At 72.2% G+C, this 92,027-nt stretch carries 65 protein-coding genes and 1 pseudogene; 30 read left to right on the top strand and 36 right to left on the bottom strand.

The features are described from left to right. Positions 1–211 precede the first annotated feature (211 nt). The 3 genes from VT50_RS29385 to VT50_RS29375 all read left to right on the top strand — a co-directional run bounded on the left by VT50_RS29385 (position 212) and on the right by VT50_RS29375 (position 4,220). Positions 212–2,104 carry a discoidin domain-containing protein gene (locus VT50_RS29385; RefSeq protein ID WP_079343923.1) on the top strand — a complete coding sequence of 631 codons (1,893 nt, stop codon included), beginning with the start codon at positions 212–214 and terminating at the stop codon, positions 2,102–2,104. Between the two features lie 77 nt (positions 2,105–2,181). Beyond that, the gene (locus tag VT50_RS29380) at positions 2,182–2,532 is read left to right on the top strand and encodes an L-rhamnose mutarotase (RefSeq protein ID WP_046088253.1); all 351 of its coding nucleotides are present in this window, start codon (positions 2,182–2,184) and stop codon (positions 2,530–2,532) included. A gap of 389 nt (positions 2,533–2,921) precedes the next feature. Beyond that, positions 2,922–4,220, top strand: coding sequence for a S1 family peptidase (locus tag VT50_RS29375; RefSeq protein WP_240529359.1), 1,299 nt, complete (start codon positions 2,922–2,924; stop codon positions 4,218–4,220). 93 nt (positions 4,221–4,313) lie between these two features. Here the strand turns inward: VT50_RS29375 and VT50_RS29370 are convergent, their stop codons facing one another. Both VT50_RS29370 and polX read right to left on the bottom strand, forming a co-directional pair. Further along, a complete protein-coding gene (locus VT50_RS29370) occupies positions 4,314–5,078 on the bottom strand; it encodes a uracil-DNA glycosylase (RefSeq protein ID WP_046088251.1) in 765 nt (254 codons plus the stop codon). After that, the gene (polX, locus tag VT50_RS29365; RefSeq protein ID WP_046088250.1) at positions 5,075–6,820 is read right to left on the bottom strand and encodes a DNA polymerase/3'-5' exonuclease PolX; all 1,746 of its coding nucleotides are present in this window, start codon (positions 6,818–6,820) and stop codon (positions 5,075–5,077) included. Before polX ends, VT50_RS29370 begins: the two co-directional genes overlap by 4 nt. A gap of 129 nt (positions 6,821–6,949) precedes the next feature. Here polX and VT50_RS29360 point away from each other — a divergent pair, with 129 nt between their 5' ends. The 3 genes from VT50_RS29360 to VT50_RS39780 all read left to right on the top strand — a co-directional run bounded on the left by VT50_RS29360 (position 6,950) and on the right by VT50_RS39780 (position 11,375). Then, positions 6,950–8,104 (top strand): baeRF2 domain-containing protein, encoded by a 1,155-nt coding sequence (locus VT50_RS29360; protein WP_046088249.1) that lies wholly within the window; start codon positions 6,950–6,952, stop codon positions 8,102–8,104. Between the two features lie 255 nt (positions 8,105–8,359). Continuing rightward, positions 8,360–11,092 carry a glycoside hydrolase family 2 protein gene (locus VT50_RS29355; RefSeq protein WP_046088259.1) on the top strand — a complete coding sequence of 911 codons (2,733 nt, stop codon included), beginning with the start codon at positions 8,360–8,362 and terminating at the stop codon, positions 11,090–11,092. 124 nt (positions 11,093–11,216) lie between these two features. Further along, positions 11,217–11,375, top strand: coding sequence for a hypothetical protein (locus VT50_RS39780; RefSeq protein ID WP_164502469.1), 159 nt, complete (start codon positions 11,217–11,219; stop codon positions 11,373–11,375). 104 nt (positions 11,376–11,479) lie between these two features. On the opposite strand, the gene VT50_RS29350 is transcribed toward VT50_RS39780, so the two are convergent. After that, positions 11,480–12,196, bottom strand: a complete 717-nt coding sequence (locus VT50_RS29350; RefSeq protein WP_046088248.1) for an HdeD family acid-resistance protein — start codon at positions 12,194–12,196, stop codon at positions 11,480–11,482. A 147-nt stretch (positions 12,197–12,343) separates the two neighbouring features. Here VT50_RS29350 and VT50_RS29345 point away from each other — a divergent pair, with 147 nt between their 5' ends. Continuing rightward, a complete protein-coding gene (locus VT50_RS29345) occupies positions 12,344–12,721 on the top strand; it encodes a DUF2267 domain-containing protein (protein WP_046088247.1) in 378 nt (125 codons plus the stop codon). A gap of 20 nt (positions 12,722–12,741) precedes the next feature. On the opposite strand, the gene VT50_RS29340 is transcribed toward VT50_RS29345, so the two are convergent. The 7 genes and pseudogenes from VT50_RS29340 to VT50_RS29310 all read right to left on the bottom strand — a co-directional run. Next, positions 12,742–13,173 (bottom strand): TIGR03668 family PPOX class F420-dependent oxidoreductase, encoded by a 432-nt coding sequence (locus VT50_RS29340; RefSeq protein WP_046088246.1) that lies wholly within the window; start codon positions 13,171–13,173, stop codon positions 12,742–12,744. A 15-nt stretch (positions 13,174–13,188) separates the two neighbouring features. Next, positions 13,189–14,016, bottom strand: a complete 828-nt coding sequence (locus VT50_RS29335; protein WP_046088245.1) for an LLM class F420-dependent oxidoreductase — start codon at positions 14,014–14,016, stop codon at positions 13,189–13,191. A 162-nt stretch (positions 14,017–14,178) separates the two neighbouring features. Beyond that, positions 14,179–15,018 carry an SDR family oxidoreductase gene (locus tag VT50_RS29330; protein WP_046088244.1) on the bottom strand — a complete coding sequence of 280 codons (840 nt, stop codon included), beginning with the start codon at positions 15,016–15,018 and terminating at the stop codon, positions 14,179–14,181. Positions 15,019–15,181: 163 nt separating this feature from the next. Beyond that, positions 15,182–16,102 carry an AEC family transporter gene (locus VT50_RS29325; RefSeq protein WP_046088243.1) on the bottom strand — a complete coding sequence of 307 codons (921 nt, stop codon included), beginning with the start codon at positions 16,100–16,102 and terminating at the stop codon, positions 15,182–15,184. 193 nt (positions 16,103–16,295) lie between these two features. Next, positions 16,296–18,587 carry a glycoside hydrolase family 3 N-terminal domain-containing protein gene (locus VT50_RS29320; RefSeq protein ID WP_075200446.1) on the bottom strand — a complete coding sequence of 764 codons (2,292 nt, stop codon included), beginning with the start codon at positions 18,585–18,587 and terminating at the stop codon, positions 16,296–16,298. A 238-nt stretch (positions 18,588–18,825) separates the two neighbouring features. Next, entirely contained in the window at positions 18,826–19,467 is a 642-nt protein-coding gene (locus tag VT50_RS29315) for a GntR family transcriptional regulator (protein WP_046088242.1), read from the bottom strand. Further along, a pseudogene (locus VT50_RS29310) lies at positions 19,418–19,873 on the bottom strand (aldehyde dehydrogenase family protein); the annotation flags it as partial. The gene VT50_RS29315 and the pseudogene VT50_RS29310, both read right to left, overlap by 50 nt. Positions 19,874–19,932: 59 nt before the next feature. Here VT50_RS29310 and VT50_RS29305 point away from each other — a divergent pair. Next, positions 19,933–20,394, top strand: coding sequence for a cytosine permease (locus VT50_RS29305; protein ID WP_338058350.1), 462 nt, complete (start codon positions 19,933–19,935; stop codon positions 20,392–20,394). A gap of 70 nt (positions 20,395–20,464) precedes the next feature. On the opposite strand, the gene VT50_RS29300 is transcribed toward VT50_RS29305, so the two are convergent. Beyond that, positions 20,465–20,959 carry an Lrp/AsnC family transcriptional regulator gene (locus VT50_RS29300; protein WP_046088239.1) on the bottom strand — a complete coding sequence of 165 codons (495 nt, stop codon included), beginning with the start codon at positions 20,957–20,959 and terminating at the stop codon, positions 20,465–20,467. A 99-nt stretch (positions 20,960–21,058) separates the two neighbouring features. Between VT50_RS29300 and VT50_RS29295 the strand changes: the two genes are divergently transcribed. Beyond that, positions 21,059–21,523 carry a DUF2000 domain-containing protein gene (locus VT50_RS29295; RefSeq protein ID WP_046088238.1) on the top strand — a complete coding sequence of 155 codons (465 nt, stop codon included), beginning with the start codon at positions 21,059–21,061 and terminating at the stop codon, positions 21,521–21,523. Here VT50_RS29295 and VT50_RS29290 read toward each other — a convergent pair. Next, on the bottom strand, positions 21,495–22,463 hold the full coding sequence (locus VT50_RS29290; protein WP_046088237.1) for a ketopantoate reductase family protein: 969 nt from the start codon (positions 22,461–22,463) through the stop codon (positions 21,495–21,497). The genes VT50_RS29295 and VT50_RS29290 overlap by 29 nt on opposite strands. A 56-nt stretch (positions 22,464–22,519) precedes the next feature. On the opposite strand from VT50_RS29290, the gene VT50_RS29285 reads away from it, so the two are divergent. The 4 genes from VT50_RS29285 to dnaK all read left to right on the top strand — a co-directional run bounded on the left by VT50_RS29285 (position 22,520) and on the right by dnaK (position 27,441). Beyond that, entirely contained in the window at positions 22,520–23,155 is a 636-nt protein-coding gene (locus VT50_RS29285; RefSeq protein ID WP_046088236.1) for a CGNR zinc finger domain-containing protein, read from the top strand. A gap of 91 nt (positions 23,156–23,246) precedes the next feature. Continuing rightward, the gene (locus VT50_RS29280) at positions 23,247–23,975 is read left to right on the top strand and encodes a YoaK family protein (RefSeq protein WP_046088235.1); all 729 of its coding nucleotides are present in this window, start codon (positions 23,247–23,249) and stop codon (positions 23,973–23,975) included. Between the two features lie 85 nt (positions 23,976–24,060). Beyond that, positions 24,061–25,464 (top strand): Si-specific NAD(P)(+) transhydrogenase, encoded by a 1,404-nt coding sequence (sthA, locus tag VT50_RS29275; protein WP_046088234.1) that lies wholly within the window; start codon positions 24,061–24,063, stop codon positions 25,462–25,464. An 84-nt stretch (positions 25,465–25,548) separates the two neighbouring features. Beyond that, the gene (gene dnaK / locus VT50_RS29270; protein ID WP_046088233.1) at positions 25,549–27,441 is read left to right on the top strand and encodes a molecular chaperone DnaK; all 1,893 of its coding nucleotides are present in this window, start codon (positions 25,549–25,551) and stop codon (positions 27,439–27,441) included. A gap of 31 nt (positions 27,442–27,472) precedes the next feature. Here the strand turns inward: dnaK and VT50_RS29265 are convergent, their stop codons facing one another. The 5 genes from VT50_RS29265 to VT50_RS29245 form a co-directional block, all read right to left on the bottom strand. After that, a complete protein-coding gene (locus VT50_RS29265; protein WP_046088232.1) occupies positions 27,473–28,936 on the bottom strand; it encodes an ABC transporter substrate-binding protein in 1,464 nt (487 codons plus the stop codon). Between the two features lie 5 nt (positions 28,937–28,941). Further along, on the bottom strand, positions 28,942–30,819 hold the full coding sequence (locus VT50_RS29260) for a hypothetical protein (protein ID WP_240529360.1): 1,878 nt from the start codon (positions 30,817–30,819) through the stop codon (positions 28,942–28,944). A gap of 265 nt (positions 30,820–31,084) precedes the next feature. Next, positions 31,085–32,257 (bottom strand): anhydro-N-acetylmuramic acid kinase, encoded by a 1,173-nt coding sequence (locus VT50_RS29255; protein WP_046088230.1) that lies wholly within the window; start codon positions 32,255–32,257, stop codon positions 31,085–31,087. Positions 32,258–32,463: 206 nt separating this feature from the next. Further along, positions 32,464–33,717 (bottom strand): cellulase-like family protein, encoded by a 1,254-nt coding sequence (locus VT50_RS29250; protein WP_046088229.1) that lies wholly within the window; start codon positions 33,715–33,717, stop codon positions 32,464–32,466. Between the two features lie 144 nt (positions 33,718–33,861). After that, positions 33,862–34,152 carry a DUF1876 domain-containing protein gene (locus tag VT50_RS29245; RefSeq protein WP_046088228.1) on the bottom strand — a complete coding sequence of 97 codons (291 nt, stop codon included), beginning with the start codon at positions 34,150–34,152 and terminating at the stop codon, positions 33,862–33,864. Positions 34,153–34,479: 327 nt separating this feature from the next. Here VT50_RS29245 and VT50_RS39385 point away from each other — a divergent pair, with 327 nt between their 5' ends. Continuing rightward, on the top strand, positions 34,480–34,773 hold the full coding sequence (locus tag VT50_RS39385) for a hypothetical protein (protein WP_046088227.1): 294 nt from the start codon (positions 34,480–34,482) through the stop codon (positions 34,771–34,773). A 151-nt stretch (positions 34,774–34,924) separates the two neighbouring features. Here the strand turns inward: VT50_RS39385 and VT50_RS29235 are convergent, their stop codons facing one another. The 5 genes from VT50_RS29235 to VT50_RS29215 all read right to left on the bottom strand — a co-directional run bounded on the left by VT50_RS29235 (position 34,925) and on the right by VT50_RS29215 (position 38,934). Then, on the bottom strand, positions 34,925–35,179 hold the full coding sequence (locus tag VT50_RS29235; protein ID WP_053048681.1) for a hypothetical protein: 255 nt from the start codon (positions 35,177–35,179) through the stop codon (positions 34,925–34,927). Further along, positions 35,176–35,811 (bottom strand): glutamine amidotransferase-related protein, encoded by a 636-nt coding sequence (locus VT50_RS40680; RefSeq protein ID WP_420822237.1) that lies wholly within the window; start codon positions 35,809–35,811, stop codon positions 35,176–35,178. Before VT50_RS40680 ends, VT50_RS29235 begins: the two co-directional genes overlap by 4 nt. Positions 35,812–36,188: 377 nt before the next feature. Beyond that, entirely contained in the window at positions 36,189–37,499 is a 1,311-nt protein-coding gene (gene rocD, locus VT50_RS29225; RefSeq protein WP_240529358.1) for an ornithine--oxo-acid transaminase, read from the bottom strand. Further along, positions 37,499–38,308, bottom strand: coding sequence for a dimethylargininase (gene ddaH, locus VT50_RS29220; RefSeq protein ID WP_046088226.1), 810 nt, complete (start codon positions 38,306–38,308; stop codon positions 37,499–37,501). Before ddaH ends, rocD begins: the two co-directional genes overlap by 1 nt. Positions 38,309–38,442: 134 nt before the next feature. Beyond that, a complete protein-coding gene (locus tag VT50_RS29215; RefSeq protein ID WP_046088225.1) occupies positions 38,443–38,934 on the bottom strand; it encodes an Lrp/AsnC family transcriptional regulator in 492 nt (163 codons plus the stop codon). Between the two features lie 524 nt (positions 38,935–39,458). Here VT50_RS29215 and VT50_RS29210 point away from each other — a divergent pair. Beyond that, positions 39,459–40,805, top strand: coding sequence for a beta-ketoacyl synthase N-terminal-like domain-containing protein (locus VT50_RS29210; protein WP_078840838.1), 1,347 nt, complete (start codon positions 39,459–39,461; stop codon positions 40,803–40,805). Positions 40,806–40,887: 82 nt separating this feature from the next. Then, entirely contained in the window at positions 40,888–47,901 is a 7,014-nt protein-coding gene (locus VT50_RS40675) for a type I polyketide synthase (RefSeq protein ID WP_240529357.1), read from the top strand. Positions 47,902–47,939: 38 nt separating this feature from the next. On the opposite strand, the gene VT50_RS29195 is transcribed toward VT50_RS40675, so the two are convergent. Further along, the gene (locus tag VT50_RS29195; protein ID WP_053048641.1) at positions 47,940–48,647 is read right to left on the bottom strand and encodes a DUF4232 domain-containing protein; all 708 of its coding nucleotides are present in this window, start codon (positions 48,645–48,647) and stop codon (positions 47,940–47,942) included. Between the two features lie 58 nt (positions 48,648–48,705). Continuing rightward, complete coding sequence (locus VT50_RS29190; RefSeq protein WP_046087356.1) at positions 48,706–50,106, bottom strand: Gfo/Idh/MocA family protein; 1,401 nt, start codon at positions 50,104–50,106, stop codon at positions 48,706–48,708. Between the two features lie 194 nt (positions 50,107–50,300). Here VT50_RS29190 and VT50_RS29185 point away from each other — a divergent pair, with 194 nt between their 5' ends. Then, the gene (locus VT50_RS29185; RefSeq protein WP_046087357.1) at positions 50,301–50,675 is read left to right on the top strand and encodes a hypothetical protein; all 375 of its coding nucleotides are present in this window, start codon (positions 50,301–50,303) and stop codon (positions 50,673–50,675) included. 192 nt (positions 50,676–50,867) lie between these two features. Continuing rightward, on the top strand, positions 50,868–53,558 hold the full coding sequence (locus tag VT50_RS29180) for a SpoIIE family protein phosphatase (protein WP_046087358.1): 2,691 nt from the start codon (positions 50,868–50,870) through the stop codon (positions 53,556–53,558). Positions 53,559–53,615: 57 nt separating this feature from the next. Here the strand turns inward: VT50_RS29180 and VT50_RS29175 are convergent, their stop codons facing one another. Next, positions 53,616–54,362: an AraC family transcriptional regulator gene (locus VT50_RS29175; RefSeq protein ID WP_046087359.1), complete on the bottom strand. Its 747-nt coding sequence runs from the start codon at positions 54,360–54,362 to the stop codon at positions 53,616–53,618. A gap of 205 nt (positions 54,363–54,567) precedes the next feature. Between VT50_RS29175 and VT50_RS29170 the strand changes: the two genes are divergently transcribed. After that, positions 54,568–55,782 (top strand): DUF4032 domain-containing protein, encoded by a 1,215-nt coding sequence (locus tag VT50_RS29170; RefSeq protein ID WP_046087360.1) that lies wholly within the window; start codon positions 54,568–54,570, stop codon positions 55,780–55,782. A 23-nt stretch (positions 55,783–55,805) separates the two neighbouring features. Here VT50_RS29170 and VT50_RS29165 read toward each other — a convergent pair whose 3' ends face one another. The 3 genes from VT50_RS29165 to VT50_RS29155 all read right to left on the bottom strand — a co-directional run bounded on the left by VT50_RS29165 (position 55,806) and on the right by VT50_RS29155 (position 58,470). Further along, positions 55,806–56,561, bottom strand: a complete 756-nt coding sequence (locus VT50_RS29165; RefSeq protein ID WP_046087361.1) for a thioesterase II family protein — start codon at positions 56,559–56,561, stop codon at positions 55,806–55,808. Between the two features lie 161 nt (positions 56,562–56,722). Next, positions 56,723–57,556, bottom strand: coding sequence for an ATP-grasp domain-containing protein (locus VT50_RS29160; protein WP_046087362.1), 834 nt, complete (start codon positions 57,554–57,556; stop codon positions 56,723–56,725). Beyond that, positions 57,553–58,470: an ATP-grasp domain-containing protein gene (locus VT50_RS29155; protein ID WP_046087363.1), complete on the bottom strand. Its 918-nt coding sequence runs from the start codon at positions 58,468–58,470 to the stop codon at positions 57,553–57,555. The genes VT50_RS29160 and VT50_RS29155 overlap by 4 nt, the downstream gene beginning before the upstream one ends. A gap of 190 nt (positions 58,471–58,660) precedes the next feature. On the opposite strand from VT50_RS29155, the gene VT50_RS29150 reads away from it, so the two are divergent. From VT50_RS29150 to VT50_RS29130, 5 genes are all read left to right on the top strand, one after another. Next, positions 58,661–59,797, top strand: a complete 1,137-nt coding sequence (locus VT50_RS29150) for a PfkB family carbohydrate kinase (protein WP_046087364.1) — start codon at positions 58,661–58,663, stop codon at positions 59,795–59,797. After that, the gene (locus tag VT50_RS29145) at positions 59,794–60,717 is read left to right on the top strand and encodes a pseudouridine-5'-phosphate glycosidase (protein ID WP_046087365.1); all 924 of its coding nucleotides are present in this window, start codon (positions 59,794–59,796) and stop codon (positions 60,715–60,717) included. Before VT50_RS29150 ends, VT50_RS29145 begins: the two co-directional genes overlap by 4 nt. A 74-nt stretch (positions 60,718–60,791) precedes the next feature. Then, entirely contained in the window at positions 60,792–61,118 is a 327-nt protein-coding gene (locus tag VT50_RS29140; RefSeq protein WP_046087381.1) for an MmcQ/YjbR family DNA-binding protein, read from the top strand. Between the two features lie 154 nt (positions 61,119–61,272). Beyond that, positions 61,273–61,851, top strand: a complete 579-nt coding sequence (locus VT50_RS29135) for a hypothetical protein (protein ID WP_046087366.1) — start codon at positions 61,273–61,275, stop codon at positions 61,849–61,851. Positions 61,852–61,958: 107 nt separating this feature from the next. After that, positions 61,959–62,330 (top strand): hypothetical protein, encoded by a 372-nt coding sequence (locus VT50_RS29130; RefSeq protein ID WP_046087367.1) that lies wholly within the window; start codon positions 61,959–61,961, stop codon positions 62,328–62,330. Positions 62,331–62,449: 119 nt separating this feature from the next. On the opposite strand, the gene VT50_RS29125 is transcribed toward VT50_RS29130, so the two are convergent. Beyond that, the gene (locus tag VT50_RS29125) at positions 62,450–64,834 is read right to left on the bottom strand and encodes a tetratricopeptide repeat protein (protein WP_046087368.1); all 2,385 of its coding nucleotides are present in this window, start codon (positions 64,832–64,834) and stop codon (positions 62,450–62,452) included. A gap of 203 nt (positions 64,835–65,037) precedes the next feature. Here VT50_RS29125 and VT50_RS29120 point away from each other — a divergent pair, with 203 nt between their 5' ends. After that, the gene (locus VT50_RS29120) at positions 65,038–66,498 is read left to right on the top strand and encodes an aldehyde dehydrogenase family protein (RefSeq protein WP_046087369.1); all 1,461 of its coding nucleotides are present in this window, start codon (positions 65,038–65,040) and stop codon (positions 66,496–66,498) included. Positions 66,499–66,551: 53 nt separating this feature from the next. Here VT50_RS29120 and VT50_RS29115 read toward each other — a convergent pair whose 3' ends face one another. Continuing rightward, positions 66,552–67,634 carry an NAD(P)/FAD-dependent oxidoreductase gene (locus VT50_RS29115; RefSeq protein ID WP_046087370.1) on the bottom strand — a complete coding sequence of 361 codons (1,083 nt, stop codon included), beginning with the start codon at positions 67,632–67,634 and terminating at the stop codon, positions 66,552–66,554. Between the two features lie 73 nt (positions 67,635–67,707). Further along, positions 67,708–68,580, bottom strand: a complete 873-nt coding sequence (sigJ, locus tag VT50_RS29110) for an RNA polymerase sigma factor SigJ (RefSeq protein WP_046087371.1) — start codon at positions 68,578–68,580, stop codon at positions 67,708–67,710. A gap of 189 nt (positions 68,581–68,769) precedes the next feature. On the opposite strand from sigJ, the gene VT50_RS29105 reads away from it, so the two are divergent. Together VT50_RS29105 and VT50_RS29100 are read left to right on the top strand one after the other, a co-directional pair. Beyond that, entirely contained in the window at positions 68,770–69,822 is a 1,053-nt protein-coding gene (locus tag VT50_RS29105; RefSeq protein WP_338058349.1) for a PP2C family protein-serine/threonine phosphatase, read from the top strand. Between the two features lie 148 nt (positions 69,823–69,970). Beyond that, positions 69,971–72,598 (top strand): ATP-dependent Clp protease ATP-binding subunit, encoded by a 2,628-nt coding sequence (locus VT50_RS29100; protein ID WP_240529355.1) that lies wholly within the window; start codon positions 69,971–69,973, stop codon positions 72,596–72,598. Between the two features lie 30 nt (positions 72,599–72,628). Here VT50_RS29100 and VT50_RS29095 read toward each other — a convergent pair whose 3' ends face one another. Continuing rightward, complete coding sequence (locus VT50_RS29095) at positions 72,629–73,798, bottom strand: CapA family protein (protein WP_046087373.1); 1,170 nt, start codon at positions 73,796–73,798, stop codon at positions 72,629–72,631. 243 nt (positions 73,799–74,041) lie between these two features. Here VT50_RS29095 and VT50_RS29090 point away from each other — a divergent pair, with 243 nt between their 5' ends. Then, positions 74,042–74,893, top strand: a complete 852-nt coding sequence (locus VT50_RS29090) for a class I SAM-dependent methyltransferase (RefSeq protein WP_046087374.1) — start codon at positions 74,042–74,044, stop codon at positions 74,891–74,893. Between the two features lie 7 nt (positions 74,894–74,900). On the opposite strand, the gene VT50_RS29085 is transcribed toward VT50_RS29090, so the two are convergent. The 4 genes from VT50_RS29085 to VT50_RS29070 all read right to left on the bottom strand — a co-directional run bounded on the left by VT50_RS29085 (position 74,901) and on the right by VT50_RS29070 (position 79,303). Next, positions 74,901–76,796: a Xaa-Pro dipeptidyl-peptidase gene (locus VT50_RS29085; protein ID WP_046087375.1), complete on the bottom strand. Its 1,896-nt coding sequence runs from the start codon at positions 76,794–76,796 to the stop codon at positions 74,901–74,903. A 96-nt stretch (positions 76,797–76,892) separates the two neighbouring features. Continuing rightward, positions 76,893–77,132, bottom strand: a complete 240-nt coding sequence (locus VT50_RS29080; protein WP_240529354.1) for a DUF5988 family protein — start codon at positions 77,130–77,132, stop codon at positions 76,893–76,895. 24 nt (positions 77,133–77,156) lie between these two features. Then, the gene (locus VT50_RS29075) at positions 77,157–77,927 is read right to left on the bottom strand and encodes an AfsR/SARP family transcriptional regulator (RefSeq protein ID WP_046087383.1); all 771 of its coding nucleotides are present in this window, start codon (positions 77,925–77,927) and stop codon (positions 77,157–77,159) included. 563 nt (positions 77,928–78,490) lie between these two features. After that, positions 78,491–79,303 carry an SAM-dependent methyltransferase gene (locus VT50_RS29070; protein ID WP_046087377.1) on the bottom strand — a complete coding sequence of 271 codons (813 nt, stop codon included), beginning with the start codon at positions 79,301–79,303 and terminating at the stop codon, positions 78,491–78,493. A 244-nt stretch (positions 79,304–79,547) separates the two neighbouring features. Here VT50_RS29070 and VT50_RS29065 point away from each other — a divergent pair, with 244 nt between their 5' ends. Both VT50_RS29065 and VT50_RS29060 read left to right on the top strand, forming a co-directional pair. Further along, on the top strand, positions 79,548–87,011 hold the full coding sequence (locus VT50_RS29065) for a type I polyketide synthase (protein WP_046087378.1): 7,464 nt from the start codon (positions 79,548–79,550) through the stop codon (positions 87,009–87,011). A 41-nt stretch (positions 87,012–87,052) separates the two neighbouring features. Then, the coding region (locus tag VT50_RS29060; RefSeq protein ID WP_167396637.1) for a type I polyketide synthase at positions 87,053–92,027 on the top strand (4,975 nt) is incomplete at its 3' end.

The raw sequence follows: 92,027 nt of genomic DNA, 5'->3' as shown, positions 1-92,027 counted from the left end.
GCCCCTGGTATCGGGAAGGGGCGGGGAGGGGAAAGGCCCGCCGCACCCGCCCAACGCACAACACCGCACACCGCACAGACGGCACCCCGGCACGCACGACGCACAGCACATCGGCACGACGGCACATCGGCCCACCCGCGCACCCGCGCACCCGCACGAACACCCAGCAACACCCACACGTGCACCCCACAACCTCATCGAGGAGAGCCGCATGCCATCCCGCACCCCCCGCATTCTGCTGAGCGCCCTCGCCACCCTGGCCACAGTGGCGGTGCTGACCACGGGCCCGGCCCTCGCCGCGCCCGCCTCGCAGTCCACCGCGACCGCCGCCCAGGCGACATGGGACACCGACCGGGCCGCGGCCGCGTACGCCGCGGACCAGGGCGCCGTCACCGCGTCCGGCAGTGAGAACGACGGCACCGCGCCGGGCCTGGCCTTCGACGGCAACGGGTCGACCCGCTGGTCCAGCCCGGCCACCGACAACGCCTGGATACGCGTCGACCTCGGCGCCACCATCCGGGTCGACCGGGTCGTCCTGGACTGGGAGGCCGCCTACGGCAAGAAGTACGTCCTGGAGGTGTCGAAGAACGGCACCGACTGGACCCCCTTCTACACCGAGGACGCCGGTACCGGCGGATCCATCACCGCCCACACCCACCCGCAGGACGTCGTCGGCCGCTACGTACGGATGCGTGGCATCGAGCGCGGCACGCCGTACGGCTACTCGCTGTACTCGTTCAAGGTGTACGGCGGAGAGCCCGCCCCGGCGTCCACCACCCGGAGCAATCTCGCCCTGAACCACCCCGCCTACTCCAACTACTACCAGCACGCGGGCAACTCACCCGCCTTCATCACCGACGGCGGCTGGCCCGCCAACCTCAAGGACGACCAGACCCGCTGGTCCAGCGACTGGAACGCCGATCGCTGGGTCTCGGTGGACCTCGGCGCGACCTCCACGATCGACACCGTCGACCTCTACTGGGAGGCCGCCTACGCCGTCGACTACCAGGTGCAGGTGTCCGACGACAACCGCACATGGCGCACGGTCTACCAGCCCTCCGCCGACGAGGTGGCCGCCCGCCGCGCGGATGTGAAGTCCCCCGCCGACGCGGTGGGCCGCCATGACACCGTGAAGCTGTCGCAGCCCGCCGAGGGCCGCTATGTGCGGATGCTCGGCAAGGAGCGCCGCTCCTTCTACAACCCCGCCCCGGCCACTGCCCAATTCGGTTACTCGCTCTATGAGTTCCAGGTCTGGGGCACCGGCGGAAGCGCCTCCGCCGCGTACCCGGCCCTCCCCGGTGAACAGTCCGGTGCGTACAGGACGACGTTCTTCGACGACTTCACCGGGGCGTCCCTCGACCGCTCGAAGTGGCGTGTGGTGCGGACCGGTCAGGAGATGGGGTCGGTCAACGGCGAGTCGCAGGCGTATGTCGACTCCCCCGACAACATCCGCACCGAGAACGGCAATCTCGTCCTCAGGGCGAAGTACTGCAAGGGCTGCACCCAGGCGGGCGGCGGCACCTATGACTTCACCTCCGGCCGCATCGACACCCACACCAAGCTGGACTTCACCTACGGGCGGGTCAGCGCCCGGATGAAGCTGCCGGTCGGCGACGGCTACTGGCCCGCGTTCTGGCTGCTGGGCAGCGATGTGGACGATCCCTCAGTGTCCTGGCCCTCCTCCGGTGAGACCGACATCATGGAGAACATCGGCTACGCCGACTGGACCAGCACCGCCCTGCACGGCCCCGGCTATTCGGCGGACGGCAACATCGGCGCCCGCCAGACCTACCCGGACGGCGGCCGCGCCGACCAGTGGCACACCTACGCGGTGGAGTGGACCCCCACCGGGATGCGCTTCCTCGTCGACGACCGGGTGGTCCAGGAGACCAGCCGCAACAAGCTCGAGTCCACCCGTGGCCAGTGGGTCTTCGGCCACAACCAGTACGTCATCCTGAACCTCGCCCTGGGCGGGGCGTACCCGGCCGGGTGGAACAACGTCACCACCCCCTACTGGGGTCTCCCGCAGTCCAGCGTCGACCGGATCGCGGCCGGGGGAGTGCAGGCGGACGTGGACTGGGTGCGCGTCGAACAGAAGGGGTGAGCGCTGCATCATGGATCGTTGACGGGCGGCCGCCGTGGCCGCCCGGCAACGAGGCAGCGGAAGAAGGAGGAGCGCCGATGCGGGTGGCGTTGCACTCGGTTCTCAGGGAGGGCCAGGAGTCCGGTTATGAGCAGGTGCACGCCACGGTCCCGGAGGACCTGCTGGCGGCGCTGCGCCGGGCCGGGATCACCAACTGGCGGATCTGGCGCAGCGGGCGCCATCTCTTCCACCTGGTGGACTGCGAGGACTTCGCGGCCGCGATGGCGGCGCTGGACGAGGACCCGGCCAACCAGCGCTGGCAGGAGTTCATCGGCGCGTATGTCGACCACTTCGAGGACACCGGCGGTTCCCCCGCCGAGGCGGAGCGGATGGCGCTCGGCGAGGTGTGGGAACTGCGAGCGCAGGCCGGGGCCGCCGAACCCGGATAGCCGGTGCCCGCCGGACCGTGAGGCCTGCGGCGGGCTGCTCCCGCCCCGCCCCTTCCCGCGGCATCGATACGCGGCTCCGCCGTGTGGCGGGGGCTCCGCGATCCTGCCCTGGGGTCCAGGGGCGCGGAGCCCCCTGGTATCGGGAAGGGGCGGGGAGGGGAACAGCCCGCCGCGGGCGGCACCGCGACCGGCCGAACCGGCGGAGCCTACCGATCCGGACCGTTCGGCGCAGCCATTCATCAGACCTTGAGTACGGGTGAGAACGGGGCGACCGCGTCCACGTACGACGTGGTGCCCCCGCACGGGCGGCGTGGCGGAACGCGGCAAGCGCTCCGCACACGCCTGCCGCGCACCCCCGACTGGAGGTCAGTGAGTTGAGCCACCGACGTGTGAACAAGCGGACCCTCGCCCTTTCCGGAGCCGCCATCACCGCGCTCGGGGCAGCCGCCATCCTGCTGCCCAACGCGAACGCGAACCCGGACCAGACGTCGGGCGCCAAGACCTTCTCGTCCCCGGCCGCGGTGAAGCTCGCGAGGGGTCTCGCCGCGGACCTCGGTGACAACGGCGCGGGCTGGTACTACGACAACGGCAACCGCCAGCTGGTGATGAATGTGGTGGACGAGGACTCCGCCGAGTCCGTCCGGGCCAAGGGCGCCGTGGCGAAGGTCGTCCAGAACAGCATGGCCGAGCTGAAGGCCGCCACCCAGACGCTGGGCAGCGACGCTTCGGTGCCCGGCACCGCCTGGTCGATCGACCCGGTCACCAACAAGGTCCAGGTGACCGCCGACCGTACGGTCACCGGTACGAAGTGGGACACGCTGACCAAGGCCACCGACCGGATGGCGGACACGGTCAGCGTCAAGCGCGGCAACGGCGAGTTCAAGAAGTTCGACGGCGAGGAGACGGCCCAGCCCGGCGGCAACAACGGCGGCGCGGATGGCGGCGGGGACGCCGCGGCCGGTGGGCTCGACGGCGGCGACGCCATCTTCGGCGATGGCGCCCGCTGTTCGCTGGGCTTCAACGTCAGCGTCGACGGCGCACCGGGCTTCCTGACCGCGGGCCACTGCGGCAACGAATCCCAGACCTGGACCGCGGACCAGGCCGGTGCCCAGCAGGTGGGCACGGTGCAGGACTCAAAGTTCCCCGAGAACGACTTCGCGCTGGTGATGTACGACGACGCCACCACCCAGCCGTCCAGCACGGTCGACCTCCAGAACGGCAACACCCAGGAGATCGGGCGCGCCGTCGAGGCGAGCGTGGGCCTGGAGGTGCAGCGCTCCGGCTCCACGACCGGGGTCACCGACGGCACGGTCACCGGCCTCAACGCCACCGTGAACTACGGCAACGGCGACATCGTCAACGGCCTCATCCAGACCGATGTGTGCGCCGAGCCCGGCGACAGCGGTGGCGCGATGTTCGCCGAGGACGCGGCGGTCGGGCTGACGTCCGGCGGCAGCGGCGACTGCACCCAGGGCGGTGAGACGTTCTTCCAGCCGGTGACCGCCGCGCTGGAGGCCACCGGCGCGGTCATCGGCGCGGACGGCGGTGGCGCGGACGGTGGCGGCACCGGTGGCGGCGACGCGGCCGGTGGAGCCGGTGACGCGGCCGGTGGCGCTGGTGACGCCGCAGGCGCGGGCAACGCCGGTGCCGGTGACACCGGCGGCGTCGCGGGCCAGGGTCTCAACTGACCCGGCCCACCCCATGAACGAGGTCCCGGGCGCCCTCCTGCCCCAGTGCCCGGGGCCTCCCCTCTACGCCAACCACGCCATGTACGCCCCGCCCTAGCTCGAGACCGGAACCCCCGCCGCCTCCGCCGCCGCGCCGAGCACCTCGCGCAGCATGGCCGGGGTGAGCCGCCCGGTGAAGGTGTTCTGCTGGCTCACGTGGTAGCAGCCGAAGAGCGTGAGCGGTGGCCCGTCGTCGGCCGCCCGCAGTGTGGCCCGCGCGCCGTGTCCGAACACCGGCCGGGGCCGGGGCACAACCCATCCGGCCGCCTCCAGGGCGGGCAGCACGGCCTGCCAGCCGAACGCGCCGAGCACCACCGCGGTCCGCAGCGTCGGCCGCAGCAGCCGCAGCTCCCGGGCCAGCCATGAGCGGCAGGTGTCCCGTTCCTCGGGGGTGGGACGGTTGGCGGGCGGGGCGCAGCGCACCGGCGAGGTGATCCTGACCCCGTACAGCTCCAGCCCGTCGCCGCGGTGGGTGGCGGTCGGCTGGCTGGCCAGCCCCAGGCCGTACAGCGCGGCGTAGAGGAAGTCGCCCGCCCGGTCGCCGGTGAACATCCGGCCCGTGCGGTTCCCGCCGTGGGCGGCCGGTGCGAGCCCCACGATCACCACCCCGGCGTCCGGCGGCCCGAACCCGGGCACCGGCCGCGCCCAGTACTCCCAGTCGGCGTAGGCCCGGCGCTTGGTGCGGGCGGCTTCCTCCCGCCACTGGACCAGCCGGGGGCAGGCACGGCAGTCGACGACCCGTGCGTCCAGCTCGGCGAGGGTTCCGGCGCCGGGGGCCTGCCGGGCGGGGTAGCGGCGGTCGCGTTCGGAGGTGGTCATGGTGGGGGCCGGTGCCCCGTATCCTTGCGCAGAAAACGCCGCAGCCGGGTGAGCGACCAGGTGTTGATGACGTCGTCCGGGGCCAGCCAGCCCCGCTGGGCCATGCCCACCCCGTACCGCATGTTGTCCAGATCCCGGGTCGAGTGGGCGTCGCTGTCCAGGGCGAACACCACCCCGTGCGACTTGGCCCGCAGGATGTTCTCGTCCGACAGATCGAGCCGGTTCGGATGTGCGTTGATCTCCAGCGCGGTGCCGGTGCGGGCGCAGGCGGCGAACACCTCGTCCAAGTCGGCGTCGATACCGGGCCGTTTGCCGATCAGCCGGGTGGTCGGGTGGCCGATGATGTGCACGTGGGGGTTTTCGCAGGCCCGCACCAGCCGCCGGGTCATGGCCTTGCGGTCCAGGCCGAACTGGGTGTGCACCGAGGCCACGCACAGATCGAAGTCCTCGAGGAAGCCGGGCGGCCAGTCCACGTCCCCGTCGACGTCGATGTTCAGCTCCACGCCGTGCAGCAGCCGGGTGTCCCCGCGGCCGCGCCCCCGGTCGAGCGCGCGCACCCGTTCCCGCTGGGCCAGCATCTTCTCCTCGGTCATCTGCTGCATATACAGCTTGGGCGCGTGATCGGTGATGGCGTAGTACGCGTAGCCGCGCCGCTCCGCCTTGGCGATCATGTCCTCCAGCGGTTCCAGCCCGTCGGTGAGGCTGGTGTGGGTGTGCAGATCACCCCGGAGGTCGGACTCCTCGACCAGCCGGGGGAGTTGGCCTTCGAGGGCCGCCTTGACCTCGCCACGGTCCTCGCGGAGCGCCGGCGGGACCCAGTCCATGCCGAGCCGGGCGTAGACGTCCTCCTCGCTCCGCGAGGCGATCGTCTTGCCGCTCTTGGTCTCGAAGAGTCCGTACTCGGAGAGCTTGAGGCCATGGCGCACCGCGATCGCGCGGACGCGGATGTTGTGCGCCTTGGAGCCGGTGAAGTAGAGCAGCCCCGCGCCCCAGGAGTCCAGCGGCAGGACCCGCAGGTCCACCTGGAGCCCCTTCGTGGTGCGGATCGAGGTCTTCTTCTGGCCGTGGGCGATCACCTCGGAGGTGAGCGGCAGCTGGATGAACGCCTCCATGAACGGGCCGGATTCCTCCGCCGCCACCAGGATGTCCACATCGCCCACGGTCTCCCTCATCCGGCGCAGCGACCCGGCGTACGCACACCGTCGGCAGCCGGGCACCTTGGACAGGGCGGAGACGATCTCATCGGCCACGTCCATGGCCTCGTCGAGCGGAACCCGGTCGCCCGCGGCGCGCATCAGCCCGATGCCGTGCAGGATGTTCTCCTCGGACTTCGGCCCGAAGCCCTTGAGGTCGCGGAGCTGGTGGTCCTCGATGGCCCGGGCCAGCTGATCGATCGAGGAGATCTCCAGCTCCTCGTAGAGGATCATGGCCTTCTTCGGTCCGAGCGCCGGGATGGCGGTCAGCTCCCGCACCCCGGCCGGGATCGCGGCCCGCGCCTCCTCGACGGCGGGCATGGTCCCGGTGCGCAGATACTCGACCACCTTGTCGGCGATCGACCGGCCCACATTGGGGATGTCCCGCAGCGCCTTCGCGTCGAACTGCGAGATGTCGGCCGCATGGCCGCCGATCGCCCGGGCGGCCTTCTCGTACGCACGCGCCCGGTACGCGTCCCCGCCCGTGATCAGGAGCAGATCGGCGTACTCGCGCAGGAGGGCTTCGACCTCCTCGTTGGAGCGAGCCATGACAGCGATTTTAGTCGGCTCTGGCGATCCCGGTGAGGTGGAGGGATCCTGGTGTCAGGAGCGAAACGGCGATCCGAGCGAGTCGGGTCGACCGGTTTCCGCCTGTGTTCCCCGGGTTTGGGGGAGGTCATGGACGTTGGATTCCTGAAGCCGTTGTTCGACCGCCCCGGTCCGTGGGCGGGCGTCTACATGGACACTTCCCGCAGCACGGAGGACGCGCCCAGACGGCGCAGGCTGCGGGAGCGGTTCGTGGCGGATCAGCTCACGGCACAGGGTGCCGACCGCGCCACCTGCGACGCCGTGATCGAGCGGCTGGCCGGTGAGCAAGGGGCCAGGGCGTCCGCGGGGCGGGCGCTGTTCGCCACCGACGGTGAGGTGGTGCTCGACCTGCCGCTGGCCACGTCCCCGATCGATGTGGTGACGTCCTGGTCGGTGCTGCCGCGAGTGGCGCCGCTGGCCGCGTTCCGCGGTGAGTGGCCGTCCTGTCTGGTGGCCATCGTCGACCAGGCGGGGGCCGATCTGGAGTTGCGCGACGACACCGGTACCCGTCCGGCGGGGCGTGCCGCGGGCCACCGAGCGCACGGCCGGGGCCACCGGTCGGTGCCCGCCGACCGCTACGAGTGGCACTACCGCAACCGGATCGGGAACACCTGGGAGCAGACCGCCGACCGCGTGGCCGAGGAGCTGATGCGGCAGTGGACGGAGGGCGACGCCGAGCTGCTGGTCCTGGCCGGTGATCCGCGCGAGCGCCGTGCCGTACGCGACCGGCTGCCGGAGCCGCTGCGGGCCAGGACGGAGGAGACCCGCCACGGCAGCAGGGCCGCGGGCTGCTCCGAGCTGCTGAACGCGGAGATCGACCACGCCCGGGCGGAGCACGCCCGCGCTCATCTGGAGACGGTCCTCGACCTCTTCCGCGCCGGGCGGGGCCGCCCCGGCGGACCGGCCACTGGCGGACCCGACGGCGCCGGGCCGCCGAGCAGCGGTGCGGCGGAGGGCGTACCGGCGGTGGTGGAGGCCATGCGCCGCCACCAGGCGGCCACGCTGCTGCTGGGGCACGCGGGGGGCGATACGCGCCATGAGGTGTGGATCGGTCCGGACGCCGATCAGGTGGCCGTACAGCGCTCCCAGGCGCGCGCCATGGGTGTCAGAGCCCCCGAGGCCGCCCGCGCGGACGACGCGCTGATGCGGTCCGCGACGGTGGCCGACACCGAGGTGCTGGTGGTCCCCGAGGGCATCCAGGGACCGGCCGGTGGCCTGGGCGCGGTACTCCGCTGGCACACCTGAGGCTCCCGCCACGGCAACCAGCCCCAGACCGCCAGCACCATCCGCGCCGAGCTGACCGCGCGCGTCCGCGCATCGTGGTGGGGCGGCACCCCATCGGGCCATCCGCCGGAAGGGCACGTCTCGGTGTGGGGTGGTTGACATGGCTTGCTCAGGTCTCTAGCGTCCGTTGGTTGTTAGGAAACCTACTTAACCAATGGCTCCGCCTGCCCCAGGGAGACATCCGTGGTCCTCCGTCCGGCACCATTCCGGCGGCGGGTGCCAGCCCGCGTCCGGCGCGTTCTGACCGCCCTGCTCGCCGTCGGCGGTCTGCTCCTCACCGTCTCCCTCACCACGGGCGCCGCACCCCCGCACGGCGGCCCGGTGGCGGACGGCCCGACGCCGGTGACCCGGGTGGGCGCGGCCCCCGGCACCGCGACGCCACTCGCGGGCTTCGCCACGCAGTCCTCGGCCAAGGTGTCCGACACCCCCGCGGCCATCTCCACCCCCGGCTACCCCGCGTCCGGCTGGCACCCGGTGGGGCCCAGGTCGACGGTGCTCGCCGGGCTGCTCGCGGCCGGCGCGTATCCGGATCCGTTCTACTCGACCCATCTCCAGAAGATCCCCGCGGCCGACTTCACCGTCCCCTGGTGGTACCGCGGCGACTTCACCGTGGCCGACACCTCCCGCCGCACCCAGCTGGACGTCAGCGGTGTGGTGTCCGCGGCCGATGTGTATGTCAACGGCGTCCAGGTGGCCACCAAGGAGAAGATCGCCGGTGCGTACACCCAGCATGAGCTGGACATCACCGACCTGGTCAGGGCGGGGACCAATACGGTGGCGTTCCGCGTCCAGCCCAACGACCCGCGCAAGGACCTCACGATGGGCTGGATCGACTGGCTGCAGCCCCCGCCCGACGAGAACATGGGCATCGTCCGCGATGTGCTGGTCCACCGTGGCGGCCCGGTGGCCCTGCGCGACGCGCATGTGACGACCCGGCTGGACACCGCGTCGCTCGCCTCCGCCGAGCTCACCGTCACGGCGCGGGTCCGCAACGACTCCGCCTCACCGGTCACCGCCACGGTGTCCGGCGCGGCGGGCCCGGCGGCCATCAGCCGCGCGGTGCCGCTCGCCCCGCACGAGACCAAGGCCGTGACCTTCACCCCCGCCGACTTCCCCCAACTGCGCCTGGACCGGCCCAAGGTGTGGTGGCCCGCCGGGATGGGCGACCAGCCGCTGTACGACCTCGACCTCACCGCCACCGTCTCGGGCACCCCCTCCGACACCGCCCACCACAGCTTCGGCGTCCGCGACGTCAAGGCGCCGCTGAACGCCGACGGCGCCCGCCAGTACCGCATCAACGGACGCCCGCTGCTGATCAAGGCGGGCGGCTGGTCCCCCGATGTGTTTCTGCGCTGGGACGCCCGCTCGGTGGAGGACCGGCTGAAGTACGCCCTCGACCTGGGGCTGAACACCGTCCGCCTCGAAGGCCATATCGAACCGGACGAGTTCTTCGACCTCGCCGACCGCCACGGTGTTCTGACCCTCCCCGGCTGGGAGTGCTGCGACAAGTGGGAGGGCCAGGTCAACGGCGATGAGACGGGGGAGAAGTGGACCCCCGCCGACTACCCGGTCGCCAAGGACTCGATGGCCGCCGAGGCAGCGCGGCTGCGCGACCACCCCAGCGTCATCTCCTTCCTCATCGGCAGCGACTTCGCGCCCGACGCCACCATCGAGAAGAACTACCTGGACGCCCTCGACGCGGCGGACTGGCCGAACCCGGTGGTCCCCGCCGCCTCCGCCAAGTCCTCCCCGCGACTGGGGAAGTCCGGCATGAAGATGACCGGCCCCTACGACTGGGTGCCGCCGGACTACTGGTACGCCAAGCGGGAGGGCGGCGCCACCGGCTTCAACTCCGAGACCAGTGCCGGGCCCGACATCCCCACCCTGGACACGCTCCGCCGCATGATGTCCCCGAGCGAACTGGAAACCCTCTGGCGGGATCCGTCGGCCAAGCAGTACCACCGTTCCCCGTCCGCCACCTTCGGTGACCTCAAGCTGTTCGACAACGCGCTGATCGGCCGCTACGGAAAGCCGACCGGGCTGACGGACTACGTACGCAAGGCGGGGCTCGCGCGGTACGAGGCGGTGCGAGCCCAGTTCGAGGCGTACGCGCGCAACTTCTCCGACACCTCCCGGCCCGCCACCGGTGTCGTCCACTGGATGCTCAACAGCGGCTGGACCTCGCTCCATTGGCAGCTCTTCGACCGCTATCTGGACCAGGGCGGGGCCTACTACGGCGCCAAGAAGGCCAATGAGCCGCTGCACATCCAGTACTCCTACGACTCCCGCTCGGTGGTCGTGGTCAACGGTGAGCACACCGCCGCCACCGGTCTCACCGCCCGGGTCAGCCTCTACACCCCCGACGGCACCCGGAAGTTCGACCAGAGCGCCACCGGCCTCCGGGTGCCGGGCGACGGCGGCAAGACCACCGCGCTCACCGTCCCGGCCGACGTGAGCGGGGTGTCGGGCGCGTATCTGGTCAAGCTCCAGCTCACCGATGACGCGGGCAAGGAGGTCAGCCGCAATGTGTACTGGCTCTCCACCGAGAAGGACGTGCTCGACTGGGACAACACCGACTGGTACTACACCCCCACCACCTCATACGCGGATCTGACCGGGCTCGACGACATGGCCGAGGTGCCGGTGTCCGCCACCGCCACCACCACCGGCGGACCGGACTCCACCGCCACCACGACCGTCACCCTGCGCAACACCGGGAGCGGGCGCACACCGGCACTGCTCGTGGACGCCCATCTGGTGAACGGCTCGGGCACGGCGGTGCTGCCCGTTCGCTGGTCGGACAACGAGGTGAGCCTGTGGCCGGGCGAGTCGGTGACGCTCACCGCCACCTATCGCACGGCGGACCTGGGCGGTTCGGCCCCCTCGGTGCGGATCTCGGGCTGGAACAGCGCCACCCGCACCGTCCCCGCCTCCGTCTCAAAATCGTGACGAAAGGAATTTTTTCGGCGAGTCAGATGCATGGGGCAAGTTCACACGTTTGTATGCTTTCTCCAGCGCGTCGTTCCCCCGTGTCGGACAGTCACTGTCCGTACGCTCACGAAAGGGGCTCCATATGCACACCATGGAGGTTCGCCCGCCGGTACCCAGCCGTTCCAGCAGCAGATGGCGTCGATACGGCCGACTCGCCGCCGCCAACTTCGTCCGGGGTGCCTCGTACGCGTGTGGCACCGCGGCCATCGGTCTGATGGCGTGGTGGGTGCAGACCCGCTGACTCACCCCCGTGGACACACGCCGTTCCCAGCCGGAGCCCCCTGATACTGATCGATCGTCCGCGGTCCGCCGCGACGGCCGCTCACGGCCGCCGCGGCGGCCGGACTACGCCTGAGGATGCGGCTGCGAGCGGAAGCGGGAGAAGCGCGTCCCCCGGTGCTCGGCGCGCGGGGCGCCGGGTCCGCCGAGACTGCTGCGCAGCTGGATGCCGTGCATGACCTCGATGATGCCCAGCGCGAGCAGCCAGATACCGGCCACCACGGTGAGCGCGGTGATCGAGCCGAAGGGCGCCACGATCAGGATGATCCCGCCCAGGATGGTGAGCACACCGAGGAACAGGTGCCAGCCCCGGGCGGGCATGCCCTCACCGGATACCGCCGTCGCGGTCTGCATCACACCCCGGATCAGCCAGGCGAAGCCGATCCACAGCGCGAGCAGCAGAATCGACTGGGCCGGTGCCCGGAAGCAGAGCAGTCCCAGCAGCACACTCAGCCCGCCGGTGACGAAGCTCAGCACCCGCAGATTCCTCGGGATATGCGACCCGAAGGCCCCAGCCAGCTGGAAGATCCCGCTGATCAGCAGATACGCGCCGAAGAGTGCGCCGATCACCACCAGGGAGGGGCCCGGCCACGCCAGCAGCATGATGCCGAGCGCGATCGCCACCACACCCGCGGTCACCAGGACCTGCCAGGTGGTGTTGGACAGCATGTTCTGCATCGCGGCGTAGGGGGTGCCCTCATCGGAGGGCCGCTCTCCGGACCGGCCGTAGGGTTCCTCCCTAGGCTGGCCGGAGTCATGCGGACTGTCGGAGGAGTAAGTCATGGTCGTCCACCTCCTTGGGGGACAAGATGGCCGTAGCCCACAGATCCATCGTCCCTCCGTGCCGGTTCCAGCGCCTCGCGGGCGGTGAAACCGCATGGCAAGGTGGGGGTGAGGCCGTGTCCTGGTGCGCGTCATAGGGAGGCCGGCATGGACGACCGGGAGTTCTTCCAGACGGTGGCGGAGCGCACCCAGCTGTCACGGCAGGAGGCGGCGGATGTCACCCGCGCCACGCTCGAGACCCTGGCGGCCCGGCTGAGCGCGGGCGAGGCCCGCGAGCTAGCCCAGGAGCTGCCCGGACACCTCCGGGAGTCCCTTCGGCGCGGGCCGGAGGAGATGGAGATCTTCGACCCCGAGGAGTCGGTCCGCAGGGTGCACCTGCGCACCGGGCTGTCCGAGCCGGAGGCGGACCGGGGTGTCCGGGCGGTCCTCGCCACGCTCCGGGAGGCCGTCTCCGCGGAGGAGTACGGCCATGCCATGTCCCAGCTGGGCAGCGAGTTCGCGAGGATGGCGGAGTCCGTGCGCTGACCCGCCCACGGGCGGTGGGCTCATCCGGCCCGCCAGCCGCTCCACCGGCCGACGGTGATCTCCACGACCGGTCCGCGCGGCGGCCGGTCCCCGTACTGAGCCGGGTAGGTGTCCACGAGCAGCCGGATGTAGTCCGAGGACACCGCCGACTCGTCCGCCGGTGGCAGGACGCGGGCCGTGCCATCGGCGCGCGCCCACCACAGGTGGTCCCAGTTCTCGTCGTAGTCGTCCGCCAGGAGGCATACGGCGGGGTGGGCGCGGATGTTGTCCAGGCGCTTCAGCCGTGTCGTCCGCTTCGGCTTGTGGTCGACGGCCGTCACCACCGTGTCACCGGTCAGCGCGAAGACCACCGGCACCAGATGCGGGCGGTCCTCGGCGCCGACGGTGGCCAGCCGGGCCAGTCTGGCCCGTGCGAAGCGCTCACGCGCCTGTGCGCTCGTCAGCTGTGGCACCGCGACCCCCGGCGCTCACTGGAACCGGGCGGCGATCCGGGCCATCGAGTCCAGCCGCGCGACCGTCTCCGCCTCCGGCATCGTCGGCAGGTAGAACAGCACCCGCTCCACACCGATGCGCTGGTACCCCTCGGCCGTCTCGGCGTCCTCGGGCATCGCGTACAGCGTCACCGGCACATCGCGGCCGGCCACCTCGCGCATCCGCTCGATCTGCGGGCGCAGCTCCTCGGGGGATCCGCTGTTGGCCAGCCAGGCGTCGCCGACGGCGGCGATCCGCCGGAACGCGGCGTCGCCGCCACCGCCCACATAGATCGGTGGATGCGGCCGCTGGACCGGCTTGGGCCACTGGAAGACCGGGTCGAAGTTCACGAACTCCCCGTGGAACTCGGCCTTCTCCTTCGTCCAGAGCGTGACGATCGCCCGCAGCCGCTCATCCAACAGCCGACCGCGGGTGGACGGATCGGTGCCGTGGTTCTCCATCTCCTCGCGGTTCCAGCCCGCACCGACCCCGAAGGCGGCCCGTCCGTCCGAGATCAGGTCGAGCGAGGCCACTTCGTTCGCGGTGGTGATCGGGTCCCGCTGCACCACCAGGGCGATGCCGGTCCCCAGCAGCAGACGCCGGGTGACGGTGGCGACCGCGGCCAGCGTCACAAACGGGTCGAGCGTGTGGTAATAGATCTCCGGCAGGTCCCCGCCACCCGGATAGGGGGAACGGCGCTCGACCGGGATGTGGCTGTGCTCCGCGATGAAGAGCGCGTCGAAACCGCGCTCCTCCAGGGCCCGCCCCAAGGGGGCGGGCCGGATGCCCTGGTCGGTGACGAAGGTGGATACGCCGAACTTCACTGCGGCTCCCTGCGACGGTGTGCGTGGAAGATCTACGGGAACCACATGGGTACCCGGCCGCGCGGAAACCACAACGGTGCGCACGAGTGACACCGCCGGGCCGCGCGAGCCCTGCGGCTACAGCGGCGCGGGCCCCATGACTCCATACGCCCTGGCCTCCGCTCAGCCACCCGTGGCGAACCCCGGGAAGAGGGTCATGCCGCCGTCGACGTAGAGGGTGGTGCCCACCACGTAGTCGCACAGGTCGGAAACCAGGACAACGGCGGCATTGGCGATGTCCAGGGGCGTGCCGACGCGGCCGTACGGGATGAGCCGCAGGAGGGAGTCGCGCGCCTCGGGGGTCTGCCAGGCGGCGCGGTTGATCGGTGTCTTGATGGCGCCCGGCGCGATCGCGTTCACCCGGATCTTGTGGGGTGCGAACTCCTGGGCCAGGGTTTGGGTCAGCATCGCCACGCCGCCCTTGGAGGACGCGTAGTTCACATGACCGCCCCAGGGGATCGTCTGGTGCACCGAGCTCATGCAGATGACCTTCCCGGCCGCCCGCGACACCTCCGGGACCACGCCGCGCCGCAGGAACTCCTTGATGGCCTCCCGGGCGCACAGGAACTGGCCGGTGAGGTTGACGGAGATGACCTTCTCCCACTGTGCGAGGGTCATCTCGGCCGTGGGCGCGTCCCGCTGGAGTCCCGCGTTGGCGACGAGGATGTCGATGGTGCCCAGGCGGTCGACCATGGTGGCCACCATGTCGACGACCTGGTCCTCCCGGGACACATCCGCCTGATGGGCATAGGCGTGCACACCGTGGGCCTCGATCTCGGCGACGACGGCTTCGGCGGCCGGGCGGTCGGTGGCGTAGTTGACCACCACATCGGCGCCTGAGCGCCCCAGCGCGATCGCGGTGGCCTTTCCGATCCCCGAGTTCGCCCCGGTCACCAGCGCCTTCTGCCCCTTGAGGAGTTCCGGGAGGCGCACCGGAGGAGGACGCTCGGGATTGCTGTTCACTGGCTCGGTCTCCTTCGTCGGTGCGTCACCCGCCGCCCCGACCCTCGCAGCCCGCCGGTGGCGCCATGGCTCCCCACGGCGCCACGGTCACCCGCTAAGGCGATGCACATCGTTCCAGCGGCGCAACGTGACGAGTGGCCCAGTGTCCGCCGCGGGGCAGGGCTCAGCCCAGCAGCGCGGCCACCGTCATCAGCACCGGCGGCGCGAGCAGCGTGGACAGCAGGATCGACTCACGGGCCAGGACGGTGGCGGTCTGATACCGGGAGGCATAGGTGAACAGGTTCTGGGCCGCCGGCAGCGCGGAGGTGACGACGGCGGCGAACAGCGCCGGGCCGCTCAGTTGGAACACCCCCGCCGCGATGGCCCACGCCACCACCGGCTGGGCGAAGGACTTCAGCGCCACCGACAGCAGCACGGGCCCGCGCTCCTCGCCGCGCCCGGGGAGCTGGCTGCCCGGCAGCGAGATCCCGAAGGCCAGCAGTACGGCGGGCACGGCCATGCCGCCCAGCAGCGACAGCGGTTCCACGACGGGGCCGGGGATCCGCCAGCCCGCCGCGGACACCAGCACACCGGACAGCGAGCCGATCACGATGGGGTTCCGGAACGGGCTGGTCAGCCTGCGGATCGGCGAGGGGCGGACATCGGGGCGGGAGAGGTCGATGACCGTCAGGGCGATCGGGGTCATCACGAGCTGCTGGAAGAGCAGCACCGGGGCGATCAGGCTCGCGTCCCCCAGGACGTACATCGCGATGGGGATGCCGAGGTTGCCCGCGTTCACATAGCTCGCACACAGCGCGCCGATCGTCGTCCGGCCGACGCTCCATCCCCGTACCGCGCCGACGGCCACGAACGCGCCCGCGACCACGAAGGTGCTCAGCGCCGTCACCAGCAGCGGTGTGGAGACGACGACGGAGAGGTCGGCCTTGGAGAGCGTGGTGAACAGCAGCGCGGGGGAGGCCACATCGAAGGAGAGCTTGGTGAGCACCTCACGGCCGTGGACGCCCAGGGAGCGGCGGCGACCGATGACATAGCCGGTGACGATGATGGTCGCGATGACACCGAAGCCGGTGATCACACCGCCCACTGGACCTCCGCCCCACCGCGGCCGGAGCCGCCCGCGCGGGGTGTCGCGGGGTCTCGTCCGCTCGTCGTGGTGGTCGAGGGCCAGGGCGCGGCGGTCATCAAGGGCGTCTTCCGGGTGCGTAGGGGCAGCATGCACCCTACAAGTAATGCGGCCGCCGCGCTGTGACGCCGCTGACGAACGGGGGTGCCCGGGCTCAGGTGATGGTGAGGGTGCGGCCCCGCTTGGCCAGCGAGCTATTGCCCGCGAAGACCCGGATCTCGCCCTTCTGCAGCAGGAACCGGCCGTGCGGATCCTGGCTCCAGAAGCCCAGCTCCTCGGCGCTCAGCCGGAAGCGGACCGTGGTGGCCTTCCCCGCGCCGAGGCTGACCCGGCGGAATCCACTGAGCCTGCGCACCGGCTGCACGATGCTCGCCACCAGATCGCGGATGTACAGCTGCACCACCTCATCGCCCCTGCGGCGCCCGGTGTTGCGCACCGTCACCGCGACCTCGACGGTGTCGCCCTTGCGCAGCGCCTCGGCCCGGACGCGGCTGACGCTGAGCCGGGGTTCGCCGATGTCGAAGGTGGTGTAGCTGAGGCCGTGGCCGAACGGGAACTGCGGTCCGTGGGCCAGGTCGAGGTAACCGGAGGTGTAGTGGTTGGCCGGATCGTAGGGGCGTCCGGTGTTCTCGTGGTTGTAGTAGATGGGAATCTGGCCGACCCTGCGCGGGAAGGTCACGGGCAGCTTGCCACCAGGGTTCACGGTGCCGAAGAGCACATCCGCGATCGCGTTGCCGCCCTCGATCCCCGGATGCCACGCCTGCAGCACGGCGGGGGTGCGGTCCAGCCAGCCCTCCATCGTCAGCGGACGCCCGCTGAGCAGCACCACCACGAACGGCGCGCCGGTGTCCGCGATCGCGGAGATAAGCCGCTCCTGACGGCCTGGCAGCCCCAGGTCGCTGCGTACGGACGCCTCACCGCTGAGCGTCGCCGTCTCCCCGACCACCACCACGGTCACATCGGTCGCCCTCGCCGCCGAGGCCGCCCGGGCGATGCCCCGGGTGTTCCGGCCGGCCGCGTCCACGCCCTCGACATGGCTGATCTCCGCCTTCGGTGCCGCGTCCTTGACCGCGTCCAGCACGGTGACCGGGCGGAACTTCTCGGCCCAGGACCCGGCCCAGGAGCCGCGCAGATCGGTGGAGTCGGCGAACGGGCCGACGACGGCGATGGAGCCCGATCTGTCCAGCGGGAGCGTGGACTCCTCGTTCTTGAGCAGCACCATGGTGCGCCCGGCCGCCTCGCGGGCCGCCGCCCGGGACGCCTTCGTGGGCCCGGCGATCGCCGCGTCCTCGTTCGCGTAGGGGTGCTCGAAGAGCCCGAGCCGGAACTTCAGCCGCAGGATGCGGGCCACCGCGTCGTCCAGCCGCTCGCTGGTGATCTCCCCCCTGCGCAGCAGCCGCTTGCCGTACTCGTTGATGGTGGTGCTGGCCATCTCCATGTCGATCCCGGCGTTGAAGGCCAGCCGGGCGGCGTCGGAGCGGTCGGCGGCATAGCCGTGGACGATCATTTCCTGTACGCCGTTGTAGTCGCTGACCACGAAGCCGCCGAAGTCCCACTCCTCCTTGAGGATTTCGGTCAGCGCATGCCGGTAGCCATGGGCGGGGACCCCGCTGACGGTGTTGAAGCTCGCCATGACGGTGGCCACCCCGGCGTCCAGGGCCGCCCGGAACGGGGGGAGGTAGAAGTTGCGCAGCCGGGCCTCGGAGACATCCACCGTGTTGTAGTCGCGCCCGCCCTCGACGCCCCCGTAGGCGATCATGTGCTTGGCGCAGGCCGCGAGGTGGCGCCGGGAGCGCAGGTCATCGCCCTGGTAGGCGTGGGTCTTGGCGGCGGCGAGCCGGGCCGCCAGATACGGGTCCTCGCCGTCGCCCTCGGCGATCCGCCCCCAGCGCGGTTCATGGGTGACGTCCATCATCGGCGAGAACGTCCAGTGCACCCCGTTGGAGCGGGCCTCCCGCGCGGACACCTCCGCGTCCCACTCGGCCACCGCGGGATCGAAGGCGGCGGCCTGGCCCAGGGGGATGGGGAAGGTGGTCCACATGCCGTGGATGACATCGAGCCCGAAGATCAGCGGAATGCCCAGCCGGGACTCCTCGACGGCCATCCGCTGCAGCGAGTTGGTGGTGCGGGCCCCGTAGATGTTGAGCACCGAGCCGAGCCCGCCCCTGCGGGCCGCCTTCTCCGCGGCGGCGGTCTGCCCGCCGCCGGGCCCGGTGGCCCCGGTCCAGGCGAGCTGCTGGAGCTGGCCGAGCTTCTCGTCGATGGACATCCGCGCCATCAGCGCCTGGATCCTGGTCTCGTACGGGCCGGGCTCCCGCCCCGGCCGGGCCCGTCCGGCGGAGGGGGCGGGCGGGGCCTGGTCCTGGGCATGGGCGGCCGCGGCCTTGCCCGCGACGGCCGTCCCCCCGGCGGCGGCGAGCACCGTACGTCTGCGCACATCGTTCATGGTCTTCGTCCTGGCCTTCGGCGATCGGTTCTCCCCGAGCCCGTTTGCTCAAGACCATGCCGGTCACGACCCCGCGCGGGATGGGGGCCGCCACGCGGGTCCTCTGCCAACGTACGACAGGATCGGCGTCCGGGCCCCCGGTGACCGGGCGCCGTGGCCTGTGGCTCCCTGGCCGCACCGGAGCCGCGTGTGCTCAGCGTGTCCGGAAGACCACGCTCCGGCACCGTGAACCGCCTTCTCAGGCCCGGCGCTCGTCCATGCCCGCCATCAGGGCCTGGTGGCTCATCCGCACATGCTCCCGCATCACCCGCTCCGCGCGGTCGCCGTCCTTGGCCTGGACCAGATGGAGAACGCGGTGGTGCTCATCGTCGGACTCGTCCAGTCGGCCGGGCCGGGACAGCGAGGTGCGCACCAGCCGGGCGTACGCCAGCTGGTTCATCAGGGTGCGGTAGTGCCCCTCCAGCTTGCTGTTGTCCGCGCCCACCACGATCAGATCGTGGAACTCGTGGACCAGCGCGGCGTATCGCTCGGCGTCGCCGTCCCGGACGGCGGCGTCGGCCGCCTTCATATTGGCCTCGAGCCGCTCCACTTCCGGTACGTTCCCACGGAAGGCGAGCAGCCGGGCGGCGGCGCCCTCCAGCAGCTCCTTCATCTGGAACAGCTCGGTGAGCTCGCGCCGGGACGGTACGGCGACGAAGGTGCCGACCCGTGGCCGCACCTCGACCAAGCCCTCGATCTGGAGCTGTTTCAGGGCCTCGCGGATGGGCGTCCGGCTGACGCCGAAGGTCTCGGACAGCGCCATCTCGGAGAGGCTGGAGCGGGGCGGCAGCTCACCACTGGTGATCATCTGCCGCAGCTCTTCCGCGACCCTCGCCTGCATGCTGGTCTGCAGTGTTCCCCGCGACCAGGGCCGGGGCCAGTTTGGTGGCGGTGAGCAGCAGCGGGGAGTTCCAGGGGGTGATGGCGCCGACCACGCCCACCGGTTCGCGCAGGGTGTAGTTGAGCAGTTCGCGGCTCGCCCCGGGGATCACCTCGCCCTGGATCTTGTCGGCGAGTCCCGCGTAGTAGTGGAAGTACTCGGGCAGCTTGGCGAGTTGGGCCCGCATCTCGCGCAGCAGCTTGCCGTTGTCCAGGGTCTCGGTGCGGGCCAGCCGCTCGGCGTGCTCACCGATCAGATCGCCCAGGTTCCGCAGCAGCCGACCGCGCCGGGTCTGGCTCAGATCGCGCCAGCGCGGATCCTCGAAGGCGGTGCGGGCGGCGCCCACCGTACGGTCCACATCGGCGGCGGTGCCGCGCGCCGCCTCGTACCAGGGCTCGGCGGTGGCCGGGTTGACGCTCGCACCAGCTGACCGGGCCGTTCGCCATTCCCGCCCTGATCGCCATCGGGCTCTCGGCGCTCGCGCAGAACTTCCTCAATGTCTACGGCGGCGCGATCTCCGTCCAGACGCTGCGGGTGCCGGTCACCCGGATCCAGGCCGTCATCCTCATCTGTGCGCTGGCGTATGCGATCAGCCTGTGGGGACACTCCGGGACCGAGGACAAGTTCTCGGTGTTCCTCGACCTCACCGCGTACTTCATCGCGCCGTTCGCCACCGTGCTGCTGCTCGACTACCACGTCGGCGGCCGCTCCGACCCCGGTCGGATCGCCGAGCTCTACGATCGCGGGTGGGTGCTCTCCGGGGGCTTCGCCGCCTGGGCTGCTGACCTACCGGCTCCGGCCGCTGTGGACGCGGAACACGCCCGCCACGGCCGAGCCCAGGACGGAGAAGACGGCGGCGGTGGCGGGCTCCTGACGAGCCGTCAGTAAGCGGGCGGGCGGTGTCACGAACGGTGACGCCGCCCGTCCTTCGCCACCCCCGCTACCCCCTCCGGCTCCGCTACCGCCTCCGGCGCGAGGGTGCGGGCCGCTCGGCGGGCGCGGGGTCGATACAGCGTGACTGGGCGTGTTCGTACACCATCGTGCTCTGCACATCCGCCACCTCGCGGCGCTCGGTGAGGCGGTCGATGACGAACGCGTACAGCCCATTGGTGTCCGGCACCGCCACATGGATGAGGAAGTCATGGGGGCCGGAGGTGACGAACAGCCCGATAGTCTCCGGCAGTTGGGCGGCCCATTCCCGGAACCCCTCGATGACCGGGCGGGACGGCGGGCGGATCCGCACCGAGATCAGTGCCTGTACGGGGCGGCCGACCGCCTCCAGGTCGACGGCGGCGTGATAGCCGCTGATGATGCCGCGCTCCCGCAGCGCCCGGACCCGCTCCAGGGAGGTCGACGGCGAGACCCCCGTCCGCAGGGCCAGCTCGCGATTGGTCTGGCGTGCATCGTTCTGCAGCTCCCGCAGAAGAGCGCGGTCGAGTGCATCAAGTTCCACGGAAGCGCTCCCTCGCCTGAGGAAATTCGGTGAGCCGTGCTCACGCTCGGATGGATGGATACCGTCCACCACATTAGCCATCGACAAGGAGTACCGCTCGTGTCCGTTCCCCAGCTGTCCGACGAGGATGTACGCACCGATCAGTCCACCCGGCAGGCGAAGCTCAAGTGGGTGATCGTCGTGAACGAGGAGCTGGCCGCGGGCCGGGCGGTGAACGCCGCCGCCTGCATGGCCGCCGCCGTCGGCCGGGCGATGCCGGAGCTGCTGGGGCCGGACGGCAGGGACGCGTCCGGCGCGGGCCACCCGGGGCTGCCGTGGGCCGGGTGCTCGATCCTGGCGGCCGGCCCCCAGGCGCTGTGCGAGCTGCGGGCCAGGGCCGCAGAGAAGGACGGTCTGTTCCTCGTCGACATGCCCGGGCAGGCCCAGACCTCACGGGTCTACGACGAGTACCTCGACAGCCTGGCCGGTGCCAAGACCGAGGATCTCGACTATCTCGCGATCAGCGTCGTCGGCCCGCGGAACAGGGTGAGCAGGCTCATCGGGAGGCTTCCCCTGCTGCGCTGACCTCCGCGCCGCCCGTCGCGGCCGGATCGCCCAGTGCGTAGGGGGCGAGGATGTCGGCGATGGCCCGGTTGCGCGGGGTGGCGACCCCCAGCTCGGCACCGAGTTCGGCCACGGCCCCGCTGAGCCAGCTCAGTTCGAGGCGGTTGCCGCGCAGGAGGTCGTTGTGCATCGAGGACGTCATGGTGGCGGGCAGCGTGTCACAGAAGGCGAGCCGGTCGGCGGCGAAACCGGGGTCCAGGTCCACCCCCTTGGCCCGTCCCACGGTGACCACCTCGTGCATCACCTCGCGCAGCAGATCCCGTGACCCGGGATTCGCGCGGACCACGCCGATCGGCTGCCGCACCGCCGACGTCGTCCCGGAAAGGCCCACCAGGAAGACGAACTTCTCCCAGATGGTGCGCTCGATGTCCCCGCTGATCTCCGCGTCGACACCGGCCGCGAGACAGCGGTCGAGGAAGTGGCGGACGCGCGGGGACTCCTTGCGGTCGTACTCCCCGAACACCAGCCGCTGCAGCGTGCCGTTGTGCACCACCACGCCCGGCTCCTCGATGAACGCCGAGATATAGCCGACTCCGCCGAGGACCGACCCCGCGGGCAGCTGGCGGCGCAGCACCGTGTCCTTCTGGACCCCGTTCTGGAACGACACGACGGTGGCGCCGCCCTCGGCGAGCGGCGCCAGCTCACGGGCGACGTCCTCGGTGTCCCACAGCTTCACCGCCACCATGACGAGGTCCGGGGCCTCGAGGTCGGAGACCGTCGGCACGACTGCCCCGGACTCCACCCGCAGATCGCCCAGCGGGCTGCGCACCGTCAGCCCCTTCTCCCGGATCGCCGCGAGATGGCGGCCCCGGGCCACGAAGGTGACCTCGTCCCCCGCGGCGGCGAGCCGTGCGCCGAAGTATCCGCCGACGCCACCCGCGCCGATGATCGCGATCCGCATGATGTCCCCTCGTTTCCCAGCCACTTAGTAACCCTTCGGGCGGTTACTATATTCGCATGGATTCCTCGACGGAGCAGGTCGCGCGGGTGCGGGTCACCGCTGGGCTGCGGGCACTGCGCTTCGACGGCGGCAGCCTCGCCCTGAACCTCGTCGCGTCCCTCGCACGGCGCGGCAGCACCCCGATCGAGCGCCTGGGCACCCTCGACCGGCTGCGGGAGTGGTGTGACGGCGTCGGGCTGCGGCTCCGCGACGAGGCCGTCACGGACGGGCTCCACACCGAGCTGCGGACGCTGCGCGAGGCGGCGTACGACGTGGTGGCGGCGGCCGTCCACGGGCGGGCCCCGGCCGCCGCGTCCATCGCCCTGCTCAACGAGCGGGCGCGCCCCGCTCCGCCGCAGCCGCTGCTGAGGGCCACCGGCGCCGGGGTCGAGGTGGACGGCGCCGATCGTCCGCTGACCGGGCGGGAGCTGCAGTCGGTCGTCGTACGCGACCTCATCGCGGTGCTCGGGGACCCGGAGCGGCGCGGGGCGCTGCGGGCGTGCGACTCCTCGCTGTGCACGATGATCTATCTCGACCTCACCCCCGGCAGAAGGCGCCGGTGGTGCTCCATGCGGCTGTGCGGCAACAGCGCCAAGGCCGCGAAGCACCGGCGGCGGCGGGCGGCTGCTGAGGGCTCCCGGGGCGACCGCTGAGGACGCCCCGGTGCTCCCTGGAGCCTGCTCGCCGGGGCCGCTGTTTCCGATGGGTCACCGCGGGGCACCCGGGGTGACCGGAGGGCTGCCGATGGCCGAGGAGAGCGACACCGACCCCGCACCGAAAGCACGGCACCCGGGCCGGGCCCGCGGTCCCGGGGGAGCGGCGGCCGCCGTCGCGCTGACCGTGGCGACCGGGGCGATGGACGCGATCAGCTTTCTGGCCCTGGGCGGCGTCTTCACCAGCGTCATGACCGCCAATCTCTCCCTGCTCGGCATGTCCACCGCGTCCCTGGACGCGACGCTCGCCCGGGACTCCGCGGTCGCCATCGGCGGCTACATCGTGGGTGCGCTGGTCAGCGGCCGGATCGTCCGCGGCCCCCGGTCGGCCCTGCGGGCCCGGTGCGCGCTCACGGTGGAACTGCTCGCGCTCGGCGGGCTCTGGGCGGTGTGGGCGTCCGCCGACGGCCACCCCACCGGGGGCAGGCAGCTCGGGCTGCTGGCGGTGGCCGCGCTCGCCATGGGAGGGCAGAGCGGTCTGGTGCGGGCCGTCGGGCCGTCCGGCTTCTCCACCACCTATCTCACCGGCACCCTGACCGGGGTGCTGGTGGACGCGGTGCGCAGCGGAACGGTGCGCCGGCTCAGCATCGCGCTGCTGGGGGGCCTGGTGGTGGGCGCCGCGGCGGGCGGGCTGCTGGTGGCCCACGCCGCGCGGGCCGCGCCCGCCCTGCCGACCGGGCTGGTCGGCCTCGTGCTGCTGGCATCCCTGACCTCCCTGGCACGGGATGCCAACGGCCATCTCTGGCCCCACGCCGAATAGCCCGCCCCAAGCCCGTCCGCCCCGGGTCGGGTTGACCGGTGATTCACTCTTCCAGCGGGGTGTCATCCGATGCCAGACTCGGTCCGTGACCGACTTTGACATGCTTGTGATCGGGTCCGGGCCGGGTGGCCAGAAGGCTGCCATAGCCGCCGCGAAACTCGGTCGCCGGGTAGCCGTCGTCGACCGTAAGGAGATGGTGGGCGGGGTCTCCCTCCATACCGGAACCGTTCCGTCCAAGACCCTGCGCGAGGCGGTGCTCTATCTCACCGGACTGACCCAGCGGGATCTCTACGGCCAGAGCTACCGGCTCAAGGAGGAGATCACCGTCGCTGACCTGACGGCCCGCACCCAGCATGTGGTCGGCCGTGAGGTGGATGTCGTCCGCAACCAGCTGTCCCGCAACCGGGTCGCGATGTTCTCCGGCACCGGGCGGTTCGTGGACGACCACACCGTGGCCGTCACGGACGCCACCGGCCAGGAGCAGCTGCTCACCGCCCAGCACATCGTGATCGCCACCGGCACCCGCCCGGCCCGCCCCGCGAGCGTGGAGTTCGACGAGCGGACGATCATGGACTCGGACAGCGTCCTCAACATGGAGCGGGTGCCGCGCTCCATGGTCATCGTGGGCGCCGGAGTCATCGGCATCGAGTACGCCTCGATGTTCGCCGCCCTGGGCAGCAAGATCACCGTGGTCGAGCAGCGCGAGGGGATGCTGGACTTCTGCGATGTCGAGATCGTGGAGGCCCTGAAGTACCGGCTACGCGACCTGGCGGTCACCTTCCGCTTCGGCGAGACCGTGGCGGCCGTCGAGCGCCATGCGCGGGGCACCCTGACCATCCTGGAGAGCGGTAAGAAGATCCCCGCCGACGCGGTGATGTACTCCGCGGGACGCCAGGGGCTCACCGACGCCCTGGACCTCGCCAAGGCGGGGCTCACCGCCGACCGACGGGGCCGGATCGCGGTGGACGAGCACTACCGCACCGCCGTGCCGCACATCTACGCGGTCGGCGATGTCATCGGCTTCCCCGCCCTGGCCGCGACCTCCATGGAGCAGGGGCGGAGCGCGGCGTACCACGCCTGCGAGGAGCCGGTGAACCCGATCCACCACCTCCAGCCGATCGGGATCTACAGCATCCCCGAGATCAGCTTCATCGGCCGCACCGAGGACCAGCTCACGGACGCGAAGGTGCCCTTCGAGGTGGGGGTCTCGCGCTATCGCGAGCTGGCCCGGGGCCAGATCGTCGGCGACGGGCACGGCATGCTGAAGCTGCTGGTCTCCCCGGAGGACCGGCGGCTGCTCGGGGTGCACTGCTTCGGCACCGGCGCCACCGAGCTGATCCACATCGGCCAGGCCGTGATGGGCTGCGGCGGCACCGTCGACTACCTGGTGGACGCGGTCTTCAACTATCCGACCTTCGCCGAGTCCTACAAGGTCGCCGCGCTCGACGCCACCAACAAGATGCGCGAGGTCGACCACCTGCGGGACTGACCCCCGGCCTCCGGCCCTCCTCCGTGCCCCGCCCCCGAACATCCCTTTTGGGATACTGGGAGACAGACCGGGAGGAGGGCTGAGATGACTCGCGCAGTCGGTATTGACCTGGGTACGACCAACTCGGTCGTATCGGTCCTGGAGGGCGGCGAGCCCACCGTCATCACCAACACCGAAGGCACCCGGACCACCCCCTCGGTGGTGGCCTTCGCCAAGAACGGCGAGGTGCTGGTGGGGGAGGTCGCCAAGCGCCAGGCGGTGACGAACGTGGAGCGCACCGCGCGGTCGGTCAAGCGCCACATGGGCGAGGACCGATGGCGGTTCCCGGCCACCGGCGATGTGGACGGCAAGCGCTACACCGCGCAGGAGATCTCCGCGCGGGTGCTGCAGAAGCTCAAGCGCGACGGCGAGGCGTACCTCGGCGAGGACGTCACCGACGCCGTGATCACCGTCCCCGCGTACTTCAACGACTCCCAGCGCACCGCCACCAAGGAGGCGGGCGAGATCGCCGGGCTGAAGGTGCTGCGGATCATCAACGAGCCGACGGCCGCCGCCCTGGCGTACGGGCTGGACAAGGAGAACGACCAGACCATCCTGGTCTTCGACCTCGGCGGCGGCACCTTCGACGTCTCGCTGCTGGAGATCGGCGAGGGAGTGGTGGAGGTCAAGGCCACCAACGGCGACACCCACCTCGGGGGCGACGACTGGGACCAGCGGATCGTGGACCATCTGGTCACCCGCTTCAAAAACGGCTACGGCGTGGATCTGGCCCAGGACAAGATGGCGGTCCAGCGGCTGCGCGAGGCATCAGAGAAGGCCAAGATCGAGCTCTCCGCGGCCAGCGAGACCACGATCAACCTGCCCTACATCACCGCCTCCGACCAGGGCCCGCTGCACCTGGACGAAAAGCTCACCCGCTCGCAGTTCCAGCAGCTGACCGAGGACCTTCTGGAGCGCTGCAAGGCCCCCTTCCACCAGGCGATCAAGGACGCCGGGATCGAGACCTCCGGCATCGACCACGTGATCCTGGTCGGCGGCTCCACCCGGATGCCCGCCGTGACCGGCCTGGTCAAGGAGCTGACCGGCAAGGAGCCGCACAAGGGCGTCAACCCGGACGAGGTCGTGGCGATCGGCGCCTCCCTGCAGGCCGGTGTCCTCAAGGGCGAGGTCAAGGACGTCCTGCTGCTGGACGTCACCCCGCTGTCCCTCGGCATCGAGACCAAGGGCGGCATCATGACCCGGCTGATCGAGCGGAACACCACGATCCCCACCAAGCGCTCGGAGGTCTTCACCACGGCGGAGGACAACCAGCCGTCGGTGCAGATCCAGGTCTTCCAGGGCGAGCGTGAGATGGCCGCGTACAACAAGAAGCTCGGCATGTTCGAGCTGACCGGACTGCCGCCCGCCCCGCGCGGGGTGCCGCAGATCGAGGTGGCCTTCGACATCGACGCCAACGGCATCATGCACGTCTCCGCCAAGGACCTCGGCACCGGCAAGGAGCAGCGGATGACCGTCACCGGCGGCTCCGCGCTGCCGAAGGACGACATCGACCGCATGATGCGCGAGGCCGAGAGCTATGCGGAGGAGGACCACAGGCGCCGCGAGGCCGCCGAGACCCGCAACCAGGCCGAGTCGCTCGTCTACCAGACCGAGAGGCTGCTGCGGGACCAGGCCGACAAGGTACCCGGGGACGTCCGGCAGGAGGCCGAGGCGGCGGTCGCGGATCTCAAGCGGACCCTCGAGGGCGAGGACACCAACGCGATCCGCGAGGCCACCGAGCGGACCGCCGCCGTCGGACAGAAGATCGGCACCGCGATCTACGCCCAGGCCCAGCAGCCCGGCCCGTCCGATGGCGGCGGATCCGGCGGCCCCTCCGGCGACGGAGAGAGCCAGGCCCGCGCGTCCGAGGAGGACGTCGTGGACGCGGAGATCGTCGACGACGAGAAGACCGGGGACGAGCCCAAGGGCGGCGGCTGACCGTCACCGCGCTCCGGGGCGGCCCGACCCGTCACTGCTTCCTGGCCGGCTCGCCCCGCCGCGCCGAGACCTCCACCAGTTCCGAGCGCCCCTTCGCGTTGAGGTGCAGGATCGGAATGGCCTTGTTGCGCGGATTGCCATTGTTCTGGAACGAGATGAACCCGCTCGCCCCCGGTACCTGCTGACGGCTGTTCATCTGGTGGAACATCCGCGCCACCGACTCCCCGGTCACCTCGCCCAGCGATGCCATCTGGATGCCCTGGGCGGCGGTGAGCACCGAGTCATGCGCCATGATGGCCTGGCCGTCCTGGTGCTGGTCGTCGGGGAACCACTCGGCCAGCAGTCCGCCCGGCTGGAAGTGGCGGGCCGATGGGCGGGAGACGGAGTCGGGGTCCTCCCGCCACATATCGGGGTGCGCCAGACCCGTGTAGAACACCCGCACCCTGCTCTCGGCGGCGTGGGCAAGGTCATCGGCGGTGAGGTTGGTGGTGTCGTCACCGGTGATCACCATGAACTCCCGGTTCTGGCAAGGACGGTTGGCGATCGCGTCCAGGAACCGGGTGAGGTGCATGCCGCGGCCCGCGAAGAAGACCGCCTCCGGCTTCTGGTCGCACAGCTGACCGGGCATGTAGTGCAGCTCGTTCGGCCAGGACTCTTTCGAGGAGTCATAGGTCATCCGGTCCGCCACCAGCTCATGGCCCTCGATGTCCTGGAAGACCTTGGTGAAGGCGTCACCCAGCGTCTTGGCGTAGTAGTTGTCCCGCGCGTCGTCCTGGACCACCACCGCCCGGCGGACCTTCTCCTCCTTGAGGTACGCGGAGGCCGCGTACGCCTCGTCCACATTGGTCGGGGAGACCCGGACGAGCCCCTTGATGCCCTCTATGTTGGTGGCCGTCATGGTGCTGGAGACCAGGGCGAAACCGTTGTCGGACAGCCGCTTCAGCGCGTCGAGGTTCTGGGTGTCGCTGGGGCCGAGCCCGGTGACCGCGACCAGCTTGTCGTCAGAGGTCTTCCGGTCGATCAGCTCATCGACGGTGTGCTCCCAATGGGCCGCGCTGCTGCCCATATTGGCGATCAACAGCTTGATCTTGGGGGACGAGGAGAGATCGCCGCCGTTGTGCCGGTGCTGCGCCAGAAGCGCGCCCTCGAGCTCATGCCGGACCGACTCCTCGGAGTTGCTGTCGTCTTCGGTCAGCGTGAACGAGGTCATGTAGGCGACGCTGACGTACTTGGCACCCTTCTCCTCCACCCGGTCGTTCTCTTCTTTGATCTTCTTCTCCACGGGCCCCAGGTGGTCGGCGAAGACGTACGAACCGTCGGTGACGCCCACGCACTCGCGGTCGTCGCCCATCTTGACGACGCCGTCACCGCACCGCGCCCGCTTCTCCTGGATCCAGTCGACGGTGAGCGGGACCGCCACCGCGAGCACGGCCAGGACGATCACGCCGATCACCACTCGGCGCACGATGTGCAGCGGCCATTCCAGTCTCGGCACCTGTCTCACTCCTCGCCCGCGCGGGTGAGCGGATGGCGCCAGTGGCGGTACCGCTCGGCCTCGTTGAACAGGGCCACGATGTCGTTCCTCCGCAGTCGTGAGAGCTGGTTGAATCCGTCGGCGATCATGTCGTTCAGCCGCATCCCGGGGTCGGCGAGCGGATCGCTCCACACCCAGCGCACCGTGATCAGCTCCCGGATCACCGAGGCCGTGGTGACCGCCTCGGGGGGCTCGTCCGGGGCGAGGCCGGCCAGCAGCTCCAGCGGTCCGCCGGCCTGGCCCAGCCGGTTGGGGGCGGCCGTGATGGTGTTGAACTCGCTGATCCACTGCGCCGCGGGCACCGCGGGGAAGCGGTCCACCAGATACCCGGTCACCTCGTCGATCCGCTCCGCCGCCAGCCGGTGGTACATCTCCTGGACCGGGCGCCCCTCGGACCTGAAGTGCTCGGCCAGCAGCTCCTGCACCGCGTCCCAGTCGTCCGGCCGCCCGGCCAGCCGCCACAGCAAAAGCCGCCGCAGCCAGGGGTGGAGGGCCGGGGTCACCGTGCCCGGGCTGTGCAGCAGCCAGCGGTCGCGTACCTCGCCGAACAGCGCGTCGCCCGAGCCCAGCAGCCGGGTGCCGATGGACAGGTCGCGCGCCGCGGCGCTCTCCTCAAGCGCCATCCGCCGCGCGGGGTCGAAACCGCGCAGCAGATGATCCAGGGCGGCCTCCGCCAGCGTCCGGGAGTCCTCGCCCTCCCGCGGTGTGCGGTCCGGCAGGGTGCGCAGCCAGCGGTCCTGCTCGGCACCGTCCTCGACGGGCACGGACGAGTGCCGCAGCAGCTCAAGAACCAGGCTGACCGCCCGGGGGAGCCCCGCGGTCAGCCGGTGGACGAAGGGCGCGAGCCGGGTGAACGGCGCGAGGTCGGGGTGGTGGCGCAGCTCCAGCTCGATCCGGATCCGCACCTCGTCCAGATTGAGGTCGCGCAGCCGCAGCGGATACCACCAGGTGTCATCGCTGTCCCGGCCCGGCCGGTGCTCGCTCCAGTCCGCCAGGGAGGCCCGGTCCGGGCCGCGCAGCCGCCACGGCCACTGATCGCCGGTGGCCGGGCCCCAGCGGGGCAGCCACCGGTTGGAGCTCGCCACGACGGTGAGCGGATCGCAGTCCGCGCCCGCCACCACGGCATCGTCATGGCGGGCCCGGATCAGCAGATCGAGGAAGCGACGGCCCTGCTCCGTATGGGAGTTGTCGAGCAGCAGCAGATAGGAGCGGGGCATGAACGAGCGGCGCACATTGGAGCGCACGTCCGCCAGCAGGGCCGAGAACAGCACCCGGTCCAGCCGGTCCTGGTCGTCCTCGTCCCCGTCGTGGCGCCACAGGTTGAGCTCGACCAGCGCCTCCCACGGATCCCGGCTCCGCAGCAGCGGATGGCCGCCGTACCAGGCCGCGCTGCTGGTGAACTTGCGCCCGGGCAGCCGCCTCCGGCCGCGCCGCAGCGCGTCCCGCAGCAGCGCGAGCGCCGCCGTGGAGGCGCCGTCGGGAGCGCCCACGGCGCCACCGGCCACCTCGAAGAAGGCGGCGAGATAGTCGCCGTAGCGCGCCTCCGCCCGCTCCTGGAACGCGTCCAGCTCCCGCCGGATGTTGCGCCGCCCCTCCGCGAGGCTCGTCATCCGCAGCTGGTGGTCCGAGGCGAGCAGACCGAGCGTCAGCCGCGGGAAGTGCGAGCGGCGGTAGCGCGGCAGCTTGCGCTCCAGCTGGCGCGCGAGCAGCGCCAGCGCATACCGCGGCAGCAGGGCCTGATCACCGCCGACATTGACATACGCGAACGGCGTCTCGGGGCCGAACTTCTCCATCAGCGCGCCATGGGCGTCGCTCGCCCCACTGCCGCGCGGCCCTAACAGCATGATCACTGGCCGCTCGTCCGTGGGCTCCAGCCTGAGACACTCCCCGACCAGACTGATGATCCCGCTGCGGCCTCTTAAGCCCACACCCATTCCGGATTCCGCCACGTGCCCCCGTCCCCCCGTTCAGGCCCCCCGTCGGCAACTAGGGGTCCCTTACCCACATTCACCCCTTTGATAGCGAGCCGTTCCCCAACGTACTCCTGCGACGGCCGGTGCCAACATCCCCTTTTGCGCTGGGGGCTCCACCGGCCGCGCGGAGTCCCGCTCAGCGGCGGAAGACCTCCAGCCGGGTGGGCGCGGGCCGCCCCGCCGCGGGCAGGCCGAGGCCGCGGCGCCCCGGGGTGATCGACCCCAGCACGCTGGGATGGCGGGCGCCGGTGCAGCTCGGCACCGTGCCGGCCAGCCCATGGGCGGTCAGGAAGGCGAGGACGGCGAATGCGTGCGCCTCCTTCGCCGCCACCGGCAGGCCGAGGTCATCGGAGGTGCGCAGCGCGATGGGGCCCAGCTCCCGGCGCAATGCCCCCATCAGGCTGGGGTTGCGGGTGCCGCCGCCCGAGGCGATCACCTCGGTGGCATGCACCTTCCGCACGGCGTCGGCCACGGTACGGGCCGCCAGTCCGGTGACGGTGGCGACCACATCATCGTCCGGCACCGGTCCCGTGGCGGCCAGGGCTGCCCGCAGACAGGCCGCGGGAAACGGCTCCTTGCCGGTGGTCTTGGGCGCGGGCCGCGCGTAGTACGGCTCGGCCAGCAGCCGCTCCAGCAGCGGCTCGTGAACGGTGCCGCGCGCCGCCATGGTGCCGTCCGCGTCATGGTCCAGCCCGCCGCCCGTCAGCTCGCGGGCCGCCGCGTCGATGAGCGCGTTCGCCGGACCGGTGTCGAAGGCCAGCGGATCCCCGACGCCGGAGACCACCGTGATGGTGGCGGTCCCGCCCAGGTGCAGGGCGGCGCACACCCCGGGCCGCCCGCGCAGCCACAGGGCGTCCACCAGGCTGACCAGGGGAGCGCCCTGGCCGCCCGCGGCCACATCCCGGGTGCGCAGATCGGAGACCACCGGGCAGCCGGTGGCCTCGGCGACCCAGGCGGGCTGGCCGAGCTGGAGCGTGCCGCGTACCTCCCCGCCCTCGGTCCAGTGGTACACCGTCTGGCCGTGGAAGCCGATGAGGTCCGCGCGCCCCTCGCACAACTCCCGGTCCGCGCGCGCCGCGAGCGCGGCGAACGCCTGGCCGATCCGGGTGTCGAGGGCGCACACGTCCCGCATGGTGGTGGCCGCCGGGGGCAGCGCGGCGCTCAGCGCCGACCGCAGCGCCTCCGGATACGCCTCGCTGACCAGCCCCAGCGGGGCCAGCACCACGGTGTCGCCGTCGAGCACCAGATCGGCCGCAGCGGCGTCCACCGCGTCATGGGACGTGCCCGACACCAGCCCGATCACCCGCACGATGTCTCCTCCCCGCCCTCTTAGCCATCACCGCCAAGGCGATGTGATGTCCGTACCCGCCAGGGAGCGTGGCTATCAGCGCGAGCGCGGCTCCAGTGGCGCTCGAGGCCCGGGCAGATCCCGTACGCCCCGAGGGGGAGGAGCGGGGCAACGGTGCCGTACGGGGCCCGAGTTACGTGACGGCGCGGTGCCGTACGGGCCCGCCCTCAGCCGCGCAGCACCGCGTTGCACTCCCGCTGGAGCGCGATGTCCTGCCACATCGGGTGCTGGGGCGCCGCGTTGGAGCACACCACCGCGCCCCACGCGCCCACCCGTGCCGACTCCTCGACCGCGCGGCGGCAGAACGCGGCCCCCACCGGGCCCTCCTCGAAGGTCCCGTGCAGCGGGGTGTAGCCGATCCAGCCCTCGCCGAAGACCAGCGGGACCCCGTTCGCGGCGGCCCAGTCCGCGGCCGCCTCGATCCAGGTGACCAGCCGCTGGTCCATCGCCAGCCGGTGCACGGCGTAGCGGTCGTACAGCCAGGCGTCCCAGCGGTCGGGGTCGCACCAGTCGTGGACGTAGATCTCCCGGGGGCCGACCGTGGTGGCCTCCATCCGCCAGCGGTCGCCGGGCGGAGGGGCCCAGTCGGCCAGATCGGGGGCGCCGGGGCGCAGCAGCTCCCGGCGGACCGCCTCCTGCGGGAAGGGGCGGGTCAGGTCGCGGACGGCGAAGGTGGTCAGCAGCTCGTCCAGCACCCCGTAGACATAGGGGTGGAAGACCGCCACATCCACCTCGCGGGGGACCCCGCGCAGCGAACCGACCGGCACCTTGGCGTAGTTGACCGTGACCGGCCGGTTGGGGTGGCGCTCCTTGAACCGGGCGATGCCCCGCTCCAGCCGCGGCCGGAGCGCGACGACCTTGTCGCCGTCCAGCCCTTCGGCGAGCCGGCTGCCCTGGACCTCGTTGTGCAGCTCGGTGAAGGCGATACGGTCGTCCAGGCCGTGGATCACCAGGAAGTCGATCAGGTCGGCCAGCGCATCCGCGAGCGCCTCGGCGCGCCGCTCGGGATCGACGGCCATCAGTGCGTCGAACCAGGCCCGGTCCTCGCCGAACGACGGGCTCTGCTGGTACTCCCAGCTGGAGAGGATGACGAAGCAGTCATGGCGCAGGGCGGCCTCGAACAGCTCGCGCAGCCACGCCCGTCCGTCGATCTCGCCCCCGCCGCCCAGGTCGTACCAGCGCATCCGCTGGCCGTACGCGCCGCCCAGCGCCGAAGGGCGCAGCTTGGTCGTGTCCAGCCGGGAGCCGAAGAGCAGGAACGGCATGGCGCAGATGCGCACCGTGTTGTAGCCGCGGGCCACGGCATCCGCGAAGGCGCGGTCGAGATCGGCGAAGGGCTCATCCGGGCCGGTGCGGGTGTACCAGCTGAAGTCCCAGAGCGAGATGGTCAGTTTGTCCGGCAGATGCTGCGACAGCGTCACAGGGGCTCCCCGCGGTCGGCGGCTCGGCGATGACAGAGACGAGAGAGATCGGTTCATCGTCCGGGGGTGCCAACAGGCTGTCAAGATGTATTCATAAATAATGTGTAGTGCTGGGGTGGCGGGGTTGCCCAGGCGTTCCGGCCCTCAGGCGATCCAGCCGTAGCCGGGCCGTGGCCTGCGCGAGGCCGGGGGCGTGCCCACGCTCTCCAGGTCGTGCTCGGCGGCCCGCACCAGCTGCTGCCCCAGATCGCTGAGCGCCCGCCCGGCCGCGAGCTCATCGCCGATCACGGGCACGTCCTCGTCGTCCGGGTTGCACCGGGCCAGCCCCCGGCCGGTGAGCGCCGTGGACCCGGTGTCCAGCTCGACGCTCGCCCTGGTCTGCCCCTCGTCCTCGGAGAGGCAGAGACGGATCCTCCACTCCACCGTGTGTGACATGGTCTGCTCCTCACCTTCTGGTGACTGCTCGCAACCTTTCGGGTGGCTGCTCTCAGCGGCGGTTCCTGCCGGACCACGCGGGTTCCACCACCTTCCACTCTGCCTCCCATCGGGCGTAGCGGCTGCGGTCCAGGGCCCGCCGCACCGGGCCCGCCCCGTCAACGCGAGCGCGGCCACCGTCGCCGCGGTGATACAGCCGGTGAACCAGCCCATGGTCCGCGCGGTCGAGGGGGAGGAGGGCGGCTGCGCCAGGGCGCCCTCGCGGTTCACCCAGACCCGCACCGCGTCCCCGGAGCCGCCATTGCCCGCCACCGTGGCGGTGCCCGTATGGCACGCACCGTCATCCGCGACCCAGTGCACCCGCGCCTGCCGTGGCTCCCGCACATCGCTGTCGGCCGGGCCGGGCTGGGCGCGGCATCGGCGAGCCGTGCGGTGATCTGGTGCCGGGCCGAGGTCTCGGCCGCCACGACGCGCGGCTGGGAGGCGTGTGCCGCGTACCCCGCGCTGATCGCGGCGACCGGCAGTCCGACCGCGAGGATCAGCGCGAACAGCACGGTGCACCAGGTCTGGATCCGCTCCGTCCGGCGGCGCAGCGGGTTGGCCCCCTGGCCGGACGTCTGAGCAGGGGCGGACGCGGCCCGAATACGTGTCGCGGTCCATGGGCGCTCATGATCTGGCCTCCAGCGAGTGCTGACGCCGGTGCGCGGTCGCGGGGGTGCGGTGCGCGGGCGTCGGGGTCAGTCGCGGTCGGTTCCTCGGGCGATCGGGGCGGTCAGGGGGTCGCGGCGGTCAGGGGGCGGGCGGCCAGGGGCTCGGAGACGCCGTTGAGCCACGTCTGCCAGGAGGCGGCGCGCAGCGCCGGGCCAGCCCGCAGCGGGCGGCCCAGCCGGGCGGTCACCGGGCGGATGCCGTGCACCGCGTTGACCAGCCACACCTCACGGCCGTCCAGCTCCTGCACGGTGCGGCGGCGGTGCTCGGTGCGGACGCCCAGCTCGGCCGCCCGGTCCTGGATCAGGGCCGAGGTCACGCCCGCCAGCAGTGGAAGCTCCGGACTCGGCGCGCGAACTGTCCAGCCAGAACGCGTGCGGCGCCTCCGCGTACAGCCGGGTGAAGGCCGTCTCGGTGTCGGTGGCGTCCGCCAGCCATCGGGCGTGCAGCCGGTAGACGAGCCCTCCGGGGGCGGGGGAGTCCACTCCGGGACGCGCTTCTCGGGGGTGGGCGGTGAACCCGGCGCGGTGCCCGCTCCGCCCGCCGCGCCCCTCCTGGCCGTGGTCCTGGCCGCCGTACGGGCGCGGCGCGGCCCTCGGCGGAGGCTAAGGTCACGGTGGCGGCTGGGGGCACGGTGGAGGTCACCGACTCGCCGTTGGCGTGCTCAATGGTCAGATCGCGGAAGTTGCCGAGCATGCGGTGGCCGTATCCGGTCAGCACCGACTCCGGGTGGAACCGGACGCCCCACAGCGGACGGGCCCGGTGCCGCAGCCCCATCAGCACACCGTCCTCGGACCAGGCGATGTCCCGGAGCCCCAGCGGCAGCGGCTCGGCCACACACAGCGGGTGGTAGCGCACGGCCGTGAAGTCCTGCGGAAGACCGCGGAACAGCCCGCGCCCGCCGTGTTTGATCCTGGACAGATGCCCGTGCTTGGGTTCGGGCGCGGTCACCACCCGCGCCTGGGCGCCGAGGGCCGACCGGGTATTACCGGGCCCCCGGGCCGCGCAATCCCATCACCCGGCCTTACGGGATATCCCGTAAGGCTTGCCGCGGTATCGGCTGACACGGAGTGTTGCACACTGTGCGATCGGGAAGAGCGGAATGCTCAACAAGGTACATAAAAACACGGAAAGGCCGCCGTGTCCTGGGCGTTACCTGCGGTTCGCGGTTCTGACGGGGGCGCGAAGGGGGCGCCGATAAAGAATCTCCGAGCGGGATTGAACATGAGGAAGCGCCGGGCCGTATAAAACGTAATGCGGCCCGGCGCTTCGTCGTCTTGATCAGCTCGATTAGCTGGGTCGGCTCGATCGGCTTTGGTTGGCTTCGGTCAGCCGAGCACCTTCTCCAGTGCCGCCAGCGCCCCCTCCAGCTCCTCTCGGGTGATGGTCAGCGGCGGTGCCAGCCGGATCGTCGAGCCATGGGTGTCCTTGACCAGGATCCCCTCGGCCATCAGCCGCTCGCTCACCTCGCGGCCGGTGCCGAGCGCGGGGTCCACATCGACGCCCGCCCACAGCCCGCGGCAGCGGTAACCCACGACGCCCTTGCCGGTCAGTGCCGTCAGCCCGTCCCTCAGCACCTCGCCCAACTCCCGTGCCCGGCGCTGGAATTCGCCGGTGCGCAGCAGATCGACCACGGCCGAGCCGACCGCGGCGGCCAGCGGATTGCCCCCGAAGGTGGAGCCGTGCTCACCGGGGCGCAGCACTCCGAGCACCGCACGGTCGGCCACCACCGCCGACACCGGCACGATCCCGCCGCCCAGCGCCTTGCCGAGCAGCAGCACATCCGGCATCACCGACTCGTGCTCGACGGCCAGGGTGGTGCCGGTGCGGCCCAGACCGGACTGGATCTCATCGGCGATGAACAGCGTCCCGGTGCGCCGGGTCAGCTCGCGCACCCCGCGCAGATAGCCGTCATCGGGGATGACCACGCCCGCCTCGCCCTGGATGGGCTCGATGAGGACCGCCGCCGTGGTCTCGTCGACGGCGGCCTCCAGCGCCGCGAGGTCGTTGTACGGCACGACGCGGAAGCCCGGGGCGAACGGGCCGAAGCCGTCGCGTGCCACGGGGTCGGTGGAGAATCCGACGATCGTCGTCGTACGGCCGTGGAAGTTGTCGGCCGCCACCACGATGGTGGCCCGGTCCGGGGCCACGCCCTTCACCTCGTACGCCCACTTGCGGGCGACCTTGATGGCGCTCTCCACGGCCTCCGCGCCGGTGTTCATCGGCAGCACCATGGAGAGCCCGGTGAGCTCCGCCACCCCCTCGGCGAACCCGGCCAGCCGGTCGTTGTGGAAGGCCCGCGAGGTCAGTGTGAGCTGGTCGAGCTGGCGGTGGGCGGCCTCGATCAGCGCCGGGTGGCGGTGGCCGAAGTTGAGGGCGGAGTACCCGGCCAGCATGTCCAGATAGCGGCGTCCCTCGACGTCCCTGACCCAGCTGCCCTCGGCGTGGGCGACGACCACGGGCAGCGGGTGGTAGTTGTGCGCGAGCGAGGTCTCCTCGGCGCGGATCAGCTCCTGCGAGGAGCGGGCGGCGCCGTTCGCCACGGCCGAGCCGGAACCGGCGGCAGGACCGGCGGCGGCACCGGAGGCGCCCGAACCGGCGGCGGTGGAGTCGGCGGCGAGGGGAGTGGTGGCGGTCATCAGCGGATCTCCTGAGTGCAGCACTTGATGCTCCCGCCGGCCTTGTGCAGTTCCGACATGTCGACGGGAACGGGGACGTAGCCGCGGTCGGTGAGCTGGTCGATGAGCCCGGTGGCCTGGGGCGTGACGAAGACGTTTCGGCCGTCGGAGACGGCGTTGAGCCCGAAGGCCATGGCGTCGTCGCGGGTGGCGATCAGCGCGTCGGGGTAGAGCCGTTCCAGTACCTCACGGCTGCCGGGGGAGAACGCCTCCGGGTAGTAGGCGATGTTCCGGTCGTCGAGGACGAACAGCGCCGTGTCCAGGTGGTAGAAGTACGGGTCCACCAGCAGCAGGCTGATGGTCGGCACCCCGAAGAACTCCTGCACCTCCTGATGGGCCGCCCGGGTGGTGCGGAAGCCGCTGCCCGCCAGGATGTAGGGCCCGGCCGGTATCAGGTCGCCCTCGCCCTCGCACACCGATTCCGGCGGATGGACGTCGAATCCGGCCGCCTTGAACCACCGTTCGTAGGCGAGCTGTTCCGGACGGCGCTGCGGTGCGTGGAATCGCGAGCCGAAGACCCGGCCCTCCAGGACGACGGCCGAGTTCGCCGCGAACACCATGTCCGGCAGCCCCGCCACCGGCTCGATGGATTCGACACGGTGGCCGTGGTCGCGGTAGGCGCGGATCAGCGTCTCCCACTGCGCCCGGGCGAGGTCGGTGTCGACCTCGGTGTCCTCGCGCATCCAGGGATTGATGGCATACCGAACATCGAAATATCTGGGGGCACAGGTCAGGAAGCGCCTGGGGCGCGGCACACGCGTAAGGGACAACGGAGGGTTCCTCTCGCTTCCGCGGGCGACCGGGGGGATGAATCAACGGTAGAAAGCGGAGGAGAGGGGAGACAAGAAAGGAAAACTGCGCGCGTTCGCATCGATGCTGCGTGTAGGGGCCGGTCCGCGGCGGTTCATTGCGTGGCGGTCGCGGGAGGGGCCGCACCGGCCTCCGCACTGCCCGTGAGCAGGTGCGACAGCACCATGTAGCTGATCGTCTGGCGGACGAAGGGCTCGGCCCGGATGCGTTCGAGCACCTCCTCGAAATGCTCCACATCGGTGGCCATGACATGCAGCAGGGCGTCCGCGCCGCCGGTCACCGTCATGGCCGCGATGATCTCCGGATAGTTGCGCACGACCTCCGCGAGGCGCCGGGGTGGCGCGGCGCTGTCGCAGTACACCTCGACATACGCCTCGGTCCGCCAGCCCAGGGCGGCCGGGCGCACGGTGGTGGTGAAGCCGGTGATCACATCGGTCTCCCGCATCCGGTCGACGCGGCGCTTGACCGCGGAGGCCGAGAGCCCGATCGCGGCGCCGATCTCCGTGAAGCTGGTCCTGGCGTTGGCGACCAGCGCCGCAACGATTTTGCGGTCCAGATCGTCGAACGGTACGGGCTGGTGTGTCATCGTCTACCACCCTTTGCAGGTCTTTCGCCCCTTGTGTACGGGGGCCTCTTCCCCGTGCTCAAAACCGCCCCCTACTCAATGAGTGCCTGAGGCGTCCTTTTCTCTACGCTCTTTCAGAAAGATTCCACAAGAGGGGGCGTGAACCGGTGCACGAGCCCCCGTTTCACCGGGGTCGCGCGGTATGGGCTCCGGGGGTACAAGGGCGGTGCGCCGGAACGGCCGAATCCACCGTGGTGATACGACACCACCTACCGGCCCCGGTCCCTCCAGGCGTAGCGTCAACTATTCCACCCGTCCTTTCCGAACGATGAGCGGTTCTCCCGAAGGAGACGACTCACCATCCAACGGGGAAAGGGCCGAGTACGTCCAACGCCGCGCCGCACGCGCCGAATTCACCCCGCACCGATCCCGGAACACCGGCGGTTCCACCGCGCATTCGGCGACTCGCCGCACCGGCGGCCCCGTACTCCGGTGTGAGCGAAAGGGACCACCGTCATGACCCTCCTCAGACCCGGCAGGGCGTCGTGAGCCCGCGCCGCCACCCCTCCCGGCCGTCCTCCGGGGACCCCGGAAACCCACGGGACGCCGTCGTCACCGGACTGGGCTTCTGCCTCCCGGGCGGGGCCGAACCCGTCTTCACCGCGGCCCAGGTATGGGACATCGCCTCCCACGGCCGCACCGTCCTCGGCCGCCACGGCATCCACTACGGCGCGGTGCACCTCGGCGCCGAGCAGTTCGCCGAACGCCTCCCCGACATCCCCGAATTCTTCTCCCGCCACTACACCAGCGCCCACCGCTACGGCCTGGTCTCCCTCGTCGAGGCGTGTGCCGACGCCGAACTCGACCCGGCCGCCGGTGAGCTGGGGGAGGCGGCCCTGCTCATCGGCCGCGGCAGCGTGGACGCCAATGTGGACAGCTACCTCACCCTGCTCGGTGTCGACCCCGGATCCGCCACCGCCATCGACATCCTGGAAATGCTCGCCGCGGCCGAACAGGCCGCGTCTCCCTCCGACGTCGCCGTCGTCCAGGGCGCGCTGACCCGGACCGTCGGCCCCTGCTTCACCGTCTCCTGCGGCTGCTCGTCGGGCGCCGTACAGCTCGGCAACGCCCGCCGTCTCATCGCGGCGGGCGAGACCGACCTGGCGGCGGTGACCGGCGTCGACGTCTTCAACGTCGAGCTGATCAAGAAGGGCCAGCGGCTGCTGCACGGAGCCAAAGACGCCTTCGAGGCGATGGGCGCCGTCGGAATGCCCGAACCGCTGCCGTCCTTCGACTCCCTGATGCGCCCCTACGACCGGCACGCGGACTGCATCAACCACGGCGAGGGATCCGCCACCGTGATCCTGGAGAGCAGGGAGCACGCCGCCCGCCGCGGCGCTCACCTCTACGGCCAGGTGCTCGCCGCCGCCATGACCCGCGACGGGCTGGCCAACCCGCTCACCGCCGATGCGTCCGGCGCCCAGCTGGTCAGGGCCGTACGCCTGTGCCTGGGGGACCGCTGGCGGATCGAGCAGGTGCCGTACATCAACGGCTCGAGCGACGGCGACGCGGTGGTCACCGCCCTGGAGGCCAACGCCGTACGCGAGCTCTACGGCCCCGACTCCGCCGTGCTGCTGTCCTCCCAGGAAGGGTGCTTCGGCCACCACGGAGCGGCCTCCGGCTGCCTCGGCCTCGCCCTGACCCTGATGATGATGGAGTTCGGCGAGGTGTGCCCCACCGCCAACTGCGAACAGCCCGCGGACGGACTCCCCTTCGACCCCGTCCCCGGCACCCGCACCCGTCCCCTCGACTTCGACCACGCCCTCAGCTTCAACTACCAGATCGGTGGCGTGAAGCACGCGATGCTGCTGGGCGGCCCGGACGCCACCTGAGTCCGGGACCCCCGCGGCGATCTCCACCCCACGGCCCCTCACGGCCCCCACCCCGGGCCGGGCACCACCCACGGAGACCCCGATGCGTCAGCACACCCCTGCCCCCGGCCGTTCCCCCGGCCGCATCGCCATCGTCGGCATGGGCTGCCGGCTCCCCGGTGACACCGGCTCACCCGCCGCCCTGTGGCACCTGCTCGCCGATGGACGCGACGCGGTCGGCGAACCGCCCGCCGAGCGCGCCGCGCTCTGGGCGGCTGACTCCGCCGCGTCCGCACCGCCCGCTTCCGCACCCCCGGTCCGCGGTGGATATCTGCGCGATGTGTCCGGTTTCGACGCCGACTTCTTCGGCGTCTCCGGACGCGAGGCCGATGTCCTCGACCCCCAGCACCGGCTGCTCCTGGAAGTGGCATGGGAGGCCCTGGAACACGCCGGAATGCCACCCGACCGGCTCGGCTCCACCGCCACCGGCGTCTTCGCCGGGCTCAGCTACAACGACTACATGAACCGGCTCGACCGGCACCCCCGCGAGCTGGAGGGCTCCGCCCTGGCCAACGGCCACTGCGTCGCCACCGGCCGGATCTCCTACCTCCTCGGCCTCCACGGCCCCTCGGTCTCCCTGGACACCGCGTGCTCGTCCTCCCTGGTCGCCGTCCACCTGGCCGTCCAGGCGCTGGACGCGGGGGAGTGCGACCTCGCCCTGGCCGGCGGGGTCACGCTGATGTTCGAGCCGCGGATCACCCGCTCGTTCGACCGGATGGGCATGCTCTCGCACACCGGCCACTGCCACGCCTTCGACGCCGCCGCCGACGGCTTCGTCCGCGGCGAGGGCTGCGGCATCGTCGTCCTCAAACGCCTCACCGACGCCGTGCGCGACGGGGACCGGGTCCTGGCCGTGCTGCGCGGCTCCGCGGTCAACCAGGACGGCCACTCCGACGGGCTCGCCGCGCCCTCGGCCGCCGCCCAGCGCGCCCTGTACGAGACGGCACTCGACCGCGCCGGGGTGGACCCCGGCGACGTCGGCATGGTCGAGGCCCACGGCACCGGCACCCCCGTCGGCGACCCGGTCGAATTCACCAGCCTCGCCCAGGTCTACGGCACCGGCCGCGACCGCTGCGCCCTGGCCTCGGTCAAGACCAACCTGGGCCATCTGGAGCCCGCCGCCGGTGTCACCGGGCTGATCAAGGCCGTGCTGTGCCTGGGCCGTGGCCACATCCCGCCCAATCTCCACTTCACCCGGTGGAACCCCGCCATCTCCGCCGAGGGAACGCGCCTCTTCATCCCCCGCGAGCTCACCCCCTGGCCGGTGCGCACCGGCCCCCGGCTGGCCGCGGTGTCCTCCTTCGGCTTCTCCGGGACCAACGCCCATGTGGTCCTGGAACAACCACCTGCACCCGTCCCCCGCGCCGCCCCGCCACGGCCCCGGCCCGCCGCCCGCGCCGTACCCCAGGTGTTCCTCATCCCCGCGGGCTCCCCGGCGGTGCTGCCCGGCGCCGCCCGCAGGATCGCGGACTGGCTGGAGGGCGACGGCGCGGACACCCCGCTGCCCGACATCGCCCACACCCTGGCGCTGCGCCATGCCGCCGGACGCGGGCGGCTCGGCGTCACCACCGCCTCGCGCGCCGAACTCGTGAGCGCCCTGCGGGCGTTCGCCGACGGCCGGGCCCACCCCGCCGTCGTCACCGGCGCCGTGGGCGCCGCGGTCTCCCGCCGGCCGATCTGGGTGTTCTCCGGACAGGGCTCCCAGTGGCCCGGCATGGGGCGGCAGCTGCTGGCGACCGAACCGGCCTTCGCCGAAGCGCTCGCCGAGGCCGACGCCCCCATCGCCGCAGAGTCGGGATTCTCGGTGCTCGACATCGTCCGCCGCGGTGCTCCGGTGACCGGCTGCGAACGGGTGCAGCCCGTGCTGTTCGCCCTCCAGACCGCGCTCGCCGCCACCTGGCGCGCCCACGGAGTGGAGCCCGCCGGGGTCATCGGCCACTCCATGGGCGAGGTCGCCGCCGCCGTGGTGGCCGGGGCGCTCTCCCTCGCCGACGGGGCCAAGGTGATCTGCCGCCGCTCCGCGCTGCTCACCCGCGTCGCCGGAGACGGCGCCATGGCCACGGTCGGCCTCGGCGCCGACGAGGTACGGGCCGAACTCGACAGCGACAGCGGCGGCGGCGCCGAAGCCGTCACCGTGGCCGTCATGGCCGCACCCGGCTCCACCGTGGTGGCCGGGGACACCGCACAGGTCGAACGGCTCGTCGCCGGATGGCAGGCCCGCTCCGTCCCCGCCGCGCTGATCGCCGTGGACGTCGCCTCCCACTCGCCCCAGGTGGACCCGCTCCTGGCCGATCTGCGCACCGCCCTCGCCGACCTCGAACCCCGCCGCCCTGAGGTGCCCTTCTACACCACCGTCCTGGACGATCCGCACACCACGCCCGCCTTCGACGCCGATTACTGGTGCGCCAATCTGCGCCACCCGGTCCGGTTCTCCGCGGCCGTCGCCGCCGCGGCGGCCGACCGCCACCTGGTGTACGTCGAGATCTCGCCCCACCCGGTCATCACCCACCCCGTCCTGGCCGGTCTCGCCGGACTGGTGGAGGACCCCGTCGTCCTGCCCACCCTCCGCCGCGAGGAGGACGAGCCGACCACCTTCCGGACCCAGCTGGCCGCGCTGCACTGCGCGGGCGTCCCCGTCGACTGGTCCGTGCTGTACACGGACGGCGCGCTCGCCGACGTACCGCCCATCACCTTCGACCGCACCCGCCACTGGGCCGACGCCCCGCCCCCCGCAGCCACCGGCGCGGCCCCGGCCGGTACGCTGCCCGGCGCCCACCTCGAAGTACCCGGCGAACCCGTCCGCCACTCCTGGCGCGCCCGCACCGGCACCGCGGCCCTGCCCTGGCTCGACGACCACCGGGTGCACGGCGCCCCCGTACTGCCCGGCGCGGCCTCCTACGCCCTCGCGCTCACCGCCGCCTGCGAGGTGTTCGGCGCCGGGCCCGAGGAGGTCGAGGTCACCGATCTGCGCCTCCGTGAACTGCTGCGGCTCGCCGACCACACCGACCTGTCCACCACGGTGACCGTCGCCGCCGCCGACCGCGCCGAATGCGAGATCCACGGACGCGACGAGGACGGCGCCTGGGTGCGGCAGGCCACCGCGGTGCTCCGCAGACTCGCCGTACCACCACGGTCCCGCGCCGCCTCCGTCCGTACCCTCGCCCTGCGCCATCCCGCGCCCATCGAGACCGAGGCGCTGTACGCCAACCTGCGGGCCCGGGGCGTGACACACGGAGCGGCGTTCCAGGGCCTCACCGAGGTCTCCGCCTCGCGCCACGGCAACAGCTTCTGGGCCCGGGTAGCGATCCCCGAGGCCGCCCGCGAGCCCGGACACGGGCTGCGTGTCCACCCCGTCCTGGTCGACCTGTGCGCCCAACTCCTCATCGCCGGACTGCTCGACGAGGGCGACCGGCGGCTGCTGCTGCCCGCGCGGATGCGTTGCGTACGTGTCCTCGGCGACCCCCAGAGCGCCGTCTACTGCCACGCCCGGCTCGCCGAGACCACCCCCGGAGCCACCGTCGGCCATGTCCGCCTGCTCGACGCGGACGGCCGACCGGTCCTGGCCATTGACGGGCTGCGCATCGTCCACCGGGCCGCGGAGCGCGCGACCGAGGTCGACCAGTGGTTCCTGGAGGTCGGCTGGCGGCGCGCCGCCCGGCCCCCGGCCACCCGGGCCCCGGCCACCCGGGCCCCGGCCACCCGGGCCCCGGCCACCCGGGCCCCGGCCACCCGGGCCCCGGCCACCCGGGCCCCGGCCACCCGGGCCCCGGCCACCCGGGCCCCCGGGCGGTGGCTGGTCGTCGGAGAGGCGGACGGCACCGCCCGCCCGGTGGCCGCCGCCCTGCGCGCCGCCGGAGCCACCGCCCGGGTGTGGGACGTGCCCCTGGCCGACCAGCGGCTCGACGCCTTCCGGGACGCCCTCGCCAACCAGCTCACCCGGCCCGGGGAACAACCACGCGCCGTAGTACTCGTATCCGGCCCGCGCCCCGCCGGGGGCAGTGGTTCGCATCCCGCCGGGGGTGGTGGCCCGCGCCCCGCCGGGGGTGGTGGCGCTTACCCCGCTGGGGGTGGTGGTTCGCATTCTGCGGAGGGTGGTGGCTCGCGCCCCGCTGGGGGTGGTGGTTCGCAGCTCGCTGGGGGTGGTGGCTCGCACCCTGCCGGGGGCGACGGTTCGCGCCCTGCCGGGGGTGGTGGCGCTTGCCCCGCTGGGGGTGGTGGTTCGCATTCTGCGGAGGGTGGTGGCCAGTATCGTGCCGGGGGTGGTGGTTCGCGTCCGGTAGAGGGCGGCGGCCCGCACCCTGCGGAGGGTGGTGGCCAGCATCGTGCTGGGGGTGGTGGCGCTTGCCCCGCTGGGGGTGGTGGTTCGCATCCTGCGGAGGGTGGTGGCCAGCATCGTGCCGGGGGTGGTGGCTCGCGCCCTGCCGGGGGTGGTGGTTCGCAGCTCGCTGGGGGTGGTGGCTCGCACCCTGCCGGGGGCGACGGTTCGCGCCCCGCCGGGGGTGGTGCTCACCCTGCCGAGGGTTGTCCGCAGTCCGCCGAGGACGGTTTGCGCCGCACGTGTCGGCTGCTTGCCGTCGCCCAGGTGCTTACCGCCCGCTTCCCCGAGCCGCCCCGTCTGTACGCCGCCACCTCGGGTGCCCACGCCGTGACCCCCGGCGACCTCGCCGACCCCGGTCAGAGCGCGCTCCGCGGACTGCTTCGGGTGCTCGCCTTGGAACACCCCGAGCTGCGGGCCGCCTCGGTGGACACCGACCCGGCCGCCCCGGACCAGCTCGCGGACACCCTCGCCGCCGAACTCCTCGCCGACGGCCCCGAGGACGAGATTGCGCTGCGCGACGGGGCCCGCTACGCCGCCGAACTGGACCACGCGCCGCTCACCGACACCGAGCGCACCACCGCCGCTGCCCGCACCGTGCGCTGCGGCACCGACGGCTTCCGGCTGCGCGCCGGCCGCCTCGGCGACCTGGGCAGCCTGGAGCTCACCACCACCCCGCGCCGCCCGCCAGGGCCCGGTGAGGTCGAACTGCGGGTGCTCGCCGCGGGCCTGAACTTCCGTGACGTCCTCACCGCCATGGGGCTGCTCCCCGGCGACGGCGACGAGGACGTCCGCTACCGGCTCGGCTTCGAATGCGCGGCCGAGGTGAGCGCGGTGGGACCCGGCGTTGACCACCTCCGCGCCGGTGACCGGGTGGTGGCCGCCGATGTGCACGGCGGCGCCTTCGGCTCGTTCACCGTCGTCCCGGTCGACCGCACCGCGCCCCTCCCCGACGGCCTCGACCCGCACACCGCCGCCGGGCTGCCGATCGCGTTCCTCACCGCCTGGTACGCGCTGCGCCACATCGGCCGGGTGACCGCGGGGGAGCGGGTGCTGATCCACTCCGCCACCGGCGGCACCGGGCTGGCCGCCATCGCGGTCGCCCGGCTGCTGGGCGCCGAGGTGCTGGCCACGGCGGGCAGCGAGGAGAAGCGGCGCTTCCTGCGGGGCACGGGCATCGCCCGGGTGATGGACTCCCGGTCGCTGGACTTCCGCGACGAGATCATGGCGTCCACCGGGGGCGAGGGCGTCGACGTGGTGCTCAACTCCCTTTCCGGGGCCGCCATCCGGGCCGGTCTCGAGTGTCTGCGCCCCTTCGGACGCTTCGTCGAACTCGGCGTCCGCGACATCCTCTCCGACGCCCCGCTCGGCCTCTCCCCGCTGCGCCACAACATCACCTTCGCCACCGTGGACCTCAGGGAGCTCCAGCTGGACCGCCCGCGGGAGTACGCGGCGATGCTGCGCGACGTGCTCACCGCGATCGGCGATGGCCGTCTCAAGCCACTGCGCTGCACCACCTATCCGCTCGCGGAAGTCACCGACGCGTTCCGGCAGATGGCCGGGGCCCGCCACATCGGCAAACTGGTGCTGACCATCCCGCAGGACGGCCAGCTCGACGCGGTGCTGCCCGACGGACCGCGCACGGTGCGCGACGGCGGGACGTACATCGTCACCGGTGGTCTGCGCGGCCTCGGACTCGCCACCGCCCGCTGGCTGGCCCGGCGGGGCGCGGGCCACCTCGTGCTCAACGGACGGACCGCACCGGTCGGCGACGCGGCGCGGACACTCGCCGAGCTCTCCGCCACCGGAACCAGGATCACCGTCGTCACCGGCGACATCGCCCGCCCGGGCACGGCAGAGCGGCTGGTGGCCGCCGCCACCGCCGACGCGGGGGCGTCCCTGCACGGCGTCGTCCACTCCGCGATGGTTCTCGACGACGCGGCCGTGGCCAACGTCCGCGAGGACCAGCTGCGCCGCGTATGGGCGCCGAAGGCCACCGGGGCGTGGCAGCTGCACCGGGCCACCGAGGGGCACCGGCTCGACTGGTTCGCGGTGTACTCCTCGATGGCCTCCCTGCTCGGCAACGCGGGACAGGGCGCCTACGCGGCAGCCAACGCCTGGCTGGACGGCTTCGCCGCCTGGCGCTCGGCGCGCGGCCTGCCCACCCTCGCGGTCAACTGGGGGCCGTGGGGCGAGACCGGAGTGGCCACCGGCTTCGCCGACCGCGGCTACCAGACGATCCCCACGGACGAGGGACTGCGCGCGCTCGGCACCCTGCTGGCCCATCGGCGGGTACGGACCGGGGTGATCCCCGGCGAACCCGCCACCTGGATCCCCGCCACCGGCCGCCGGTCCCCGCTGTTCGCCCCGCTGCTCCCCGGCGATGACACCCCGGCGGCCACCCGCGAGGACACCGATGACATCCGCGCCAGGCTGGCCGCCCTCCCCGCCGGTCCGGCCCGCCGCACCGCGCTGGAGTCCTACCTCACCGAGCACATCCGGGCCGTGCTGCGGCTCAGCAGCACCACCCTCGATCCGCGGACCCCGCTTACGTCACTGGGCTTCGACTCGCTGCTCGCCATGGAGCTGCGGGTGCGGCTGGAGGCGGGGCTGAGCGTCAAACTCGCGGGCAACTTCGTCTGGCGCCATCCGACCGTGGAGGCCCTGGCCGCCGCGCTCGCCCAGCAACTGCGACTCGACCCGGCCGACCGGCCGGAGGAGCGGCTGGGCGCCCCGGGCTGACGGGGCCGCGCGAGGGCCGCGACGCCACCGGCGGGTGGCTACGGACGGGCGTCAGGGCTCTCCGGGGAATCCTGGGCCGGGTGGTCCCAGGCGCTCACGCCCAGCTTGCCGGTGGTGCCCAGGTCGATATGGTCGGGCACGGTCTGCGCCCCTCCGCCGCTGTCGTTGCCCCCGGCGTTGTCCTCGCCGTTCGGCACGATCCGCAGATAGCGGCCGTCGGCGGCGGGGCGCGTCACATCGGTCACCAGATTCCGCCATGCCAGCCGCGCCACCGACCGTTCACCGGGCTTCAGCCGCACCGGCCCGGTGGCCGTCTCGAAGCCGTCGAGGGTGGCGATGGCCGAGGCCCCGTGGCTGACCGTGACCTCCAGTGGCTCCAGGTCCTCGTCCAGCACCTGGACGGACGGATGGCCGTTCACCGTGTAGGCGCGCGTGCCGCAGTTCACCAGCTCGATCCGCTGCACCCGCAGCCCCATCGCCGCGTCGGCCTCGGCGGCCCGCAGCAGCACCCCCGAGTCGGGGCAGGCCGCGGGGGCGGTGGGCACGGTGGTGTGCGGCGAGGCGGTGGGGGCCGCCGGGCGGGACGTGTCCTCGTCGGGCACCGCGGCCACTCCCGACGGGGACCGCGCACCGCACGCGCAGAGCAGTCCGGCCGCCCCGAGCCAGCCGAGCAGCCGTCTTCGGCGGTGCCGGGCGGCACTGCGGAAGAGGGGCGCCCGGGGTGTGGTGATCGCATCCGTGTCCATGCGGCTCATCCTGCCCGAACGCCGGGCGGGACGAGCCGCGTTGGCCCGAAGGCCCCGGTCACAGCGCCACAACGTCCGCCGTGGCCACCGGCCTTCCACTGATGAAAGACTGATTGGCGGCGAGCCCGGTGACCAGCGCGAGCGCCCCGTCCTGCTCGGTGGCCCGCTGGCGGGAGGCGTCCGAGGCGTCCATGGCCGCCACTTCGGTGGCCGCCGCCGGAGCCACCGGGCCGTCCGCCGGACCTGCCGATCCGTCCGCCGGAGCCACCGGGCCGTAGAGCACATCGAGCATCCGCTCGTCCCCGCCGCCGTGTCCCGCGTGGTCGAACGCCGGCAACTCCACCTCACGCGGCGGCTCCCACAGCGGTCGCAGCACCAGCCGCGGACCGCCCGCGTTGGCCAGGGCCCGGTCGCCGTGGACGGTGCCGCGGCCGGAGGCGGTGGCCAGCAGCGGCGGCTGCCACGCGCTCTCCTCGACCTCCAGCTCCAGTCGCCCCCGGGTGCCGTTGAACATCACCCGGTAGCCCTCCCAGGGGGAGTAGGCGGTCAGGTGGTACGTCAGGGTGGCGCCGGTGTCGTAGCGGACCAGCAGCGCCATGTCGTCCTCGATGGTGATGCCGTCGCCGAACACATTGCGGTCGCGGTGGTAGCCGTCCTCGCCCTCGGCGTCCAGGTACAGCGAGCGCATCGCATCGTTCTCGGCGAGGTCGAGCGCGAACGGGTCGTCCCGCGCGGCGGCGGCGCCGTGCGCCCGCTCGTAGTCGCGCCGGTAGCCGTTGCGCTCGCCCGCCGCACGGCCGTAGAAGCCGAGCCGCCCGTAGCCGAACACCTCCTCCGGCCGGGCCCCCAGCCACCAGTTGACCAGGTCGAAGTGGTGGCTGGACTTGTGCACCATCAGCCCGCCGCTGCGCTCCTTCTCGCGGTGCCAGCGGCGGAAGTAGTCGGCGCCGTGCCGGGTGTCCAGCAGCCACTCGAAGTGCACCGAAACCACCGCGCCGATGGCGCCGCCGGAAAGCTGCCGGTGGACCTCCTCGTGCACCGGGTTGAAGCGGTAGTTGAAGGCGACCGCCAGCTGGTTGCCGGTCTCCCGGACCGTCTCCAGGATGCGGCGGCACTTGGCCGCGTCGGTCGTCATCGGCTTCTCGGTGACCACCCGGCAGCCGGCCCGCAGCGCGGGCACGATGTACGCGTCGTGCAGCGCGTCCACACAGGTCACCACCACCTCCTGGATGTCGTCCGCGCGCAGTCGCCGCTCGAACTCCGCCGGGTTCCAGGCGGCGGCCTCCGGCTCGCCCGCCTCCTCCAGCAGCCGCTGGTGGTGGGCGATGCGCACGGGGTTGGGGTCGCACAGCGCGGCGACCCTCAGCCCCGGGCGGCGGGCCAGCGCCTCGGTGAACATCTGAGCCCGGGAGCCGGTGCCCACCACCACGGCCCGGGACGGGGTGCTGCCGACGGTCATGCGTCCTCCAGCGGAAGCAAACGATTCAATCCGAAGTCGATCAACGCCTGCGCAGGATAGGACGATCGGCCGCCCGCCACCACGGACAGGTCGCCCGCCACCACGGACAGCCGCACACGGGAGTGCACCGGTGGCCCCTGTGCAAGGATGAAACATGTGGACATGACCTCCAGGGTCCCGGAGGACGACGGGCCATGACCGATATCCAGGAGTCGCTGCGCGAGATGATGGCGTGCGAGGGCGCACTCGCCGCCTCGCTCGTCGACTACCTGAGCCGGATCACCCTGGGCGCCGTCCAGACCCCGCAGGGGCCGGACCTGGAGAAGGTGGCCTACGGGGACACGGATGTGCTGCGGGCCAAGCTGTCCACCCTGGAATTGCTCGGCTACAGCCCGGAACGGCTCGAGGACATCGTCGTTACGCTGGACGCCGAGTACCACGTGATCCGCCCGCTCAGCCGACGCGCCAGCCAGGGGGTCTTCCTCTATCTGGTGGCCGACCGGGCGCGGGCGGATTTGAACACCGTGCGGGCCGCGATGCGCGATGTGGCCCTCCGACTCGATGTGTGAGCGGTGTGTGGGCGGGGAGCCACGTACCGTGCCGAGGTGTATCACGTTTCGGGACGGGCAGGGATCGTCCGTCCCGAGGCTTCCCGGTCGGTCGGGAATAAATGGTAGGAAGGGGGCGTGGTCGGAGTTTTCGGTCGATCAAGGCTTGCCCCACACACCCCCTCCCGGACGCGGTTCCGCTCGCTCCTGAGCTTGCGCAGCTTGAGCGCGCGCAGCATCGCCGGGCAGGTTTTCGCTGTCCAAGTCGTGCTCGTGTGCCTGCTCATCGTGGCGGCCACGACGGCGCTCATCCTCCAGGCCCGTATCGACAGCGAGCAGGAGGCCCTTAACCGCGCCACCGCCGTCGCCCAGACGTTCGCCACCTCCCCGGGCACCGCGTCCGCGATGAAGGCCGAGAATCCGACCGCCGTGCTCCAGCCGCGGGCCGAGGCGACCCGTCGCCGGGCGCATCTGGACTTCGTGGTCGTGGCGAACACCCACGGCATCCGCTACACCCACCCCAAGCCGCAGTACATCGGCAAGACGGTGGTGGCCGACTGGCGGCCGGTGGTGAAGGGCAAGATCGTCACCGAGTCCGTTCAGGGTCCCCTCGGCCGGGAGGTCCAGGCCACCGTCCCGATCCCCAAGGGCGACGGCACCGTGGTCGGCGTGGTGTGCGCCGGGATGACCGCCGCCGATGTGAGCGGCCGGGTCGAGCGCCAGCTGCCGCTGGTCTTCGGCTCCGCCGCCGGTGCGCTCGCGCTCGCCACCGGCGGGACCGCGCTGGTCGGCGGGCGGCTGCGGCGGCAGACGCGGGGGCTCGGGCCCGCCCAGATGACCCGCATGTACGAGCACCACGACGCCGTGCTGCACTCCGTGAAGGAGGGCGTGCTCATCGTCGACAGCCACGGCCGTCTGGTCCTCGCCAACGACGAGGCGGGCCGGCTGCTCGACCTGCCCCCGGACGCTGAGGGCCGCCCCGTCACCGAGCTCGGCATCGAGCCGCGCACCGCCGAGTTGCTCGCCTCGGGCCGGGTCGCCACCGACGAGGTGCACCTGGCCGGGGAGCGGCTGCTGGCCGTCAACCAGCGCTCCACCCGATGGGACGGCGGGATGTCCGGAAGCGTCGCCACGCTCCGCGACTCCACCGAACTGCGCGCGCTGTCCGGCAAGGCCGAAGTGGCGGAGCGGCGGCTGCGGCTGCTCTACGAGGCCGGCTCGAGGGTCGGCACCACCCTCGATGTGGTGCGGACCGCCGAGGAGCTGACCCGCTTCGCCGTCCCGTGGTTCGCCGACTTCGCCACCGTTGACCTGGTGGACCCCGTGCTGCGCGGCGACGAGCCCGTGGGCAGCGCCATGCGCCGCACCGCCACCTGTGGCATCCGTTCCGACCATCCGCTGTGGCGGGTCGGCAAGATGATCACCTATAGCGGCGCCGCGCCCCAGGCACGGGGCTTCGGCGCCGGTCGCGCGGTGCTCGAGGCGGATCTGCGGACGTACGAGGGGTGGCAGGAGCAGGACCTCGACCAGGCGGCCAAGATCGTCACGTATGGCATCCACTCGATGATCACCATCCCGCTGCGGGCGCGGGACGTCACCATGGGCGTCGCCACCTTCTGGCGCTCGGAGAAGGCCGAGCCGTTCGACGAGGACGACGTGGCGCTCACCGAGGAGCTGGTCGCGCGCGCCGCGGTCGCCATCGACAACGCCCGCCGCTACACCCGCGAACACGCGATGGCGGCCACTCTGCAGCGCAGTCTGCTGCCCCAGGGCCTGCCCGAACAGGACGCCATGGAGGTGGCCCACCGCTATCTGCCCGCCCGGGCCGGGGCCGGCGGCGACTGGTTCGACGTCATCCCCCTGCCCGGCGCCCGGGTCGCGCTCGTCGTCGGCGATGTCGTCGGCCACGGACTGCACGCCGCCGCCACCATGGGCCGGCTGCGCACCGCCGTGCACAACTTCTCCGCGCTCGACCTGCCGCCCGATGAACTCCTGGCCCATCTCGACGAGTTGGTCAGCCGGTTCGACCAGGACCAGGCCGCCGCGGGCACCGACGCCCCGGGGATCAGCGGCGCCAGCTGTCTGTACGCCATCTACGACCCGGTCTCCGGCCGCTGCACGATGGCGGGCGCCGGCCACCCGGGCCCGGCGGTGGTCCTCCCCGACTCCACCGTCACCTTCCCCGAGGTCCCCCTCGGCCCGCCGCTGGGCCTGGGCGGCGAGCCCATCGAGACCGCCGAACTGGAGCTGCCCGCAGGCAGCCGACTGGCGCTGTTCACCGACGGGCTGATCCGGGACCGCGGCCGGGACTTCGACGAAGGGCTCGGCGTGCTGCGCACCACCCTCGCCGGACTGCCCGAGCGCACTCCGGAGCAGACCTGCCAGGCCGTCTTCGACACCATGGCGTCCTCCCACCCCATCGATGACATCGCCCTCCTCGTGGCCCGCACCCATCTGCTGGACCCCGGGCACGTCGCCGAATGGGAGCTGCCCTCCGACCCCGCCGCGGTGGCCCGCATCCGCAACGAGGCCGCCGGGCAGCTGAGCGCATGGGGGCTGGAGGAGGTCGGCTTCACCACCGAACTCATCCTCAGCGAGCTGATGACCAACGCCATCCGCTACGGATCCAGCCCCAGCCGCGTCCGCTTGCTGCGCGCCCGCACCCTCATCTGCGAGGTGGCGGACGGCTCCAGCACCTCTCCGCATCTGCGCCGCGCCGCCACCACCGACGAAGGCGGCCGGGGGCTCTTCCTCGTGGCCCAGTACGCCCAGCGCTGGGGCACCCGCTACACCCCCAATGGCAAGATCATCTGGGCCGAGCAGCCGCTGACCGCCCCGGTGTCACCGCTGGGCGAGGTCACGGACGACGCCCTCCTCGACCAGTGGGCGGACATCTCGGGCTGACCCGGTCGGCGCGGTAGCCCCGTCAGACGGCGCTCTTGAGCGCGCGGGCGCGGGGCGTCAGCCGAGCGTGCGATGGGCGCCGGGGGTGTGGCCGAAGGCCCGGCGGAAGACATCGATGAAGGCGCTGCTCGACGCCCAGCCGCAGCGATGGGCCACGGCCGTGACCGGGACGCCCTCGGCCAGCAGCCGCAGGGCGTGGTGCAGCCGCAGTTGGGTGCGCCACTGCGGGAAGGTCATCCCCAGCTCCGCCCCGCACAGCCGGGTCAGGGTGCGCTCGCCGACCCCGGCCGCGGCGCCGAGCTGCCGCAGGGTCCGGTTGTCCGCAGGGTCGTCGTGGAGGAGGGCGCACACCGCCGCCAGGCGCGGGTCCTCGGCGGCGGGCACATGCACCGGCTGCTCGGGGCAGCGGCGGAGCTGATCGAGCAGTACGGCCCGCAGCCGACGGCGTTCGGCGCCCAGGTCCGCCGGGTGCGCGGTGTACTCGATGATCAGCTCGCGCAGCAGCGGGCCGACGCCGAGGACCGCGGGCTGCTCCAGCCGCAGCGGGTTGTCCGCCACCGCCAGCCCCACCAGATGGAGCTCGGTGGCGCCGTACGCGCGGTGCTCATGGACGGTCCCGGCGGGAATCCAGAGCGCACGGTTGGCGGGTGCGATCCAGCTGCCCGCGTCGGTGGTGACCGCCAGCACTCCCCGCCCGGCGTAGACGATCTGGTGCTCGTCATGCCGGTGCGCGTCGATACCGCCACCGGCGGGCAGTGGCCGCTGGCCCGTCGTCGCCTGGGGATCGTGGCGGATCCTCTCCATCGCAACCATCGCCACTTCATCAACCTCAGGGTGTCGGCCGCCGCAGCCCGCGAAGGCGTCCGCGATGGTGTGGCCCTGAACTGACAGATCTCGTCCGATTGGATCTTCAGCGTATGTATCCGGACAGAATCTGTCCATGTGACCGTGCGTCGGTCCGCCGTACGACCGGCTCCGATGACAGGTCCGTACCGCACACTGGGGTGTCATGGAGCTGCAGATCACCGCCACCTCGCCCGAGCACCCGGCGTCCCTGCTCGATCTGCCGTGGAACGTCCCGCTGGCGGAGTGGCCGGAGGAGCACCTGGTCGCCCTCCCCCGGGGCATCTCCCGCCATGTCGTCCGCTTCGCGCAGGCGGGCGGCGAGATCGTGGCCGTCAAGGAGGTCGGCGAGTGGGCGGCGGTGCGGGAGTACGGGCTGCTGCGCGACCTGGACCGGCTCGCGGTGCCCGCGGTGGACGCGCTCGCGGTGGTGACCGGACGCACCGACGCGCACGGCGAGCCGCTGGAACCGGCGCTGATCACCCGCCATCTGGTGGGGTCGCAGCCGTACCGGTCGATGTTCCAGACGACCATGCGGCCCAGCACCATCAGACGGCTGCTCGACGCGCTCGCCGTACTGCTGGTGCGATTGCACCTGGCCGGGTTCGCCTGGGGCGACTGCTCGCTGTCCAACACCCTCTTCCGGCGCGACGCGGGCGCGTACGCCGCCTATCTGGTGGACGCCGAGACCGGGCAGATCCAGCCGAAACTCACCAGCGGACAGCGGGAGTACGACCTCGAGGTGGCGCGCGTGAACATCGCGGGCGAGCTGATGGACCTGGAGGCCAGCGGCTCCCTGCACCCCTCGGTCGACCCGGTGCTCTTCGGGCAGGACATCGTGGAGCGCTACTGCGATCTGTGGCATGAGCTGACGCGTCAGTCGGTCTATCCGCTCGACCAGCGCCACGCCATCGACCAGCGCGTCCGCCGCCTGAACGACCTCGGGTTCGACGTGGCGGAGATGCAGATCGAGCGCTCGCCCGACGGTGACGCCGTCAGCTTCGTGCCCAAGGTCGTGGACGCGGGCCACCACCAGCGGCAGTTGCTACGGCTGACCGGGCTCGACGCGGAGGAGAACCAGGCCCGCAGCCTGCTGAACGACCTGGAGACCTGGATGGCCACCCAGGATGACCACGCGCCGGGCGATCCGCTCGGCGCCCGCCCGGAGGTGCTTGCCCACCGGTGGGTCCGCGATGTCTTCCGGCCCACGGTACGGACCGTGCCGAAAGAGCTGCGCGGTGCGGCCGACACCGCGCAGCTCTACTACGAACTGCTGGAGCACCGCTGGCTGTTGTCCGAGCGGGCGGGCCGGGACGTGGGCCTGGACACCACCGTCGAGGACTACATACGGACCATCCTGACCCATCAGCCCCACAGCTGAACGCCCCGCGGGCGGGCGGCAGTTCAGGACTTCGCGGTCAGCACGTCCCGGATCGACGCGATCACGCGCGGCGCCTGGTCGTTGAGGTAGAAGTGGCCGCCGGAGTAGACCTGGAGGTCAAAGCCACCGGTGGTGTGCTCGCCCCAGGCGCGGGCCTCCTCCACGGTCGCCTTGGGGTCGTTGTCCCCCACATGCGCGTGGATGGGCGTCGCCAGCCGCAGGCCGGGGGCGTAGCGATAGGTCTCGGCCGCCTTGTAGTCGCTGCGGATCGCGGGCAGCACCATCCGTAGGATCTCGTCGTCGCCGAGGAGCGAGGTGTCGGTGCCGCTCAGGCCCTTCACCTCGGCGATCAGCCCGTCGTCGTCGCGGAGGTGGACGGTCTCGTCGCGGTGGCAGGACGGGGCGCGCCGTCCCGAGGCGAACAGCGCCACCGGCTGTACGCCCTTCTGCTCCAGGCGCAGGGCGACCTCGAAGCTCAGCGTGGCGCCCATGCTGTGGCCGAAAAGCGCTACCGGCTTATCCGTATACGGCAGCAATTCGGGCACCAGCGCATCGGCCAGTTCGGCGATGTTGTCGATGCACTTCTCATTGCGCCGGTCCTGGCGCCCCGGATACTGCACGGCGAGCACATCGACCGTGGGCGAGAGGGCCTTGGAGACGGGGAAGTAGTAGGAGGCGGACCCGCCGGCGTGGGGCAGGCAGACGAGTCGCGTCGCCGCGGTCGGCGCGGGGTGGAACTGCCTGATCCACAGGCTTGTGCCGGTGGGGTGTGCGGTCACGTGATGTCCTTTCGTGCCGCTCGCTCTGCGGCGGCTGTCGGGTGGCTGTCACGCGCGTGCCTCGGATCGCGCGCGGACCAGTAGACCACCCTGCCGGTCCCGTCCGATCTGCGGCCACCCCTATTTAGGCCGGGAGTCCCCTAGTGTTTCCCTCGTGTCGGTCATGTGCGGGAAGCGGTGAGTCCGCCCCGTTCGGCCGTCCGCAGCGCCAGGGCCGCCAGCGCCTCGGGAGCCCCGGCCTGACCGCGGATTCCCGGGAAGGCGTTGATGTCCACGATCAGCGGTGCGCCGCCACCCGCGTCGATCAGATCCACACCATAGACGTTCAGCGAGAACACCGCACCGACCCGGAGCACCGGATCCAGCCAGCCCGGTGGCAGCGCGTCCAGGGCCAGCGGCAGGTTCGGACCGCGGCCACCGGCCGCCAGCTCCGACCGGCGCAGCGCGGCGAACACCCGGCCCGCGACCACCCACAGCTTGTGGTCCCAGCCGTCGTTCGGGACGAAGTCCTGCACCACCACGGGCTCATCCGCCCAGTCCGCGGTCAGGGCCCGCAGCCGCGCGGCGCCGTCCACGCGGGCCACCAGGTCCTGACGGCGGCTGTGGCGGCTCTTGACCACGACGGGACGACGCGGCGGCTCAGCCGCCAGCGCGGCGAGCGAGGCCACGGTGCGGGTGGGGGCGAACGGCAGCCCGGCGCGGAGCGCCCGCTCGGCCATCGCCGTACGGTCCTGGCACCGCGCGGTGGCGGCGGCGGAGTTCACCACCGGGGCGCCACGCCGCTCCAGGGACCGGGCGAGCGCCAGCGCGGGAGGTGTCCGGGCCTTCAGCAGGTACACGTCGGCGAGTGCGCCCGCGACGGCCGGGCCCCGCGTCCCCGCCCCGTCGTGGCCGCCCGGGCCGAGTGCCACCACCTCATGGCGGGGGGCCAGCAGAGCCGTGGTGTCGGCGAGGAGCTGATGGCCGGGGTCGGTGGTGATCAGGCCGATCCTCATCGGCCGCCGCTCACCGTGGCGCTGGCCGGGACCGGCCCGGCCCCACGCACCGGCGGCTCGGCTCCGGTGAGGGCGCGGACGAGCGCGGCCCCGGACCGGCCGCCGCCCCCGCGCGCCAACTCCAGGACCGCGCGCCCCACCCGGGCCGCCGCGTCCGGCACCTCCTTGAAGCTGGGGAAGTCGTTCACATCGACGATCACCGGCCCGTCCGGGCCCAGCAGCACATCCACCCCGTACAGATCGAGGCCGTAGACCGCGCCGACCTCGGCGGCGATGGCCGCCACTTCGGCGGGCAGCGGTACCCGACGCCCGCGCGCGCCCGCGTCGGGGCCGAGCGGCGACCCCCGCTCGGTGGCGTACAACTCCCCGCCCACGCAGTACACCTTGAGGTCGACGCCCGAATTCGGCACATACGGCTGGGCGATGAGCATGCCCTCCGCCGCCAGCTCGGCGCGCAGCGCCCTCAGCCGGTCCGGGGTCGGCACCAGCCGCACGGCCCGCCCCGAGCTGCCGTCCGCGGGCTTGACCACCAGCGGGAACTCGGCCTCCGCGATCTCCTCCAGCGCCTCGGGCCGGGCCGCCGCGTAGGTGGGCGGCATCGGCAGCCCACGGCTGCGCCCGATGGCGGCCGCCAGGGCCTTGTCCCGTACGCCGCGGATGGAGCGGGCGTCGTTGACGGTGGTCAGCCCGACCGCCGCCGCGGCCTCCAGCAGCGTGAGCCCGGGGCCTCCGGACACCGTCTTGAGCACCCAGGCGTCATGGCTGCCGGCCCGCACCGCGTCGGACATCAGCATCAGGGAACGGCCCGGCCTGACCACATCCACCTGGTGGCCCCAGTCGGAGAGCTGACGGATCACCTCGCGCGGCATCCCGTCGTGGCGATAGCGCTCCTCCACCAGAAAGCAGAGTCTCATCGGCCTTCTTCCTCGTCACCGGACAGGTCCCCGGGCCGCTGCCGAGAGTGTCCGGCGCGCCATGGCTCCTCAGGATGTCATCCGCCGTTCTCTTGCGATCTCCTGGGCCAACCCACGGGCGTCAGTGGCCCGTTGACCGGCCCCCGATGAGGCCTGTTTATCGGGCTAAGTTTGCTTTACTCTGCTGAACATGACACTGACGCGTAGGGAGCGGGAAATACTCGCGCTGCTGCGGCGGGACCCGCTGGCCGGCGCCCAGTCCATCGCCGACGCACTCGGGACCACCCGGGCCGCGGTCAATGTGCACCTCTCCAACCTGGGCAAGAAGGGCGCCATCCTGGGGCGCGGCTACATCCTGCGCCAGGAGCACGCGGTGGTGGTCATCGGCGGGGCCAATGTGGACATCAAGGTGCGCAGCCTCGCCCCCGTGACCTACCGCACCAGCAACCCGGGGCGGTCCCACACCAGCCCCGGCGGCGTCGGCCGCAACATCGCCGAGAACCTCGCCCGGCTCGGCACCCCCACCCATCTCATCGCCGCCGTGGGGCAGGACGCGGCGGGGGAGCGGCTGCTGAGCGAGACCCAGGCCGCCGGGGTGCGCATCGAGCACATTCACCGCGGCCCCCATCCCACCGGTACCTATACGGCGGTGCTGGACGCCGACGGCGATCTGGTCGTGGCCATCGCCGACATGGCCGCCACCGACGCGCTGGCCCCCGAGCACCTCCACACCGCGCGCGAACTCATCGGCAACGCCGGTCTGCTGGTGCTGGACGGCAACCTCTCCACGCGAGTGCTCTCCTACGTCCTGGACATCGCCTCCGCCACCGGCGTCCAGACGCTGATCGACCCGGTGAGCGTCCCCAAGGCGACGCTGCTGGCCCCGCTGTTCGCCGCCGGGCGGCCGGTCTTCGCCGTCACGCCGAACGTGGCGGAGCTGGGCGCCCTCACCGACCGGGACCTCGAAGGGGCCGAGGACGCGGACGACCCGCGGCTGCTCCGGGCCGTGGCCGTCCTCCATGAGCGCGGGGTGCGGCATGTGTGGGTGCGGCTCGGTGCGCGCGGCTCCCTGCTGAGCACCCTCGACGAGGGCCGGGTGCCGCTGGAGGCGCCACCAGCCGAAGTGCGGGACGTCACCGGGGCCGGTGACGCGATGCTCGGCGCGTTCGCCCACGCCCTGCTCGGCGGCGCCGACCCGGTGGACGCCGCCCGCTACGGCCACGCCGCCGCCGCGCTGACCGTGGCCACCCCCGCCACCGTACGACCCGACCTGACCCCGCGTCTGATCGAGGACGCGCTCGACGCCCCGCTGCGGAGGACCCCATGACCACCCCCCATCCCCGGCTTACCCTCACCGAGGAGGTCGCGGAGGCGCTGCTCGACGGCCGTCCCGTGGTCGCGCTGGAGTCCACGATCATCAGTCACGGCATGCCGTATCCGCAGAACGTGGAGATGGCCACCGAGGTCGAGGAGATCATCCGCGCCGAGGGCGCGGTCCCCGCCACCATCGCCGTCCTCCACGGCAGGCCGCGCGCCGGTCTGGACCGGGCCGATCTGGAACTGCTCGCCACCAGCCCCGAGGTGGGCAAGGTCAGCGTGCGCGACCTCGCCCATGTCATCGCGCGCGGCGGCCACGGCGCGACCACCGTGGCGTCCACCATGCGGCTCGCCGCGCTCGCCGGGATCCGCGTCTTCGTCACCGGTGGCATCGGCGGAGTGCACCGGGGAGCGGAGCGGTCCTTCGACATCAGCGCCGACCTCACCGAGCTCGCCACCACCCCGGTGGCCGTCATCAGCGCCGGGGTCAAGAGCATCCTCGACATCGGGCTGACCCTGGAGAAGCTGGAGACCCTGGGCGTTCCGGTGCTCACCTACGGCACCGATGACTTCCCCGCCTTCTACTCCCGGGTGAGCGGCTTCCGCTCCCCGCTGCGCGTCGACTCACCCGAGGAGATCGCCGCCACCATGCGCGCCCAGTGGGAGCTGGGCATGACGGCGGGGCTGAGCATCGCCAACCCGGTCCCCGAGGCCGAGGAGATCCCGGCCGAGCGGATCGACGGCATCATCGGGCGGGCCCTCGCCGAGATGGCGGAGGCGGGCATCGGCGGCAAGGACGCGACCCCGTATCTGCTGGGCCGGATCGTGGAGTTGACCGAGGGCGAGAGCCTGCGGACCAATATCGCCCTGGTCAAGAACAACGCACGGCTCGGGGCGCGGATCGCGATTCACTACGCGGCCGGGGCATAACGCGCCCGCGCCGGGGCCCGGTGGCCGATCGCCGCCGCGGGGGCCTTGTCGGTGGGGTGTTCTACGGTCTGGCCATGACCACCTCCGATGATGTCCGTGCCATCGCCCTGTCGCTGCCGGAGACCACAGAGAAGATCGCCTGGTCGATGCCCACGTTCAGGGTCGCCGGGAAGATGTTCGCCACCTTGCCCGAGGACGAGACCTCGATGGCCGTCAGATGTCCCAAGGTGGAGCGGGAGGAGCTGGTGCTGGCGGAGCCGGAGAAGTTCTGGGTCGCGGGCCATGAGGCGGGTTCGGCCTGGGTGCGGGTGCGGCTCGCCGCGCTGGACGACCTCGATGAGTTGCGGGACATCCTGCTCGACTCCTGGCGGCAGGCCGCACCGGCCTCCTTGCTCGAATGAACACACCACACGGCCGGTCGCTTCTCGAAATGTGGCGCTATGGGTGTTCGAGTGGATAACCGACACGGGTGAAAGTACGGACTTTTCCCGGTAATCGGAGTGCCGTCTTCCGCAGTGCGGGGTTCCCTGGAAGGGGATCAGCGAGGGAGGCCGCATGGTGTACGGCGGCAGGACGAACCGCCCCGCGGTGTGCGGCGGCCCGTGCGTGGCTGCCGTCCTCCTGCTGCTGGCGGCCACGCTGCTGCACACCGTGCTGGCCCTGGGGGTCGTCCGCGCCTCACCGCCCACCGGGCCGGAGCGGTGCGTGACCGGGAAGGCCGGTGCGGCCGGGGTGCCGGACCGGGCCCCGGCCCCCTCCGCGCCCGGTGACGCGGGGGCTCCCGTCCCGGCCCCGCCCCTCTCCGCGTCGGCCCCCGTGGGCGCTCCCGCTCCCGTCACCCCCCTACCGCTGGCGCCGGAGACCGAGGACGAGCGCTCCACCTCCTCGGCGTCGGCCGCCTTCTCCGCCTCCGCACGGGACGGTGCCGGGCATCCGGACCGGCACGCCGGGCGGGTGGCCCGTGGCGCCTCGTTCGGCGGCCATCGCTCCCTCTCGACGTCCGTCGGCCCCCTCGCCCTCATCGCGGTCCGCGGTCGCCCCGCCCAGCCGGCGCCGGGCGCAGCCGCGTTCGGCACCGGGGACGGCGTCCCGGCCGGTCGGCTCTCCTCGCGGTCCGTCGTTCTGCGCTGCTGACCGGCCCCGGGCCGTCCGCCATCCCGCTTCCGCGTGCATCGCGGCTCCCGGATGCGGTCCGGCCTGCCCGCCAGCCGTAGGACGTCCGAGACCGCAGGAGTATCCGCATGCCCATCGATGTCTATGCCGCCATGCGCGCCATGCTGCGCGCGGAAGCCACCAGGCGCCCCGTCACCCCGCAGGCCAGCACCGCCACCGATCCGTCGCCGCCCGCGGTGGATCCGGCCGCTCCCGCCCGGGTGGACGCCACCGTTCGGAACACATCGGCCGAGGGGCCGGTACCGGCCCCAACCGCCGTACCGGCTCCCTCCGGCGTACCGGCTCCCTCCGGCGTACCGGCTCCACCGTCCGCCGCACCGCGCCCCGTCCGCCGGACCCGCCCGTCCCGGTACCTCTCGCGCTGCCGTGCCGCGCTGCGCGCCGTGCGCCACGCCGTGTCGTCCTGCTTCGCCGGGCGCGCGTCACGACAGGGCCGCTGACACACAGCCGTTGATGGTTACTGAAGGAAGGTGACACACGGCCGTGGACCGGCCGCCGGGGGAAGGGAGCCGGAAGTGCGGGCGCCGGGAGGTCACACCGGCCCGTCGTTCCGTCCGCCCTACGGCGAATCCCCGCTCGAGAGCAACCGCTCGCGCTGCGCCACGGCCCAGGCGTAGCCGGGATTCAGCGCCACCGCGCGCTCCAGGTCCGCCAGCGCCTCCGCATGTCTGCCCAGGGCCTCGTTGGCCATCGCGCGGCTCCCCAGGGCCCAGGCGTAGCCCGGGTCGAGGGCCAGCGCCCGGTCGTACACCGCGATGGCCTCCTCGTAGCGGCCCGCGAAGCGGTGGACATCGCCGCGTTCGCCGAGCGTTCCCGGGACGCCGGGCTCCAGGGACTCCACCCGGTCCAGGTCCGCCAGCGCGCCCGCGCTGTCCCCGAGGGTGCTGCGCACCCGGGCCCGCCGGAGCAGTGCCCAGGCGTAGTCGCCGTTCAGCTCGATGGCCCGGTCCAGGTCCGCCAGGGCCTCCTGGATCCGGCCGAGCGCCATCCTGGTCTGGCCGCGGCTGCCCAGGGCCACATGGTCCGCCGGATCGGCCTCGATCACCGGGTCGAGCCGGGCCAGCGCCTCCTCGTACCGGCCCGCCCGGCGGCAGGTCTCCCCGCGCTCCCGCTGCACCCAGGTCGAACCCGGCTCCAGCGCGTCGACGCGGTCCAGCGCGTCCATCGCCGCGGTGAATTCCCCGGTCGCCCGGTGGACCACGGCACGCCCGAAGTGCGCCCGCACATTCCCGGGGTCCAGCTCGACCGCCCGCTGGAAGTCCCCCAGCGCCCCGTCGAACTCCTCGACCGAACGGCGGTGCCAGCCCCGTACGACGAGGGCCGCGACCCGGGCGGCGGGGTCAAGGCCGCCCCGGGCCAGCAGCAGCCCCATCGCCTCGATACCACGCCGCCGTTCGTCCCCCAGCGCGTCCACCAGGTGCAGCCCCCAGGCGCGCACCACGTCAGAGTCGGCGTCCTCGCCCGCCTCGACCAGGGTGGTCGCCCAGCGCCTGGCCACCGCTGGGCCCGCGTCACAGGCGTCGATCCCGTCCCGCAGGGCACCGGGCAGCGCCGCCGAAGGCCATGCGCACAGCAGGTGGTACCACTCCTCCAGGCGTGGTCCGTTCCAGCTGTCCAGCCGCCACCCGTCGTGCGGGTCGAGCCCTCCGGCGGCCGCCTCCCGCCATCCGGCGAAGGTCTCCGCCAGCCGGGTGTGCGCCGCGCCCCACCGCTGCGGGGAGGTGGTCCGCTGCAGCCGCAGCATGGGGGCGCGCACCACATCGTGGTAGCGGGCGGCGCCGTCGCGGTCGCCGATGAACGGCAGCGACCGCAGCCAGCCGAACAGCCCGGCCCCCTCGTCGGCCACCACCGCCTTGAAGACGTCCTCGTTCAGCCGCCGGGGCAGCGCGCCCGCCAGCGCGGCGGAGCGGCGCACCGGATCGCGCTCCCACTTCAGGAACCGGTCGACGGCGGTGGCGCTGGGGTCCAGGTCGCCGCCCGTCCCGGGGTTCTCGGCGAGGGTGGACACCAGCACCGGCAGCCGGCCGGAGAGCCGCAGCACCTCCCGCACCACCGGCTCATCGGTGATCCCCTTGGCGGTCAACAGCTGCCGGGCCTCCGCCTCGGTGAACGGCTCAAGCGGCAGCTCCGCCACCACATCGGCCAGATCGCCCCAGCAGCCGGGGTCCAGCCGGGTCTGCCCGGCCAGCACCAGTACGGTGTTGGCGGGGAGGGTGCCGAGGCGTTCGCTGGTCAGCAGGGTGCGCAGCCAGGGGTCGAGCAGCGGGCCGAGGCGTTCGTACGTGTCGAAGAGCAGCACCAGCCACGGCACCGTGGCGGCGGCCTCCGATAACTCCCTGAGCAGCAGCGGGGACAGCGTCTCCACCGGGTCCAGCACCAGCTGGACGTCCTTGTGGTCGCGGAACCGCGAGCTGAGCGCCGCCCGCAGCCGGTCGGTGCCCTCGGCCAGCGGCACCGGATCGACGGCGCCCGCCAGCGCGCCGACCCCCGGTACCAGGCCGAGTCCCGCGAGCCCCGCCCGCGCGGTGACCATACCGCCGGTGCTTGGACCCTGCCGCTCGCCCACCGCCGGTACCGACTCCGCCTCGTGGCGGCGCTGCCGATAGCTGGCGAGCCGCCGGTCAAAGGCCGTCAACTCCCGTCCCTGGCGGGCGAATTGCTCACTGATCGCCGCCATCGCCTCGGGGACGGAACGTGCCGTCTCATCGACACGGGCGGTCAGCGCGCCGTACTCCTGGCGGGCGGTACGCTCCAGCAGGAGCGTCAGCCAGGTCTTGCCCACGCCCGCGTGGCCGTGCACATGGAAGACGAAGCGATGCCGCGCGTCCTCCGGCGGCAGCCCGAAATTGTCCCGGAACGCGTCCAGTTCCCGGCGTCGGCCCACGAATCCGGCGTTCCTGCGCCGCTGGATCAGCTCCTGCATCGACAGCCGTTCCCGCCCCATCGGCCCCTCCTCCCCTCGGAATCCAGTCTGCCAGGACGCTCGGCGGACGGGCTTGTGGCGCCCGGAGCCGGGGGCGGCCCCGTTCGGGCCCTCCGCATTGACGGCTGCCCGGGGCGCGGCGGAGACTGACGGTCCGCGCGCAGTGAACCGAAGTTCATTCTGCGAACACGCCCTTGGGCGAGGGACCGCAAAGGACATCCGATATGACCCTCCACCGCGATCTGCTGATCGATGGCAAGGACACCCCGGCCGTCTCGGGACGCACCGCAGAGGACCTTAATCCCTACACCGGAGAGGTGTTCGCCACCGTCGCGGCAGCCGGGGCCGAGGACGTGGCGCGTGCGGTGGCCGCCGCCGACGACGCCTTCCCGGCCTGGGCGGAGCTGTCCCCGTTCGAACGCCGTGCGATCTTCCTGACCGCGGCGGACCTGCTGGAGTCGCGCGCCGAACGGGCCGTCGAGATCATGACGCAGGAGACCGGGGGCACCGCGCTCTGGGCGCGCTTCAATGCGGGCCAGGCCGCGCACATCCTCCGCGAGGCCGCCGCCGCGATCACCGCCCCGCGCGGTGAGGTGCTCAGCGCCCAGGAGGCTGGGGCGCTCGGTCTCGCCGTCCGCGAACCAGCCGGTGTAGTCGCCGCCTTCGCCCCCTGGAACGCGCCGGTCATCCTCGGTGTCCGGTCCGTCGCGGCACCGCTCGCGGCGGGCAATACGGTGGTGTTGAAGCCGAGCGAGGACGCCCCGTTCGCCTGCGGGCTCTTCGTCGCCGATGTGCTGCGCGACGCGGGGCTGCCCGACGGGGTGCTCAATGTGGTCACCAACGCCCGTGCGGACGCCGCCGAGGTGGCCGAGGCGCTTATCGCCGACCCCCGCGTACGGATCGTCAGCTTCACCGGCTCCACCGGAGTCGGCAGGACCGTCGGCTCACTCGCCGCACGGCACCTCAAACCGGCCGTGCTGGAGCTGGGCGGCAAGAACGCCATCATCGTCCTGGACGACGCCGATGTGGACCACGCGGTGAACGCCGCCACCTTCGGAGCGTTCATGAACTCCGGTCAGATCTGCATGTCGGGCGACCGGATACTCGTCCACGAAAGCCTCGCCGAGGAGTTCAGCGCGAAGTTCTCCGCCAGGGTGGCCGCCCTGCCGTGCGGCGACCCCGCCGCACCGGCCACCGTGGTCGGCCCGCTGATCGGGGCCGACGCGGCGCGCCGGGTGGCGGCCCTGGTGAAGGACGCGGTGGACAAGGGGGCCACGGTGCTGACCGGCGGTGGTGAACCGGACGGCGCCGTCCACCCGGCGACGGTGCTGACCGGTGTCACCCCGGACATGGACATCCACCACGCCGAGGCGTTCGGGCCCGTCTGCGTGGTGGACACCTTCGCCGACGACGACCGTGCCGTGACCCTGGCCAATGCCACAGAGCACGGGCTGAGCTGCGGCATCATCACCGAGAACGGGACCCATGGGCTCAAGGTCGCCCGCCGTATCCGGACCGGCATCGTGCACATCAACGACCAGTCGGTGGCGGACGAGCCCCAGGCCCCGTTCGGTGGCATCAAGCACTCGGGGTACGGGCGGTTCGGCGGACGCTGGGGCATCGAGGCGTTCAGCGACACCCGGTGGATCACCCTGGCCACCCAGCACGCCCCCTATCCGTTCTGACGGCCGCTCGCCCGCACCCCCCTCCCGGGGCCGTCAGCCGGTCCCGGGACACCTCAGCCGACCCCGGGGATGAGGGACACGGCCCCGGGGCGGCGCGCCGCCAGCCGCAGCACCCTGACCGTGGAGCGCACCACCTGCTCCTTGGTGCGCGCGGCCGCGCCACCGCGCAGCACCGTCTCGCGCGGGGAGTCGTCCGCCCGCACCAGCTGGATCAGTCCGTCCCTGCGGCCCAGGCTGATGCACTGGGCCGTGTAGCGGAAGCGCAATGGCTCCGGCTCCCGCCCCCGCGTCTCGGCGATGAGGGAGGAGGCGGCGTGCGAACCGGAGGAGAACGCGGTGGCGCACGCCATGCGCAGGGCCCCGGCGGCCGGAGTGGTCATGGCCGCCGCGTCGCCCACCGCGTAGATCTCCGGATGGGACACCGAGCGCAGGGTGGCGTCGACGCGCACGCGGCCACCCGGGTCGAGGGCGATCCCGGCGGCCTCGGCCAGTGCGGTGTTCGCGGTCATCGCGGTGGCCCAGACCACCGCGTCGGTGTCGATGTCCTCCGGGCGCGCCACCCGGCGGCCCTCCTCGATCCGTACACCGAGCCCGGTGAGCGTCGTACGGACATGGGCGCGGCCCTTCGCCGAGAGCCCCGCGCCGATCTCCCCGTCCGTGATCAGCCGGACCTGCCAGGCGTCCTGGGACTCGGCGATCTCGGCCGCGAGCTCGATACCGGTGAGTCCCCCGCCGACCACGGTCAGCTCACCCGGGCCGTCCAGCAGCCGCTTGTGCAGCTCGGCCGCCGTCTCCGGGGTGTAGGCGCGCTCGCCGGGGTCGGCGGTGCGGCTGCCGAGCGCGTACACCAGCCGGTCGTACGGAAGCACGCGGCCGTCGTCGGTGGTGATCCGCCGGGCGGCCGGATCGATACCGGTGGCGCGGGCGGCCAGGTGGACGATCCCGGCCCGCCGGGTCAGCGCGTCGAGCGGATGCGTGATGTCGGGCCGTCCGACGGCCCGCTCGTGCAGCCGTACCCGCTCGGTGAAGGCGGGGCTCGGATCGACCAGGGTGACGCGGGTGTGCGGGGCCAGCCGCAGGGCGGCCATCAGCCCCGCATAGCCCGCGCCGAGTACCAGGACCTGCTGCTTCTCCATGTGGCGGCCTCCTTGCCGGTCGGTGTTCACCAGGAGGACGACACGGCGGCCCGCGCTGTGACGGTGATGCCGGTCACAGGTTCGGCAGGTCGAGGTGGCGGAGCTTGTCGGGGTTGAGGATCGCGTCGATCTCGGTGATCCGGCCCTGGTGCACGGAGAACGCGAAGACCACGGCCTGGCGGCCCGCCCGGTCGGCCATGACCAGGCCCGGGGCGCCGTTGACGTCGCGGTGGTGCACCAGCATCGTCGCCGGGTCGAAGCCCCGGGCAAGCCGCTGGGCGAAGCGGGCCACCTTCTCGTTCCCCAGCACCGGCAGCCGGGCCGCCGCCACCTTGCCGCCACCGTCCGAACGCCAGATGACCTCCGGATCCAGGATCTCCAGCAGCCCGTCCATATCGCCGCCCATGACCGCCCGGAGGAACGCGTCCACCGCCCGCCGGTGCTCCTCGCGGTCCACCGAGCGCCGCGGCGCCTCCGCCCGGACCCGCTTGCGGGCACGGGACGCCAGCTGCCGTACGGACTCCGGGCTCCGGCCCACCACCTCGGCGATCTCGGGGAACGGCACCGAGAAGACATCGTGCAGGATGAAGGCGGTCCGCTCCGCCGGAGTCAGCCGTTCCAACACGGTGAGCAGCGCCAGACCCACCGACTCGTCAAGCGTCACCCGGTCCTCCGGGCCGCCGGCCGCCACCACCGGCTCGGGCAGCCAGGGGCCGACGTACGTCTCGCGCCGCACCCGCGCCGAACCCAGCAGGTCGTAGCAGATGCGGCTGATGACGGTGGTCAGATACGCGCGCGGGTCGGCGACCTCGTCCGCGGGCAGCCCCTGCCAGCGCAGCCAGGTCTCCTGCACCGCGTCATCGGCGTCGGCCACCGAGCCGGTGATGTGGTACGCGACGGCCCACAGCCGGTCGCGGTGCTGTTCGAAGGCGGTCAGCTCTGCCATGTCCCGATCCTCTCCTCGGCCTGGGAAGGAGGACGAGACAGCGGGCGGAAGTGTGACAGCCACCTCCTCGGGGGCGCGGTGGGCGGCGGGTTGGCGCGCGGGCCACGGCAGGCGTAAGCAGTAGGTGTGCACACGCGGCAAGGTTCCTCGGATCCGCGCCCGCCACGGTGGCGGACCCGATTCTTGGTCGTGATCCCCCTGCTGGTCATCGGGCTGATCACGCTCGGCGATGTGCTGGCCCCGGCAAGTGTCAGGCTCAGCCCGCTGCTGATCGCGGCCCCCGCCATGACCGCCTCGTTCGCCGGTCCCGTGCTCACCGGGTGCGTCGGGCTGCTGGCCGTCCTGGCGCAGATCGCGGTGAACGCCTCGGAGGGGTTCCTCGGCCACCCCGGCCGGCTGACCGAGGTGATCACCGTCGGGCTGGTCTCGGCGATGATCGTGCTGTTCCGCGCGGTCCTCGACCGGCACATGCGCGAGCTGAACCGGGTGCGGGCGGTGGCCGACGTGGCACAGCGGGTGCTGCTGCGCCCGCTCCCGGTCAGGGTCGGCCCGCTGCTGATCGCCTCGGTCTACCTCGCGGCCGAGCCGGGGGCGGAGATCGGCGGTGATCTGTACGCGGCGGCGCGCACCTCGAACGCCACCCGGCTGATCATCGGCGATGTCCGGGGCAGCGGGCTGACCGCCGTCGCGGACGCCTCCCTGGTGCTCGGCGCCTTCCGCGCGATCGCCCACTGGCCCGTACCGCTCACCGATCTGGTGTCCCACCTGGACACCGCGCTGTCCGTGGAGCGGACCGAACCCCGCGACAAGGCGCCCGGGGCGGGGGAGTCGTTCGTCACCGCCGCCGTGCTGGAGATCCCCGACGACCGGTCGGTGGTCCGCCTCGTCAACTGCGGACATCCGCCGCCGCTCCTGCTGTGCGACTCCGGTGTCAAGGCGCTGGAGGGCCAGGCACCCGCACTGCCGCTGGGCCTCGGCCACCTGGCGGCGGGCCGCTACCACACCGAGGACTTCCCGTTCGGCGAGGGCGATCAGCTGCTGCTCTACACCGACGGGGTCGTCGAGGCGCGGAACAGCGAGGGCGCCTTCTTCCCGCTCGCCGAGCGGGTCCCCGGCGTGGACGGCGACGGCCCCCAGTACCTCGTCGACCGGCTGCACCGGGAGCTGCTGCACCACACGGGCGGCCACCAGGGCGATGACGCCGCCCTGGTCGTCCTCGAGCGCCATCGAGCGGAGCGCTAGCACACACCCGGTGGCCCCTGGTGGCGCCCGGTGCCGCCCTGTGGCGCCCGCGCCTGGTGCCGTCCGTGAGCTGCGGTCGGGCCGCGGTGCCCGCGCGCCGAAACGCCCAGGAACGGACATCGGCCCCGGTCGCTCGTAAACTGGTCATATGGGCAGCGGGAACGGAGGCCCGAATCAGGGCCCCGAGGACTTCGGGCCGGATCCACTCGGCGACTTCCTCGCACGCTTCCTCGGGACCGGGCCGGCCGGGCAGCGGCCCGATTCACGCCATGTCGACTTCGGCCGGCTGATGAGCGAGAACGCACGCCATCTCGTCTCCGCCGCCGCCTCCTACGCCGCCGAACACGGCAGCACCGACCTCGACACCGAACATCTGCTGCGCGCGGCGCTCTCCGCCGAGCCCACCCGCACCATGGTCTCCCGTGCCGGAGCCGACCCCGACCGGATCGCCGCGCAGATCGACCGGGAGGCGGGTGGCGGGCCGCCGCGCAACTCGGTCGCCGTCACCCCGGCCGTCAAACGGGCGTTGCTCGACGCCCATGAGATAGCCCGCTCGCGCGGCTCCTCGTACATCGGCCCCGAACACGTGCTGATCGCGCTCGCCGCCAACCGCGAGTCCACCGCCGGGCAGATCCTGGGCGCCGCCCGCTTCGAACCCCGGGCGCCCGGCCCGCCGACCGGCGGCCTCACCCCGAGTGCCCCCACGGCCGATCAGAGGCCCGTCATGGACCAGCGGAAGACCCCGAACCTCGACCGGTTCGGCCGAGATCTGACCGAACTGGCCCGCGAGGGGCGGATCGATCCGGTGATCGGCCGCGACGAGGAGATCGAGCAGAGCATCGAGGTGCTCGCCCGGCGCGGCAAGAACAACCCCGTCCTCATCGGCGAGGCCGGAGTCGGCAAGACGGCCGTCGTCGAAGGGCTCGCCCAGCGGATCAGCGACGCCGATGTGCCGGACATCCTGCTCGGCCGCCGGGTCGTCCAGCTCGACATCGCCAGCGTCGTGGCCGGCACCCGCTTCCGCGGCGACTTCGAGCAGCGCGTCACCAGCATCGTCGACGAGATCCGCACCAACTCCGAAGACTTGATCATCTTCATCGATGAGCTGCACACGGTGGTCGGCGCCGGGGGCGGTGGCTCCGAGAGCGGTCAGATGGACGCCAGCAACCTCCTCAAGCCCGCGCTGTCCCGCGGCGAACTGCATGTGATGGGCGCGACCACGCTCCGGGAGTACCGCCAGTACATCGAGAAGGACGCCGCGCTCGCCCGCCGCTTCCAGCCCATCATGGTCCCCGAGCCCACCCCCGCGGACGCCGTCGCCATCCTGCACGGCCTCCGCGACCGTTACGAGGCCCATCACCAGGTCCGCTACACCGACGAGGCGCTGCTCGCCGCCGTCGAACTCTCCGACCGCTATCTGACCGACCGTTTCCTGCCCGACAAGGCCATCGACCTCATGGACCAGGCGGGGGCCCGGGTACGGCTGCGCTCCAGCGCCCGCGGCACCGATCTGCGCGCCCTGGAGCGGGAGGTCGAGCAGCTCACCCGGGACAAGGACCAGGCCGTCGCGTCCGAGAGCTACGAGCGCGCCACCTCCCTGCGGGACCGGATCACCGAGCTGAACAACCGGATCGCGCAGGCCTCAGAAACGCAGTACCACGGCGGGCGGGTCGCCGAGGTCACCGTCGAGGACATCGCCGAAATCGTCTCCCGGCAGACCGGAATCCCCGTCTCCAGCCTCACCCAGGAGGAGCGCGAACGGCTGCTGGGCCTGGAGGAACACCTCCACCGCCGGGTCGTAGGACAGGAGGAGGCCGTGTCCGCCGTGGCCGACGCGGTCCTGCGCGCCCGCGCCGGACTCGCCGACCCCAACCGCCCCAGCGGCAGCTTCCTCTTCCTCGGCCCCACCGGCGTCGGCAAGACCGAACTCGCCCGCGCACTGGCCGAGGCGCTGTTCGGCAGTGAGGACCGCATGGTCCGCCTCGACATGAGCGAGTACCAGGAGAAGCACACCGTCAGCCGGCTGGTCGGCGCGCCACCCGGCTACGTCGGCCACGAGGAGGCCGGACAGCTCACCGAGGCGGTGCGCCGCCAGCCCTACTCGCTGCTGCTCATGGACGAGGTGGAGAAGGCCCACCCCGACGTCTTCAACATCCTGCTCCAGGTGCTCGACGACGGCAGGCTGACGGACGCCCAGGGCCGCACCATCGACTTCAAGAACACCGTCGTCGTGATGACGAGCAACCTCGGCTCGGAGGCCATCACCGGACGCGGTGGCCCCCTGGGCTTCGGCGGCGGTGGCAGTGGCGAGGAGGCCGACGACGCGGCGCGCCGGGAACGGGTGCTGCGCCCGCTGCGGGAGCACTTCAGGCCGGAGTTCCTTAACCGCATCGACGAGATCATCATCTTCCGCCGGCTCGCCGACGACCAGCTGCGGCAGATCGCCGACGTACTGCTGGAGGAGACCCGGCGGAGGCTGCACGCCCAGGACGTCGGCGTGGAGTTCACCCTGGCCGCGGTCGACTGGCTGGCCAAGCACGGACACCAGCCGGAGTACGGCGCCCGGCCGCTGCGCCGCACCATCCAGCGCGAGGTCGACAATCCGCTCTCCCGGATGCTCCTCGGCGGCGAACTGCCCGCGCACAGCCAGGTCCGGGTCGATGTGCACAACGACCGGCTGACTTTCCACACCCAGGAGGCCGCCGACTGGACGGGTCAGCCCGGTCTGCCGGACCACACCGAGCGGCCCGGCGGCACGGACCACACGGAGCGGTAGCGCGGGAGCGCCACTTGGGGCCGAATCAGGTCAACGCCCCATGGACAGGCCGTCCTTCTTGCCACCCCGGCTGAGCACCGCCTCCTGGATGGTGCTCAGGGCGCTGGTGTACCCCGGGTTGCCGGGGCTCTTCTCCAGGGCCCGGGGGAGGTTCACGAGGGTGATCGGGCCGTTGTCCACGGCGTGCGGGATGTACTCCGCCTTCTTCACCCGCCAGGCCCTGCCGGGGGCGGCGGGCGGGGCGAAGGTGAAGCGCGCCGCCGAGCCCATCTGGCCGCGCTTGTCGGGCATGACCCCGGCGATCTGGTCGCCCATGCCGTAGACCACCCAGGTGCCGTTGACCTTCTCGTACGCCTGGGGGACATGGGCGTGGGTGCCGAGGATCAGGTCGATGTCGCGGCGGCCACCGTCCCTGGAGGCGGTGAGCTTCTTCGCGAGCGAGAGCTGGAGCTTGTCCGGCGCCTGCTGCCACTCGGTGCCCCAGTGCGCGCTGACGACGACCACATCGGCCCCGGCGCGCCGCGCGGCCCGCGCGTCCTTGATGATGCGTGCCGGATTGATGAGGTTGACCAGCCACGGTTTGCCCTGGGGGACCGGGATGCCGTTGGTGCCGTAGGCGTAGGCGAGATGGGCCACCTTGGCGCCACCGGCCTCCAGGATCGTGGGACGGACGCTCTCCGCGGCGGAACGGGCCGATCCGGCGTGCTTGAGCCCGGCCCTGTCCATGGCGGCGAGGGTGCGGACCACCCCCTCCGGACCGGCGTCGAGGGTGTGGTTGGAGGCGGTGGAGCAGGAGTCGTAGCCGATGTCCTTGACGGCTGAGGCCAGTTGCGGAGGTGTCTTGAAGGTCGGATAGCCGGTGAACGGCCCCTGGGCGGCCCCGTAGACGGTCTCCATGTGGCAGATGGCCAGATCGGCCTGGGCGACGACGGGTGCGGCCGCCCGGATCATGCGCCGGAAGTCATAGCTCGCGCTGCCCGAGTCCGCCTTCGCCTGCCGGATGACCGAGGCGTGCACCAGCAGATCGCCGGTGGCCACGAGGGTGAAGTCCTTCATGGACCCGTTCCTGGGCACCGCCGAGGTCTTCGAGGGCTTCTCCTCGGCCTTCGGGGCGGCCGGTGTCCCGCTGCCGCACGCGGTGGCGGCGCCGAGGAGGGCGACGGCGAGAAGCGCCGTCCGATGGCGTGGGTGATGGGACACGGTGTACTCCGCACTGGTCCGGCCGCACTGGGCCCTTTTGTTCTGAATGTCGGATTGTCATATTTATTGCACGACATCAGAGGGGCTTGCGGAGTGGTGGGGAGCTTCACCGGTTCGGCCGACTGGTTGCACCCGATGGGCCCGGCCGATCCCGGTCCGGAGCCCCGCCGGGGGTGTGGAGCTGACACCATGGGGGGTGCCGCTTCGCGGCACTCGCGGTGGGACCTCGGGGGAGGACGTTCCATGGAGATCGGACGGCCCAGCATCACGGCCCGCGGCGCGGCCGCGTTCCGCGCGGCCCACCAGGAGCTGGAGGGCGGCCGGGTGTTCCACGACCCGCTGGCGCTCCGTATCGTCGCCGCCGACGCGGACGATCCCGTCCTCGAGGCGGCCTTCCACCCCGAGCGCGAGGACGTGCGGCTGTCCGTGGCCGCCCGTGCGCGGTTCGCCGAGGACGCCGTCGCGGCGGCCGTGGCACGCGGAGTACGGCAGGCGGTGGCGCTCGGGGCGGGGCTGGACACCTTCGGCTGCCGCAATCCGTACGAGGCGGAGGGCCTTGGGGTGTTCGAGGTGGACCATCCCGCCACCCAGGAGTGGAAGCGCGACCGGCTGGCCGCCGCGGAGATCCCCGTATCGCCGTCACTGACCTTCGCACCGGTGGACTTCGAGCGGCAGAGCCTGGGAGAGGGGCTGACGGCGGCGGGCTTCGACGCGGCCCGCCCGGCGTTCTTCCTCTGGCTCGGGGTGGTGCCGTATCTGACCCACAGCGCCGTGCTGGACACGCTCGCCCTTATCGCGGCCCTGCCGCACGGCTCGGGCGTGGTCTTCGACTACGGCGAGCCGCCGGGCGCGCTGCCACCGGAGCAGCGTGCCGTCCACGAGGCGCGCGCGGCGTGGGCCGCCGGGGCCGGTGAGCCCTTCCTCAGCTACTTCACCCCGGATGAGCTCGCGGATGAACTGCACCGGCTGGGCTTCTGCGCGAGGGAGGACATCCGCTACCGCGATCTCACGGCCCGGTACGCGGGCGGCCACCGCGTGGGCGAGGGAAACGCGGACCTCGGCGCCCATGTGATCCACGCCTGGACGCGGGGCTGAGCGCCCGTCAGCGAAGGGAGTCGCGGAGCCCTCCGGCGGCGGTCACCGGTACGGTGACTCGGCTGCCGCCCAGGTCCACCGCCACCTTCGCCCCGGTCGGGTCCTCGAAGTAGAGGAAATCGGCGTCGGTGCCGCCGAGGACCAGCCCCAGCCGATGGCCCGGCTTGATCTCGTAGTCGGCCGGCAGGGTCTTCCAGGTGATCCGGTAGGACCGGCCGGGGGTCAGCGGCTCGGGGGTGGTGAGCGAGTGGCGGTTCTGGGCGTCCATCCAGCCCCGGGCGATCACCTCGGAGGATGCGCGCGCCGTCACATTGGCGGTCCGCCGGTAGCAGGCGTCGTCCTGGGCGGTGCTCGCCCCGTGGCAGGACTCCTCGGCCAGCCCTCGCAGACCGTCGTGGATCCGGTTCTGGGGTTCGTCGCGGTCCCAGTCGATCCGTTCGTCCTCGCCGTAGTCCACCAGCAGCGCGGTGAGGTTCGACGTCGGTTTGCCGAGCCTGACCCGCAGATCGGCGGTGGGTGTGCCGGAGAGCCGTACCCCGGTGCGCAGCGGCGGGGTGAGGAACGCCAGCCTGCCGGGACGGTTCGCCGACGGGTCGGCGGTGAGATCCGCCTCGCTCCGTTTGGTGTCGGTGAAGGCCACGGTGCCGCTCGCGGGACTCAGCGCCAGCGAGCCGCCGGGTGCGGGGTGAAGGGGGACCGAGGAGGTGGCCGCGGGCCAGTCGGCCTGGGTCGTCCAGGTGTCCGGGCCGGTCTGCAGATCGACGCGGGGTTCGTCCATGATTTCGTTCTGGACGCCGTACAGCCAGTGGTCGAACCACCGGTGCACGGTGTCGACCCACTGCGCACGCCGACCGGGCCAGTCGAACGGATCGGCGTGGCCGTAGCGGCCCAGCCACAGCTTGCGCGGCACCCCGCGCTCGGCCAGCGCGTTCCACCAGTTGGCGAGCTGGTCGATCCGGATGTTGTAGTCGTTGATGTCATGCGCGGCGAGGACACTCGCCCGTACCTTGTCCACCTCGGGCGCGGGCCGTGTGATGTAGTCGCGCCTGTGCCAGTGGGCATTGTCGTTGCCGGTGGTGTCGTCCTCACCGGCCTGCAGCCGCTCGCGCACCGCCCGGCACTTCTGGGGCGGGTCGGTGTCCAGCGCGGTGGTCAGATACGAGGCGAAGTTGTTCCAGTGCTTGGCGCCGTTGGTGCGGGCGAACTCGTACCAGGAGCTGACTCCGGAGATCGGGACGATGGTCTCCAGCCCCTCCACCCCGGTGCCCGCCACGGCGTTGGCCAGCATGCCCTCGTACGAGTGGCCGACCATGCCCACCTTGCCGGTGGACCAGGAGGCCCGCACCTCGCCGCCGTCGGCCGCGTACGCGGTGGCGCGGCCGCCCAGCCAGTCGATCGTGGCCTTGGCCGCGGCCACATCGGCGGCGCCGCCGACCGTCAGACAGCCGTCGGATCCGCCGGTGCCGGTCACATCGACATCGACCACGGCGTAGCCGCGCGGCACGAAGTAATTGTCGTAGAAGAGGGGGAACTTCGCCGGGTTGCCCTGGGCGTCATAGCTCTTGCGCTCCGCTTCGAAGCCACGGCCCACGGTGTCGTTGTAGGGGCTGGAGGACATGATGACCGGCACCTTGAGACCCCGCTGGGTCTCCTTGGGCCGGATGATGTCCACCGCGACCCGGTCCTTGTGGCCATCGCGGTCACTGTCGACCGGTGTTCGGACCATCAGGTGCTCACGCACGGCGTCCGCGTAGGAGAACACCGGCTGGGTGCGGCCGTCCACCACCTTGGTGGCGGGTCTGGTGGCCGTCCCGGCCGCCGCGGGCCCGGCGGGCAGTGCGGCAAGGGCTGTCGACATCGCGAGTGCGGCGATCACGGCCCCGCGCCACGGTGAAGTACGCATACGGACCTCCTGGCCACGGCCCCCGCCCCCGCCCCGGGCCCCGACCGGTGGCGGCCGGTCGGCGGCCCCGGGGTTCCGGAGCCATGGGGGCTATGGCTACTCGGCGATTTTCGTACGCATGGTCCAGCGGAAGACCGCTGTGGTGATGTCGGCGGAATCGTTGACGAGTTCGAAGTGCTCGTATCCATTGCGGTGCTGGATTTTGAGCTTCTTGCTGGTGAGCGTCGACCGCCCGGTCCGGAATGCCCGGGGCAGATCGTCCGGTCCGCCTTCGAGGACGACCTCGATCGGACTGCCCTCGGACAGATAACTGATGTGTTCGCTCAATATCTCCACCCCCTTACGCGATCGCGGTCCTCTTCAAGCGGGAACGTGCAGTTCCAGTCGGTCATCCGAGGTGAGGATCGCCTGCTGCATGTCCTGCAGGGCCCGGCACGGCTCGAGCCCGAGTTCTTCATTGAGCGTCTTGCGCGCCGCTTGGTACACATGCAAGGCGTCCGCCCGGCGGCCACAGCGGTAGAGCGCCAGCATCAACTGACGGTGCAGTGCCTCCCGCAGGGGGTGCTCGGTGGTCAGCTGATACAGATCGCTCACCAGCTCGCGATGGCGGCCGAGCATGAGGCGGGAATCCGTCAGCATCTCGATGCATTCCAACCGGGCCTCCTTCAGCCATGTCTGAAATCCCTCGAGGATCGGCCCGTGGCATACGTCGTCCAGCAATGGATCGCGCCAGAGATCGAGCGCGCTTTCGAAAGTCGCCGTGGCCTGCTGGTAACGCCGCTCCCGCAGATGGTCCCGGCCCTCGCACACCAGCCGCTCGAAGCAGTGGAAGTCGAGGCGGTCATGGCCCAGCCGCAGGACATATCCCGGCGGGCGGGTGATAACGGGGCTTTCGCTCTGGCCGGGCTGGCGCAGGAACTTACGGATCTGGGAGACATACACATGGAGCCCGGCGATCGCCCGGCGCGGCGGATCCTCCCCCCAGATCTCCGTGATGAGCTGGTCGATCGGGACCACTTGATCGGCGCGAACGAGGAGAACGGTCAACAGGACCTCGATCTTCCGCGCCCTGATAGTTAATTTCCTCTCCTCTTCCACTACCCGGAGAGGTCCCATGATCTCATATCGCACGATGTGCCCCATCCGAGTCGCCGACGAGTGCGGTCAGGGGACAGTCGGCGTCTTTGCCGGAATTGCCCGCGGTGTTGTCTGGGTGTTCTCTCGATTTCGGGGGTGAGGTCCGTCTGTTTCCGGAGGCGAACGCGTGTGCGGGTCTGGTTCTGGTGGTCCACTGACGCACGCCGTTCGCGACTGCCATTGCTCACCCCTCTTTTATCGCGGACCTGCCGAGGAATCAGAGGATGGACGAGATTAACGCCTTCGGCAGGTGCCCACATCGTAAGCGAGTCCTATGACTACCCACCTCACCTAGAATCCGGATATACGCGCCCTCGAGTCGGCGTCCTCGGCGGTGCGGAGCGGGTATTCGCAATCGGTCCGGAAGATCGGAGTCCGGATATCTCGCACTTGAGGTGGTGCGGTCCGCGAATGAGAATACGCGGATCCCATCGGCCGGTACAAGCGCATCTTGCGAGATCATGGGGCCCTTGTCACGGCTTTGATGAGGAGCGGAGAATTCCGTCTGCGCGGGACCCATGGAGGATTCCCGAATAACCGTCAGGTTAGCCGCCGATTCAGGGCTTGTGAGCCACTACGATGGCGCAGCCGGCGCTGGCCACGGTGGGCAGCGCCGACTTGGCTGTGTTCAGCACCTCCTGCACGCTGACCCCGTGGCGCGCCTCGAACTCCCGGCGACAGCGCAGGATGCCGTCGATCATGCGGTGGGCGGTGTCCTTGGTGTTCTCGGTGACATCGGTCAGCTCATCGAGCACCAGCCCGGCGTCACCGACCAGACCGGGCCAGTCCTCCAGCCGGGTCAGCGAGGTGACCACGGCGGGATCGTGCTCCGGCCGATAACTGCCATCGCTCGGCGGGGTGACGTCCGTGAGCACCACCCGGCCTCCCGGCCGCAGTACCCGGGCCATCTCCCGCAGCGCCGTCGGACGGTCCATGTGATTGATCGATTCGAATGCGAGTACGGCGTGGAAGGCCGCGTCGTCGAAAGGCATCGCCATGGCGTCGGCGTATTGGAACGCCACCCGGTCGGACAGCTCGGCCAGCCGGGCGGATTCGGTCGCCTGTTTGACCTGGAGCTCGCTGATCGTGATGCCCAGGACATGGGCGCCGGTGGCGGACGCCAGCCGCATCGCCGGTTTGCCAATGCCACAGCCGACATCCAGTACCCGGTCTCCCGGCCCCACCCGCAGCCGTTCGACCAGCAGGTCCGTGAAGCGATCGGTGGCCTCTCGCACCGAGCGGGTATCGGACGGGCCGTCCCAGTAGCCGAAGTGGAAGTTGTCGTCCCACGCCATCTGCAGAAGCGGGCCCAGCGAGCTGTAGTAGTCCGACACCGTGCCGCCCGGCGGCACGGCCGAGGGAGAGGTCATGGCACTCCTCCTGTGCGCTCGAGAGATCGGGTCCGCCCAGGGCACATAAAGGCTCACCCGCTCAAGCGATCGTCCGGGGTTCCGGTAACGCGTCTCTAAAGTCACCGGCCGTCGCCCATTTGGCCTTGCTTTAGAACCGCGCCCCACGATGGGCCACGTGCTCGCACCGATCATCAAGCCGGAGCGGGAGTGCCGCCCATGACCACGAACACGCAGCCGTTCCCCGAGCGCCGTATGGGGTGCGATGGATAGCGCCGCGCCCACCCGCGCACCTCAGCCCGCGGAGCCCGTCGCGGTGGTGGGAATGGCCTGCCGCCTGCCCCACGCCCCCAGCCCGTCGGCCTTCTGGCGGTTGCTGCGGCGGGGCGGAGACGCCATCACCACCATGCCGGACGACCGCCGCAGTCCCGGCAACGGCGCCGAGAGCGCGGCCGTCGAGGGGCCCGCCCCAGGGGATCCCACTACGGATGGCCCGGCTGCCGACGGCCCGGTCACCGAAGGCCCCGCCGCCGACAGCTCCGTCAGTCCGGCGCCGACCTGGTACGGCGGCTTCCTGGACCGCGTCGACACCTTCGACGCCTCCTTCTTCGGCATCTCGCCCCGCGAGGCCACGGCCATGGACCCACAGCAGCGGCTGATGCTCGAACTCGCCTGGGAGGCGTTCGAGGACGCGGGAATCCGGCCCGGAACGCTTAAGGACAGCCCGACCGGTGTGTTCGTCGGCGCCATCTGGGACGAGTACGCCGCCCTGCTCCGCCGGGACGCCACCGCGGCCACCCGGCACGCCATGACCGGTGTCCACCGCAGCATCATCGCCAACCGGGTCTCCTACCGCTTCGGTCTGCGCGGCCCCAGCCTCACCGTCGACACCGCGCAGTCCTCCTCGCTCGTCGCCGTGCACACCGCCTGCGAGAGCCTGCGCCGCCAGGAGTGCGCCCTGGCCCTGGCCGGGGGCGTCAACCTCATCCTCACCGAGGACGGCATGGCGGCCGCCGCCGCCCAGTTCGGCGGGCTCTCCCCGGACGGGCGCTGCCACACCTTCGACGCCCGCGCCAACGGCTTCGTCCGTGGCGAGGGCGGCGCGGCGGTCCTCCTCAAGCCACTCGCCGCGGCCGTACGCGACGGCGACCAGGTGTACTGCGTCATCCACGCGAGCGCCGTCAACAACGACGGCGCCACCGACGGGCTGACGGCCCCCAGCCCGAAGGCCCAGGCGGACGTGGTGCGCACCGCCCACCGGCGCGCCGGAGCCTCACCCGACGCGGTTCAGTACGTCGAACTGCACGGCACCGGAACCCCCGTCGGAGACCCCGTCGAGGCGGCGGCCCTCGGCGCCGCGCTCGGCACCGTACGGACCGACGGCACACCGCTGCTGGTCGGCTCCGCCAAGACCAACGTGGGCCACCTCGAGGGCGCCGCGGGCATCGTCGGACTGCTCAAGACCGCCCTCGGCATCACCCACCGCCTGCTGCCCGCCAGCCTCCACTTCACCACCCCGAACCCGCGGATCCCGCTGGCCGAACTCGGGCTGCGGGTCCAGGACCGGCTCGGCGAGTGGCCCCGTCCGGACCGGCCACTGCTCGCCGGGGTCAACTCCTTCGGCATGGGCGGCACCAACTGCCATCTCGTCCTCGGCGAAGCGCCCGCGGCGGCGCCCGTACCCGCCGCCGACGCCCCCTTGCCCCCCGTAGTGGCCTGGCCGGTCTCCGCGAAGAGCCCCGCTGCGCTGCGCGCCCAGGCCGGGCGGCTACGCGACCAGCTGGCGGACCACGACGGCCTCTCCCCGGCCGACATCGGACACTCCCTGGCCACCACCCGGACCGCCTTCGCCCACCGCGCCGTGATCCTCGGCGAGGGCCCCGACGAACTGCTGGGCGGACTGGACGCGCTGGCCGAGGGCGAGGAGAGCGCCGCAGTGGTGCGGGGCAGCGCCACCGACGGCGGTCTCGCCGTACTCTTCAGCGGCCAGGGCAGCCAGCGACCGGCCATGGGCCATGAGCTGTACGCCGCCCATCCGGTCTTCGCCGAGGCGCTCGACGAGGTGTGCGCCTGCCTGGACGGGCAGCTGGCGGAGCCGTTGCGCGAGGTGGTCTTCGCCCAACTCCCGTCACCCCGCGCCGCGTTGCTCGACCGCACCTCGTACACCCAGCCCGCGCTGTTCGCCATCGAGGTGGCCCTCTACCGGCTGGCCGAGTCCTGGGGACTCATCCCCGGCCATCTGATGGGCCATTCGGTCGGCGAGATCGCCGCGGCCCATGTGGCCGGTGTGCTCACCCTGCCCGACGCCTGCACCCTGGTGGCGGCGCGCGGTCGGCTGATGCAGGCCATCACGGCGAAGGGCGCCATGGCCGCGCTGCAGGCCGACCGGGACGAGGCCGTGGGACTTCTCGCCGGATGGGAGGACCGGCTGGACCTCGCCGCCGTCAACGGGCCGTCATCTGTGGTGATTTCGGGCGACCACGACGCCGTCCACACGGCCACCGCCGCCTGGCGCGAGCACGGCCGCAAGGCCCGGTTGCTGAAGGTCAGCCACGCCTTCCACTCACCGCACATGGACACCATGCTCGGTGAACTGCGCACCGTCACCTCCGGGCTGACCTTCTCGGCACCGGCCATCCCCCTCGTCTCCAATGTGACGGGACGGCTCGCCACCGCCTCGGAACTCGCCGCACCGGACTACTGGGCGCGGCACGCCCGCCACGCGGTGCGCTTCATGGACGGTGTGCACACCCTCCTGGACGCCGGTGTCACCACCTTCCTCGAACTCGGGCCCGACGCCCCGCTCACCGCCATGACCCGCGAATGCCTCTCCGCACGGTCCGGACCCGCCCCCGGGCGGCGGCACCCGGCCGCCGTGGCGGCGCTGCGCCGCGACCGCCCCGAGGCGCGGACCTTCGCCACCGCCATGGCCCAGGCGTATGTCCGCGGCGCCGAAGTGGCCTGGGACCGGTCCTGCGGCGGGCAGCCCCGGCGGCGGGTCCCCCTGCCGACGTACGCCTTCCAGCGGGACCGCTACTGGCCCGGCACCACACCCGGATCCACCACGCGGGGCACTCACGCCACCGGGACGGACGACGCCCCCGGCCGGGCAGCGCCCGTAGGAGAGACGGCCGAGCCCGGCGGCACCGGCCCTGGCCAGGACTCGCCCGGCGGCACCGGTCCGGACCGGGACCCGCTGGGGGCCACCGGGCGAGACCGGGACCCGCTGCAGGTCGCCGGGCGAGACCAAGACCCGCTTAAGGCCACCGGGCGAGACCAGGAGCCGCTGGAGGTCGTACGGACCCAAGTGGCCCTCGTCCTCGGACACTCCGAGCCGGACGCCATCGAACCCGGCCTCACCTTCAAGGAGCTGGGCTTCGACTCGCTGGCGGCCACCGAACTGAGCGACCGGCTCGGTGCCGCCACCGGGCTGCACCTGACCGCCACGCTCACCTTCGACCACCCCACGCCCCTGGCCGTCGCCGACCATCTGCGGGCCCACTCCGCCCCCGCCGCCACACCGGCCGCGCCAACGGCCCCCGCGGCGCGCGACGCCGACGAGCCGATCGCGGTCGTGGCCATGGGCTGCCGTTTCCCCGGTGGCGTCGACTCGCCGGAGGCGCTGTGGCGGCTGGTGGCCGAGGGCGTCGACGCGATCGGGGAGTTCCCCCGGGACCGCGGCTGGGACCTGGCCGGACTCTTCGACCCCGACCAGGACCGCCCCGGCACCAGCTACGCCCACGAGGGCGGCTTCCTCCACGACGCACCGGAATTCGACGCGGAATTCTTCGGGATCAGCCCCCGGGAGGCGCTTGCCGCCGATCCGCAGCAGCGGCTGTTGCTGGAAACCGCCTGGCAGACCTTCGAACGGGCGGGCATCCCTTCCACCGCCCTGCGGTCCAGCCCCACCGGAGTGTTCGTCGGAGTGACGCCCCAGGACTACGGCCCCCGGCTGCACGAGGCGCCCAAGGGGCTGGACGGCCATCTGCTGACCGGCGGCACCCCGAGCGTGGTGTCCGGCCGGGTGGCGTTCACCTTCGGCCTGGAGGGGCCCGCGGTGTCGGTGGACACGGCGTGTTCGTCGTCGCTCGTGGCCGTCCATCTCGCGGTACGGGCACTGCGGCAGGGCGAGTGCGCGCTCGCCCTGGCCGGAGGGGTGACGGTGATGGCCGCGCCCGGCATGTTCACCGGCTTCTCCCGCCAGCGCGGACTGGCCCCCGACGGGCGGTGCAAGCCGTTCGCGGCCGCCGCCGACGGCACCGGATGGGGCGAGGGGGCCGGTCTGCTGCTCCTGGAGCGGCTGTCCGACGCCCGGCGGAACGGTCGGCGGGTGCTGGCGGTGATCCGGGGTTCGGCCGTCAACCAGGACGGCGCCTCCAACGGTCTGACCGCGCCGAATGGCCCCTCCCAGCAGCGGGTGATCCGCCAGGCCCTCGCCGACGCCCGGCTGTCCCCGTCCGAGGTGGACGCCGTCGAGGCCCATGGCACGGGCACCACCCTCGGCGACCCGATCGAGGCCCAGGCCCTGCTCGCCACGTACGGGCAGCGGCGGCCGGAAGGGCGGCCCCTGTGGCTGGGCTCACTGAAGTCCAACATCGGCCACACCCAGGCCGCGGCCGGTGTGGCGGGCGTCATCAAGATGGTGCTTGCCATGCGGTACGGAGTCCTGCCCGCCACCCTGCACATCGACGCGCCCAGTCCCCATGTCGACTGGGACAGCGGCGCGGTGCGGCTGCTGACCGAGCCGGTGGAGTGGCCGCACGCTGAACGCCCCCGCCGTGCGGGCGTGTCCTCTTTCGGCATCAGCGGCACCAACGCGCATCTGATCGTGGAGCAGGCTCCCGAGCCGCGCCCCGCCCCCGGCGTCGTGCCGACGGACGAGGACGACCGGCCGGTGCCCTGGGTGCTGTCCGCCCGCAGCGCCGAAGCACTCCGGGGACAGGCCCGCGAGCTGGCCGCCCATATGGCTGCTCGTACGGTCCCCCATACGACCGCCCGCACCGCCGCCGACGACGCGCCGTCGCCCCGGGACGTGGGCTGGTCACTGATCACCACCCGGACGGCGTTCGACCACCGCGCGGTGGTGGTCGGCGCGGACCGGGACGAACTCGCCGCCGCCCTCGCGGCGTTGGCGGCCGGTGAGACCCATCCGGGCGTGGTGGGGCCGGGCGTCACCCGCTCCGGCGCGGCAGCGGACGCGGGCCCGGTCCTGGTGTTCCCCGGGCAGGGCTCGCAGTGGATCGGGATGGGCGCCGGACTGCTGGACGCCTCACCGGTGTTCGCCGCCCGGGTGGCGGAGTGTGAACGCGCGCTCGCACCGTACGTCGACTGGTCGCTCACGGATGTCCTGCGGGGAGCCGAAGGCACCGCCGATCCGGGCCGGGTGGACGTGGTGCAGCCGGTGCTCTGGGCGGCGATGGTGTCCCTGGCCGCCGTATGGGCCGAGTACGGTGTGCGCCCCGCCGCCGTGGTGGGCCACAGCCAGGGCGAGATCGCGGCGGCCGTGGTGGCCGGAGCCCTGTCCCTGGAGGACGGCGCGAAGGTCGTCGCGCTGCGCAGCCGGGCCCTGCGGCGACTCGCCGGAGGCGGGGCCATGGCCTCGCTGGCACTGGGCCGTGAGCAGGCCGAGGAGCTGCTGACCGGGCTCGGCGACCGGGCCGCCGCGGTCGTGGTGGCGGTGGTCAACGGGCCCGCGTCCACGGTGGTGTCCGGGCCGCCGGAGCAGGTGGCCGCGGCCGTGGCCGCCTGTCAGGACGCGGGCGAGCGGGCGCGGCTGATCGAGGTGGACTACGCCTCGCACAGCCCCCAGGTCGATGAGATCGCCGACGAACTCACCGAGCTGATCGGGGGAGTTGACCCTGTCGAGTCGCCCGGATCCGCCGGGGTGTCCTCCGGGGTGGCGTTCTACTCCACCGTGACCGGCGGCCGGGCCGAGACATCCCTCCTGGACACCGGCTATTGGGTGCGGAATCTGCGGGAGCGGGTGCGGTTCGCCGATGCGGTCCAGGCGTTGCTGGCGGCCGGGCATCGGGTGTTCATCGAGGCCAGCACCCATCCCGTCCTCACCATGGCGATGGCGGAGAGCTTCGAGCACGCGGAGAGCGGCGCCGTCGCGGTGCCCACCCTGCGGCGCGACCACGGGGACCTGCCCCAGCTGACGGAGTCGGTCGCGCGGGCGTTCATCGCCGGGGCCGAGGTGGACTGGTCGGCCGCCTTCCCGGCCGACCCCACGCCCCGTACGGTCGAGCTGCCCACGTACGCCTTCCAGCGCCGGCGCTACTGGCTGGACGCACCCGGTGGGCGCGCAGGGGACCCCGGCGCCCTCGGTCTGGTCGCCGCGGACCACCCGCTGCTGGGCGCCGCGGTGCGGCTCGCCGACGGCAGCGGCCATGTGCTGACCGGACGCCTCTCCCCGCAGACGCACGGCTGGCTCACGGACCATGTGGTGGCGGGCGTGGCCCTGGTGCCCGGAGCCGCACTGCTGGAATGCGCGCTGCGGGCGGCCGACGAGGCAGGCTGCGGCGCGGTGGAGGAGCTGGCGCTGCGCCTGCCACTGGTGATGCCCGCCACCGGCGGCCGGTGTGTACAGGTGGTGGTGGGCCCGTCCGCCGACGACGGGCGCCGCGACATCGCGATCCACTCCCTCCCCGACGACGTCCTTCGCACGGGTGGCGACACCGAGTGGACGTGCCACGCCGTGGGCGTCCTCGGCCCCGCCGTACCGGAAAGCCGCTCGGGGGAGCTGCCCGCGACCTGGCCCACGCCGGGGGCACGCCCCGTGGACACCGGCGGGTTCTACGGACGGATCGCCACATCCGGATACGCCTACGGAGCCGCGTTCCAGGGGCTGCGCGCGGTGTGGCGGGACGGCGCGGATCTGCTGGCCGATGTGGAGCTGCCCAAGGCCGCCGGAGAGCCAGGTGGGTTCGGGATTCACCCCGCCCTGCTGGACGCGGCCCTGCATCCGGCGCTGCTGATGGGCGGGACGGACAAGGGCGGAATGTGGCTGCCGTTCACCATCAGCGGGGTGTCCCTGTGGGCGGCCGAGGCCACCGCCGTACGCGTCCGGCTCACCCCCCATCCGCGGACCGTCGACGCCGAGGGCGGGCGTGCGCTCCGGGTCGTCGTCGCGGATGCCGTGGGCGCCCCGGTGCTGACGATCGACGCGCTGGTGCTGCGCCCCGCCGACGCCGATCAGCTGCGCTCCCTGAACACCGGCCGGGTGGTGACCGAGAGCGCCGGTGGCGGGAGCGTACGGCGGCGTGCCGCCGCTGCCGTCACCGGAGCGCCGTCCGTCGACTGGGCCGCACGGCTGGCGCGGCTGTCGGCCGTGGAGCGGTATCGCACCCTCCTCGGCCTGGTACGCGACCACGCCGCCACCGTGCTGGGACACGCCGACGCCGAGGCGGTGCACACCGACGCCAGCTTCAAGGAGCTGGGCTTCGAGTCCCTGACCGCCGTCGAGCTGCGCGATCGCCTCGCGGCCGCCACGGGTTTGCGACTGCCCGCGGCCCTGGTCTTCAGATATCCGACCCCGGAAGGCGTCGCCCACCACCTGGTGCGACGGCTGACCTCCGGCGGTCCCGACGCCACCCCCACCGCGACCGCCCCTCCGGGCACGCAGTTGCCACGGCAGCCGACGGATGAGACGAGCGCGGCCCAGAGGCTGGAGTCCGCCTCCGCGGACCAGGTCCTTGAGTTTATTGACAACGAACTTGGTGTGTCCTGAATGTGCCGGGCGCGACGATCGCTGAAGGCCGGGTGACCCCCATGGCGAACGAAGAGAAGCTGGTCGAGTACCTCAAGCGTGTTTCGGCCGATCTGCACGACACGCGGCTGCGCCTGCGCGAGGTGGAGGAGCGTCACCACGAGCCGGTGGCCGTGATCGGCATGGCCTGCCGCTTTCCCGGCGGGGTCGGCTCCCCGGAGGAGCTGTGGGAACTGCTCGTCTCGGGTGTCGACGCGATCGGGGACTTCCCGACCGACCGTGGCTGGGACCTGGAAAACCTCTACCACCCCGATCCGGAGCACTACGGCACCAGCTGTGTCCGCCAGGGCGGCTTCGTCGACGCGGACCGCTTCGACGCGGCGTTCTTCGGCATCAGCCCCAGGGAAGCGCTCGCCATGGACCCGCAGCAGCGGCTGGTGCTGGAGACGGCATGGGAATCCCTGGAGCGGGCCGGTATCGATCCAGCGGCGCTGAAGGGCACCCGTACGGGTGTCTACGCCGGTGTGTCCAGCCAGGATTATCTGTCCCGTGCCCCGCGCATCCCCGAGGGATTGGAGGGCTACGCCACCACGGGCGGGCTCACCAGTGTGATTTCGGGCCGGGTGGCCTACACCCTCGGTCTGGAGGGACCGGCGGTGACGGTGGACACCGCGTGCTCGGCCTCGCTCGTGGCCATGCACCTGGCGGTGCAGGCACTGCGGCAGGGGGAGTGCACCCTGGCCCTGGCGGGCGGTGTCACCTCGCTCGCCACCCCCGTCATGTTCACCGAGTTCTCCCGGCAGCGCGCACTGGCCCCGGACGGCCGGTGCAAGTCCTTCGCCGCCGACGCGGACGGCACGGGCTTCTCCGAAGGTGTCGGTCTGGTGGTGCTGGAGCGGCTGTCGGAGGCGCGGCGCAACGGCCACTGGGTGCTGGCCGTGATCCGTGGCTCGGCCATCAACCAGGACGGCGCCAGCAACGGCCTCACCGCGCCCAACGACGTGGCCCAGGAACGCGTCATCGCCCAGGCGCTCGCCAACGCCCAACTGGGGCCCGGCGATGTGGACGCCCTCGAGGCACACGGCACCGGCACCAAACTCGGCGACCCGATCGAGGCCGAGGCCCTGACCGCCACGTACGGCCGGAACCGCACCGCCGACCGGCCGCTGCTGTTGGGCTCGCTGAAGTCCAACATCGGCCATACCCACGCTGCCGCCGGTGTGGCGGGCGTGATCAAGATGGTGATGGCACTCCGGAACCCCGGACTGCCCGCGAACCTGCATCTGGACGAGCCCACCCCGCATGTGGAGTGGGAGGGCAGCGGGCTGCGGCTGCTGACCGAGCCGGTGGAGTGGCCCCACTTGGAGCGGCCCCGCCGTGCCGCGGTGTCATCGTTCGGCATCTCCGGTACGAACGCCCATCTGATCCTGGAGCAGGCCCCTGAGGCGGATGTGCCGACCGAGCAGGTCTCCCCGGACGTGGGCACGGTTCCGTGGGTGCTGTCCGCCCGTAGTGCCAGGGCCCTGCGGGGGCAGGCCGCCGCGCTCGCCCGGCGGATGGCGGCCGATCCGGGGCCGTCCATCGCCGAGGTGGGCTGGTCGCTGGCCACCACCCGCTCCGTGTTCGACCACCGGGCGGTGGCCGTGGGCGAGACCCGCGAGGAACTGGTGGCGGCCGTGGAGGCGCTGGCCACCGGCGGAGCGCATCCGGGCCTGGTCCACTCCGGTGGCGCCGCTGTGGCTGGGGGTCTGGGCCCGGTGCTGGTGTTTCCCGGCCAGGGCTCGCAGTGGGTGGGGATGGGGGCCGAACTGCTGGACGCCTCACCGGTGTTCGCCGCCCGGGTGGCGGAGTGTGAGCGTGCCTTGGCGCCGTACGTGGACTGGTCCCTCACCGATGTGCTGCGCGGCGCCGACGGGGCGGGGCACCTGGGCCGTGTGGACGTCGTACAGCCCGTCCTGTGGGCGGTGATGGTGTCGTTGGCGGCGGTGTGGCGGTCGTTTGGGGTGTGTCCTGTGGCGGTGGTGGGTCACAGCCAGGGGGAGATTGCGGCGGCTGTGGTTGGTGGTGTGTTGTCGTTGGAGGATGGTGCGAGGGTTGTGGCGTTGCGGAGCAGGGCGTTGCGGCGGTTGGCCGGTGGTGGGGCGATGGCGTCGCTCGGTGTTGGACAGGAGCGGGCTGGCCAACTGCTCTCCGGTCTGTCAGACCTGGCCGAAGGCGTAGGCATCGCATCCGTCAATGGCCCCTCGTCCACGGTGGTGTCGGGTCCGCCGGAGCAGGTGGCCGCTGTGGTGGCGGCGTGTCAGGAGGCGGGGGAGCGGGCGCGGCTGATCGAGGTGGATTACGCCTCGCACGGCCCTCAGGTGGATCGGATCCGCGAGGAGTTGGGCGAGGTTCTGGCCGGTGTTCGCCCGGTCGTCGGTGGCGGGGATGAGGTGGCGTTCTATTCGACGGTGACTGGTGGCCGGGTCGATGCGGCTGACCTGGACACGGACTACTGGGTGCGGAATCTGCGGGAGCGGGTGCGGTTCGCCGATGCCGTTGAGGCGTTGTTGGCGGATGGGCATCGGGTGTTCATCGAGTCAAGTACCCATCCCGTGCTGACCGTCGGCATGCAGGAGACCTTCGAGCAGGCGGGTGTGGAGGCGGTCGCCGTACCGACCCTGCGTCGCGACCATGGTGGTCAGGCCCAGCTCCTCGATTCTCTCGCCCGGGCGTTCACCGCCGGGGTCGAGGTGGATTGGCGGCCCGCGTTCGCGGCCGACCCCACCCCCCGTACCGTCGACCTGCCCACGTACGCCTTCCAACACCAGCGCTACTGGCTCGATGGCCTCAGCGGTCGGGGCGCCGACCCCACCGACCTCGGTCTGGTCGCCGCGGGCCATCCCTTGCTGAGTGCCGCCGTGGAACTCGCCGACGGCCGGGGCCATCTGCTGACGGGGCGGCTCTTGGCGCGGTCCCATGGCTGGCTCGCGGACCATGTGGTGGCGGGCGCGGCCCTGGTGCCCGGAACGGCCCTGGTCGAGTGGGCGCTGCGGGCCGCCGATGAGGTCGGCTGCGGTGGGGTGGAGGAGCTAACGCTCCAGGTACCGCTGGCGCTGCCGCCCAGCGGCGGAGTGCGTCTGCAAGTGGTCGTCGGGGGGCCGGGCGCCGATGGCCGACGCGATGTGCGGATGTACTCGCGCTCCGACGACGGTGCCGACACGGCGCCCGCCGGGTGGGTGTGCCACGCGGAGGGCGTGCTGAGCCCGCCTTGCGAGGGCTCCACGCCAGTGGCGGAGTTGGGCGGGGCATGGCCACCGGCGGGTGCGAAGCCGATTGACCCCGTGGACTTCTATGGGCACATCGCCGCGTCGGGGTATGCGTACGGGCCGGCCTTCCAGGGGCTGCGCGCGGTGTGGCGGGACGGTACGGATCTGCTGGCCGAAGTGGCGCTGCCCGAGGCCGCGGGGGAGCGGACGGGATTCGGCATCCACCCGGCGCTGCTCGACGCTGCCCTGCATCCCGTTCTGCTGACCGACGGGTCACCGAGCGGCGTCGAGTCGGCCGCTGGCCGGGTGTGGCTGCCGTTCGCCTGGAACGGGGTGTCGCTGTGGGCGGCCGGGGCGAGCACGGTACGGGTGCGGATCTCTCCGTACGAGCCAAGTGCGGAGCGGGAACGGACGCTGCGGGTGACCGTGGCGGATGCCCTGGGCGCCCCGGTGCTGAGCGCCGATGCGGTGGTGCTGAGGTCGGCCGACACCGATCAACTCCGTACGGCTCAACTTCCGTGCGCCGATGGGCTGTTACTCATGGACTGGGTGCCCATTCCGATGCCCGCGCCACCTAATGGCGCCGCACACTCCGCTGATCGCCCGGCCGCTGACGCCGACTGGGCGATCCTGGGCCCCGAGGACCGGGCCCCGGCCGGGGCCGCCGCCGTACGCCATCCGGATCCGCAGACGCTGATCAGCGCGCTCGACACGGGTGCCCCCGCCCCCGCCGTCGTCCTGGCGCTCGAACCAGCCAAGGCGGTCCATGCCCGAGACGGAGATGGCGGGATGGCGGCCGAGGGGCTGGCCTCGGCGGAACGGGTCCTGGAGCTGTTGCAGTGCTGGCTGGCCGAACCGCGCCTGGCCGGCGCCCGGTTGGTGGTGATGACGCGCGGCGCCGTAGCGACCGGCGATCCGGATGGTGTCGACCCGGCGGCCGAGGGCGTGGATGTGGCGGGCGCGGCGGTCTGGGGCCTGGTGCGCAGTGCGCAGGCCGAGAATCCGGGGCGATTCCTGCTGCTCGACCTCGACCCCCACGCCGGAGTGTCCGCCGACCTCGTGACCGGCGCCGTGGCACGCGCCATCGAGATGGACGAGTCACAGCTTGCCCTGCGTGCGGGGCGGGCGCTGATGCCCCGGCTGGTGCGCGCCGCGCCGAGCGCGGGCCTGGCGGCTCCCGTGGGGCAGGCCGCGTGGCGGCTCGGGCTGGAAGGGGCCGGGACGGTGGACAGCGTACGGCCGGTGGCATGCCCGGAGGCGCTGGAGCCACTGCGGGAGGGCCAGGTGCGCATCGATGTCCACGCGGCGGGCGTCAACTTCCGCGATGCGCTGATGGTGTTGGGGATGTACCCCGGGGACGCGGTGTTCGGGGGCAGCGAGGGCGCCGGTGTGGTGCGGGAGGTCGGCCTCGGTGTGCCCGGCTCCGGTGGCGCCGGCCTCGCCGTGGGCGACCAGGTGATGGGCCTGTTCGAGGGCGCGTTCGGCCCGCTGGCCGTGGCGGACGCCCGTACGGTCGTACCCATTCCCGAGGGCTGGAGCTTCCGGCAGGCCGCCGCCGCTCCCGTCGTGTTCCTCACCGCCTGGTACGGGCTCGTGGAACTGGGCGGTCTTCGGCCGGGTGAGCGGGTGTTGATCCATGCCGCGACCGGTGGTGTGGGGATGGCGGCGGTGCGGATCGCCCGGTATCTGGGTGCGGAGGTCTATGCGACGGCGAGTCCGGCGAAGCACGGGGTTCTTGAGGCGATGGGCGTTGACCAGGCGCATCGGGCCTCGTCGCGTGATCTGGGTT

It is taken from the genome of Streptomyces antioxidans (assembly GCF_000968685.2).
In the GTDB taxonomy this organism is placed as follows: domain Bacteria; phylum Actinomycetota; class Actinomycetes; order Streptomycetales; family Streptomycetaceae; genus Streptomyces; species Streptomyces antioxidans.
This window is presented reverse-complemented; position numbering and strand designations above follow the sequence as displayed.

Bases quoted from the DNA above. Each gene is read 5' to 3' on its own strand.
- VT50_RS29125 (WP_046087368.1), bottom strand. From the start codon at position 64,834: ATGGGGCGGGAACGGCTGTCGATGCAGGAGCTGATCCAGCGGCGCAGG.
- rocD (WP_240529358.1), bottom strand. From the start codon at position 37,499: ATGACCGCCACCACTCCCCTCGCCGCCGACTCCACCGCCGCCGGTTCG.
- VT50_RS29280 (WP_046088235.1), top strand. From the start codon at position 23,247: ATGGCCGAGGAGAGCGACACCGACCCCGCACCGAAAGCACGGCACCCG.
- VT50_RS29115 (WP_046087370.1), bottom strand. From the start codon at position 67,634: ATGGAGAAGCAGCAGGTCCTGGTACTCGGCGCGGGCTATGCGGGGCTG.
- VT50_RS29260 (WP_240529360.1), bottom strand. From the start codon at position 30,819: ATGCTGTTAGGGCCGCGCGGCAGTGGGGCGAGCGACGCCCATGGCGCG.
- VT50_RS29215 (WP_046088225.1), bottom strand. From the start codon at position 38,934: ATGACACACCAGCCCGTACCGTTCGACGATCTGGACCGCAAAATCGTT.
- VT50_RS29345 (WP_046088247.1), top strand. From the start codon at position 12,344: ATGGACGACCGGGAGTTCTTCCAGACGGTGGCGGAGCGCACCCAGCTG.
- VT50_RS29160 (WP_046087362.1), bottom strand. From the start codon at position 57,556: ATGAGGATCGGCCTGATCACCACCGACCCCGGCCATCAGCTCCTCGCC.
- VT50_RS29350 (WP_046088248.1), bottom strand. From the start codon at position 12,196: ATGACTTACTCCTCCGACAGTCCGCATGACTCCGGCCAGCCTAGGGAG.
- VT50_RS29070 (WP_046087377.1), bottom strand. From the start codon at position 79,303: ATGACCTCTCCCTCGGCCGTGCCGCCGGGCGGCACGGTGTCGGACTAC.
- VT50_RS29315 (WP_046088242.1), bottom strand. From the start codon at position 19,467: ATGCAGGCGAGGGTCGCGGAAGAGCTGCGGCAGATGATCACCAGTGGT.
- VT50_RS40675 (WP_240529357.1), top strand. From the start codon at position 40,888: ATGCGTCAGCACACCCCTGCCCCCGGCCGTTCCCCCGGCCGCATCGCC.
- VT50_RS29150 (WP_046087364.1), top strand. From the start codon at position 58,661: ATGACACTGACGCGTAGGGAGCGGGAAATACTCGCGCTGCTGCGGCGG.
- VT50_RS29130 (WP_046087367.1), top strand. From the start codon at position 61,959: ATGCCCATCGATGTCTATGCCGCCATGCGCGCCATGCTGCGCGCGGAA.
- VT50_RS29195 (WP_053048641.1), bottom strand. From the start codon at position 48,647: ATGGACACGGATGCGATCACCACACCCCGGGCGCCCCTCTTCCGCAGT.
- VT50_RS29320 (WP_075200446.1), bottom strand. From the start codon at position 18,587: ATGAACGATGTGCGCAGACGTACGGTGCTCGCCGCCGCCGGGGGGACG.
- VT50_RS29380 (WP_046088253.1), top strand. From the start codon at position 2,182: ATGCGGGTGGCGTTGCACTCGGTTCTCAGGGAGGGCCAGGAGTCCGGT.
- VT50_RS39780 (WP_164502469.1), top strand. From the start codon at position 11,217: ATGCACACCATGGAGGTTCGCCCGCCGGTACCCAGCCGTTCCAGCAGC.
- VT50_RS29285 (WP_046088236.1), top strand. From the start codon at position 22,520: ATGGATTCCTCGACGGAGCAGGTCGCGCGGGTGCGGGTCACCGCTGGG.
- VT50_RS29090 (WP_046087374.1), top strand. From the start codon at position 74,042: ATGGAGATCGGACGGCCCAGCATCACGGCCCGCGGCGCGGCCGCGTTC.
- VT50_RS29385 (WP_079343923.1), top strand. From the start codon at position 212: ATGCCATCCCGCACCCCCCGCATTCTGCTGAGCGCCCTCGCCACCCTG.
- VT50_RS29100 (WP_240529355.1), top strand. From the start codon at position 69,971: ATGGGCAGCGGGAACGGAGGCCCGAATCAGGGCCCCGAGGACTTCGGG.
- VT50_RS29155 (WP_046087363.1), bottom strand. From the start codon at position 58,470: ATGAGACTCTGCTTTCTGGTGGAGGAGCGCTATCGCCACGACGGGATG.
- VT50_RS29065 (WP_046087378.1), top strand. From the start codon at position 79,548: ATGGATAGCGCCGCGCCCACCCGCGCACCTCAGCCCGCGGAGCCCGTC.
- VT50_RS29245 (WP_046088228.1), bottom strand. From the start codon at position 34,152: ATGTCACACACGGTGGAGTGGAGGATCCGTCTCTGCCTCTCCGAGGAC.
- dnaK (WP_046088233.1), top strand. From the start codon at position 25,549: ATGACTCGCGCAGTCGGTATTGACCTGGGTACGACCAACTCGGTCGTA.
- VT50_RS39385 (WP_046088227.1), top strand. From the start codon at position 34,480: ATGGCACGCACCGTCATCCGCGACCCAGTGCACCCGCGCCTGCCGTGG.
- VT50_RS29370 (WP_046088251.1), bottom strand. From the start codon at position 5,078: ATGACCACCTCCGAACGCGACCGCCGCTACCCCGCCCGGCAGGCCCCC.
- VT50_RS29135 (WP_046087366.1), top strand. From the start codon at position 61,273: ATGGTGTACGGCGGCAGGACGAACCGCCCCGCGGTGTGCGGCGGCCCG.
- sigJ (WP_046087371.1), bottom strand. From the start codon at position 68,580: ATGGCAGAGCTGACCGCCTTCGAACAGCACCGCGACCGGCTGTGGGCC.
- VT50_RS29185 (WP_046087357.1), top strand. From the start codon at position 50,301: ATGACCGATATCCAGGAGTCGCTGCGCGAGATGATGGCGTGCGAGGGC.
- VT50_RS29360 (WP_046088249.1), top strand. From the start codon at position 6,950: ATGGACGTTGGATTCCTGAAGCCGTTGTTCGACCGCCCCGGTCCGTGG.
- VT50_RS29145 (WP_046087365.1), top strand. From the start codon at position 59,794: ATGACCACCCCCCATCCCCGGCTTACCCTCACCGAGGAGGTCGCGGAG.
- VT50_RS29190 (WP_046087356.1), bottom strand. From the start codon at position 50,106: ATGACCGTCGGCAGCACCCCGTCCCGGGCCGTGGTGGTGGGCACCGGC.
- polX (WP_046088250.1), bottom strand. From the start codon at position 6,820: ATGGCTCGCTCCAACGAGGAGGTCGAAGCCCTCCTGCGCGAGTACGCC.
- VT50_RS29290 (WP_046088237.1), bottom strand. From the start codon at position 22,463: ATGCGGATCGCGATCATCGGCGCGGGTGGCGTCGGCGGATACTTCGGC.
- VT50_RS29085 (WP_046087375.1), bottom strand. From the start codon at position 76,796: ATGCGTACTTCACCGTGGCGCGGGGCCGTGATCGCCGCACTCGCGATG.
- VT50_RS29170 (WP_046087360.1), top strand. From the start codon at position 54,568: ATGGAGCTGCAGATCACCGCCACCTCGCCCGAGCACCCGGCGTCCCTG.
- VT50_RS29120 (WP_046087369.1), top strand. From the start codon at position 65,038: ATGACCCTCCACCGCGATCTGCTGATCGATGGCAAGGACACCCCGGCC.
- VT50_RS29140 (WP_046087381.1), top strand. From the start codon at position 60,792: ATGACCACCTCCGATGATGTCCGTGCCATCGCCCTGTCGCTGCCGGAG.
- VT50_RS29175 (WP_046087359.1), bottom strand. From the start codon at position 54,362: ATGGAGAGGATCCGCCACGATCCCCAGGCGACGACGGGCCAGCGGCCA.